This is a genomic window from Rathayibacter sp. VKM Ac-2856 (genome assembly GCF_013205055.1).
In the GTDB taxonomy this organism is placed as follows: Bacteria; Actinomycetota; Actinomycetes; order Actinomycetales; family Microbacteriaceae; genus Rathayibacter.
Genome location: NZ_JABMLF010000006.1, coordinates 168,291 through 283,633 on the forward strand (window position 1 = coordinate 168,291; position 115,343 = coordinate 283,633).

The following is a 115,343-nucleotide window of genomic DNA, read 5'->3' on the forward strand; positions in this document are numbered from 1 at the left end:
GAGGTACTGGTTGTCGAGGATGAGCAGGGCGCTGTCCGGGAGGTAGGTGCCCGGGCCGGTGCCGAGGTAGGGCTGGTGCGCGACGAGGGCCGCCACGCGCGGGTAGTTGTCGAGGCGGTTGGTGATGGAGGAGTCGCTGGTGCCCGCGCCGATCGAGCCGGTGAGGGTGCCGAGCAGACCCGGGGTGGCGACGAAGAACGCGGCGACGGCGATCGGTGCGATCACGTATCCCCACCTCCGTGCGGCCCGGGGCAGGAAGACCGCGCAGACCGCGGCGCCCACGACCAGCGAGAGCACTCCCGAGCGGGAGACCGTCAGCGCCAGCGCGGTGACCAGCAGCACGCAGGAGCCGGCGAGGAGGACCCGCGGGGTCCGCCGGTCGTAGAGCAGCCGCCAGACGGCGAGTGGGAGCAGCATCGCCGAGACGACGGCGAGCTCGATCGGGTGGAAGGTCGTGCCCGCCACCCGGGTGAGCCCGTCGCGGTCCTGGAAGGGGGTGCTGCCGCCGTTGTCGACGAAGCCGACCATGACGCCGCGGATCAGATCGACCGGGTCGGTGTGGGTGGTGAACTGGATCACCGCGACGATCGCGCAGAGCGACGCCGCGTTCACCAGCGAGCCGAGCAGCACCCGGGCGTCCTCGAGCGTGCGCACGCTCTGCGTGGTCACCAGGGCGATGCCGGCCGACGCGAGCAGCAGCAGCAGCCAGCGGTCGGCGCTGAGCTGCCCCTCGCCGGTCCGCGGCACCGTGTCGCCGCTGGTGTAGCGGACGTACGACGCGATGCTCACCAGCAGGAGGAGCGCCAGAGCGGCCCGCCCGGGGTGGCGCATCGGGATCGGGTCGTGCAGCCCGAGCAGGGCCGACGCCGCCCAGGCCCCCGTGAGCAGGAGGGCGAGCACCATCGCCACCGAGCCGGACGCGCCCAGCGGCGCCAGGACCTGGTCCGCGGGGAAGAGGAACAGCGCGTAGGGGATCAGGCGCAGCAGCGTCGGGGGTCCGGTCCGCTCGATCGGGGTGGTCACCGGTCAGCCCTCCGACCGCGCGGCGCCGGGCCGACGGGTGGTCTCGTCGCGGGTCCACTCCGTGCGGCCCTGCGCGCCCTGCCGACGGGGGAGCCGGCTGGCGAGGGCGAAGCAGAGGTAGACGGCCGCGTCGGCGAGCTGGATCGGGCCCTGCGCGGACCGCAGCACCTGGACGGCGGTGCCGGACGAGCGGCGCTCGCCGTCGGGGACGGCGGCCGCGAGCTCCGCGCTGCCGCGCTGGGTGCGCCGGAGCACGCCGAGCAGGCTCGCAGCGCTCCGGGGCACCTGGACGACGGCGGGGGCGGTGGCGACGACGGCGCGCTCGGCGACCGAGAACCGGCCGTCGACGAACTCGTCGTCGGCGATCAGCGCCGGGAAGGCTCCGATGCGCTCGTGGCCGGAGCCGCTCACCGCGTAGCCGCCGGCGCCCCAGAGCGCGGTGTGCAGCGACGCGGTGCGCGAGCGGGCGCGGTAGTAGGCGCGCACCAGCGGGTCCGCTCCGGTGGCGTCGTAGACCGCGGTCGGCCGGGCGGCGAGCAGTCCGCCGCGGGTGACGGCGTCGAAGACGGTCCAGACCGCGTCGGCGGTGACGCCCACGTCGGCGTCCAGGTAGAGGCGCGGCCAGGTGGCGGCCACCGCGTCGCCGGCGTTGAGGGCCGCGGTCTTGGACGCCTCGGCGATCTCGACGACCGTGACGCCGGCGAAGCCGCGCGCGATCTCGGCGGTGCGGTCGGTGCAGGCGTTGCAGACGACGACCACCTCGAGGGCGCCGCTCGCGGCGGCGGCGGCCAGCGGGGCCAGGGTGCGGGCGATCACCGCCTCCTCGTCGTGCGCGGGGACGACGACCGAGCCGCTGGGGTGCGGTGCGGCGACGGGCCGGGCCGGGGCGCCGGAGGGGAGTGCCGCGAGCCGGGCGCCGACCGCGAGGGCGAGGGCCGCGTGCCGGTGCGCGCGGCCGCGGTCGCCGGGGAGGAGGCTGCGGGCCGACTCCGCCGCCAGGACCACCAGGCGGAAGGTGCCGGAGTACAGCGCGCCGTGGAACTTCTGCACGTAGCGCACCCGGTTCACGGCGAGCAGCGCACCGAGCGCGCTCGACGAGCCGGAGCCGGCGCCGTCGTGCACGACCTGGGCGGCGGGCTCGAACCACGCCTCCGCGCCGAGCTCGCGGGCGCGGCGGAAGTAGTCGGTCTCCTCGGAGTAGAGGAAGAAGCGCTCGTCCCAGTCGCCCAGGCGCGCGGCGACCAGCGCGTCGATCAGCATCGCGGCGCCGGTCGCCCAGTCGATCCGGTGGGCGTGCCGGTAGCTCTCCGGGTCGCTGTCGGTCTCGCTGGAGAACGCGGGGCGATCGAGCACGCGGTCGCCCAGCAGAGCGTCGCCGAGGGCGCGCAGGCGGGTCGGCTCGCGGCGGAGCGAGCGGGACGCCGCGCCGGTGGCGTCGCGCAGCAGCGGCACGACGATGCCGGCCGAGGAGGAGTCCATCCGGTCCAGCAGCACGGAGACGGCGCCGGGCAGGACGACGAGGTCGGGGTTCAGGACGAGCAGCGCGCCGGCGTCGCCCGCGTGGCGGCGAGCGATGTTGATGGCCGCCGCGTAGCCGACGTTGGCACCCGCGTCCACGGCGATCACGTCGGAGTGCGCCGCCGCGAGGGCGAGCGAGCCGTCGTCGGAGGCGTTGTCCACGACGACCACGCGGATCCGCAGGCCCGTCGCCGCCTCGGCGCGCAGGCTGGCGAGCAGGCGCTCCATGGTCGCGGCGGAGCGGTAGCTGACGACGAGGGCCGCGACATCGGCGCGCTCGCCCGGGCCGACGAAGCGGCCGAGCTCCACGGGCACGGGCACGGGCAGCAGGTGCGGGCCGCCGCGGAGGGCGGGGCCGGTCTGCGGCGCGGTCGTGCTGTGCTGGCGCAGGCGTGCGTAGGCGAGCGGGCCCTCGACGAGGTAGCGGCGGGCGAGGCGGCGCGGCTCGAGGGCGAGGCGCCACAGCCACTCCACTCCGCGGTCGGCGACCCACTGCGGGGCCCGCCGGACGGAGCCGCCGAGGAAGTCGACCGCCGCGCCGAAGGCCAGCAGCACGTGCGCGCCGGTGCGCGGGCCGTGCTCGTCGATCCAGAGCTCCTGGCGGGGCTTGCCGAGACCGACGATGAGCAGGTCGACGCCGGCCGCGCGGATGGAGTCGACGAGCGCCGCGTTGGCGGTGGCGTCGGCGAGCTCCTCGCGGGAGGGGGACCACAGGCCGGCCATCACCAGGTCGGGCCGCTCCTCGGCCAGGCGCGCCCGCAGCCGCGACTGGGCGGCCTCGGAGCCGCCGAGCACGCCGACGCGGACGCCGTCGGTCGCGGCGCGGTCCAGCAGCGGGCCGATCAGGTCGCTGCCGGCCAGCCGCGGCCAGGCGGAGCCGGTCAGGCGCTCGGCCTGCTTGGCGATCGGGCTGCCGTCGATCAGGGAGAGCCACTCGACCGGGCGGACCGGGGCGTCCTCCGCGACGGAGGCGGCGGTCCACTCGGGCGAGCCCTCCGCCACGGGGACGAGGACGAGGGTCGGCGGCTCGACGGGCGGCAGGGCGCGGCGCTCGAGGACGTGCTGCCAGCGTCCGCCGTGGCCGAAGTGGTTGACGTGGTCGACGTTGACGGAGAGGACGCCCAGCGGGGCGTCGTGCGCGGCGGCGGCGCGGTCCGCGATGGTGCGGACCGCCTCCTCGTGCCGGGCGAGGTCGACGGGGCTGCCGCCGAGGACGACGCGGCGGGGGGATGCGATGGTCATGGTCGGCTGTCCGATCGAGCGGGGGCGAGTGCGGGAACGAGGGTGAGGGTGCCGACGAGGTCGGGGGCGACCTCGGGCACGAGGGCCGGGGCGGGGGCGGCGGCGAGGGGAGTGACGGAGCGGCGCGCGAGCTCGTCGAGCACGACGCGCTCCACCACCTCCTGCGCGGGACCCCAGCCGTGCCGGACGCCGGCGGCGACCTCGCGGCCGGGACGGGCGGCGACGACCGCGCGGCCGAGCGCCTCCGCGATGCCCGCCGGGGTCGGGCGGGCCCAGCTCGCGCCGGGGTGCGGGAGGTCGGCGCGGGCGTCGACGGCGTCGTTCACCACGGCGACGGCACCGCAGGCCAGCAGCTCCTCCGCCACCAGCGAGATGTTGGTGAAGGAGAGCGCGAGGCCGGCCGAGCAGCGGTTGTAGAGCGCGGCGAGCTCGCGCGGCGCGAGGGTGCCGTGCTCGATCACCGGCACGTCCCACGCTCCGGGCGCGGTGCCGTACACGTGGATCGGCACGTCGGGGTGCTCGGCGTGGAAGAGCGAGAGCGCCCGCCGGCCGAGGAGGTAGCCGCGGCGGTCGGCGGCGGGCTTGGCGTAGAAGACCACGCCCGAGCGCTCGCCGTCGGGGTTCTCCAGCGTGTAGGTGGCGGTGTCGCAGCCGAACGGGGCGGTCTCGCTCGGCACGTCGATCGCGTCGAGGTGCGAGCGGACCATCTCGCCGAGGGCGATGGTGCGGAAGCCGAAGCGGTAGCTGTCCTCCGCGAGCGCCGCGAGGGTGCCGCGGGGGTGGAAGAACGGCTCGAAGTCCTGCACGAAGTAGAGCCGGGCCATCGGCGCCGTGCCGCGGGTGGCGAGCACGTGCGCCGTCTCCCACGAGGTCGCGACGGCGGCGTCGACGCCCGTCACGCCGTCGTCGATGCTGCGGATGTCCACGTCGAGCCAGGGCCAGCCGGCGCGGATGATCGCGGCGCGCGTCTCGAAGTCGGCGCCGTGCCGGTCGTAGAGGAAGAGGGTGCCGCGGTGGCCGCGCTCGACGAGGCCCTGCACCATCCGGAACAGGGTGGTGTGACCGCCGGAGCCCCGATCGGGCGGCGTGCAGATCCAGCCGATCGAGGCGGGACCCTCCGCGCGCACCGGGGCGGCGGGCAGGTGGAGCAGACCGGAGTCGGCGATGTCGCCGGGGAGCAGCGGCATGTCCAGCTCGCGGACGCCGACGCGGTCGCCGAGCGCGCGGACGGCGCGCTGCAGCAGATCGCGGCCGCCGGTGCTGCGCAGGCGGCGGACGAGCTCGCGCGGGACGCGGGAGGCGCGCATCAGAAGCTCCCCTCGCGGTGCCAGCGGCGCCAGGACCGGTCGGTGCGCAGACGCCGCAGCACCCGCTCCGCGACGAAGCGCGGGGAGAAGCGGTCGCTCGGCGCGCTCAGCAGGCGCGACTGGAGCCGCTCCCACTCGGGCAGCCGCGCCGCGTCGCCGTAGACCATGTGCGCGAAGCCGAGGTGCTCCTCGAGATCGCTCGCGGTGGAGCCCCCGCTGTCGAAGCGCTGGGCCCCCTTCACGAGGGCGTCGCGGGCGAGAGCGCGGCGTGCGAGGTGCTCGAGCTCGTCACGGTGCTCGAGCGGGCCGCCCGGTGCGGCGAAGAAGGTCTCGAAGGCGAGCAGCCGCTCGCGCAGGTCGTGCAGCGGCGTCACCGTGTCCGAGCGGCTCCCCGCGTGCTCGCGGTGCCAGGCCTGATCGACGCCCTGGATGTAGGCGACGTCCGACGCGGCCGACAGCCGGAGCCAGAGCTCCATGTCGTAGGTGTGCGGCAGCGGTCGCGGCCAGCCGACCCGGTCCAGGACCGAGCGGCGCACCAGCACCTCGGGGGAGGTGATCACGTTCAGCCCCGTGCGGCAGCGCTCGTGCAGCCAGTCGCCGCCCGACCACAGCAGCCACGACGTCGGGGTCGTCCGCGCGGTCGGCAGCTCAGCACCGTCGGGGAAGTGCACCGGGTGGCCGTAGACCAGCCCGACCGACGGGTGGGCGCGGGCGACGGCGACCGCGCGGGCCAGGGCGCCGGGAGCGATCACGTCGTCGGCGTCGAGGTACCAGGAGAACTCGCCGGTCGCGACGGCCAGCGCGGCGAGCACGCTGCCGACGGGACCGAGATTCCGCGGGTTCGCGAGCACCAGCACGCGGTCGTCCCCGGCCGCGATGGAGCGGGCGACCGCGAGCGAGTCGTCGGTGGAGCGGTCGTCGACGATGACCAGCTGCACCCGGACGCCCGTCTGGCCGAGGGCGCTCGCCGCGGCCGCGGGCAGGAACTGCGCGTAGTCGTGCAGCGGGATCAGCACCGAGACGGTGGCGTCGGAGGTGTCCACGTCCTCGACGGGCACCGCGCGTCCGCGCCGCGTCGAGACCGCGAGGGCGGCCGTCACGACAGCACCCCCGCCGGGCTCGAGGCGGCGGCGGCGGCGGTGCCGCGGAGTGCGGAGACGAGCGACTCCGCCACGTACTCCTGCTGCGCCGCCGTGATCCCGGGGAACAGCGGCAGGGTCATCAGCTGCCCGGCGAACGCCTCGGCGCGGGCCAGCGGCTGCGGACGACCGGACTCGGGGAGGAAGGGGGCCAGCTGGTGCACGGGGGTCGGGTAGTGCACGCCGGTGGCGACGCCGGCCTCCGCGAGCGACGCGCGCAGGCGCTCGCGCTCGGGCGTCCGCACGACATACAGGTGGTGCACGTGCTCGTTGCCGGGCGCGGTGCGGGGGAGGACGAGCTCCTCCACGCCGTCCAGCAGCTCCGCGTAGCGCGCGGCGGCGTCGCGGCGCTGCTGGTTCCACTCGTCGAGGTGCGCGAGCTTCGCGCTCAGCACGACCGCCTGCAGGGAGTCGAGCCGCGAGTTGGTGCCGACGACGTCGTGCCGGTAGGCGCTGAGGCCGCCGTGATTGCCGAGCCGGCGGACGGCCGCGGCGAGCTCGTCGTCGTCGGTCATCACTCCGCCCGCGTCGCCGTAGGCGCCGAGGTTCTTGCCCGGGTAGAAGCTGGTGCCGGCGATCGCGCCGAGCGAGCCGGCCCGCGCGCCGAAGCGCCGAGCGCCCTGGGCCTGCGCCGCGTCCTCGACGATGCGCACGTCGTCGCCGAGCGCCGCGGCGAGCCGCTCCACCGGCGCGCACTGCCCGTAGAGGTGCACGGCCATCACCGCGCGGGTGCGGGGAGTGCGCGCCTCGGCGGCGGAGGCGACGTCGATCAGGTAGTCGTCGTCGCAGTCGACGAAGACCGGGCGGGCGCCGGCGCGGACGACGGCCTCCGCGGTCGCGACGAAGGTGTTCGCCGGCACGAGGACCTCGTCGCCGGGGGACAGCTCGAGCGCCATCAGGGCGAGCTCCAGCGCGTCCGTGCCGTTGCCGACGCCGATGCTGTGGCGGACGCCGCAGTACGCGGCGAACTCCTCCTCGAAGCGGGTCACGTCCGGACCGCGGACGAAGGACGAGTCCGCGAGCACGCGGTCGAAGCCCTCGCGGATCACGTCGGCGACGACGAGGTGCTGGAGGTGCAGATCGGCGAGCGGGACGATCGGCTCGGTGGTCATGACGGGATCCTTCGGTCGGAGGTGAGCTCGCGGACGCGGCGCAGCAGCCAGGTCCGCAGGAGGAGGAGGTAGATCAGGCCGCCGGTCGCGCCGCCCAGCAGGAGGGCGAGCCAGTCGGCGTCGAGGCCGACGGCGGCGAGGCCGAGCGGCACCAGGAGGGCGCCGGCGGCGGCGGCCGCGGCGGCGAGCGCCGGCGGCAGCAGGGAGCGGCCGACGGCGCGGAGGTCGACGTCGATCGAGCGCAGCAGCCACGCGAAGACGGGGCCGACGACGAGCGCGGCCACGGCGACCTGCGCCCAGGCGGCGCCGACGAAGCCGCCGCCCAGCACGGCGGGCACCAGGGCGAGCGTGAGGGCCGTGAACCACACGCCCTGCACGATCGCGACGCGGCCGGAGCCGCCCCGCGCGAGAGCGGCGGAGCTGAAGAGGTCGGCGACCACGCGCAGCGCGCCGACGATGCCGAGCAGCCCCAGGGCCGCGGCGGCGGGAGCCCACTGCGCGCCGTAGACGACGTGCACGAGCGGTGCGGCGAGGGCGGCGAGCAGCGCGCCGAGCGGAGCGGCGAGCGCCCAGGTCAGTCCGGTCGCGGCGGCGACGGGCAGCGGGCGGCCGTCCTCGTGCGCCCGGGAGAACGCGGGCAGCGCGACGGAGCGGACCACCTGGCCCACCGCCGTCATCGGCCAGGTGGAGATGTTGAAGGCGAGGACGTAGTACCCCAGGGCGACCGGATCGATCAGCCCGGCGATCACGACCTTGTCGGTGCCGAGCACGCCCCAGGAGACGAGGTTGGCGATCGCGACGGGCAGGCCGAAGCGGAGCGCGGAGGGAGCGACGGAGCAGTCCCAGCCCAGGCGCGGCCGCTCGCGGGCCGCCACGAAGAGCAGCACCATCGTGCAGGTCTGCGCGACGACGCGGGCGACGGCCAGCGCCACCACGCCGGTGCCGGCGGCGAGCAGGGCGAGGGTGATCGCGGTCGAGACGACGAAGTCGACGGCCGCGATCAGGAACAGGGGCCGCTGGGCGAAGCGGCGCTGCAGCGCGGCGTAGGGGACCACTCCGGCCCCCGCCAGCGGCAGGGTGATCGCGAGGACCGCGAGCACTCCCGCGGTCTCGGGCGTGCCCGTCGCCGCGGCGATCGCCGGTGCCGACGCCGCCATCGCCGCGCCGAGGGTGCCGCCGAGGACGAGGCCGAGCACCGCCACGGTCGGCGCGCGCCGCTCCGGGTCGCTCGAGCGGATCAGATCGGTGCTGAGGCCGAAGTCGGAGAGTGCCATCAGCACGGACTGCACGGTGAGCGCCAGCGCGTAGACGCCGAACGCCTCCGGAGCCAGCACGCGGGCCAGCACGATCCCGAGGGCCAGGCTGCCGAGCCGGAGTGCGATCGTGCTGAGCGCGCTCCAGCCCAGCGCCGACGCGATGCGGCTGCGGCCCGCCGCGGTGGGCGGGGACTGCACGGCGGTCACGAGAGCGGCCTCCGCGCGCGCTCGCCGCGGCGGACGAAGCGGCGCCACTCGGCCGAGCCGACGACCGCCGGCCAGCACTCGGCGGCGACCGAGGCGAAGCGGGCGCCCTCGGCCTGGTCCTCCGGCCGGGCGGAGGCGCGGCTGCGCAGAGCCCAGCCCATCGCCTCCTGAGCGAGGGCCCGGCCGGCCTGCGCGCGCCGGTCCCCGCCCTCGGCACGGCGCCCGGAGGAGTCGTGGCCCGCGACGGCGAAGAAGTGCTCGATCATCCGGTGGCGCTCGCGCAGCTCCGCCAGCGGATCGGTGCTCGGCTCCGGGTTGCAGCGGGTCTGGACGACCCCGTTCACCCTGCCGATCCCGCCGAGGGCGGCGAGGCGCAGCCCGTGATCGAGATCGGCGGTGCGCGGGAGGTCCTCCGCGTAGCCGCCGAGCGCGTCGGCGATCGAGCGGCGGACCAGGAAGGCGTGGTCGCGCAGCAGATCGGAGCCGTGCCGGCTCGTGCGCTCGATCCACTCGGCGCCGCTCCAGAGCGTCCAGTCGAGACGCCCGGTGGGCGCCGTCGCCGGTCGCACCGAGATCTCGGCCTCGCCGTGCACGGCGCCCACCCAGGAGTGCGCGGCCAGCAGCGCCGCGGCGCGCTCGAGCGCCCCGTCGGTCAGCTCGTCGGTGCTCGGCAGCACCAGCACGGACTCGCCGCGGACCAGGCGGAGGCCCGTGTTCCGCGCCGCGATCGTGCCGGTCCCGCTCTCCGCCGCGACGACGCGCACGCGCTCGTCGTCGAGATCCGGATCCGCGTCCGTCACGAGGACGACGTCCAGGCTCACGCCGCGCTGCGCCAGAACGCTCGCCAGCGAGGCCGCCCACGGGGTGCCGTCGACCGCCGCGATCACGACGGAGACGAGCGGCGCGGGTCCCGCGAGGGGGACCGCCGGGAAGCGGTGCCCGCGGACGGCGCTCATGCGCTCGCCCCCTCGAGGGTGCTGTCCGCGCGCCGGACGTCGTCGGAGTCGATCCGCGGCCCGGCGGGGACGCCGAGCCAGGTCTCGCCGGCCGGCTGGTCGCGCAGCAGCACGGCGCCCATGCCGAGCGTCGCCCGGCGGCCGATCCGCGAGCGCTCGCGGACGGAGGCGCCCATGCCCAGGTACGCCTCCTCGCCCACCCGCACGCCGCCGCCGAGGATGACCCCGGCGCAGAGGGTGGCGAACGAGCCGATGCGGTCGCCGTGCGTCAGCGTGACGTTCGGCATCGCGACCACGTGGCGGCCGATGGCGACATCGGCCGTCAGCACGACCCCGGCGAGCAGGATGCTCCCCGCGCCGATCCGGCAGTCGTCGGGCACGTGGACGCTCGGGTGCACGAGGCGGGCGTAGCGGTGGTCGTGCACGCCGAGCGCGCGGAGGCGCTCGACGATCCGCGCCCGGCCGCTGCCGTGGCCGACGCAGACCGCGATCTCGGCGCGGGGGTGCGCGGTGATCGCATCGAAGCCGCCGATCACGGGGACCCCCGCGAGCTCGGTGCCCCAGCGCGCGGCGCCGTCGTCGACGACGCCGATCACGCGGTGGCTGCCGCTCGCGGCGAGGAGCGCGAGGGTCTCCCGCGCCAGCCCGCTCGCGCCGACCAGGATGAGCTCACGCACGGAGGACCGCCGTCTCGTGCTCGCGGGCCAGGCGGGCCGGAGCCAGAACGGCCTCGATCACCCGGTCCTGGTCCTGCTCGGTGAGGGCGTGGAAGAGCGGCAGGATCAGCGTGCGATCCGTCAGGCGCTCGGTGACCGGCAGGCGGTCGGCGCCCGGGTGCTGCCGGTAGGGCGGCTGGCGGTGGGCGGCCATGATGCCGCGCCGCGCGGAGACGTCGCGCGAGGCGAGCTCGGCCATCAGGCCGTCGCGCTCGAGCGGGTAGTCGTCGCCGACCTCGATCCAGAAGGACTGGAAGTTGCTCGTGCCGTGCTCCGGATCCGTCACCGTGCGCAGGCCGGGGACGTTGGCGAACGCCTCGGCGTAGCGCGCCGCGAGGGCGCGCCGGCGCTCGATCAGGGCCGGCAGCCGGCCGAGCTGCACGAGGCCGAGGGCCGCCTGCAGATCGGTCATCCGGAAGTTGAAGCCGACCTCCTCGTAGTGCTCCGGCGCCGCGAGCACGCTGCCGTGCCGGTCGGCCGCCGACACCGACATCGAGTGCTCGCGGAGCTTCCGCGCGCGGGCCGCGAGGTCCGCGTCGTCGGTGGTGAGCATCCCGCCCTCACCGGTGGTGAGGAGCTTCCGCGGGTGGAACGACCAGGCGGTCAGCGCCGCGCCGGCGCCGACGGAGCGGCCCCGGTAGCGCGAGCCCGCACCGCAGGCCGCGTCCTCGAGGACGAGGATGCCGAGCGGGTCGCAGAGCGCGCGGATCGGCTCGAGGTCGACCGGGACGCCGCCCTGGTCGACCGCGATCACCGCGCGGGTGGCCGGGGTCAGCGCGGCGGCGATCGTCTCCGCCGTGACGTTCCCGGTGACCGGGTCGACATCGGCGAAGACGGGGCGGCCGCCGGCGTGCACGACCGCGTTCGCGGTGGCGATGAAGGAGAAGGAGGGGACCACGACGTCGTCCCCGGCGCCGATGCCGCCGACGACGAGCCCGAGGTGCAGGGCCGTGGTGCAGCTGGACAGCGCGACCGCGTGGCCGACGCCCATCGCCTCGGCGAAGGCCGCCTCGAACCGCGCGACCCGGGGGCCCTGCGCGATCCAGCCGGACGCGATCACCTCGGCGACCGCGTCGCTCTCCTCGGTGCCCAGCCAGGGGCGCATCACGTCGATGCGCCCGGTGCTCGCCGCGCCGCTCATCGGGTCGCTCCGCTCAGGACGGGAGCGTCGGCCCGCTCGGCGCGCCACCACTCGACCAGCGAGCGCAGACCGCTCTCCAGATCGAACGCGGTGGTGAAGCCGAGCTCGTCGCGGGCCGCCCGGGTGTCGGCGAGGCGCCGCGTGACGCCGTTCACCGAGCGCGCCGGCGCGAAGTCGACGTCGAGGTCCGACTCCATGACGTGCAGCAGGGTGCGGGCGAGCTGCAGCAGGCTGGTCTCGACCCCGGTGCCGATGTTGAAGGCGCCGTCGCGGCCGGCCGTCGCCGCGACCACGTTGGCCCGCGCGACGTCGTCCACGTGCACGAAGTCCATCGTCTGGAGGCCGTCGCCCATGATCAGCGGCGGGACGCCCGACTCGATCCGCTCCATCCAGCGCACGAGCACCTCGGTGTAGAGGCCGTGCACGTCCATCCGCGGTCCGTAGACGTTGAAGTAGCGCAGCGCCGTCGAGCGCAGGCCCGACATCGCGCCGAAGCTGGTGAGCATGCCCTCCGAGAAGGCCTTGGCTGCGCCGTAGATCGTGTCGTTGGCGTAGGGGTTGTTGCTCTCGGGAGTCGGGAACTGCGTCGCGAGACCGTAGACGGACGCGCTCGACGCGGCCACCACGCGGCCCACGCCGTGCGCCGCCGCCGCCTCGAAGACGGTGAAGGAGCCCTGGGCGAGCACGTCGAAGGCCAGGCGCGGGTCCTCCGCGCACTGCGTGATCCGGATCGCCGCCTGGTGGAAGACGACGTCCTTGCCGCGGACGACCGCGTCGACCGCGTCGCGGTCGCGGATGTCGCCCTCGATCAGGTGCACCCGGCTGTCGCCGAGCGCGCGCTCGAGGTTCTCGCGGCGTCCGCGGACCAGGTTGTCGAGCACGTCCACGCGGCTGACGCCGGTGTCCAGGAGGCGGTCGACGATCGTCGAGCCGATGGTGCCGGCGCCGCCGGTCACCAGGACGGCCGCGCCCTCGAGCGAGACGGGGGAGGGGGTCAGCTCAGCCACGACGCCTCCTCCATGCGGACCGCCGGAGCGGTGGTGCGGCTGACCTGGCCGGCGTCGAGCAGCCGGTCGCTGACCTGCTCCAGGACGCTGAGGACGCGCAGGGCGGCGCGGCCGTCGGTGCGGGGCGCACGGCGCTCCGAGATCGAGGTCGCGAACTCCGTGACCATGTCGGCGAGCGGCTCGCGCTCGGGCAGGGCGGGCGACCAGGTGTCGCCGAGGCGGTAGGAGATCGCCGCGTCGCGACGGGAGGTGCCGCCGCGCAGCGAGGTGCCGAGGTCGACCCCGCGGTCGAAGACGCTGAGGCGCTGCTGCGGGTTCACGTCGTCCCAGACCAGCGTGCGCCGCGAGCCGCCGATCACCATCCGGCGGATCTTGGTCGGGCTGAGCCAGTTCACGTGCACGTTGGCGATGGCGCCCTGGCCGAGCGGGACGGTCAGGTAGCCCACGCAGGCGCGGCCGGAGCCGAGCGGGTCGGAGCCCTGGGCGGCGACGTTCCCGGGGCGCAGGCCCCCGGGGATGATGAAGTCGAGGATCGACAGGTCGTGCGGGGCGAGGTCCCAGAAGACGTCGACGTCCGGCTGGATCAGCCCGAGGTTGATCCGGACCGCGTCGACGAAGAGCACGTCGCCGAGCGAGCCGGCGGCGATCAGCTCCTTCATCTTCAGCACGGCCGGGGTGTAGCAGTAGGTGTGGTCGGCCATCAGCACGACGCCCGCGCGCTCGGCGGCGTTGACCATGTCGATCCCGAGCACGCTGGAGTCGGCCAGCGGCTTCTCGACGAGCACGTGCAGCCCCGCGGCGATGGCGGCCATGGCGATGGCGTGGTGGGTGCGCGCCGGGGTGGCGATCGCGATCGCGTCGAGACCGGGCAGGTCGAGCACGTCGGACAGCGAGCGCAGCACGGGCACGTCGCCGTTGGCACGGGCGACGTTCTGCGCCCGGATCGGGTCGAGGTCGCAGACGGCGACGAGCTCCCAGTCGGCGCTGGCGGAGAAGTTCCGGGCGAGGTTCGGGCCCCAGTAGCCGGCGCCGACGAGAGCGACGCGGAGCCTCCGGGAGGGGACGGTGGTGGTCATGGCGGTTCCTTCGGGTGAGGAGGGCGGCGCGCGGGCGCGCCGAGGAGACCGGACGCTCCGACCAGGGATGAGGGAGCGCGCGGACGGGGGAGCCGGCGCGTCAGGGCGCGCCGGAGGAGGAGGCGGCGCAGCGAGCGCCGTGCGGGGGAGGAGAAGAAGGAGAGGAGCGGCGGCGCGTCAGTAGGCGCCGACGGGGCGGAGCATCACGCGCAGCGTCCGCCAGAGGATCAGCAGATCGCCGGCCAGCGACCAGTTCTCGACGTAGTAGAGGTCGAGACGGATCCCGTCCTCCCAGTCGAGCTCGGAGCGGCCGCCGGTCTGCCACAGCCCGGTGATGCCGGGCTTGATGTAGAGGCGCCGGTTCACGACGTCGTCGTAGCGCTCCACCTCGCTGGGCAGCGGCGGGCGGGGACCGACCAGGCTCATGCTGCCGCGCAGCACGTTCCAGAACTGCGGCAGCTCGTCGAGCGAGTACCGGCGCAGCACCCGGCCGAGCGGGGTCACCCGGGGATCGTCGCGCAGCTTGAACAGCAGGCCGGAGCCCTCGTTCGCCGGGCTCAGCTCCGCGAGCCGCGACTCCGCGTCGGTGCTCATCGAGCGGAACTTGAGCATCGTGAACGGATGCCCGGCCCGCCCGACCCGCTGCTGCCGGAACAGCGCGGGGCCGGCGCTGTCGCGGCGGATCATCACGGCGAGCACGGCCAGCACCGGTGAGAGCACCAGCAGCGCGAGGGCGGAGACGCTCACGTCGAGCATCCGCTTCAGCGCGTGGCGCGGCCCGGAGTAGCGCGGCGGCTCGACCCGCATCAGCGGGAGGCCGTCCACCGGGCGCCAGTGGATGCGCGGTCCGGCGACGCTGCTGAGCCCCGGTGCGAGCACCAGCTCGACCGCGAACGGCTCGAGCGCCCAGCAGAGCCGGCGGAGGTAGGCGTCGCCGCCGTCCACCTGACCGGCCACGACGACCGCGTCGGCGCGCTGCTCCACGACCGCCTGGGCGATCGTGTCGATCGCTCCGACGACCGGGACCGAGCGGCCGCGCACCGTGATCGAGCGCCGCGACTCCGCGGGGCGCAGGCTCCCCGCGCCGTCGGCCGAGAGCACGACGCCGACGACGTCGTACTCCACGCGGCCGCGCCGCCGGTCGATCTGCGTGCAGATGTGCTGCACGTCACCGGCGCCGCCGACGACGATCACCCGCGACAGGGCGCGACCGGCCCGGCGCTCACGCGCCAGGTGGCCGCGGGTGACGGCGTGCGCCGCCAGCATCCCGCCGAGTCCGACGGGGAGGGCGACGAGCACGAGCACCCTCGGCAGGTCGACGTGCGTGAGGACCGAGGCGACGGAGGCGACGCCGAACGTCGCGACCGTGGCCGAGAGGAGACGGCGGAACTCGTCCGCCCCCGCCCCGATGCGGTGCGCGAGGCGCCGCTGGGCGAGGAGGACGGAGCCGGCCCAGAGCACTCCGAGCGCGCCGGCGACGACGAGATCGGAGGTCCGGGTGCCGGCGGAGGCCGGATCGGCGGTCGAGCGCAGGCCGGCGGCGAGCGCGACGGCACCGAGAACGACGAAGACGTCCGCGGCCAGGACCCTCCGCGAGAATCGGCGGCGCCAGCTCGAGGCCTCGGCCGGCGGTGCCGGGACGAGGACGAGGGCGCGCGGATCGCGCTGGGGAATCGGGGCCGCGGTGGAGACGGCGGTCACCGGCGTCTCCTGCTCTCACCACCGCTCGTATGCCGGGTCGCCGGGGGGCGGCGACAGGGTCTCGAGGAGGGATGGAGCCGTGGAATGGGCGCGCTGAAGGCGCGCACCAGTGGTGCATACAAAGGATCAACCTGCATTTCGGGTTTACAGGGAAAGGGGGTACTGCAGGGCGGGCTCGGAGGAGAGCGCGGTTTCGGGGCCGCGTCGGATCGTCGCCACGTCGACACCGAGCCGATCGTCGCGCTCCCAGGATGAGCAGGACGATCGAGGCGGGCCTCGCGTCGGGAGACGATGCACGACAGGGTTCGTGCACTGCGTTTCCCGGTGGTCGGGTGGTTCTCAGCTGAACATAGCGGCAGGGGCAACCCGGTACCTGGCCCCAGTACGGGGGGAGAAAAAGCGGTGACATCCTCGTGCACTCTCACAGCCCTCCCGGAGCCCTCCCGGAGCCCCTCCTACAATCGATGCGATGCAGGGAGCGCGATCGGGTCGCGCCTCGGCGTCGAGGGAGCACCGCCGCCCCCGATCGCCAGGAATCGAGACGGAGCGACGGTGTCCCCGCGCGGTCCGGGAGGTCACCTCCCGGGCCGCGTCGCCGCGTCGGGCGGGTCGTGCCGGCGACTAAAGTCGAGGGGTCACCCCAGCCCCGAGGAGTCCCCGCGCGTGTCGAACGAATCGTCGAACGTCCCCGAATCGTCCCGTCCGAGCGCCGAGGCGGTCCCCGTCGTCGTCGCCGAGGCCGGCACCGGGTTCACGCACTTCAGCGACCGCGCCGTCGTGGCGATCCGCGTCAACGGCGAGCTGAAGGACCTGGCCGCCGACGTCGTCCCCGGCGATCGGATCGAGCCGGTCCTGATCTCCTCGCCCGACGGCCTGAGCATCCTCCGCCACTCGGCCGCGCACGTCCTCGCCCAGGCCGTGCAGCAGGCCAACCCGGACGCGAAGCTGGGCATCGGCCCGCCCGTCACCGACGGCTTCTACTACGACTTCGACGTGGCCGAGCCCTTCACCCCCGAGTCGATGAAGGCCCTGGAGAAGGCGATGGACCGCATCGTCCGCCAGGGGCAGCGCTTCGTGCGCCGCGTCGTCACCGAGGACGAGGCGCGCGCCGAGCTCGCGGCCGAGCCGTACAAGCTCGAGCTCATCGGCCTGAAGGGTGCGGGCGCCGACGGCGAGTCGGTCGAGGTCGGCGGCGCCGAGCTCACCATCTACGACAACGTGGATCCGCGCACCGGCGAGACGGTCTGGAAGGACCTCTGCCGCGGGCCGCACCTGCCCAACACCCGGATGATCGGCAACGGCTACGCGCTCACCCGCAACGCCGCGGCGTACTGGCGCGGCTCGGAGAAGAACCCGCAGCTGCAGCGCGTCTACGGCACCGCCTGGCCGACGAAGGACGAGCTGCGCGCGCACCAGGCCCGCCTCGAGGAGGCCGCCCGCCGCGACCACCGCAAGCTCGGCCACGAGCTCGACCTCTTCTCCTTCCCGGACGAGATCGGCTCCGGCCTCGCGGTCTTCCACCCCAAGGGCGGCATCATCCGCTACGAGATCGAGCAGTACATGCGCGAGCAGCTGCTCGCGCACGACTACGAGCTCGTCTACACGCCGCACATCACCAAGGGCGATCTCTTCATGACCAGCGGCCACCTGCAGTGGTACGCCGAGGGCATGTTCCCCCCGATGCACCTCGACGAGCTGCAGGACGAGGACGGCACGGTCACCCGCCAGGGCCAGGACTACTACCTGAAGCCCATGAACTGCCCGTTCCACAACCTGATCTTCCGCTCGCGCGGACGCAGCTACCGCGAGCTGCCGCTGCGCCTGGCCGAGTTCGGCACCGTCTACCGCTACGAGAAGAGCGGCACCCTGCAGGGGCTCACCCGCGTGCGCGGGCTGACCCAGGACGACGCGCACATCTACGTCACGCAGGAGGACGTGTCGGCCGAGCTGACCCGCAACCTCGAGTTCGTGCTCCAGGTGCTGCGCGACTACGGCCTCGACGACTTCTACCTCGAGCTCTCCACCAACGAGGAGGGCAACCCGAAGTTCGTCGGCGACCCCGAGCAGTGGGAGTCGGCGATCGAGTCGCTGCGTGCCGTGGCCGTCGAGTCCGGCCTCGAGCTCGTCCCCGACCCGGGAGGAGCGGCGTTCTACGGCCCGAAGATCTCGGTCCAGGCGCGCGACGCCATCGGTCGCACCTGGCAGATGTCCACGATCCAGCTCGACTTCAACCAGCCCGAGCGCTTCGAGCTCGAGTACACCGCGTCCGACGGCTCGAAGAAGCGCCCGGTGATGATCCACCGCGCGCTCTTCGGCTCGATCGAGCGCTTCTTCGCGATCCTCACCGAGCACTACGCCGGCGCGTTCCCCGTCTGGCTCTCGCCCGTGCAGGTGGTCGGCATCCCGATCGCCGACGAGTACCTGCCCTACCTCGAGGACGTCGTCGGACAGCTGAAGAAGGCCGGCGTCCGCGCCGAGATCGACTACTCCAGCGACCGGATGCAGAAGAAGATCCGCAACGCGACCCTGCAGAAGGTGCCGTTCCAGATGATCGTCGGCGAGAAGGACCGCGACGCCGGAGCGGTCAGCTTCCGCTTCCGCGACGGCACCCAGGAGAACGGCATCCCCGTCGCCGACGCCGTCGCCCGCATCCGCGAGGCGATCGCGACGAAGGCGCAGGTCTAGCGGTGGCGGAGCCGTTCGACGACGCCGTCCCCGAGGGAGCGGAGTCCTCCGCGCACCTCGCCGGCGTGCCCGACGAGTTCCAGCGTCTGTGGACTCCGCACCGGATGGTCTACATCCAGAAGGGCCAGCCCGGCGCCGACGACTGCCCGTTCTGCGTCGCCCCCACCCTCGGTGACGAGGAGGCGCTGATCGTCGCGCGCGGCGAGCACGCCTACGTGCTGCTGAACCTCTTCCCGTACAACTCCGGCCACCTCCTGGTCTGCCCGTACCGGCACATCCCGCTCTACGACGAGGCCACTCCGGAGGAAGTGGCCGAGATCGGCGCGCTGACCCAGACCGCCATGCAAGTGATCCGCGAGGTCTCGAACAACGACGGCTTCAACCTCGGCATGAACCAGGGCGCCGTCGCCGGAGCCGGCATCGCCGCGCACCTGCACCAGCACGTCGTCCCCCGCTGGGCGACCGACGCGAACTTCTTCCCGATCATCGCCCGCACCAAGGCCCTCCCGCAGCTCCTCGGCGACGTCCGCGCCGGCCTGGCCGCCGCCTGGCCCCGCCCCTAGCCCGCGCCGTCCGCGTGCGGACGCACCCTGGCCGGGCAGGCCGGCGCCCGCGCCGCATGCTGGTCGAGTAGCCGCGCAGCGGCGTATCGAGACCCACCCATGCCGACCGTCACCCGCGCAGCGCCCTCCATGCCGGTCGAGCAGCCGCGCAGCGGCCTTCCATGCTGGTCGAGCAGCCGCGCAGCGGCCCTCCATGCTGGTCGAGTAGCCGCGCAGCGGCGTATCGAGACCCACCCGCCCCCCATTGTCCAGAGCCGATCCCACCCGGCTCCGTCTCGTAGACTGGACGCTGCCGTCGGCGGAAGACGCCGCACAGAACAGGACTCGCGAACATGACCGACACCACCCCCACGTCCTCCTCCGCCTCGGAGCAGTTCGGCTCGAGCCGCGTCAAGCGCGGGCTCGCCGAGATGCTCAAGGGCGGCGTGATCATGGACGTCGTCGACGCCGACCAGGCGCGCATCGCCGAGGACGCCGGAGCCGTCGCCGTGATGGCCCTCGAGCGCGTCCCCGCCGACATCCGCTCCCAGGGCGGCGTGGCGCGGATGAGCGACCCGGACCTGATCGACGGGATCGTCTCCGCCGTCTCCATCCCCGTCATGGCGAAGGCGCGCATCGGCCACTTCGTCGAGGCGCAGATCCTGCAGGAGCTCGGCGTCGACTACATCGACGAGTCCGAGGTCCTCTCGCCCGCCGACTACGTGAACCACATCGACAAGTGGAACTTCACCGTCCCCTTCGTCTGCGGCGCCACCAACCTCGGCGAGGCCCTGCGCCGCATCACCGAGGGTGCGGCGATGATCCGCTCCAAGGGCGAGGCCGGCACCGGCGACGTCTCCGAGGCGACCAAGCACATCCGCACCATCTCCGCCGAGGTGAACCGCCTGAAGTCCCTCACGAAGGACGAGCTCTACGTCGCCGCCAAGGAGCTGCAGGCGCCCTACGAGCTGGTCGCCGAGATCGCGCAGACCGGCAAGCTCCCCGTCGTGCTCTTCACCGCCGGCGGTGTCGCGACCCCGGCCGACGCCGCGCTGATGATGCAGCTCGGCGCCGACGGCGTCTTCGTCGGCTCCGGCGTCTTCAAGTCGGGCGAGCCCGCGAAGCGCGCCGCCGCGATCGTCCGCGCCACGACGTTCTTCGACGACGCGAAGGTCGTCGCCGAGGCGTCCCGCGGTCTCGGCGAGGCGATGGTCGGCATCAACGTCGCCGACGTGCCCGCGCCGCACCGACTCTCCGAGCGTGGCTGGTAGCGAGCACCCGCCCGTGGCGGGCGAGGCCCGGATCGCGGGCGAGGGCGAGACGCGGGAGTCCCTGGAGGGGCTCCGCGTCGGCGTCCTCGCCCTGCAGGGCGACTTCCGCGAGCACGCGCACGTCCTGCGCGAGCTCGGGGCCGAGGTGGTGCTGGTGCGCCGCCCGTCCGAGCTCGCCTCCGTCGCCGGCCTGGTCATCCCCGGCGGCGAGTCCACCGTGATGGACAAGCTGTCGCGCCTGTTCGACCTCGCGGAGCCGGTCAAGGACGCGATCGCCGCGGGTCTGCCGGTCTACGGCACCTGCGCGGGCCTGATCATGCTGGCGGACCGCGTCCTCGACCGCATCGACGGCCAGCACAGCTTCGGCGGCCTCGACGTCACCGTCCGCAGGAACGCCTTCGGCAACCAGCTCGACTCCTTCGAGACCGACCTGCACATCGCCGAGATCGGCGACCCGCCGATGCACGCGGTCTTCATCCGCGCTCCCGTGGTGGAGGAGCTGGGGGAGCGGGCACAGGCCCTCGCCACGCTGGCCGACGGCCGCGTCGTGGCGGTGGAGCAGGGCGCCCTGCTCGGCACCGCGTTCCACCCGGAGATCACCGGGGACTACCGCTTCCACGAGCTGTTCCTGCGGAAGGTCGCCGCGACCCGCTTCGGCGCGGCACAGTAGGGGCATGCCCGAACTCCCCGAAGTGCAGGCGCTCGCGCGCGACCTCGACGAGCGCCTCGGCGGTCGGGTGCTCGAGCGCCTGGACGTCTTCGCCGTGTCCGCCCTGAAGACGGTCACCATCCCGCCGTCGTCGCTGGCGGGGGAGACGGTGCACGGGGTGAGCCGGCACGGCAAGTTCCTCGACCTCGCGATCGGGGACGCGCACGTCCTGCTGCACCTGGCCCGGGCGGGCTGGGTGCGCTGGCGCCCGGAGCGCCCGACCGCGCCGGTGAAGCCGGGCCGCGGCCCGCTCGCCGCGCGCCTCGTCCTCGACGACGGCTCCGGCTTCGACATCACCGAGGCCGGGACGAAGAAGAGCCTCGCGATCTCGATCGTGCCGGATCCGCGGGACGTCCCCGGCGTCGCGAGGCTCGGACCGGACCCGCTGGACCCGGAGTTCACCCGCGAGATCCTCGGCGCGATCCTCGCCACCGCCGGCCGCTCCCAGATCAAGGGCGTGCTGCGCGACCAGTCCCGGATCGCCGGGATCGGCAACGCCTACTCCGACGAGATCCTGCACGTCGCGCGGATGTCGCCGTTCAAGCCGGCCTCGCTGACCCCCGACGAGCTCGACCGCCTCTACACCGCGCTCCGCTACACCCTCGAGGAGGCGCTCGGCCGGGCCGAGGGCCTGCACGCCGCCGACCTCAAGCGCGAGAAGAAGCTCGGGATGCGCGTGCACGGCCGCACCGGCGAGGCCTGCCCCGTCTGCGGCGACACCGTCCGCCAGGTGACCTACTCCGACTCCACGCTGCAGTACTGTCCCACCTGCCAGACCGGCGGCAAGCCCCTCGCCGACCGCGTCCTCTCCCGCCTCCTCAAGTAGATCTCCGGCCCCCGCACGCTCGTCCCCTTCGCCGTCCGGCGTGCCGGAGACCTTCCTCAGTGCTGGAGTCCCGCGGGGCGGACCTCCGGCTCGTGATTCGTGCTTCGGCTCGTGGATTCGGCCCGTTCGAGCGTGCCGGAGGTGTTCTCGCGTGCCGGAGCCTCCCGGGGTGGACGTTCGGCTCGTGATTCGCGCTCCGGCTCGTGGTTCCGGCCCGTTCCGGCGTGCCCGACCCGGATCCACGTGCCGAGCGCGCGGAGCAGCGACGCCCGTACGCGCCGGGAGCCGCCGCGAGCAGGCGCCCGGGCGCGGCTCCGGACGCCCCGACCGGCGCTCGATTACACTGGACCAGCCATCAGCGGCGCCCGCGGGAGTCGCACGAACGAGATTTCCGAGGGAGCACCGTGTCCGGGCATTCCAAGTGGGCCACGACCAAGCACCAGAAGGCGATCAAGGACTCGCGTCGCGCGAAGTCCTTCGCCAAGCTGATCAAGAACATCGAGGTGGCCGCCAAGATCGGCGGCGCCGACCTCTCCGGCAACCCGACGCTCGTCGACGCCGTGCAGAAGGCGAAGAAGACCTCGGTGCCGAACGACAACATCGACCGCGCGATCAAGCGCGGCGCGGGCCTCACCGGCGAGGTCATCGACTACACGACGATCATGTACGAGGCCTACGGCCCGAACGGCATCGCGCTGCTCGTCGAGTGCCTCACCGACAACAAGAACCGCGCGGCGGCCGACGTCCGCACCGCGATGACCCGCAACGGCGGCACCATGGCCGACCCGGGCAGCGTCGCCTACAACTTCGCGCGCAAGGGCGTCATCACGGTCCCGCACGGCGACGGCGTCACCGAGGACGACGTGCTCGGCGCGGTCCTCGACTTCGGCGTCGACGACGTCATCGACCACGGCGAGACCTTCGAGGTGCGCACCGAGGCCAGCGAGCTCGTCCCGGCCCGCTCCGCCCTCCAGGACGCCGGCATCGACTACGACGCCGCCGACGTCGAGTTCGTCGCCTCGCTGCAGGTCGAGGCCGACGCCGAGACGGCGCGCAAGGTCTTCCGCCTCATCGACGCCCTCGAGGACTCGGACGACGTGCAGAACGTCTACACGAACCTCGACATCACGCCCGAGGTCCGCGCCGAGCTCGAGAACGACGAGGAGTAGCCCGGTGACCCCGGCTCGTCCCGGGCGGGCGCGCTGATGCGCGTCCTCGGGATCGACCCGGGGCTCACCCGCTGCGGCGTCGGCATCGTCGACGTCGGACGCGACCGTCGGGCGACGCTCGTGCACGTCAGCGTCCTGCGCACGCCGCCCGCGGCGCCCCTCGAGCGCCGGCTGCTCGCGCTCGGCGACGGGATCGAGGCCCTGCTCGACGAGCACCGGCCCGACGCCGTCGCGATCGAGCGCGTCTTCGCGCAGAACAACGTCAGCACCGTGATGGGCATCGCCCAGATCAGCGGCGTCGCGCTCGTCGCGGCCGCCCGCCGCGACCTCGTGGTCGGCATGCACACGCCGAGCGAGGTGAAGGCGGCGGTGACCGGCTACGGCGCGGCCGACAAGCGCCAGGTCACCACGATGATCCAGCGCATCCTCCGCCTCGACGCCCCGCCGACGCCCGCCGACGCGGCCGACGCGCTGGCCCTCGCCGTCTGCCACGCCTGGCGCGGCGCGGTCCGCGCGGCCACCGCGGAGGCCGAGGGGGAGACCCCGGCCCAGCGCGCCTGGCGCGCCGCCGAGGCCTCCACTCGAACGCCTGTTCGAGCCTCTAGACTGACGCGGTGATCTCCTCCCTCCGCGGCACCGTCCTCTCCGCCCGCGGGAGCCTCGCGGTCGTCGACGTCCACGGCGTCGGCTACGCGGTCAACGTCACCCCGCAGCACGCGCTCGAGCTGCGCGTCGGCGACGAGACCGTGCTGACGACGACGCTGATCGTCCGCGAGGACTCGCTGACGCTCTACGGCTTCCCGGACGAGGAGCAGCTCGAGATCTTCGAGCTGCTGATCGCCGTCACCGGCGTCGGCCCCAAGTCCGCGCTGGGCGTGCTCGGCTCCGTCGAGCCCGACCGCATCGCGCAGGCCGTCGCCGACGAGGACGACGCCGTCTTCCGCAAGGTCTCCGGCATCGGCCCCAAGACGGCGAAGCTCATCATCCTGTCGCTCGCGGGCAAGCTCGCGGTCCGCCCGCGCGCCGCCCGGGGCTCCGGCCCCGCCGCGACGGCCGCGCAGAGCGTGCTCTCGGCGCTCGTCGGTCTCGGCTGGCCCGAGCGCGTGGCCGCCGAGGTGGTCGACGAGATCCTGCTCGACGCCCAGGTGTCGGACGCCGCGAGCGTGCAGTCGCTGCTCCGCCTCGCCCTGGCCCGGCTCGGTCCGGCGGCGCGCTCGTGAGCGGCGACGACCTGATGGGTCCCGAGGTCGCCTCCGAGGCCGAGATCGCCTTCGAGGGCGCGCTCCGCCCGAAGAACCTCGGCGAGTTCGTCGGCCAGCGCAAGGTCCGCGGCCAGCTCGAGCTGCTGCTCAAGGCGGCGGCGATGCAGGGCCGCACCCCCGACCACATCCTGCTGGCCGGCCCGCCCGGGCTCGGCAAGACCACGCTGGCGATGATCGTCGCGGAGGAGAGCTCCTCGCCGCTGCGGATGTCGAGCGGCCCCGCCATCCAGCACGCCGGCGATCTCGCCGCCGTCCTCTCCTCGCTCCTGCCCGGCGAGATCCTCTTCATCGACGAGATCCACCGCATGGCGCGCTCCGCGGAGGAGATGCTCTACCTCGCGATGGAGGACTTCCGGATCGACATCATGGTGGGCAAGGGCGCCGGAGCGACATCTGTCCCCCTGGATCTCGCGCCGTTCACCCTCGTCGGCGCGACGACGCGATCGGGTCTCCTGCCCAATCCGCTGCGCGACCGCTTCGGCTTCACGGCCCACCTCGAGTTCTACGCCGAGGACGAGCTGCGCCAGGTGCTCAGCCGGGCGGCGCGACTGCTCGACCTCGACATCGACGGCGAGGCGGTCGCCGAGATCGCCGGCCGCTGCCGGGGCACCCCGCGCATCGCGAACCGGCTGCTGCGCCGCGTCCGCGACTTCGCGCTCGTGCACGGCGGTCGCGCCGACGTCACCGCCGTGCGCGCGGCGCTCGACCTCTACGACGTGGACGAGCTCGGCCTCGACCGACTCGACCGCGCCGTGATGGACATCGTGCTCACCCGCTTCGACGGCGGGCCGGTCGGTCTCAACACGCTGGCGGTCTCCGTCGGCGAGGAGGCCGAGACGGTCGAGGCCGTCGTCGAGCCGTTCCTCGTGCGGATCGGCCTGCTCACCAGGACGCCGCGCGGCCGCGTCGCCACACCCGCGGCGTACCGGCACTTCGGCGTGGATCCGCGCGGGGGAGCGGCCGCCGGCTCCCAGCGGCCCCTGTTCGGAGATGACCTATAATCTTCAAGGCCCGACGGGCCGCTCGGTCCGCCGTACCGCCCCCTGAGCCCATCGGCTCTCGGACTCGCGGAGGACCGCCCTCAACTCCGGAAGGCTCACCCATGGATCCGACGATCATCCTGCTCGTCCTGCTTCTCGCCGTGATGATCATCTTCATGTTCCGCAACAACAAGAAGCGGCAGCGCGAGGCGGAGAAGATGAAGACCGGGCTCGTCCCCGGCGTCGAGCTGATGACCGGCTCCGGCCTCTTCGGCACGGTCGTGTCGGTCGACGAGGACGAGAACAAGATCGTCATCGAGTCGACCCCCGGCACCCTGCTGACCATCCACCGTCAGGCCGTCGCCCGCCTGGTCGACCCGGCGGAGAACGCCGTCGTCGCCGACGAGGACGAGGCCGCGATCGCGCCGGCCGCCGAGTCGCCCGCGTTCGGCGAGCGCGACGTCGCGCACTCCTCCGACCCGCTGGTCGACCCGGCGGAGCGCGACCGCAGGCCCGACGCGCAGTAGTCTCCAGGGCGGGCAGGGTGCCACGGCACCCCGCCCGCTCTTCCACGTCCGGGGTGCGCCCCGGTCCGAAGACCGTCGGCCGAGGGGTGGGCACGGACCGCGAGGTCCGCGCGGCGCCCGGGGTCGACGTCGACCGCAGAGCCAGCGTCGGCCGGAGAGCCGGCGCCGACCGAAGAAGAAGGTGAGCCCTGGGTGGCCGCATCAACCCCCGTCCGGAAGGCCAGGCGCTCCCTGAGCTGGCTCGGCGTCCTGATCCTCGCGCTCGTCGGCCTCAACGCCGCGGCCGTCGCCTTCGGCGGCGGCTCCTGGACGCCGAAGCTCGCGCTCGACCTCGAGGGCGGCACCCAGATCGTGCTGCAGCCGCAGCTCTCGGACGGCGAGAGCGTCTCCTCCGAGCAGCTCACCCAGGCCGTCTCGATCATCCGCCAGCGGATCGACGCCGCGGGCGTCTCCGAGTCGGAGATCACGACCCAGGGCTCGAGCAACATCGTCGTCTCGATCCCCGGCACGCCGGACGACGCGACCCTGCAGCGCATCGAGGCGTCGGCGAAGCTCGACTTCCGCCCCGTGCTCGTGGCCAGCCAGGCGACGAACAGCTCGGTCGGCGGCGACTCCACCGCCTCGCCCACGCCGACGCCGGTCGACCCCTCGCTCGCCACCGAGCCGACGGCGGAGCCCACCAGTGCGAGCGACCTCGCCTACATCACGCCGGCGCTCGAGGCGCAGTACACCGCCTTCGACTGCGCGTTCCTGAACGACCAGGACCCGAACCTCGCGCCGGCCGATCAGCCCCTGATCACCTGCGACGACAACGACACCGCCAAGTACATCCTCGGCCCGGTCGAGATCACCGGCGAGGACATCTCCGACGCCTCGAACGGCCTGATGACCACGTCCTCCGGTGCCAGCACCGGCACCTGGGCCGTCAACCTCTCCTTCGACGACCAGGGCACCCAGGCCTTCGGCGACGTCACCTCGCGCCTCGTCGGCCTGCAGGGCGCGCAGAACCAGTTCGCGATCGTCCTCGACGGCCGCGTCATCTCGGCGCCCTCCACCAACGCGGCGATCACCGACGGCAACGCGCAGATCTCCGGCTCCTTCACCCAGGAGTCGTCGAAGACCCTCGCCGACCAGCTGAAGTACGGCGCGCTGCCGATCGGCTTCCAGGTGCAGAGCTCCGACAGCATCTCGGCGACGCTCGGCTCGACCCAGCTCGCCAGCGGCCTGCTCGCCGGTCTGATCGGCCTCATCCTCGTCGTCGTCTACTCGATCGCGCAGTACCGCGTGCTCGGCGCGGTGACCATCGCCTCGCTGATGGTCGCGGCGATCGTCACCTACCTCGTGGTCACGCTGCTGTCCTGGCGGGAGGGTCTTCGCCTCTCGCTCGCGGGGGTCGCGGGTCTGATCGTCGCCATCGGCATCACGGCGGACTCCTTCATCGTCTACTTCGAGCGCATCCGCGACGAGCTGCGCGACGGCCGCGGGCTGGAGTCCTCGGTCGAGGCCGGCTGGCGGCGCGCGCTCCGCACGATCTTCGCGTCCGACATGGTGAACCTTCTCGCGGCGGTCGTGCTCTTCGCCCTCGCGGTCGGCAGTGTCCGCGGCTTCGCGCTCACCCTCGGCATCACGACGCTGATCGACCTCGTGGTCGTGATCCTCTTCACGCACCCGATGCTCCAGCTGCTGGCGACGACGAAGTTCTTCTCCGAGGGGCACAAGGCCTCCGGGCTGGATCCGCGGGCCCTCGGCGCGGTCTACCGCGGCCGCGCCGCGTTCCGCCCGCAGGACGCGGTCCTCGCGGGCAAGGGCGCCTCGGGCAAGGCGTCCTCGGCCTCGCGTGAGGCGGCCCGCCGTCAGACCATCGCCGAGCGCAAGGCCGCCGAGGCGGCCGCCGCGCGCAGCTCCTCGAACGACTCGAACGGGAAGGACGCGTGATGGCCAGCTTCTCGCAGTTCGGAAACGACCTCTACACCGGCAAGCGCTCGGTCGACTTCGTCGGCCGCCGCCGCACCTGGTACCTGATCTCGATCGCGATCATCCTGCTGACCGTGCTCGGCACGGCCGTCCGCGGCGGGTTCAACTTCAGCATCGAGTTCACCGGCGGCTCGGAGTTCACGGTCACCGACCCGGCGACGCTCGACCAGTCGGCGGCGACGGACGCCGTCACCTCGGTCTCGCCCGACGCGGTCCCGCGCGTCTCGATCGTCGGCGACGACTCGATCCGCGTGCAGACCAGCCAGCTGTCGACCGACGAGTCGACCCAGGTCCGCAACGCGCTGTCGGAGGCCTACTCGGTCCCGACCGAGCAGGTCGCCTCGTCCTTCATCGGCGCGGCCTGGGGATCTGACGTCACCCAGCAGGCCCTGCGCGGTCTGATCATCTTCGTGATCCTGGCCGCCCTGGCGATGTGGGCGTACTTCCGCACCTGGAAGATGTCGCTCGCCGCCATCGTCGCCCTGCTGCACGACCTCGTGATCGTGGCCGGCGTCTACGGCGTCACCGGGACCGAGGTGTCGCCCGCGGCGGTCATCGGCCTCCTGACGATCCTCGGCTACTCGCTCTACGACACCGTCGTGGTCTTCGACAAGATCCGGGAGAACACGGGGGAGTCGCTGAAGAGCAGCACCCGCACCTTCTCCGAGACGGTGAACCTCGCCGAGAACCAGACCCTGGTCCGCTCGATCAACACCTCGATCGTCGCCGCCCTTCCGGTGGCCGCGATCCTCGTGATCGGCGCCTTCGTCCTCGGCGCCGGCACGCTGCGCGACATCTCGCTCGCGCTGCTGATCGGCATCATCGTCGGCACCTACTCGACGATCTTCGTCGCGGCCCCGCTCTACGCCCAGCTGCGCAGCCGCGAGCCCGAGATCGCCAAGCACGACAAGCGCGTCGAGTCGACCCGCACCCGCGCGACGACCCCGGTCGTGCAGGGCTGATCGTGGCCGAGTACGCGCAGGTCACCGCCGCCGACGCCGTCGGTCTCGTCGCCCGCGACGAGGTCTGGCTCCTCGACGTCCGCGAGCCGCACGAGTGGGCCCTCGGGCACGCCCCGGCGGCGCACCACATCCCGATGGGCAGCATCGGCGAGCGGCAGGACGAGCTGCCCCGCGACGCCGCGATCCTCGTGGTCTGCCACTCCGGCGTCCGCTCGGCGATGGTCGTCCAGGCGCTCGACGGCGCCGGCTACGAGACGGCGAACATCGAGGCCGGGATGACCGCCTGGGCGGCCGCCGGCGGCGAGGTCGTGGACGGCGAGGGGCGCCCCGGTCGGATCGACTGAGCGCGGCCCTGTCCGCTCCCGGCGGACCGGTCACCGGCACGCCCGGGACGGGCGATAATAAGGCGATGGAGATCCCCGCGTGAGCGACACCACGACCACGTCCTCGACCGCTGCCCTGCGCAGACTGGTCCCGCGGATCTTCTCGCGCGCGCAGCCCTCGGGCGCCGTCGATACGCTCGTCCGCACGGTGCGCACGCACCACCCCAAGAGCGACATCGCGCTGATCGAGCGGGCGTACTCGGTCGCCGAGCGCGCGCACGCGAACCAGAAGCGCCGCAGCGGCGAGCCGTACATCACGCACCCGCTCGCCGTCGCGCAGATCCTGGCCGACCTCGGCATCGGATCGAAGACGATCGCGGCCGCGCTGCTGCACGACACCGTCGAGGACACCGACTACAAGCTCGACGAGCTCCGCGCCGACTTCGGCGACGAGGTCGCGATGCTGGTCGACGGCGTCACCAAGCTCGACAAGGTGAAGTACGGCGACAGCGCTCAGGCCGAGACGGTCCGCAAGATGATCGTGGCGATGTCGAAGGACATCCGGGTGCTCATCATCAAGCTCGCCGACCGCCTGCACAACGCGCGCACCTGGGGCTTCGTCCCCGCCGAGTCGGCGGCGCGCAAGGCGACCGAGACCCTCGAGATCTACGCGCCGCTCGCCAACCGCCTCGGCATCCAGGCGATCAAGTGGGAGCTCGAGGACCTGTCCTTCGCGGTGCTCTACCCCAAGATCTACAACGAGATCGAGAGCCTCGTGAAGGTGCGGACCCCGCAGCGCGAGGAGTTCGTCCAGAGCATCATCGACCTGATCGGCGAGGACCTGCGTGCGGGCAAGATCCGCGGTCGCGTCGTCGGCCGGCCCAAGCAGTACTACTCGATCTATCAGAAGATGGTCGTCCGAGGCCGCGACTTCGACGAGATCTACGACCTCGTCGGCATCCGCGTGCTCGTCAACTCGGTGCGCGACTGCTACGCCGTGCTCGGCTCGATCCACGCGCGCTGGAGCCCGATGCCCGGGCGCTTCAAGGACTACATCGCGACGCCGAAGTTCAACCTGTACCAGTCGCTGCACACGACGGTGATCGGCCCCAAGGGCCGTGCGGTCGAGATCCAGATCCGCACCAACGAGATGCACCAGCACGCCGAGTTCGGCATCGCGGCGCACTGGAAGTACAAGGAGCAGATGGCGACGGGCAAGGTCGCCTCCGGCTCGAACGACACCGACCTCGCCTGGCTCGCGCACCTCTCCGACTGGCAGTCCGAGACGACGGACCCGAACGAGTTCCTCGACTCGCTCCGCTTCGAGATCGGCGCGAAGGAGGTCTACGTCTTCACGCCCAAGGGCCGCGTGATCGGCCTGCCCACCGGCGCGACCCCGGTCGACTTCGCCTACGCCGTGCACACCGAGGTCGGCCACCGCACCATGGGCGCGAAGGTCAACGGACGCCTGGTGCCGCTGGAGTCCTCGCTGACCACCGGCGACGTCGTCGAGGTCTTCACCTCGAAGAACCCCGACTCCGGCCCGAGCCAGGACTGGCTGAACTTCGTCCAGAGCCCGCGGGCGCGGAACAAGATCCGCCAGTGGTTCACCAAGGAGCGCCGCGACGAGGCGATCGAGCAGGGCAAGGACTCCATCGCGCGGGCGATGCGCAAGCAGAACCTGCCGCTGCAGAAGCTGATGAGCCAGGACACCTTCACCGAGGTGGCCAGCCAGCTGCGCTACAACGACGTCGAGGCGCTCTACGCCGCCGTCGGCGAGGGCCACGTCTCGACCCAGTCGGTGCTCGAGAAGGTCGTCGCGACGATCCAGGGCGACCCGGAGTCGGACGAGCACGAGGTCACCCTCCCGCGGTCCCCGCGCCCGCGCAGCCGCAGCAGCGAGTCGGGTGTCCTGGTCAAGGGCGCGCCGGACATCCTGGTGAAGCTCGCGAAGTGCTGCACCCCGGTGCCGGGCGATCAGATCGTCGGCTTCGTCACGCGCGGCGCCGGCGTCTCGGTGCACCAGGCGAACTGCCACAACGTGCAGGAGCTGCTCAAGGAGCCCGAGCGGATCGTCGACGTCGAGTGGGCGCCCTCGTCCAAGAGCATCTTCCTGGTGCAGATCCAGGTCGAGGCGCTGGACCGGTCCGGCCTGCTGAGCGACGTCACGCGGGTGCTCTCGGAGCACCACGTGAACATCCTCTCGGCGACGGTCTCCACCTCCAGCGACCGCCTGGCGATCAGCCGGTTCGTCTTCGAGATGGGCGACACGACCCACCTCGACCGCGTGCTCAACGCGGTGCGGCGGATCGACGCCGTCTACGACGTCTACCGGGTCAACGCGGGCTGACCGCCGCCCGACCGCCGGCGCCGGGTGCAGTCCCGGCGCCGGTGCCGGTGCCGGCCTCAGCTCAGAGCGCTCCGCAGCCGCTCGAGGGCGATCCGTCGGCCCGCGACCGGCGCGCCGTCCTCCAGGCGCTCGAGCACGCGGGCGAGCGGAGTGGCGGTCACGGCGGCCAGTGCCCGCAGGAGCCCGTCTCCGGAGGCGTCCCGGGTGCGCGCGAGGTCGATCAGCGTCCGCTCCGGCGTGGTCACCGGGCAGCCGCCGAGCACGACGACGTCCTCGTCGGTGAGGCGCACCTCGTGGAAGCGCACCCGCGCCAGCATCGGCGGGTGCAGGCGGTTCCGCCGGTCGATCGAGGCGCTGTGCACCCGCGGAGCGTCCGTCACGGCGCCGTGAACCCAGGCGGCGGACGTGCGGTCGGCGACCGTCCCCGTCGGCAGGACTGCGAGCAGCGCCGCGCCCCGCTCCGGCGGGCCGAGCGGCAGGTCGGCGAGGAGGAAGCCCTCGTCGAGCGCGACCACCTCGCCGTCGAGCCGCGCGGCGCACAGCTCGGCGAGCGGCAGGTGTCCCGGGAGCAGAACGGAGGGGAGGCGCGTCATCCGCCCATGGTGGACGACGCACCTCCCCTCCGGGGAGCACCGAGCGGATCTGTGGAGGGATCCGCTCCGCCGGATCAGCCCAGGGCGTCCAGCCACACCTTGCGGGCGTCGAGCGCCTCCTGAGCCTGGGCGATGGCGGCGCGGTCGCCGCGCGCCTTCGCCTCGTCGAGCTCGTCCTGGAGCTTCTGGATGGCGGCGGTCAGCTGCGACGCGAGACCCTCCGAGCGTGCCTTGCGCTCGGGGTTGCTGCGGTTCCAGTGCTCCTCGTCGAGCTTGCGCACGTGCGCCTCGACCTTGCGCAGGCGGTCCTCGATCGTCCGCACCTGCTCGCGCGGCACGCGGCCGATCGCGTCCCAGCGCTCCTGGACGGAGAGCAGCACCCGCTTCGCCTTCTCGCGGTCCTGCTCCTGCAGGAGTGGCTCCGCCTCCTCGAGCAGGGCGAGCTTGAGGTCGAGGTTCTCGGTGTACTCGACGCTCTCCTGCGCGACCACCTCGGCCTTGGCGCCGTAGATGGCGTCGCCGGCGGCCTTGAAGCGCGCCCACAGGGCGTCGTCGAACCGCTTGCCGGCCCGACCGGCGACCCGCCAGCGCTCGAGGAGCGCCCGGTACTCCGGGATCGCCTCGGCGCCGCGCGAGACGAGGGCCTCGGCCTGGTCGATCAGCGCCTGCTTGGCCGACTTCGCCTCGCGGTGCGCCGAGTCGAGATCGGCGAAGAACGCCTTGCGGTTCTGCTCGATCGTGGTGCGCGCCCCGCGGAAGCGGCGCCACAGCTCGTTGGCGTCGTTCTTGGGCAGGCGCGGACCCTGCTGCTGGTGGCTCTGCCAGCGGGCGAAGAGGTCGTCGATCGCGGCGCTGGCCTGCTTCCACTGCGTCTTCGCCGGATCGACCGCGGCCAGGGCCTCGGCCTCGGCGACGATCGCCTCGCGGTGCGCGATCGCGTCGGCCAGGGCGGCCTTCGTCTCGGCGGCCTGCTGCTCGGAGAGGTCCTCGACCGAGCCGCTCAGCGCGCTGACACGGGCCTGCAGGGCGGCGAGGTCGCCGACCGCGTGGGCCTGGGAGATCGCCGCGGTGAGGGTCTGCACGCCGCGCGAGACGTCCGTCGCCGGAGCGCCGCGCTTGGCGCGCTGCTCGAGCAGCGACACCTGGCCGGCGAGCTCGGTGTACTTGCGCTCGTAGTAGGCGAGAGCCTCCTCGGGAGACGCGTCGGGGTACTGGCCGACCTCGCGCTCCTCGTCGCCCACGCGGACGAAGACGGTGCCGTCGTCGGCGACGCGGCCCCACGGCTGCTGGGCGCCCGCGCGCGGACCGGGGGTCGCGAGAGCCGCGGGGGTCGCCGCGGCCGGAGCCGGTGCGTCCTCGGAGGACGGAGCCTCGTCGGGAGCCGGTGCCTCGTCGGGAGCCGGTGCCTCCTCGTCGGGAGCCGCCGCGTCCTCGGGAGCCGCCGTGTCCTCGGAGCTCACCGTGTCCTCGGAGCTCACTGCGTCCTCGGAGTCCGCCGCCTCGGGGGAGTCCCCTCCGCGCTCGGGAGCGTCCGTCTCGGCCGGGGCCTCGGCGCCCTCGGGGGCGCCGCTGCTCTCGGGGACGGCCGTCGTCGCGGAGGACGGGCTGTCGTCGGGGGACACGGTGTCGGGGGTGGACACGGTGTCGATGTCGCCATCTGGAGTCAGCATCGGGTGCCGCCTTTCGCTGTCGTCCCGCCCCTCGGCCTCGGTGCTCGACAGCCGGAGGCCGACGACCGCGCTCAGCCGCGAACGGGCAGTGACGACAAGCCTATTGCACACCCCCGTCCCCCGTCCGTCCGCGGTCCCGCGGGTCGCCGACGAGGCTCGCGCGGCGGCTACTGGAGCGAGACGCCGCCGATCGCCACGGGCTCGGCGGGGGCGCCGTCGCCGGAGCCGTCGGCCGTGCCCTTCGCGACCACGTCGCTGACGAGCGCGTCGAGTCCGGAGGTGACCTGCCCGACGACGGTGTACCCGCCGGCGGCGTCCTCGGGGAGCTGCGTGTCCTGGTAGACGATGAAGAACTGGCTGCCCTGGCTGTAGCCGTTGCCGCCCTGGCGGGCCATGGCGACGGTGCCGGCGGGGTAGACGCCGTCGGCGGGCGCGTTCTCGACCGGACCGTAGCTGTAGCCGGGGCCGCCGGTGCCGTCGCCGTTCGGGTCGCCGCACTGGAGGACGTAGAGGCCCTCGGTGGTCAGGCGGTGGCAGGAGACGCCGTCGTAGAAGCCGGACTGCGCGAGCGAGACGAAGGACGAGACGGCCTGCGGGGCGGCGGCCCCGGCCAGCGTGATGCCGAGCTCGTCGCTGTTGATCGACATCGTGCCGGTCCAGTCGCGGCCCTCGGCGAGGTCGGCGGAGGGGACGTCGCCGGTGTTCTGACCGGTCGCCTCGGGGGTGGGCGTGGGCGTGGCGCTCGCGGACGACGTCGGCTCGGCGACGGGCGTGCCGGGGCCGCCGGAGAAGTAGAGGAGCTGCGCGATCACGGCGAGGGCGATCACGACGACGCCCGCGACGGCCGCGACGACGTTGTCGCGCGCCCGGCGCTTCGCGCGCGTCCGGTGCAGGGTCTGCCGCGCCTGGTAGGCCCTGAGTCGGGTGCGCGCCTCGCGATCGTTCGTCCTGCCCTGGGCCACGTGTTCCTCCGCCGTCCTGCGTCGCGCCTGCGTCCGGCGCGGCCCCGCGCGAGCGCGGAGCGCGTCGAGCCTACGAGAATCGCCGCGCGCCCGCGGGACGCGGCGGCGCAGGGCGCGCGGTCGGCGCCGTGGACACCGAGCGGCGGAGGGGGCGGCGGAGGGCGCCGCGGAGGGCGCTGCGGAGCGGACTGCGGCTGCGGCCGGGAAGGCCCCTGTCGGAGGGCGTCGTTACGCTGGAGCGATGACCATGCAGCAGGCCGGACTCCGCTCCGGGGCGACCCCGCTCGCCGTGCGCATGCGTCCCCGCAGCCTCGAGGAGGTCGCCGGGCAGCGGCACCTTCTCACCCCCGGCTCGCCGCTGGTCGCCCTCGCGGCCGACACGACCGGCGAGCGCGGCGCGGTGTCGGTGATCCTCTGGGGTCCCCCCGGCACCGGCAAGACGACGCTCGCCCAGGCCGTCGCGCACTCCAGCGGCCGCCGCTTCGTCGAGCTCTCTGCCGTGACCGCCGGAGTGAAGGACGTCCGCCAGGTGATGGAGGAGGCGCTGTCCACCCGCGACCTCTACGGCACCTCGACCGTGCTCTTCCTGGACGAGATCCACCGCTTCACGAAGGCGCAGCAGGACGCGCTGCTGCCCGGCGTCGAGAACGGCTGGGTCATCCTCATCGCGGCGACGACCGAGAACCCGTCCTTCTCCGTGATCGCCCCGCTGCTCTCGCGCTCCCTGCTGCTCACGCTCAACACCCTCGACGACGACGACCTCGGCCTCCTCGTCGACCGCGCCCTGCACGACGAGCGCGGGCTCCGCGACTCGGTGCGGCTCGACGACGAGGCGCGGGCGAGCATCGTCCGGCTCGCCTCGGGCGACGCGCGCCGGGCGCTGACGGCGCTCGAGGCCGCGGCCACCTCCGCGAAGTCGGAGGCGCGCGAGGCGGACCGGCTCGCGCGCGCGACGGCCGGTGAGGTCTCGGCGGCATCGGACGACGACGAGGACGACGAGGACGACGACGAGGACGATGGCGGCCCCGCAGAGCCGGTCGTCGCCGAGGAGCCGGAGCTCCCGCTGATCACCGTCGAGGTCGTCGCCCGGGCCGTCGACCGCGCGCTGCTGCGCTACGACCGCAACGGCGACGAGCACTACGACGTCATCAGCGCCTTCATCAAGTCGATCCGCGGCTCGGACGTCGACGCCGCGCTGCACTACCTCGCGCGGATGATCGAGGCGGGGGAGGACCCGCGCTTCATCGCCCGGCGGATCATCGTCTCCGCGTCCGAGGACATCGGGATGGCCGATCCGCAGGCGCTCGTCGTCGCGATCGCCGCGGCGGACGCCGTCCAGTTCATCGGCATGCCCGAGGGGCGCATCCCGCTCGCGCAGGCCGTCGTCCACCTCGCCACGGCGCCCAAGTCGAACGCCTCGTACTCGGCCATCGACAAGGCGATCGCGGACGTCCGCGCCGGCAAGGCGGGCCGGGTCCCGCCGCACCTGCGCGACGCGCACTACCCGGGCGCCAAGCGCCTCGGCCACGGGAAGGGGTACCGCTACCCGCACGACGCCGAGCTGGGCGTCCTCGAGCAGCAGTACCTGCCGGACGAGCTCCGCGGCGCGCGCTACTACGCCCCGACCGAGCACGGCAACGAGCGCGACGTGTCGGCGCGGCTGGCGAAGCTGCTCCGCATCATCCGCGGCCGCGGCTGACGACGGCGCGGCCGACCGGGGGAGACCGTGCGTGACGTGGCCCCCTCCGCCTGGTAGTCTTGCGAGGTTGCCCGCCGCTCTGTAGCCGAGCGGAGCAGCGCATCCCTCTGAATCGCGCAGTCCGCCACCGCGGTCACCCTGCCTCCCGCACCCGCGGGGGGACACGACCTCGGCGCCCGCCCTCCTCCCGGAGCCGGCGGACGAGGACTGCGACCGAACCTCTCAGACCCTGGAAGGACCACAGTGTCGACCACCTCACGTACCCGTTCGAAGACGCGCCTCTCGCGCGCCCTCGGCATCCCCCTGACCCCGAAGGCCGCCCGCTACCTCGAGAAGCGTCCCTACGCTCCCGGTGAGCACGGCCGCTCGAAGCGCAAGGCCGACTCCGACTACGCGGTCCGCCTGCGGGAGAAGCAGCGTCTGCGCGCCCAGTACGGCATCCGCGAGAAGCAGCTCCGCATCGCCTTCCAGGAGGCGCGCCGCACCCAGGGCCTGACCGGTGAGAACCTGGTCGAGCTCCTCGAGATGCGCCTCGACGCCCTCGTCCTGCGCTCGGGCTTCGCCCGCACCACCGCGCAGGCTCGCCAGTTCGTCACCCACCGCCACATCATGGTGGACGGCCAGACGGTCGACCGCCCCTCCTTCCGCGTGAAGCCGGGTCAGGTCATCCACGTCAAGACCCGCTCCGAGGGCACCGAGCCCTTCCAGGTCGCGGCCGCCGGCGGTCACGTCGACGTCCTGCCCAAGACCCCGGGCTACCTCGAGGTCGAGATCGACAAGCTCCAGGCCACGCTCCTGCGTCGCCCGAAGCGCGCCGAGGTCCCCGTGACCTGCGAAGTCCAGCTCGTCGTCGAGTACTACGCGGCCCGCTAGTCGACCGCACCCCGTTGGAGAGGCCCCGGCTCACGCCGGGGCCTCTCCTCGTTCCCGGACCGACTCCGCGTTCCCGGCCCCTCGTGTCGTCCGCGTCCCTCGTGTCGTCCGCGTCCCTCCCTCAGCGTGCGTCTCGCCTCTCGCCCTCCGGTTCGTCCCCCGACATCCGGCTCGTGATCCGCGCTCCGGCTCGCTGAATCCGGGTGATCTCACGTGCCGGGACCGTTCCCGCGTGCCGGACGTGTCGCTGCGGGATCTCCGGCTCGTGATTCGTGCTCCGGCTCGAAGAATCGGGGCGTTCCAGCGTGCCGAGGGTCTTCTCGCGTGCCGAAGGCAGTGCTGCTGGATCTCCGGCTCGTAGTTCCTGCTTCGGCTCGCAGCAGTCGAGTGTTCCCGCGTGCCCGACGTCTTCTCACGTGCCGGAGGTGTTGCTGCTCGCTCTCCGGCTCGTGATTCTCGCTCCGGCTCGCAGAATCCGGCTGTTCTCGCGTGCCGGGGGTCTTTTCGCGTGCCGGAGGTGGGGGTGCTGGAGCTTCGGCTCGTGATTCTCGCTCCGGCTCGCAGAATTCGGTGATTACAGCGTGCCCAGCGTCTTTTCGCGTGCTCGAGGTGTGGCTGCTGGAGCTTCGGCTCGTGGTTCGTGCTTCGGCTCGCAGAATCCGGCAGTTCTCGCGTGCCGGGGGTCTTTTCGCGTGCCGGAGGTGTGGCCGCTGGAGCTTCGGCTCGCGATTCTCGCTCCGGCTCGCAGGATTCGGTGATTACAGCGTGCCCAGCGTCTTTTCGCGTGCCGGAGGTGCGGCTGCTGCAGCTTCGGCTCGTGGTTCGTGCTTCGGCTCGCGGAATCAGGGCGTTTCAGCGTGCCGAGGGACTTTTCGCGTGCCGGAGGTGGGGGTGCTGCATTCTCGGCTCGTGGTTCGTTGTCCGGCTCGCAGAATCCGGCAGTTCTCGCATGCCGGGGGTCTTCTCGCGTGCCGGAGGTGTGGCTGCTGGAGCTTCGGCTTGTGGATCGTGCTTCGGCTCGCGGAATCAGGGCGTTTCAGCGTGCCGAGGGACTTTCCGCGTGCCGAAGGTGTGGCTGCTGGAGCTTCGGCTCGTGGTTCGTGCTCCGGCTCGCAGGATCCGGCAGTTCTCGCGTGCCGAGGGACTTTTCACGTGCCGGAGGTGGGGCTGCTGGAGCTTCGGCTCGTGGTTCGTGGTTCGGCTCGCTGGATCGGGGCGGTTCCCGCGTGCCGGAGGTGGTTCCGCGTGCCGGGGGTGCCGGCGGGGAGGCGCGGGCCGGGGGAGTCGGGGTGCTCCGGCGGCCGGCGCGCTGCGGGGCGGCCTGTGCGCTGCGGGGCGGCCGGAGCCCGCGGGACGGCGGCGACGGGGCCGCTCCGCGCCGCGGATAGGGTGGAGTGCCGCATCCGGGCGGCGCCGAAACGGAGGTCATCGTGTCCGGTGGAGACATCGCAGGGCTCATCGCCGCGGGGGTGTTCGCGATCCTCGTGGCCGTGGCCGCCGTGCCGCTCTGGAAGCTCGGGCGGGTCTTCGACAGCACGAGCGAGGCGATCAAGCAGGCGAGCGACGGCCTGACCCCGATCCTCGACGAGTCGGCCTCGACGCTGCGCGAGGCGAATCAGCAGCTCGCCCGCGTCGACACGATCACGAAGGACGTGGCCGAGGTCACCGGCAACGTCAACGCGCTCGTCGCCCTCACCGCGGCGACCGTCGGCGGACCGCTGATCAAGCTCGCCGGGTTCACCGCCGGCGTCCGGGCGGTCCTCGTGGCCGGCCGCACGGCGGACAAGGCCGGCAGCGCGGTCGGACGCGGCGTCGCGCGCCGCTCTCGGCGCACCCGCAGGTCCTCCTCCAGGTAGGCCGCCGCGCGCGCCCTACAATCGAGGGGGTCGTCGCGCCCTCGCGCCGGTCGCCGTGTGGAAGGAAATGCTGTGAAGAACGTCGTGCTGATCGTCATCGGGATCGGTCTCGGGTTCGCCGTCGCGCACCAGGTGTCCCGCACCGCCGCGGGCGCCCGCCTGTTCGAGGACATCAACCGCACGGCGAAGGAGCTCGGCGACGCCGTCTCCGAGGGCTACCACCAGCGCGAGGCCGAGCTGAAGGCCGCCATCGGCGAGGGCTGACGCCCCGCACCCCCGACAGACCCGCCCGACACCCGCGTCGACCCGCTCGACCGACACCGTGATGGAACCCATGCAGACCGCAGACATCCGCAACCGCTGGCTCGACTTCTTCGGAAGCCGCGGGCACACCGTGGTCCCCTCCGCCTCCCTCGTGAGCGAGGACCCGAGCCTGCTCTTCACCGTCGCCGGCATGGTGCCGTTCGTGCCCTACCTCACTGGCGTCGTGCCCGCGCCGTACCCGCGTGCGACCAGCGTGCAGAAGTGCATCCGCACGAACGACATCGAGGAGGTCGGCAAGACCCCCCGCCACGGCACGTTCTTCCAGATGAACGGCAACTTCTCCTTCGGCGACTACTTCAAGGAGGGGGCGATCGGCTACGCCTGGGAGCTCCTCACCGGCAGCGAGAGCGACGGCAACCTCGGCTTCGACGAGAAGGACCTCTGGGTCACGGTCTACAAGGACGACGACGAGGCCATCGCGCTCTGGAAGAAGATCGCCGGCCTGCCCGACGAGCGGATCCAGCGCCTCGACAAGGACACCAACTACTGGTCCACCGGCCAGCCCGGCCCGGCCGGTCCCTGCTCCGAGATCTTCTTCGACCGCGGTCCCGCGTACGGCGCCGACGGCGGCCCGGCGACCGACGACGACCGCTACGTCGAGATCTGGAACCTCGTCTTCATGCAGTACCTGCGCGGGCAGGGCACCAGCAAGGTCGACTTCGACATCCTCGGCGAGCTGCCGAGCAGGAACATCGACACCGGCATGGGCCTCGAGCGCGTCGCGTTCCTCAAGCAGGGCGTCGAGAACATGTACGAGATCGACCAGGTTCGCCCCGTCCTCGACCGCGCCGCCGAGCTCTCCGGCCGCCGCTACGGCGCCGTCCACGAGGACGACGTGCGCATGCGCGTCATCGCGGACCACGTCCGCTCCTCGCTGATGCTGCTGTCCGACGGCGTGACGCCGTCGAACGAGGGCCGCGGCTACATCCTGCGCCGCCTGATGCGCCGCACCGTGCGCGCCATGCGCCTCCTCGGCGTCGACACCGCGACGTTCCCCGAGCTGTTCACGGCCTCGCGCGACGCGATGGCGTCGGCCTATCCCGAGGTCTCCACCGAGTTCGAGCGCCTCTCCACGAGCGCCTACGGCGAGGAGGAGGCGTTCCTGCGCACCCTCGCGGCCGGCACCGAGATCCTCGACCTCGCCGTGCTGAAGACCAAGAAGGCCGACGCGGCCACGCTCCCCGGCGACACCGCCTTCCTCCTGCACGACACCTTCGGCTTCCCGATCGACCTCACCCTCGAGATCGCCGAGGAGTCCGGCCTCAGCGTGGACCGCGAGGCGTTCGACTCCCTGATGACCGCGCAGCGCACCCGCGCGAAGGCCGACGCGAAGTCGAAGAAGTCGGCCCTCGCCGATCTCTCCGTCTACGCCGACTTCCGCGCCAAGGGCGAGACGCTCTTCACCGGCTACGACGTGCTCGACACCGAGTCGCGGATCCTGGGCCTCATCGTGGGCGGCCACTCCGTCTCGAAGGCGGTCGCCGGCGACATCGCCGAGGTGATCCTCGAGGCGACCTCGCTCTACGCCGAGTCCGGCGGTCAGGAGGCCGATGCCGGCCGCATCGTCGGCAACGGCTTCGACCTCGAGGTCCTCGACGTGCAGAAGCCGGTCAAGGGCCTGATCAGCCACAAGGTCCAGGTCGCGAGCGGAGAGGTCGGCGTCGGCGACGCCGCCACCTCCGTCGTCGACCGCGACTGGCGCCGCGGCGCCCGGCAGGCGCACTCCGGCACCCACCTCATCCACGCGGCGCTCCGCCAGGTGCTCGGCCCGCAGGCGCACCAGTCCGGCTCGTTCAACAAGGCCGGCTACCTGCGCCTGGACTTCTCCTGGAACCAGGCGCTCTCGCTCGAGACCCGCAGCGAGATCGAGGACATCGCCAACGGCGCGATCCGGGACAACCTCGAGGTCGTCACCCGCGAGCTCCCGCTCGACGAGGCCAAGGCGCTCGGCGCGATGGCGCTCTTCGGCGAGAAGTACGGCGAGGTCGTCCGCGTCGTCGACATCGGCGGCCCCTGGTCGCGCGAGCTGTGCGCCGGCACCCACGTCGGCACCTCCGCCGAGATCGGGCTGATCAGCCTGATCAGCGAGTCCTCGGTCGGGTCCACCAACCGCCGCGTCGAGTCGCTCGTCGGCCGCGAGGCGCTGAGCGAGCTGGTCGCCGAGCGCGCGCTGGTCAGCACGATCTCCTCCTCGCTGAAGACCCCGCGCGAGCAGCTGCCCGACCGCATCGCTGAGCTCGTCGCGAGCCTCAAGGCGGCCGAGAAGCGGATCGCGGGCTTCGAGGCCCGCGCCCTCGCCGAGCGCGTCCCCGCGATCGCCGCCAACCGGCGCGCGATCAACGGCATCACCGTCGTCGCCGAGAACATCGGCACCGCCGGTTCCGGCGACGAGCTGCGCTCGCTCGTGATCTCGGTGCGCGAGCGCCTCGGCCAGGAGGCGGCGGTCGTCGCCCTCGCGGCCGACGTCGCCGGCAAGCCCGCCGTCATCGTCGCGACCACACCCGCCGCCCGCGAGCTCGGTCGGAAGGCGGGCGTGCTCGCCCGTCGCGCCGCCGGGATCCTCGGCGGCGGCGGTGGCGGCAAGGACGACCTCGCGCAGGGCGGCGGGTCGGACGTGTCCGCCATCGGCGCCGCGCTCGAGGCCGTCGTCGAGGAAGCGACCCGCTGAATGGAGCGGTTCGGCGTCCGGCTCGGCATCGACGTGGGTCGCTCCCGCATCGGTGTCGCACGCTGCGACGCCGACGGTCTCCTCGCCGTGCCGGTGGAGACCGTGCCGCGTGCGGCGGAGGCGCCAGACGGCTCCGACGTCGCCCGCATCGCCGCCCTCGCGGCCGAGTTCGGGGCCACGGCGATCGTCGTCGGCCTCCCGCTCTCGCTCTCCGGCGCCGAGACCGCCTCGACCGAGGACGCGATCGACTTCGCCGGCCGCATCGCCGCCGCCGTCCCGACCGCCCCGGTGCGGCTCGTGGACGAGCGGCTCTCGACGGTCAGCGCCCAGAGCGCCCTGCACCTCTCCGGACGCAGCACCCGCGGCTCCCGCGCCGTGATCGACCAGGTCGCCGCCGTGGTGATCCTGCAGCACGCCATCGATTCCGAGCGCTCGTCCGGTTCCCCGGCCGGGTCCGCGCTCGAACCGAACGAAGGACGGCCCACCCGTGACCGACGTCCCCCCGAGCCGCCGCGCCGCCCGCGCCGCCGAGGCCGATCAGCAGAGTCAGCTCCCGCACAGCCCGGAGCGGTCCGCCTCGAGTGAGGCGGAGCACGACCCGATCGATCACCTGTTCGCCGGCCCCGAGGTCGGCGCCCCGCGCGACCGCGGAGACGCCGTCGCCGCCGCGCACCCCGATGCCGCGACGTCGACCCGTCGCCGCCGAGCGAAGCGCGAGAACCGTCCGCGTCGCAGCCGACGCGGACTGATCGGCGGGCTCCTCGCCTTCGGCGTCTTCGTGGCGCTCGTCGCCATCGCCGTGACGATCTTCGTCGAGCCGGTGCGCGCGCTCTTCGCCGAGCCGGAGCCGACCGACTACACCGGCACCGGCACGAGCGAGGTCGTCTTCACGATCCACCAGGGCGACGGCGGCAGCACCATCGCCGAGAACCTAGTCACGGACGGCGTGATCAAGTCGTACGCGCCGTTCTACGACCTGCTGCTGGCGCAGAGCTCCGAGCCCGTCTTCCAGCCGGGCGCCTACTCCCTGAAGGCCGAGATGAGCGCGAAGGCTGCCCTCTCGGCGCTCCTGGACTCCGAGTCGACCCGACTCGCGAACACCTTCGTCATCCCCGAGGGCACGTCGCTCAAGGGGGCGCTGCCGCTGATCGCGGACGGCTCGGGCGTCGCCCTCGCCGACCTCGAGGCCGCGGCCGCGGACTGGGGCTCGTACGGACTGCCGGCCGAGGCGACCAGCCTCGAGGGCTTCCTCTTCCCCGCGACCTACGACATCGATCCGGGCACCTCGGCGCACGACATCCTGCAGACGCTCGTCAACCGGATGTACCAGTCGCTCGACGCCGCGGGCGTCCCGGTCGAGAACCGCTACCGGACGGTCGTCTTCGCCTCGCTCGTGCAGCGCGAGGCCCGCGTCGCCGAGGACTTCCCGAAGGTCGCGCGCGTGTTCCAGAACCGACTCGACCAGGGCTGGCGCATGCAGTCGGACGCGACCGTCGCCTACGGCACCGGCGCCACCGACCGCGTGACGACGACCGACGCGGAGCGCAACGACGCGAGCAACATCTACAACACCTACCAGCGCGACGGACTGCCGCCCGCGCCGATCTCGAACCCCGGCGACGTCGCGATCCAGGCGGTGCTCCAGCCGGCGGACGGCACCTGGCTCTACTTCGTCACGGTGAACCTCGAGACGGGTGAGACGGTGTACTCGACGACCGACGCCGAGCACAACGCGGCCGTGGCGCAGTGGCAGGCGTGGATGCGGGACCACCCGGAGTACCAGTGACCGAGGGCGCGGCGGCGGTCGGCGGCCGACGCCTCGCGGTCCTCGGCTCGCCGATCGCGCACTCCCGCTCGCCCGAGCTGCACGCTGCGGCGTACCGGGTGCTCGGCCTCGACTGGAGCTACACGGCCGTCGAGGCGACGGAGGCGACGCTCGCCGACGTCGTCGCCGATCCGGCGGCACGGTGGCACGGCCTGTCGCTGACGATGCCGCTCAAGCACGCGGTGCGCCCGCTGCTCGACGAGGAGGACCTGGTCGCGCGGGCGACGGGAGCGGTGAACACCGTGTTGCTCGACCGCTCCGGCGCAGCGCCGCGCCTGCGCGGCTTCAACACCGACGTCGCCGGCATCGTCCGCGCACTCGGCGAGGCGGGCGTGCACACGGCCGAGCGCGTCGAGATCCTCGGGGGAGGGGCGACGGCCGCCTCGGCCCTCGCCGCGGCGGCCGAGCTCGGTGCCGCACGCGTGCGGGTCACCCTCCGCTCGCCGGGGAAGGCCGCGCCGCTGGCCGCGATCGCCGCCGCGGTGGGGGTCGCCCTCGACGTCCGCCCGCTCTCGGAGTGGGACGGCCGGGACCCGGCGCCGCTGCTCGTCTCGACCCTGCCCGGCGGCGCCTCCGCCGAGCTCGCGGTGCCCGACGCCGTGGTCGCGGCGTCGACCCTCTTCGACGTCGCCTACTCGCCCTGGCCGAGCCCGCTCGCGCTGCGCTGGGGCGCGGCCGGCTCGCCCGTGGTCTCGGGCCTCGGCATGCTGCTGCACCAGGCGCTGCTGCAGGTGCGGGTGTTCGTCGGCGGCGACCCCGCCGTGCCGCTGCCGGACGAGGACGCGGTGCTCGCCGCGATGCGCGCGACGCTGCCGCCTCACTCCGGCGCCTGAGCCGTCGCGCGCGGGCCGTGCTCGCGGGGCGCCCCCGGGAGCGGGAGGGGCCGCCGGGCGCGTGCGGCCCGGGGTGCGTGTGCGAGAATCGGAGGATGCTCCGTTGGCTCACGGCCGGGGAATCCCACGGTCCCGAACTCGTCGCCGTCCTCGAAGGACTGCCGGCGGGTGTCCCCGTCTCCCTCGACGACATCCGCGCCGACCTCGCTCGGCGCAAGCTCGGCTACGGTCGCGGCGCCCGGATGAAGTTCGAGCAGGACGAGCTGAACGTCTCGTCCGGCATCCGCCACGGCGCCACGATGGGCAGCCCGATCGCACTGCGGATCGGCAACACCGAGTGGGCGCGCTGGGTCGACGTGATGGCGGCCGAGCCGCGCGACCCCGAGACGCTGCCCAAGGGCCGCGGCGCCGCGCTCACCCGTCCGCGCCCGGGCCACGCCGACCTCGTCGGCATGCAGAAGTACGGCTTCGAGGAGTCGCGCAACGTCCTCGAGCGCGCCTCGGCCCGCGAGACCGCGGCCCGCGTCGCGCTCGGCGCCGTCGCCCGCCGGTTCCTCGGCGAGCTCGGCATCACCCTCGTCAGCCACACCCTCGCGATCGGCCCCGTCCGCGTCCCCGAGGGCTCGGCCCTACCGACGCCCGCCGACGTCGACGCGCTCGACGCCGATCCGCTGCGCTGCCACGACGCCGCGACCAGCGCCCTGATGGTGGCCGAGGTCGACCGCGCGCACGACGACGGCGACACGCTCGGCGGCGTGGTCGAGGTGCTCGCCTACGACCTGCCGCCGGGACTCGGCTCCTACGTGCACTGGGACCGCCGGCTCGACGCGCAGCTCGCGGCCGCGCTGATGGGCATCCAGGCGATCAAGGGCGTGGAGGTCGGCGACGGCTTCCTCACCACCACGCGCCGCGGCTCCGAGGCGCACGACGAGCTCTTCGCGGCCGAGGGCGGCATCGGCCGCTCGAGCGACCGCGCCGGCGGCACCGAGGGCGGCATGAGCACGGGCACGGTCCTGCGCGTCCGCGCCGGCATGAAGCCGATCGCGACCGTCCCGCACGCACTGCGCACGGTCGACGTCGCCACCGGCGAGGCGGCCGGCGCGCACCACCAGCGCTCCGACGTCTGCGCCGTCCCCGCCTCGGGCGTCGTCGCCGAGGCGATGGTCGCCCTGGTGCTCGCGAACGCCGTGCTGGAGAAGTTCGGCGGCGACAGCGTCACCGAGACCCGCCGCAACCTCCAGGGCTACCTCGCCGCCATCCCAGACGAGCTGCGCACGCTCGCCGCCAGCGATCCGGCGCTCGGTCTCGTCTGATGCCCGAGCACTCACCGGACCGGGCCCGCTGATGGCGGGTCACGATACCGGCGCGGCCCGCGCCCGCGTCGTCCTGATCGGCCCGATGGGGGCCGGCAAGACGACGATCGGCAAGCGGGTCGCGAAGGCCCTGGCGGCCGAGTTCGTCGACTCCGACGCCGAGTTCGTCCGTCGGCACGGCCCGATCGCCGCGTACTTCGACCTGCACGGCGAGGCCTCCTTCCGCATCGAGGAGCGCCGCGTCGTCGAGCAGGCCGTCCGCCGCGAGGTCGTGCTGAGCCTGGGCGGGGGAGCGGTGCTCGACGAGGGCACGCGCGCCGACCTGGCCGGCGTGCCCGTCGTGCTGCTGACGACCACCGCGGAGGCCGTGCGCGACCGGCTCGGCTCCGGCCGCCCGCTCGTCCGCGGCGGGGTCGAGGACTGGACCCGCATCTTCGACTCCCGGCGCGCGGTGTACGAGTCGCTCGCCGACACCGTCGTCGACTCGTCGCGCCGCCCGATCACGACCCTCGCCGCCGAGGTGACCGCCTGGGTGCGCGAGCGCGAGGCGGCCGCGGGACGCGCGAGCGCGACTCCCGCCGCCGCGTCACACGCCGGCACGACCCGGCCCGCAGGCACGACGCCGCCCGCCGGCACGACACAGTCCACCAGCACGACAGAACCGGCGGCCCCCACCGGCCGCCCGACCGGAAGAAGAGCATGAACGACGGCGCCACCGCCCTCACCGTCACCGGAGAGAACGGCTACGACATCACGGTCGGCCGCGGCCTCCTCGACGGCCTCGCCGACGCGATCGGCCCGCGAGCGGCCAAGGTGCTGATCGTGCACCCGCCGACGCTCGCGGTGCTGGCCGCGGAGATCCGCGAGAGCCTCCTCGACCGCTACGAGGTGCTGCTCGCCGAGGTGCCGGACGCCGAGGCCGCGAAGCGCGTCGAGGTCGCGGCCTTCTGCTGGCAGGTCATGGGCCAGTCCGACTTCACCCGGACGGACGCGGTCGTCGGCTTCGGCGGCGGCGCGATCACCGACCTGGCCGGCTTCGTCGCCGCGACCTGGCTCCGCGGCGTCGACCTCGTGCAGGTGCCGACCACGGTGCTCGGCATGGTCGACGCGGCCGTGGGCGGCAAGACCGGCATCAACACGGCCGAGGGCAAGAACCTCGTCGGCGCCTTCCATGCGCCTCGCGCGGTCGTCGCCGATCTCGACGTGCTGACGAGCCTGCCGCGCAACGAGATCCTGGCCGGCTTCGGCGAGATCGTGAAGTACGGCATGATCGCCGAGCCGCGGATCCTGGACATCATCGAGTCGGACGTGGACCTCGCGACCGACCCGACGTCGGAGGAGTTCCGCAGCCTGGTCGAGCTGTCGATCGGCATCAAGGCGCGCGTCGTCAGCGAGGACTTCACCGAGAAGGGCCTGCGCGAGATCCTGAACTACGGCCACACCCTCGGGCACGCGGTCGAGCACGCGGAGCGCTACCAGTGGCGCCACGGCGCGGCCGTGTCGGTCGGCATGATGTTCGCCGCCGAGCTCTCCCGCCTCACCGGCTCGCTCAGCGACGCGGTGGTCGACCGCCAGCGCAGCGTCCTCGAATCGCTGACCCTGCCGACGAGCTACCCGCTCGGCCGCTGGGAGACGCTGCTCGCGGCGATGCAGCGCGACAAGAAGTCCCGTGCGGGCATGCTGCGCTTCGTCGTCCTCGACGACCTCGCGCGGCCGAGCATCCTGCAGGGGCCGGAGACGTCGCTGCTGTTCGCGGCCTACCAGGAGATCGGCGCGTAGAGCGGACTCGGGCGGAGGTCAGCTCCGCCCGTCGTCCCGCCCGCCGCCGTCCCGCCCGCCGCCGCCCACGAGCGCGGCCTCGCGGGCGCGGGCGTGCTCCTCGGCGCTGATGGTCCCGGCGGCGCGCAGGCGGTCGAGCTCGGCGAGCCGGTCCGTGAGGGACGTGCCCTCCGGGCCGACGCCGTGGCGCAGGTAGCGCGCGGCCATGTCCGTCCGCATCGTCGTGGGGTCGATCCCGAGCTGCCGGGAGCGGCGGACGTTGCGGACGATCAGCACGATGATCAGGACGATCACGAGGGCGATCACGAGCGGGACGACCGTGAAGGCGACGGAGTACCACGGCGGCAGGATCACCTGGTTCGGGATCGTCGGCGCGTGGAAGTCGGAGTGGAGCGCCGCGGAGACGGTGCCGGCGGAAGCGGTGCTGAGGGTCATGCGACCTCCTCGGTCGTGGGCGTCCCTCCAGTCTGCTCCCGGTGCTCCGCGACCGCATCGTCCGGCCGGGGGAGCCCGCCCGGCCGCTCGCGGGCCGGACCGACTACACTCGATGGGTTGGCCGGATCGGCCGACCAGCAGACCTCCACGAAACGGATCCCCCTTCGCATGGCCTCTACCACCGACATCAAGAACGGCACCGTCCTCAGCATCGACGGTCAGCTCTGGAACGTCATCGACTTCCAGCACGTGAAGCCGGGCAAGGGCGGTGCGTTCGTGCGCACCAAGATGAAGAACGTGCTGACGGGCAAGGTCGTCGACAAGACCTTCAACGCCGGCGCCAAGATCGACACGGCCAACGTCGACCGTCGCGACTTCCAGTACCTCTACCGCGACGGCGCGGACTTCGTCTTCATGGACACCTCGGACTACGACCAGATCACGGTCCCCGAGGCCGTCGTCGGCGACGCGGCGAACTTCATGCTCGAGAACCAGAACCTGACCCTCGCGCTGCACGACGGCGACCCGCTCTACGTCGAGCTCCCCGCCTCCGTCGTGCTCGAGATCACGTACACCGAGCCCGGCCTGCAGGGCGACCGCTCGACCGGCGGCACCAAGCCCGCCACGGTCGAGACCGGCTACCAGATCCAGGTCCCGCTCTTCCTCGAGCAGGGCACCAAGGTCAAGGTCGACACCCGCACGGGCGACTACCTCGGCCGCGTCAGCTGAGCCGGGGCTCCCGTGAGTGCTCGGACGAAGGCGCGCAAGCGCGCCCTCGACATCATCTACAACGCCGACGTGCGGCAGATCTCCTTCGCGGAGTCGCTGCGCTCGGAGGCCGAGCGGGCCGCGAACGAGCCCGCGCGTGAGGCGTCCTGGCTGTACGCGCGCGAGATCGTCGACGGCGTCATCGACAACGCCGACGAGATCGACGCGTTGATCGCGCAGCTCGCCAAGGGCTGGACGCTGTCGCGCATGCCGCTGGTCGACCGCGCGATCCTGCGGATCGGCGTGTGGGAGATCCTGCACAACGACGCGGTCCCGGACGGGGTCGCGATCGCGGAGGCCGTCGAGGCGGCGACCGTGCTGTCGACCGACGACTCGGCCGGCTTCATCAACGGGCTGCTCGCCTCCGTCGCGGAGACGCGCGCCACGGCCTGACGCCGCCGGTGGCGGTGGGCGCCTGCGGCGCTGCTCGATCGGCGTGGGTCTCGATACGCGCCTGCGGCGCTACTCGACCAGCATGGATGGCACCTCTGCGGCGGTGCCTCCGCTCATGCTGATCGAGTAGCCCGCGGAGCGGGCGTATCGAGATCCACCATCGCCGGACGGGTGCGGTGCAGACCGCCGTTCCGACAATGGCGGGTCTCGATACGCCGTCCGGCGGACGGCTACTCGACCAGCATGGACGGCGCCTCGACTCATGCTGATCGAGTAGCCCGCGGAGCGGGCGCATCGAGATCCACCGTCGCCGGGCGGGAGCGGGCGGACCCCTATACTCGCAGAGGCATTTCCTTTAAGGCCGTCCAGAGAGACGGGGAAGGAGGTCGGTGTGACGGCACGAATCGTGCTCAGCAGCGCTGACATCACGCGCGCTCTGACGCGCATCGCTCACGAGATCCTCGAGTCGAACCGGGGTGCGGAGTCGCTGGTGATCCTCGGGATCCCGACCCGCGGAGTCGCCCTCGCGCGGCGCATCGCCGAGACGATCGCCCGGATCGAGCCCGGCGCCGAGCCGGTGTTCTCCGGCTCCCTCGACGTCACGATGTACCGCGACGACCTCGCCCACCACCCGACGCGCACGCCCGCGCGCACCGCCGTCCCGGCGAGCATCGACGGCCGCACGGTCGTCCTGGTGGACGACGTCCTCTTCTCCGGCCGCACCATCCGCGCCGCCCTCGACGCCCTCAGCGACATCGGCCGCCCGCGCGCCGTCCGCCTGGCCGCACTGGTCGACCGCGGGCACCGCGAGCTGCCGATCCGCGCGGACTTCGTCGGCAAGAACCTGCCGAGCAGCCTCAGCGAGCGGATCAACGTCCGCCTGGTCGAGACCGACGGCGAGGACCTCGTCGCGATCGAGACCGTCGCCGTCGAGTCCGCGCCGGAGGGAGGGACCCGATGAGGCACCTGCTCTCCACCCGCGACCTCGACCGCGCCTCCGCGATCGGCCTCCTCGACATCGCCGAGGACATGTCGGACGTGCAGAACCGCGAGGTCAAGAAGCTGCCGACCCTGCGCGGGAAGACGGTGGTGAACCTCTTCTTCGAGGACTCCACCCGCACCCGCATCTCCTTCGAGGCCGCGGCGAAGCGCCTCTCGGCCGACGTGATCAACTTCAGTGCGAAGGGCTCCAGCGTCTCGAAGGGCGAGAGCCTCAAGGACACCGCGCAGACCCTCGCGGCGACGGGCGCCGACGGCGTCGTCATCCGCCACCACGCGTCGGGCGCCCCGGCCGTGCTCGCGGCGAGCGGCTGGATCGACGCCGCGATCCTCAACGCCGGCGACGGCACGCACGAGCACCCCACCCAGGCGCTGCTCGACGCCTTCACCATCCGCCGCCGGCTGCACGGCGCGGGGGCCTCCCGCGGCAAGAGCCTCGACGGCGTCGCCGTGACGATCGTCGGCGACATCCTGCACTCCCGCGTCGCCCGCTCCAACGTCTGGCTGCTGACCGCGCTCGGCGCGGAGGTGACGCTCGTCGCACCGCCGACGCTCGTCCCGGTCGACACCCTCGACTGGCCGGCGACGATCCGCTTCGACCTCGACGACGCGATCGACTCCGGCCTGCCCGACGTGGTGATGCTGCTGCGCATCCAGCTCGAGCGGATGTCGAGCGGCTTCTTCCCCAACGGCCGCGAGTACGCGCGGATCTGGGGCCTGGACGACGAGCGGCTCGCCCGCCTCGGCCCGGATACCATCGTGATGCACCCCGGACCCATGAACAGGGGCGTCGAGATCTCCTCGGCCGCCGCCGATTCGAGCCGCTCCACGGTGCTCGAGCAGGTCGCGAACGGGGTGTCCGTCCGGATGGCTGCGCTGTACCTGCTGCTGTCCGGTGAAAGGGAGGTCCTGTGATGACCGGTACGAGGATCCTCCTCTCGGGAGCGACGCTCGCCGACGAGACGACGGCCGACGTCCTGATCGACGGAGGCGTGATCGTCGAGATCGGCACCGATGTCGACTCGAGCGGCGCGCGCGTGATCGACGCCGACGGGCTCCTGGCGCTGCCAGGCCTGGTCGACCTGCACACGCACCTCCGCGAGCCCGGCTTCGAGCAGAGCGAGACGGTGCTCACCGGCACCCGCGCCGCCGCGGCCGGCGGCTTCACGGCCGTCTTCGCGATGGCCAACACCTCGCCGGTGCAGGACACCGCCGGCGTCGTCGAGCAGGTGCAGAGCCTGGGCGAGGACGCGGGCTACGCGACCGTCCGCCCGATCGGAGCGGTGACCGTCGGCCTGGCGGGGGAGTCGCTCGCCGAGCTCGGCGCGATGGCCCGCAGCCGCGCCGCCGTCCGCGTCTTCTCGGACGACGGCAAGTGCGTCTCGGACGCGCTGCTGATGCGCCGCGCCCTCGAGTACGTGAAGGCGTTCGACGGCGTCGTCGCCCAGCACGCGCAGGAGCCGCGGCTCACCGTCGGCGCGCAGATGAACGAGGGCGCCGTCTCCAGCGCCCTCGGGCTGCAGGGCTGGCCGGCCGTGGCGGAGGAGGCGATCATCGCCCGCGACGTGCTGCTGGCCGAGCACGTCGGCTCGCGCCTGCACGTCTGCCACGTCTCCACCGCCGGCTCGGTCGACGTGATCCGCTGGGCCAAGGCCCGCGGCATCGACGTCACGGCCGAGGTCACCCCGCACCACCTGCTGCTCTCGGAGCAGTTGATCGCCGGGAACGGGAACGGCGACGGCGCCGCCTACGACGCGCGCTTCAAGGTCAACCCGCCGCTGCGCCGCGACGAGGACGTCCTCGCCCTCCGCGAGGCCCTCGCCGACGGCACCGTCGACATCGTCGCGACCGACCACGCCCCGCACCCGGTCGAGGCGAAGGACTGCGAGTGGGACGCCGCCGCCTTCGGGATGGTCGGCCTCGAGAGCGCCCTCAGCGTCGTGCACGCCGCGATGGTCGAGGACGGCCGGCTGAGCTGGGCCGACGTCGGCCGCGTGCTCTCCTCCGCCCCCGCCCGGATCGGGCGCCTCGACGGCTACCAGCACGGACTCGCCGTGGGCGCCGCCGCCAACGTCGTGCTCTACGACCCGGAGGTGCGCCGCCGCTTCTCGACCGGGGACCTCCGCGGACGCAGCACCAACTCGCCCTACCTCGGTCGCGAGCTGCCGGGACGCGTCGTGGCGACGCTGCACCGGGGCGTCCCGACCGTCCTCGACGGCGAGCTCGTCGACGCGGCGACCGTCTCGGCGGCCGCGAGGAGCGCTCGTGGATAGGACCGTCATCGCGATCGTCATCGCCGCGGTCGTCGCGCTCGTCTTCGTCGGGATGATCCTGTCCTGGCGCGCGCGCCGCCGCCGCTCGGCCGCCCTCGCTCCAGACCCCGTGGCCGCCGAATCCCTCGGCGCCGAGCGCGAGGCCGTCGAGCTGCCCTACGTCGCGACGACCCGGTTCGAGCAGCCGCTCGAGCGCGTCGTGCTGCCGGGCCTCGGCTTCCGCGGGAAGGCGACGCTGCGCCTGCACGAGCGCGGCGTCGTCCTCGCCCCCGTCGGCGAGCGCGAGACGGTCATCCCCGCGGCGCTCCTGCGCGGCGCCGGCGAGGGCTCCTACGCCATCGACCGCGTCGTCGAGGAGGGCGGGCTGCTCGTGCTCTCCTGGTCGCCGCGCGGCGACGAGGTCGTGGACAGCTACCTCCGCGTCGCCGACCCCGCGCTGCGCCGTCGCCTCGTCGACGAGCTCCGCCGCCTCGCCGGCCCCGATTCCTCCCCCTCCCACCCCGGGACCGCCGACGGCGGCCCCGACTCGACCCAGAAGGGCTCCTAGTCCGTGCCAACCACACGCCTCAGCACCGAACCCACCGCAGTCCTCGTCCTCGAGGACGGGCGACGATTCTCGGGTCAGGCCTACGGCGCACGCGGCCGCACCCTCGGTGAGATCGTCTTCGCGACCGGCATGACCGGCTACCAGGAGACGCTGACCGACCCGTCCTACGCCGGTCAGATCGTCGTGCAGACCGCCCCGCACATCGGCAACACCGGGATGAACGACGAGGACGAGGAGTCGCGCCGCATCTGGGTCGCCGGCTACGTCGTCCGCGACCCCTCCCGCGTGGTCTCCAACTTCCGCTCGCAGCGCTCGCTCGACGACGACCTCGAGAAGGACGGCATCGTCGGCATCTCCGGTGTCGACACCCGCGCGATCACCCGGCACATCCGCTCCGTCGGCTCGATGCGCTCCGGCGTGTTCTCGGGCGAGGACCTCTCCCTGCCGGAGGAGGAGCAGCTCGCGCTGGTCCTCGGCGGCGCGCAGATGGCGGGCCTCAACCTCTCCTCCGCGGTCTCGACCGAGGAGCGCTACACCGTGCCCGCGACGGGCGAGCGCGTCGGCTCCGTCGCCGTGATCGACCTGGGCGTCAAGACCTCGACGGTGAACTACCTCGCCGAGCGCGGCTTCGACGTGCACGTGCTGCCCGAGTCGACGACCGCCGAGCAGGTGCTCGCGCTCGAGCCCTCCGCGCTGTTCTTCTCCAACGGCCCCGGCGACCCGGAGGCCTCCGACCGCCACGTCGACCTGCTGCGCACCACGCTGCGCGCCGACCTGCCGTTCTTCGGCATCTGCTTCGGCAACCAGCTGCTCGGCCGCGCGCTCGGCTTCGGCACCTACAAGCTGCCGTTCGGCCACCGCGGGATCAACCAGCCGGTGCTGGACAAGCTGACCGGCCGGGTCGAGATCACCTCGCAGAACCACGGCTTCGCGGTCGACGCGCCCATCGACGGCGAGCTCGACTCGCCCGAGGGCTTCGGCCGGGTCGAGGTCAGCCACTACAGCCTCAACGACTCGGTCGTCGAGGGGCTCCGCTGCCTCGACATCCCCGCCTTCTCGGTCCAGTACCACCCGGAGGCGGCGGCCGGCCCGCACGACTCCAACCACCTCTTCGACCGCTTCCGCGCCATGGTCGTGCAGCGCACGGCCGAGCAGGGCGGCGCCGAGCCCGCCCGCGCAGACTCCACCGACACCACCGCCACCACCGGAGAGCAGAAGTAATGCCCCGCAGGGAAGACATCAGAAGCGTCCTCGTCATCGGCTCCGGCCCGATCGTCATCGGCCAGGCGGTCGAGTTCGACTACTCGGGCACTCAGGCCTGCCGCGTGCTGCGCGAGGAGGGCGTCCGCGTCATCCTCGTCAACTCGAACCCGGCGACGATCATGACCGACCCGGACTTCGCCGACGCGACCTACGTCGAGCCGATCACCCCGAAGGCGATCGAGGCGATCATCGCCAAGGAGCGCCCCGACGCGATCCTGCCGACCCTCGGCGGCCAGACCGCGCTCAACGCCGCGATCCAGCTGCACGACCTCGGGATCCTCGAGAAGTACGACGTCGAGCTGATCGGCGCGAGCTTCGAGGCGATCAACCGCGGCGAGGACCGCCAGATCTTCAAGCAGCTCGTGCTCGACGCGGGCGCCGACGTCGCGAAGTCGTACATCGCGCACACCGTCGAGGAGGCGATCGGCTTCGCCGAGGACCTCGGCTACCCGCTGGTCATCCGCCCCTCCTTCACCATGGGCGGCCTCGGCTCCGGCTTCGCGTACACCCGCGAGGAGCTCGTGCGGATGGTCGGCGACGGCCTGCACCAGAGCCCCACCACCGAGGTCCTCCTCGAGGAGTCGATCCTCGGCTGGAAGGAGTACGAGCTCGAGCTGATGCGCGACACGGCCGACAACACGGTCGTCGTCTGCTCGATCGAGAACGTCGACCCGGTCGGCGTGCACACCGGCGACTCGATCACCGTCGCCCCGGCGCTGACGCTGACCGACCGCGAGTACCAGAAGCTGCGCGACATCGGCATCCGGATCATCCGCGACGTGGGCGTGGACACCGGCGGCTGCAACATCCAGTTCGCGATCGACCCCGCCGACGGCCGGATCATCGTGATCGAGATGAATCCGCGCGTCTCGCGCTCCTCGGCGCTCGCCTCCAAGGCCACCGGCTTCCCGATCGCCAAGATCGCCGCGAAGCTCGCCATCGGCTACCGCCTCGACGAGATCCCGAACGACATCACCAAGGTGACGCCGGCGAGCTTCGAGCCGACCCTCGACTACGTCGTGGTCAAGGTGCCGCGCTTCGCCTTCGAGAAGTTCCCCGCCGCCGACAAGACGCTGACCACGACCATGAAGTCGGTCGGCGAGGCGATGGCGATCGGCCGCAACTACGCGCAGGCCCTGCAGAAGGCGCTCCGCTCGCTGGAGAAGCGCGGCTCCTCCTTCCACTGGGGCCCCGAGTCGCGCTCGGTCGACGAGCTGCTCGAGATCGCGCGGACGCCGACCGACGGCCGCATCGTCACGGTGCAGCAGGCGCTGCGCCTCGGCGCGAGCGTCGAGCAGGCCTTCGAGGCCACGAAGATCGACCCCTGGTTCCTCGACCAGATCGTGCTGATCAACGAGATCGCCGAGCTGGTGCGCGAGCACGACGGCCTCGACGCGGGTGTCCTGCGCCTGGCCAAGGACCACGGCTTCTCGGACGTGCAGATCGCGCAGCTGCGCGGTCTCGGGGAGGCCGAGGTGCGCCGCACCCGGTACGAGCTCGAGGTGCGCCCGGTCTACAAGACGGTCGACACCTGCGCGGGGGAGTTCCCGGCGCTCACGCCGTACCACTACTCCTCCTACGACGAGGAGACCGAGGTCGTCGCGGCCGACCGCCGCAAGGTCGTCATCCTCGGCTCGGGCCCGAACCGCATCGGCCAGGGCGTGGAGTTCGACTACTCCTGCGTGCACGCGTCGTTCGCGCTCTCGGCCGCCGGGTTCGAGACGATCATGATCAACTGCAACCCCGAGACGGTCTCGACCGACTACGACACCTCCGACCGCCTGTACTTCGAGCCGCTGACGCTCGAGGACGTGCTCGAGGTCATCCACGCGGAGTCGCGCTCCGGCGAGCTCGTCGGCGTCGTCGTCCAGCTCGGCGGCCAGACCGCGCTCGGCCTCGCGGCGGGCCTCGAGGCGGAGGGCGTGCCGATCCTCGGCACCACGCCCGCCGACATCGACCTCGCGGAGGAGCGCGGCGCGTTCTCGCGGATCCTCGACGAGGCGGGCCTGCTCGCTCCGCGGAACGGCACGGCCACCGACCTCGAGGGCGCCCTCGCGGTCGCGGTCGAGATCGGCTACCCCGTCCTCGTGCGCCCCTCGTTCGTCCTCGGCGGCCGCGGCATGGAGATCGTCTACGGCTCCCCGCAGCTCGAGGACTACTTCGCCCGGATGGCCGACGAGGGCATCATCGACGCCACGCACCCGCTGCTCGTCGACCGCTTCCTCGACGACGCCATCGAGATCGACGTCGACGCGCTCTACGACGGCGAGCAGCTCTACATCGGCGGCGTGATGGAGCACATCGAGGAGGCGGGGATCCACTCCGGCGACTCGGCGTGCACCCTGCCGCCGGTCACCCTGGGCCGCCAGCAGATCGACAAGGTGCGCGAGGCCACCCTCGCCATCGCCGAGGGCGTCGGCGTCCGCGGCCTGCTGAACGTGCAGTTCGCCATCGGCCAGGGCGTGCTCTACGTCCTGGAGGCGAACCCGCGCGCCTCGCGCACCGTGCCCTTCGTCTCGAAGGCGCTGGGCATCCCACTCGCGAAGGCCGCCTCGCGCCTGATGGTCGGCGAGACGATCGCAGAGCTCAAGGCCGAGGGCCTGCTGCCCGAGCGCGACGGCTCCGACGTGCCGATGGACTCGCCGATCGCGGTCAAGGAGGCGGTGCTGCCCTTCAAGCGCTTCCGCACCAAGGACGGCCAGATCGTCGACTCCCTGCTCGGCCCCGAGATGCGCTCGACCGGAGAGGTGATGGGGATCGACCGCGACTTCCCCCGCGCCTTCGCTAAGAGCCAGGAGGCGGCCTACGGCGGCATGCCCGCGAGCGGCACCGTGTTCATCTCGGTCGCCGACCGCGACAAGCGCTCGATCGTGCTGCCGGCGCTGCGCCTGCGCCAGCTCGGCTTCGAGATCCTCGCCACGGAGGGCACGGCCGAGGTGCTCAACCGCAACGGCATCCAGGCCCGGGTGGTCCGCAAGTACAGCGAGGAGGCCGTCGACGACGCGCCGTCGATCGTCGAGCTGGTCAACCGCGACCAGGTCGACGTCGTGATCAACACGCCGAGCGGTGGCGCCTCGCGCGCCGACGGCTACGAGATCCGCGCCGCCGCGGTCGCCGCGGACAAGCCGCTGTTCACCACCATCGCCCAGCTCGCCGCGGCCGTCGCCTCCCTCGACGCCGCCGCCGAGCCGTTCGAGGTGACGAGCCTGCAGGACTACGCGATCCGCCGGGCGGAGCGCACGGCGTGACCGACGGGGTCGCGCAGCCGGGCGCCGGGTCCTTCGGCGCCCGGCTCGAGGCAGCGTTCGACGCGTTCGGGCAGCTCTGCGTGGGGATCGACCCGCACGCGTTCCTGCTCGACGCCTGGGGGCTCGCGGACTCCGCGGCCGGGCTGGAGTCGTTCGGCCGGCGCGTCGTGGAGGCGGCGGCCGGGCGGGTCGGCCTGGTGAAGCCGCAGGTGGCGTTCTTCGAGCGGCACGGCTCCGCGGGCTACGCGGCGCTCGAGCGCGTCCTCGCCGACGCGCGCGCCGCGGGTCTGCTCGTCATCGCCGACGCCAAGCGCGGCGACATCGGCACGAGCGTCACGGCCTACGCCGAGGCGTGGCTGCGCCCGGGCTCGCCGCTCGAGGCCGACGCGATGACGGCCGCCGCCTACCAGGGCGTCGGCTCGCTCGAGGGCATGCTCGCCCTCGCGGAGGAGTCGGGCAAGGGCGTCTTCGTCCTCGCCGCGACCTCCAACGCCGAGGCGCGGCCCGTCCAGCGCGCGCTGCTGCAGGACGGCCCGGCCGCCGACTCGACCGTGGCGCACGCGGTGCTGGCCGACGTGGCATCCTGGAACGAGGGACACGCGCGCTCGTCGATCGGCTCGGTCGGCGTCGTGCTCGGGGCCACGGTCGCGCTCGGCGACTACGGCATCGGCACGGGCACTCCGCTCCGCCCCGCACTGCCGGTGCTGGCCCCCGGCTTCGGCCACCAGGGTGCCGACACCGCGGAGGCGTCACGGCTGTTCGGAGCGCTGGCCGCCTCGACGATCGTCAGCGAATCGCGCAGTGTCCTCGGCGCCGGACCCGACGGGATCGCCGCCGAGATCGACCGCCGAGCCGCACACCTCCAGGAGACCCTTGTCCGCTGAAGCCGTCAGCCCGATCGATCCCGCCGCCGCACCGGACGGCCCGCTCGCCGCGCAGCGCCCCGCACCGCCCGCGGTCGACCGCCGCGCCGCCTCGGCCGCCGCGATCGCCGCCCGCCGCGCCCGCGCCGTGGTGAAGAAGGCCGTCGCCGCCGGCGACCGCCCGGCCACCGCCGTGCTCGCCGCCGCGCAGGAGGACCCGACCGGGGTCGAGGGGCGGATGCGCGTCAGCGAGCTGCTGCGCTCGGTGCCCGCCCTCGGCGTCGTCAAGACCCCGCGCGTGATGGAGCAGCTGGGCATCGCCCCGTCCAAGCGCCTCGGCGGCCTCGGCCGGCGCCAGGTCGAGGGCCTCGGCGCGTTCCTCGAGGAGCGGGAGTCGCGCCAGCGCCGCGGAGAGCGCAACCGCCTCGTCGTCCTGGCCGGACCGACCGCGGTCGGCAAGGGCACCGTCTCGACCTACATCCGCGAGAACTACCCCGACGTCCTGCTGTCGGTCTCCGCGACCACCCGCGCGCCCCGCCCCGGCGAGGTCGAGGGCGTCAGCTACTACTTCGTCGACGACGCCGAGTTCGACCGGATGGTCGAGGCGGGGGAGTTCCTCGAGTACGCGACCGTGCACAACGCCTACCGCTACGGCACCCCGCGCGGGCCGATCGACGCCGCGCTCGCGGCCGGCCGCCAGGTGATGCTCGAGATCGACATCCAGGGCGCGCGGCAGGTCCGCGAGCGGATGGCCGACGCCCGGCTGGTCTTCCTGCTGCCCCCGAGCTGGGACGAGCTGGTGCGCCGGCTGGTCGGCCGCGGGACCGAGAGCCCGGAGGAGCAGGAGCGCCGTCTGGCGACGGCACGCGTCGAGCTGGCCGCGCAGGACGAGTTCGATTTCGCGGTCGTGAACAGCACCGTGCCCGAAGCGGCCCGCGAGGTCGTAGAATTGATGTCGCCTCGTGCCGACAGCACGCCCGCCGATCCGGGCCGCTGAGACCGAGACCACCGACCACCTCCGGGCCGACGCCCCGATCGCCCTCCCCGGTGATCGCGCGCCGTGCCGCTCCGGAGCCGCAGATCGGCGCTTCGCGCCACGCTAGGAGACACCATGGCCAACAACCTCGGCATCATCGACCCGCCCATCGACGAGCTGCTCTCGAAGGTCGACTCGAAGTACGCGCTCGTCATCTTCGCCTCCAAGCGCGCGCGCCAGATCAACGACTACTACGCCGACCTCCACGAGGGCAGCCTGTTCGACAACGTCGGCCCGCTGGTCGACTCGACCATCGACGACAAGCCGCTCTCGGTCGCGCTGCACGAGATCAACGAGGACAAGCTCGTCGCCCAGCCGCTCGCCGAGCCCCTCGCCGAGTAGCACCGTCCCGGTGCGCTCCTCGGGATGCGGGCAGTGCGGACGCCGCCGGTGAGCGGCGCCCGCTCGACGGGGCGCTCTGCCCGCCGGCTCAACGTCGTCGTCGGGATCACCGGCGGCATCGCCGCCTACAAGGCGGTCGGCGTCGTCCGCGCGCTGGTCCTCGAGGGGCACGACGTCCACGTCGTCGCCACCGAGGCCGCGCTGCGCTTCGTCGGCACGCCCACCCTCGAGGCGATCTCGCGGAACACGGTGCACACCGGGCTCTACGAGGGCGTCGCCGAGGTGCGGCACGTGGCGATCGGCCAGGCGGCCGATCTCATCGTGATCGCCCCGGCGACCGCGCACACCCTGGCCAAGCTCGCCACCGGCCTCGCCGACGACCTGCTCGGCAACACCGTGCTCGCCAGCACCGCGCCCGTCGTGGTCGCGCCGGCGATGCACACCGAGATGTGGGCGAACGCCGCCACCGTCGCGAACATCGCGACCCTCCGCTCCCGCGGCGTCCACATCGTCGGCCCCGCGGTCGGCCGGCTCACCGGCGCCGACTCCGGACCGGGCCGCATGGAGGAGCCCGCGACGATCGTCGCCGAGGCCCTCGCCGTGCACGCGCGGGCCACCGCCGCCCGGCGCGATCTCGAGGGCCTGCGCGTCCTCGTCACCGCGGGCGGCACGCGCGAGCCGCTCGACCCGGTCCGCTTCGTCGGCAACCGCTCCAGCGGCCGCCAGGGCGTCGCACTCGCGGTCGCGGCGGCCGCGCGCGGCGCGAGCGTGACCGTCCTCGCCGCTAACCTCGACATCGAGGCGCCGCAGGGCGTCGAGGTGGTCGAGGTCGGGACGGCTCTCGAGCTGCGCGAGGCGGCGCTCGTCGCCGCCCGCGACGCCGACATCGTGATCATGGCCGCGGCCGTCGCCGACTACCGGCCGGCCGACGTCTCCGAGGCCAAGATCAAGAAGGAGCAGCAGGGCGACCGCCTCGTCCTCGAGCTCGTGAAGAACCCGGACATCCTCGCCGAGATCTCCGCCGCGAAGACCGACGGGCAGCTGATCGTCGGCTTCGCCGCCGAGACGGAGCCGGACCGCGACGCGATGCTCGCCCTCGGCCGCGCCAAGATCGCCCGCAAGGGCTGCGATCTGCTCGTCCTCAACAGGGTCGGCTGGGCCGAGGGCTTCCAGAGCGACAGCAACACCGTGGTGGTCCTCGATCGGGCCGGAGATATAGTGATCGAGGCTTCCGGCAGCAAGGCGTCGGTGGCCGATCGCGTCCTCGACGTGGTCGCGCGCTAGGGCGTCACCCTGGCCCGGTCCGCCCCCGGTGAGAGGGCGAGCCCGGTGCGGGACTGCACCGGATCGAGACAGCTCCGGCTGCCGCGCCGATACGGAATGAGACGCTCGACATGACCTCCGGCCCCCTCCGCCTCTTCACCTCCGAGTCCGTGACCGAGGGTCACCCCGACAAGATCTGCGACCAGATCTCGGACCGCATCCTCGACGCGCTCCTCCGCGAGGACCCGCGCAGCCGCGTCGCCGTGGAGACCCTCGTCACCACGGGTCTCGTGCACGTCGCCGGCGAGGTCTCCACCTCCGGCTACGTCGAGATCCCCGCGATCGTCCGCGACACGATCGTCGAGATCGGCTACGACTCGTCGCTCAAGGGCTTCGACGGGCGCTCCTGCGGCGTGTCCGTCTCGATCGGGCAGCAGTCCCCCGAGATCGCCGCGGGCGTCGACACGGCGCTCGAGGTGCGCGGCGACTCCTCCGACGACGACGTCTTCGACCGCCAGGGCGCGGGCGACCAGGGCCTGATGTTCGGCTTCGCCACGGACGAGACGCCCGAGTACATGCCGCTGCCGAGCTGGCTCTCGCACCGCCTCGCCGAGCGCCTCGCGGAGGTCCGCAAGACGGGCGAGCTCGACTACCTCCGCCCCGACGGCAAGACCCAGGTCACCATCGGCTACGACGGCACCACGCCCGCCACGATCGACACCGTGGTCCTCTCGACCCAGCACGCCGAGCACGTGAGCACCGCCACGATCCACGCCGACATCGAGGCGCACGTGATCCGGCCCGTCCTCGAGCGGGTCGACCTCGACTCCTCGGCCGTCCGCCTGCTGATCAACCCCTCGGGCCGCTTCGAGATCGGCGGCCCCCAGGGCGACGCCGGTCTCACGGGCCGCAAGATCATCGTCGACACCTACGGCGGGGCGGCCCGCCACGGCGGCGGCGCCTTCTCCGGCAAGGACCCGTCGAAGGTCGACCGCTCGGCGGCCTACGCCATGCGCTGGGTCGCGAAGAACGCGGTCGCCGCGGGTCTCGCCCGCCGGATGGAGGTGCAGGTCGCCTACGCGATCGGCAAGGCCGCGCCCGTCGGCCTCTACGTCGAGACCTTCGGCACCGGCGTCCTGCCCGACGAGCAGATCACCGAGGCGATCCGCTCCGTCTTCGACCTGCGTCCCGCCGCGATCATCCACGCGCTCGACCTGCTCCGCCCGATCTATGCGCAGACCGCGGCCTACGGGCACTTCGGCCGCGAGCTGCCCGACTTCACCTGGGAGCGCCTCGACCGCGTCGACGACCTCCGCTCCGCCGCGGGTCTCTCGTAGGCGCCGACGCGGCGGGGGAGGCGGTGACCGGTCCCGGGGGGCGCGTCGCGCGCGTGCTCCTCGACTCGCCGCTCCCGCAGCTGGACCGGCTGCTCGACTACGCGATCCCCGAGGCGCTGCGCGAGGGCGTTCGGCCCGGCGTGCGCGTGCGGGTGCCGCTGCGCACGGGCGGGCGGATCGCCGACGCGTTCGTCGTCGAGGTCGGCGAGGGCTCCGAGCACGCGGGGGCGCTGAGCGAGCTCGAGGAGCTCGTCTCGCCGCTCGTCGTGCTGACCCCCGAGGTCTGGGCGCTCGCGCGCCGCGTCGCCGACCGCGCCGCCGGGGGAGCGAGCGACGTCCTGCGCCTGGCCGTGCCGCGGCGCCACGTGCGGGTCGAGCGGGCGCACCTCGCCGCCCTCGCGGAGACGGAGGCGCAGTCGGACCCGGAGTCCGAGCCGGGCGTGCAGGTCGAGGCCGGTGCGGTCACCGGCTACCCGCCGGAGACCTTCGAGGGGCTCCTCGACGGCGGCCGCCTCGCGGTGAACGCCGTGCCCGCCCCGGTGCAGCTCGACTCCGGCGCCTGGGTCGGCGGCTGGGCGGTGACGCTCGCCGAGCTCGCCCGGACGGCGCTGGCGGCCGGGCGCGACGCGATCCTCGCGGTGCCCGACTACCGCGACCAGGAGCAGCTCGAGCAGGCCCTCGCCGAGCACGTGCCCGGGGACGCGGTCGTCCGCCTCGACGCCCGGCAGAAGGGCGCGGGCCGCTACGCCGCGTTCCTGCGCTGCCTGACGCCCGGGCCGCGCGTGATCGTCGGCAACCGCTCGGTGCTCTACGCGCCCTCCGCGGCGCTCGGACTGATCGCGCTCTGGGACGACGGCGATCCGCTCTTCGCCGAGCCGCTCGCGCCCTACGCGCACGCCCGCGACGTCGCGCTCGTGCGGCAGGAGCAGAGCGGCGCCGGCCTCGTGCTGCTCGGCAACACCCGCACCGTCGAGGTGGAGCGGCTGGTCGGCCTCGGCTTCGCCGCCCCGGTGCAGCCCCGGCCCTCGCGCCGACCCCACGTCGTGCCGACCGCGCAGCAGACCGCGGCGGACGAGCACGACCAGGCCGCGCGGATCCCGTCGACCGCCTGGCGGCAGGCCAGGATCGCCCTCGACTCCGGCCCGGTGCTGGTGCAGGTCGCGCGCCCCGGCTACGCGCCGGTGGTCGCCTGCGCCCGCTGCCGCACGGTGGCGCGCTGCAACCGCTGCCAGGGTCCGCTGGCCGTGCACTCCGCCGGGGCCCGGCCCAGCTGCGGCTGGTGCGGCCTGATCGCCGCCGACTGGCACTGCTCGGTCTGCGAGGCGACGGCGCTGCGACTGGTGAGCCTGGGCGCCGGCCGCACCGCGGAGGAGCTCGGCCGCGCGTTCCCGGGCGTGAAGGTGGTCGTCGCGGACGGTGCGCATCCGATCCTCACCGTGCCCGGCACGCCCGCGCTCGTCGTCGCCACCCGGGGCGGCGAGCCGCGCGCCGACGGCGGCTACCACGCGGTGCTGCTGCTCGACGGCGAGCGGATGCTCGCGCGGGAGAGCCTGCGGGTGGCGGACGACGCCCTGCGCACCTGGTCGAACGCGGCCGCGCTCGCCCGCCCCGGCGCCCCCGTCCTGCTCGTCGGCGTCGCCGGCCGCCTCGCCACGGCGCTCGCGACCTGGCGCCAGGACGAGTACCTCCGCGCGGAGCTGACCGAGCGGCGCGAGCTGCGCTTCCCGCCGGCCGTCCGGCTCGCGACCGTCAGCGGCGACGCGCACGCGGTGACGGAGGCGCTCGAGGCGCTCGACGAGGCCGACCGCCACGAGGTGCTCGGCCCGGTCGGGCTCGAGGACGGCTCCGTCCGCGCGATCGTGCGCTTCGACTACGCTCGCGGGGCGGAGGTCGCCGCCCGCCTCCGGTCCGCCGTGATCCGCAACGCGACCCGCCGCCGCCGGCCGCCCACCACGCCGGGCCGCTTCCGTCCGGCGCCGAAGCTGCGGGTGCGTCTGGACGACCCGGACATCCTCTAGCGCCGATCGCCCGTCCCGCCGCCCGCCCGTCCCGCACGCCGCCCGTCCCGTCCCGCCCCTCACGCCCAGGAGTCCTCCGTGCGCCTCGTCTTCGCCGGCACCCCGGCCGCCGCCGTCCCCACCCTGCGCGCCCTGGCCGCCTCGTCGCACGAAGTCGTCGCGGTCGTCACCCGGGCCGACGCCCCCGTCGGCCGGAAGCGCGTGCTCACCCCCTCGCCCGTCGCCGCGGTGGCGGAGGAGCTCGGTCTGCCGGTCCTCAAGGCCAACCGCCTCGACGAGGAGGTGACCGACCGCATCGCGGCCCTGGCGCCCGACCTCGGCGTGATCGTGGCCTACGGCGGTCTCGTGCGCGCCCGGCTGCTGGCCGTGCCGCGCCTGGGCTGGATCAACCTGCACTTCTCGCTGCTGCCGCGCTGGCGCGGAGCGGCGCCCGTCCAGCGCGCGCTGATGGCGGGGGAGGAGCGGATCGGCGCCGCGGTCTTCCAGCTCGTCGCCGAGCTCGACGCCGGCGACGTCTTCGCCGAGATCACCGAGGAGGTCGACGGGCGCACCGCCGGCGAGCTGCTCGAGGTGCTGGCCGAGCGCGGTGCGGTGCTGACCGGCGAGGTCGTCGACGCGCTGGCCGCCGGCCGCGCGGTCGCCGTGCCGCAGTCGGGCGAGGTGACACTCGCCCCCAAGCTCGACGTCACCGACGGCCGGATCGACTGGACGCTGCCCTCCGCGCGGATCCTCGCCCTCGTCCGCGGGGTCACGCCGGAGCCCGGCGCCTCGACCGCGGTCGGCGACGCGCGGCTGAAGGTGCTGGCCGTCCGCGCGGCGGCGGTTCCCGGCGCCGCCGCGCTGGCCTCCGCCCCACTGGCCCCCGGCGCGGTGCTGCTGGACGCGGGCCGCGCGCTGGTCGGCACGGGCGACGGCCTCGTCGAGCTCGTCTCGGTGCAGCCCGCGGGCAAGATCCCGATGCCCGGCTCCGCCTGGGCGCGGGGCCTGCGCGAGAGCACGGTGCTCGCGTGAGCGCCCGCACCCGGGTCGCTCCGGCCCGCCAGGTCGCCTACGACGTCCTGCTCGCGGTCAGCGGCGGCGACGCCTACGCGAACCTCGTCCTTCCCGCCCGCATCCGCGCCGCGGAGCTCTCGCCGGCCGACGCGGGGCTCGCCACCGAGCTCTGCTACGGCACGCTGCGCCTCTCCGGCTACTACGACCGGGTGATCGCCCTCGCGGCGGGCCGCACCGTCGACACGATCGACGCCCCGGTGCTCGATGCGCTCCGCCTCGGCGTGCACCAGCTGCTGGCCACCCGCGTCGCCGCGCACGCCGCGGTCAACGAGAGCGTCGCGCTGGTCGCGGGCGGCTCCTCCCGCGGCGCCGTCGCCTTCGCGAACGCGGTGCTGCGCGCGGTCGCCCGCTCGAGCGCCCAGGAGTGGCAGCAGCGCGTCGCCGACGCCGCGACCTCCGGCGACGACCGGATCGCGGCGGCGAGCTCGCACCCCGTCTGGATCGTCAAGGCCCTGCGCCGCGCCCTCGCGGCCGAGGGCGCCGCCGATGAGCTGGAGGCGCTGCTCGCCGCGGACAACGCGGCGCCGCGGGTCAACCTCGTCGCCCTGCCCGGTCTCGCCGACGCGTCCGAGCTGCCCGATGCGGAGCCCGACCGCTGGTCGCCGGTCGGCCTGGTCAGCACCGGCGGCGACCCCGAGGGCATCGCGCCGGTGCACGAGGGCCGCGTCCGCGTGCAGGACGAGGGCTCCCAGCTGGCCGCGCTGGCGCTGTCGCGCGCCGAGCCCGTCCGCGCCGGCGAGCGCTGGCTCGACCTCTGCGCCGGCCCCGGCGGCAAGGCGGCGCTGCTCGCCGCCGAGGCGCGCGCGGGCGGTGCGACGCTGCTCGCCAACGAGGTCGTGCCCGCGCGGGCCGGCCTCGTCCGCCAGGCGCTCGCGGCCGCCGATCCGTCCGTCGAGGTCCGCACCGGCGACGGCCGCGCGCTCGGCGACGAGCAGCCGGCCGCGTTCGACCGCATCCTCCTCGACGCGCCGTGCACGGGTCTCGGCGCGCTCCGCCGCCGCCCCGAGGCGCGCTGGCGGAAGACCGCGGACGACGTCGCCCCGCTGGCGGCCCTGCAGGGCGAGCTGCTCGACTCCGCCCTCGCCGCGCTCGCCCCCGGCGGACTGCTCGCCTACGTGACCTGCTCGCCGCACCTCGGCGAGACCAGGCGCGTGCTCGCCCTCGCGGCCGAGCGCCACCCGGACGCCTTCGAGCTCGTCGACACCCCCGCGGTGCTGCGCGCCGTCACCCGCGAGCCGCTGCCGCTGGCCGAGGGCGCGCTGCACGCCCAGCTCTGGCCGCACCGGCACGGCACGGACGCGATGTTCATCCAGCTGCTGCGCCGCACGGGGGCCTGAGCGCCCCGCCGCCGCGCCTAGGCTGGTGGGCATGCCCGCACGGATCAACCCCAGCATCCTGTCCGCCGACTTCGTCAACTTCGAGGCCGAGCTGCAGCGGATCGCCGGGGCCGATCTCGTGCACGTCGACGTGATGGACAACCACTTCGTGCCGAACCTGACGTTCGGGCTGCCGATGGTGCAGCGCCTCCAGGAGGTCTCGCCGCGCCCGCTCGACGTGCACCTGATGATCGACGACCCGGACCGCTGGGCTCCCGGCTACGCCGAGACGGGCGCCTACTCGGTCACCTTCCACGCGGAGGCCGCGGGCGATGCCGTCGCCCTCGCGCGGCGCCTGCGCGAGATCGGCTCCCGCGCCGGCATCGCGCTGAAGCCCGGCACCCCCGTCGACGCCTATCTCGACCTGCTGCCCGAGTTCGACCAGGTGCTCGTGATGACCGTCGAGCCGGGCTTCGGCGGCCAGTCCTTCATGGCCGAGACGATGCCCAAGCTGCACGCGCTGCGCGAGGTCGTCGACCGCACCGGCCTCGACGTCTGGCTCCAGGTCGACGGCGGCATCGCCCCCGGCACGATCGAGATCGCCGCGGAGGCGGGCGCCGACACCTTCGTCGCCGGCTCGGCCGTCTTCGGCGCCGACGACCCCGAGGCCGCTATCGCCGCCCTGCGCGACACCGCGTCCTCGCTCCTGCACCGGCACTGACCCGCCGGCGCGTTCTGCCGGTGCCCGTCCGTTGTGCAGGTGCCCGTCCGTTGTGCAGGTGCCGGTCCGTTCTGCAGGCGATTCGAGCGCAGACCCCGATCCGGCGTGCTCCGGAGTGCTGATCCCGGCCGATCACCTGCACACCTCACCTGCACCTGCAGACGGCACCGCGTCCTGCGCGCTGCGCGCCGCTGGTCCGATCTGCAGGCGATTCGACCTGCGCCCGACAGCACCTCGCGCACGGATGCGTGCTCGCAGACGGATCGCCTGCAGATCGGACGGTCGCCTGCAGATCGGACGGTCGCCTGCAGATCGGACCGTCGCCTGCAGATCGGACCGTCGCCCGCCGCCCTCGCGGGCCCGCCGCCGCGTATAGACTTCCCCGGTGAAAACTTTCGACGACCTCTTCGCTGAGCTGGGCGAGAAGGCCGCCGCGCGACCCGAGGGTTCGGGCACGGTCCGCGAGCTCGACGCCGGTGTGCACTTCATCGGCAAGAAGATCGTCGAGGAGGCCGCCGAGGTGTGGATGGCCGCCGAGTACGAGGGCGACGAGCGGACGGCCGAGGAGATCTCGCAGCTGCTCTACCACCTGCAGGTGCTCATGCTCGCGAAGGGCCTGACGACGGCCGACGTCTACCGACATCTGTGAGCGTCCCCCCGATCGCCGGAGTGCGCCGCCGCCACGTGGCGGACCGCTCCCACGCTCTCCGAGGCGCCGTCGCGCCTCCGCTCACCGAATCACCCTCGACCTCCAGAGGACGTCCCGTCGTGACCACGACCCAGCCCACCACCCCCCAGCCCACCGCCCCCGAGCCCACCGCTCCCGAGACCTCCGCCCCGCCCGCGCTCCTGCGCGTCGCCGTGCCCAACAAGGGCTCGCTCTCCGAGACCGCCGGCCAGATGCTCGCCGAGGCCGGCTACACCGGCCGCCGCGACCCGAAGGAGCTGCACGTCGTCGACGAGCGCAACGGCGTCGAGTTCTTCTACCTGCGCCCCCGCGACATCGCGACCTACGTCGGCTCCGGTGCGCTCGACGTCGGCGTCACCGGCCGCGACCTGCTGATCGACTCCGGCTCCGAGGCGCGCGAGATCGCCAGTCTCGGCTTCGCCGACTCGACCTTCCGCTTCGCCGGCCCGGCCGGCCGCTACACCGACCTGCAGCAGATCGACGGCCTCCGCGTCGCGACCAGCTACCCCGGGCTCGTCGGCCGCTTCCTCCGCGAGCACGGCGTCGAGGTCACTCTGATCCGCCTGGACGGCGCGGTCGAGTCCGCGATCCAGCTCGGCGTCGCCGACGTGATCGCCGACGTCGTCGAGACCGGCACCACCCTCCGCAAGGCGGGCCTCGAGATCTTCGGCCCGGTCATCCTGAAGTCGACCGCCGTCCTCGTCTCGGGAGCGGGCGAGCCCGAGGGGATCCCGGTCCTCCTGCGCCGCCTGCAGGGCGTCCTCGTCGCGCGCGAGTACGTGCTGCTGGACTACGACTGCCCCGTCGCCCTGCTCGAGACCGCCACGGCGCTCGCGCCGGGCTTCGAGTCGCCGACCGTCTCGCCACTGCACGACCCTGAGTGGGTGGCCGTCCGCGTGATGGTGCCGCGCGCCGACATGAACCAGGTGATGGACCGCCTGTACGACCTCGGCGCCCGCGCGATCCTGGTCACCTCCATCCACGCCGCGCGCCTGTAGGAGGGGAGCGATGAGTCTCGCCGTCCGCGTCATCCCGTGCCTCGACGTGGCCGCCGGCCGCGTCGTCAAGGGCGTCAACTTCCAGAACCTCCGCGACGCCGGCGACCCCGTCGAGCTCGCCCGGCTCTACTTCGAGCAGGGCGCCGACGAGCTGACGTTCCTCGACGTCACCGCCACCGTCGACGACCGCTCCACCACCTACGACGTCGTCCGGGCGACGGCCGAGCAGGTCTTCATCCCGCTCACCGTCGGCGGGGGAGTGCGCAGCGTCGAGGACGTCTCGCGCCTGCTCGCCCACGGCGCCGACAAGGTGGGCGTCAACTCGGCCGCGATCGCCCGGCCCGAGCTGATCGGCGAGATCGCCGACGTCTTCGGCGCGCAGGTCCTGGTGCTCTCGCTCGACGTCAAGCGGAGCGACGCGGCCCCGTCGGGCTTCGTCGTCACCACCCACGGCGGTCGCCGCGAGACGACCCTCGACGCGCTCGCCTGGGCCGCCGAGGCCGTCGAGCGCGGCGCCGGCGAGCTGCTGGTCAACTCGATCGACGCCGACGGCACGAAGCAGGGCTTCGACCTGCCGCTGATCACCGCCATGCGCGAGCTGAGCACCGTCCCGGTGATCGCCTCGGGCGGCGCCGGTGCGCTCGAGCACTTCGCCCCCGCCATCGAGGCCGGCGCCGACGCGGTGCTCGCCGCCTCCGTCTTCCACAATCGCGAGCTGACGATCGGCGACGTGAAGCGCGCCCTCGGCGACTCCGGGATCGAGATCCGCCGATGACCCACGCCGCCGCCCCCTCCGCCACCGATCCCGCCGACGTTGCCGCCGTCCTGGACCGCGCGACCTTCGACGCGAGCGGGCTCCTGCCCGCCGTCATCCAGCAGCACGACACCCGCGAGGTGCTGATGCTCGGCTGGATGGACCGCGAGGCGCTGCGCCGCACGCTGACCGAGGGGCGGGTGACCTTCTGGTCGCGCTCGCGGCAGGAGTACTGGCGGAAGGGCGACACCTCCGGTCACGCCCAGTACGTCCGCGGGGCGGCTCTCGACTGCGACGCCGACACGCTGCTCGTGCAGGTCGAGCAGATCGGCGCCGCCTGCCACACCGGCGAGCACTCCTGCTTCGACGTCGACCCGCTCGACCCGGCGACCGACTCCGGACCGCGGGCGTGAGCGGCCGGCGCCTGAAGTACTCCGCGATCCTCGGGATCGTGCTGCTGGCCGCGCTCGAGCTCACCTCCTCGACCCAGCCGTGGGCGACGCTCGTGCTCGCCGAGGGCGCCGGCGACGGCCGCGCCCTCTCGGTGGCGGGCACCGTCGCCGCGCCCGCGCTGTCCGCCCTCGCGCTCGCCGGGCTCGCCCTCGCGGCTGCGCTGGCCATCGCCGGGCCCGCGTTCCGGATCGTCCTCGGACTGCTGCAGGTCGTGCTCGGCGGCTGCGTCGTCCTCGCCGCCTCGACGGCGCTGGCGGATCCGGTCCGCGCCGGCTCCTCGCTCGTCACCGACGCGACGGCGATCGCCGGCCGCGAGTCCGTCGCGGCGCTCGTCGCGTCGTCCTCCTCGACCGCGTGGCCGGTCGTCGCGCTGGTGGCGGGCGTGCTCACCGCCGTCATCGGCGTGCTGGTGCTGGTCACCGTCCGGCGCTGGCCGGATGCGAGGAGGAAGCGCGCCTCGCGCTTCGAGCCGGCCGACGGCTACGGCCACGGCGCCAGCACCGTGCGCACCGACGACGGCGACATCGACCCCGTCGTCTCCTGGGACGAGCTGTCGCGCGGCGACGACCCGACGTCCCCCCGCTGAGCGACCCGCGAGAGGTCCCGCCCGTCGTCGGAGCCCTTCAGGCGCGAGCCGCTAGACTGCTCTGGTTCCCACGCACGTCCAGGAGGAGAGCCATGAGCACCGAGCACGACGACGACAACCACGGCCACTCGCCCGCAGCGTGGACGGCCGTCGTCATCATGCTGGTCGGCTTCACGGTCGGCACCATCGCGTTCTGGTTCGAGCTGCCCCTCGTCGTCTGGCTGTCCGCCGGACTCGTGGTGGTCGGCCTCCTCGTCGGCGTGATCCTCGCCCGCCTGGGCTACGGGGTCGACGGCGCGAAGGCCAACCCGAAGGCGCGCGCGTAGAGTGCTCAGCGATCTGACCGCGGGCGCCCTGGCCGACGCGGCCCGGCGACGCGAGACCGTCCCGCTCGACGTCCTCGAGCGCCTCGCCGCGGAGCGTCCGCCCGCCCTCGACGCGCTCGCCGCTCTGGCGCCCGCCGAGCGCGTCAGGATCATCGCCGAGGTCAAGCGCTCCAGCCCCTCCCGCGGCGCCCTCGCCGAGATCCCCGACCCGGCGCTGCTCGCCGGGAAGTACGAGCTCGGGGGAGCGAGCGCGATCAGCGTCCTCACCGAGGAGCGCCGCTTCAAGGGCTCGCTCGCCGACCTCGAGGCGGTCCGCGCCGAGGTCTCGATCCCGGTGCTGCGCAAGGACTTCATCGCCGAGCCGTACCAGGTGCTCGAGGCCCGGGCCGCCGGCGCCGACCTCGTGCTCCTGATCGTCGCGGCGCTCGAGCAGCCCGTGCTGGCCGAGCTCCACGCGCTCGTCCTCGAGCTCGGGATGACCCCGCTGGTCGAGACGCACTCGGGCGACGAGCTCGAGCGCGCGGCCGACCTCGGCGCCCGCCTCATCGGCGTCAACGCCCGCGACCTCTCCACCTTCGAGCTCGACCGCGACCTCTTCGGCCGCCTCTCCGAGCGCTTCCCGGCCGACGCGGTCAAGGTCGCGGAGTCGGCGGTCCTCTCGGCCGACGACGTCGCCCACTACCGCCGCTCCGGCGCGGACGTCGTCCTCGTCGGAGAGGCCCTCGTCACCGGAGGCGACCCCGTCTCCACCCTCGCCGGCTTCCTGGCGCACTGACCACGATCCACTGATAGGCGGCACTGCCATGGCACTCCGAGACGAACTCGGTCCCTACTTCGGCGACTTCGGCGGACGCTACGTCCCCGAGTCCCTCGTGGAGGCGCTCGACGAGCTGAGCGCCGAGTACGAGCGCACCAAGGTCGACCCGGAGTTCCAGGCCGAGCTGAAGGAGCTGCACCGCAGCTACACCGGCCGGCCCTCGATCATCACCGAGGTGCCGCGCTTCGCCGAGCACGCCGGCGGCGCGCGGATCATCCTCAAGCGCGAGGACCTCAACCACACCGGCTCGCACAAGATCAACAACGTGCTGGGCCAGGCGCTGCTCACCAAGCGCATCGGCAAGACCCGCGTCATCGCCGAGACCGGCGCCGGCCAGCACGGCGTGGCCACCGCCACCGCCGCCGCGCTGTTCGGCCTCGACTGCGTCGTCTACATGGGCGAGGTCGACACCGAGCGCCAGGCGCTCAACGTCGCGCGGATGCGCCTGCTCGGCGCCGAGGTCGTCTCGGTCACGACCGGCTCGCGCACCCTCAAGGACGCGATCAACGACGCGATGCGCGACTGGGTCACGAACGTCGAGACGACCAACTACGTCTTCGGCACCGTCGCGGGTCCGCACCCCTTCCCGGCCCTCGTCCGCGACTTCCAGAAGATCATCGGCGAGGAGGCGCGCGAGCAGGTCCTCGAGCTCACCGGCGCCCTGCCCACCGCGGTCACCGCCTGCGTCGGCGGCGGCTCCAACGCGATGGGCATCTTCCACGCGTTCCTCGACGACCCCGAGGTCCGGCTCGTCGGCTTCGAGGCCGGCGGCGACGGGATCGAGACCCCGCGCCACGCCGCGACCATCAGCAAGGGCCGCCCCGGCGTCCTGCACGGCGCCCGCAGCTTCCTGCTGCAGGACGAGGACGGCCAGACCGTCGAGTCGCACTCGATCTCGGCCGGTCTCGACTACCCCGGCGTCGGCCCCGAGCACGCCTGGCTCTCCAGCATCGGCCGCGCCGACTACCGCGCGGTCACCGACTCCGCCGCCATGGACGCCCTGATGCTGCTCAGCCGCACCGAGGGCATCATCCCGGCGATCGAGTCCGCGCACGCCCTGGCCGGCACGCTCGAGCTCGGCCGCGAGCTCGGCCCCGACGCGACCATCCTGGTCAACCTCTCGGGCCGCGGCGACAAGGACATGACGACGGCGGCGCGCTACTTCGGCCTCGTCGACCAGGGCGCGGTGCAGTCGTGAGCACCGTCGCGCCGAGCGTCGCCGAGACCGTCCGCCGCCGCAACCAGGAGGCCGCGGGTGCCCTGATCGGCTACCTGCCCGCCGGCTTCCCGGACCTCGCGACGAGCATCGACGCCGCGGTCGCCCTCGCCGAGAACGGCGTCGACGCCATCGAGCTCGGCCTGCCCTACTCCGACCCGGTCATGGACGGGCCGGTCATCCAGGAGGCGACCCAGGCCGCCCTCGCCGGCGGCTTCCGCCTGCGCCACGGCTTCGACGCGGTCCGCGAGATCCGGGCGCGCGTCGACGTGCCCGTGCTGGTGATGACCTACTACAACCCCGTGCTGCAGTACGGCGTCGAGCGCTTCGCCACCGACCTCGCCGAGGCGGGCGGCTCCGGCCTGATCACCCCGGACCTCATCCCCGACGAGGGCGCCGAGTGGATGGCCGTCTCCGAGCGTCTCGGGCTCGACCGCGTGTTCCTCGCCGCGCCCTCCTCGACCGACGCGCGTCTGCGCGCCACGGTCGAGGCGAGCCGCGGCTTCGTGTACGCCGTCTCGACGATGGGCATCACCGGAGCGCGCGCCGACGTCGACCGCGCCGCCCGCACGCTCGTCGAGCGCCTGCGCACCGCCGGCTCCGAGAGCGCCTGCGTGGGCGTCGGCGTCTCGACCGGCGACCAGGTCGCCGAGATCCTCGCCTACGCCGACGGCGCGATCGTGGGCTCCGCCCTCGTCCGCGCGCTCGCCTCCGGGGGAGTGGCCGGTGTGGCCGAGGCCGCGCGCGGCCTGGCCGAGGGCACGCGCCCGCGCGCGGCGAGCTGACCCCCTCCCACTACAATCGGGATGCCCTCCGCGGCGCGGCCTCGTCGTCGCGCCCGGGCGAACCCTCCTCTGAAAGGTCGACGTACCGGTGTCCGTACCGCTGAGCATCCCGAGTCCGCCCGAGGCGTGGAGTCAGTACGACTTCACGCTGTTCGACCGCGCGTTCTCGATCCACACCTACGCCGTGTGCATCCTGGTCGGCATCGTCGTCGCCACGATCATGACGAACGCCCGTCTCAAGCGCCGCGGCGCCGAGCCCTGGGTCGTCCTCGACATCATCGTCTGGGCCGTCCCGCTGGGCATCATCGGCGCGCGGCTCTACCACGTGCTCACGCACCCCGGCGACTACTTCTTCGCCGGCGCCGACCCGTGGGAGATCATCCGGATCTGGAACGGCGGCAACGCGATCTTCGGCGGCCTGATCGGCGGCGCCGTGGGCGCCTGGATCGGCTGCCGCTGGACGGGCGTCCGCTTCTGGACGTTCGCCGACGCGCTCGCCCCCGGCATGCTCGCCGCGCAGGCCATCGGCCGCCTCGGCAACTGGTTCAACCACGAGCTGTTCGGCCTCCCCACGACCCTGCCGTGGGGCCTCGAGATCGAGAGCAGCAACCCGGCCTTCCCCGTCGGCCTGCCCGCCGGCACGCTCTTCCACCCGACCTTCCTCTACGAGATCCTCTGGAACGTCGTCGGCATCGCCGTCATCCTGCTGCTCGAGCGCCGTCTCAAGCTGCAGTGGGGCACCGTCTTCGCCGCCTACCTGATCTGGTACGGCATCGGCCGCGTCTGGTTCGAGTCCATCCGGATCGACCCGAGCGAGTTCTTCTGGGGCATCCGGACCAACGTCTGGGCCGCGCTCCTCGCGGTCGTCGTCGGCCTCGTCCTCGTCGTGATCCAGCGGCGCGAGCACCCCGGTCGCGAGACCTCGGCCTACCGGCCCGGTCGCGAGTGGACGCCCGCGGCGACTGAGATAGAATTCGAGGACGTCGAGTCCGACTCCGACGCACCCACCACTCCTTCTTCCGGCACCGACGCCGAGAAGTCGACGGTCTCCCGCAGCTGATGCGGTCCGCGGCACCCCCGCGGCACCGCCCCCAGCTCCCACCTCCGTCCGATCGCTCCTCCGCGGCTCAGCCACAAGCGCTGCCGCGGGGGCGTGACCGCTCGGCCACGCCGACGGCGCCCGACCACCGCTCCGCGACCACCGAATGCACGGCCCTCCCGATCGGGGAGCCGCTCCTCCACCACCACACCGCGGGCCAGCGACGTCCCGATCCGCTACGACTCTCGTGAGGACGGTCCCCATGGCTCCCGTTCAGCCCTCGACCCGTGTCCCCGCCGTGCCGTTCCTCGGCACTCCGCCCGCGCAGGGGATGTACGACCCGGCGGCGGAGAAGGACGCCTGCGGTCTCGCCATGGTCGCGACCATGCGCGGCACGGCGGGCCACGACATCATCGACGCCGCGCTGAACGCGTTGCGCAACCTCGAGCACCGCGGCGCCGTCGGCTCCGACGCCGGCACCGGTGACGGCGCGGGCATCATCACCCAGATCCCCGACGACTTCCTGCGCGCGGTCGCGGCCGTCGAGCTGCCCCCGGTCGGGCAGTACGCGGTCGGCAACGCCTTCCTCCCCGTGGACGTCTTCGAGCGCGAGCGGGTCAAGTCGACCATCGCGGAGATCGCCCGCGAGGAGCACCTGAACGTCCTCGGCTGGCGCTCGATCCCGGTCCAGCCGGACGAGATCGGCACGCTCGCCCGCGCCGCGATGCCCGCGATCGAGCAGCTCTACGTCTCGAGCGAGCTCACCGACGCCTCCGGAGTGCCGCTCGCCGGTCTCCGCCTGGACCGCCTCACCTTCCGGCTGCGCAAGCGCGTCGAGCGCGAGCTCGAGGTGTACTTCATGTCGCTCTCGAGCCGCACCCTCGTCTACAAGGGCATGGTGACGACGCTCCAGCTCGAGCCGTTCTACCCGGACCTCTCGGACGAGCGCTTCACCTCGAAGCTCGCGCTCGTGCACTCCCGCTACTCGACCAACACCTTCCCGTCCTGGCCGCTCGCGCAGCCCTTCCGGATGATCGCGCACAACGGCGAGATCAACACCGTGCAGGGCAACCGCAACTGGATGCGCGCGCGCCAGTCGCAGCTGAGGAGCGCCGAGCTGGGCGACCTCTCGCCGCTGTTCCCGATCGTCTCGACCGGCCGCAGCGACTCCGCGTCCTTCGACGAGACCGTCGAGCTGCTCACGCTGGCCGGCCGCTCGCTGCCGCACGCGATCATGATGATGGTCCCGGAGGCGTGGGAGAACCAGGCCGCCGCGATCGACCAGAAGCGCCGCGCCTTCTACGAGTACCACTCGATGCTCATGGAGCCGTGGGACGGCCCCGCCGCGATCGTCTTCACCGACGGCGACCTCGTCGGCGCCACGCTCGACCGCAACGGCCTGCGCCCCGGCCGCTACGTCGTCACCGACGACGGCCTCGTCGTGCTCGCGAGCGAGATCGGCGTGCTCGACATCGACCCCGCGAAGATCGTCCGCAAGGGCCGGCTGCAGCCGGGCCGGATGTTCCTGGTCGACACCGAGCAGGGCCGCATCGTCGAGGACGAGGAGATCAAGGCGCAGCTGGCCGAGTCCGCGCCCTTCGACGAGTGGCTCGACAAGGGCCGCATCAACCTCAAGGACCTGCCCGAGCGCGAGCACATCGTGCACACGCCCGCGTCGGTCAACCGCCGCCAGCGCACCTTCGGCTACACGGAGGAGGAGGTGCGGCTCCTGCTGCTGCCGATGGCGAAGGCGGGCGCCGAGCCGCTCGGCGCCATGGGCTCCGACACCCCGGTCGCGGTGCTCTCCAAGCGCCCGCGGCTGCTCTTCGACTACTTCACCCAGGCGTTCGCGCAGGTCACCAACCCGCCGCTCGACTCCATCAGGGAGGAGGTCGTCACCTCGCTCCGCCTGGGTCTCGGCCCCGAGCGCAACCTGCTCTCGGCCGGTGCCGAGCACGCGCGCCAGGTCGTCCTCGACTTCCCGGTGATCGACAACGACGAGCTCGCCAAGATCCAGCACATCGCGCCGCGCCCGCTCAGCCACATCACCACGACGATCCGCGGCCTCTACCGCGTCGACGCCGGCCCCCGCGCCATGCAGGACCGCCTCGACGCCATGTGCGCCGAGGCCGACGAGGCGATCGCCGCCGGCGCGCAGTTCCTCGTGCTCTCCGACCGCGACTCCACCAAGGACCTCGCGCCGATCCCGTCGCTGCTGATGCTGGCGGCCGTGCACCACCACCTGATCCGCACCGAGAACCGGATGCGCGTCGGGCTGGTCGTCGAGGCCGGCGACGTCCGCGAGGTGCACCACGTCGCGACGCTGATCGGCTACGGCGCCTCCGCGGTGAACCCGTATCTCGCGATGGAGACCTGCGAGCAGCTCGTGCGCAGCGGCATGATCTCGGACCTCTCGCCCGAGCAGGCTGTCAAGAACGTGATCAAGGCGCTCGGCAAGGGCGTGCTCAAGATCATGTCCAAGATGGGCATCTCGACGGTGTCGAGCTACGCCGGCGCGCAGACCTTCGAGGCCGTGGGCCTCAGCCAGGTCTTCGTCGACCAGTACTTCACCGGCACCGCGTCCAAGCTCGGCGGCATCGGGATCGACGTCGTCGCCGAGGAGAACGCCGCGCGCCACCGCGCCGCGTACCCCGAGGACGGCGCGGTCGTCGCGCACGAGCGCCTCGCGGTCGGCGGCGAGTACCAGTGGCGCCGCGACGGCGCACCGCACCTGTTCAACCCGGACACGGTCTTCCGGCTGCAGCACTCCACCCGCAACCGCCGCTACGACGTCTTCCGCGAGTACACGAAGATGGTCGACGACCAGGCGTCCTCGCTGATGACCCTGCGCGGCATGTTCTCCCTCGACACCGAGGGCCGCACGCCCGTCCCGATCGACGAGGTCGAGCCGGTCGAGTCGATCGTCAAGCGGTTCTCCACCGGGGCGATGAGCTACGGCTCCATCTCGCCGGAGGCGCACGAGACGCTCGCCATCGCGATGAACCGCCTCGGCGCGAAGTCGAACACCGGCGAGGGCGGCGAGGACACGGAGCGACTGCTCGACCCCGAGCGCCGCTCCGCGATCAAGCAGGTCGCCTCCGGCCGCTTCGGCGTCACGAGCATGTACCTGACGCACGCCGACGACATCCAGATCAAGCTCGCCCAGGGCGCCAAGCCCGGCGAGGGCGGTCAGCTGCCGCCGACCAAGGTGTACCCGTGGATCGCGCGCACCCGGCACGCCACCGCGGGCGTCGGCCTGATCTCGCCGCCGCCGCACCACGACATCTACTCGATCGAGGACCTCAAGCAGCTGATCTTCGACCTCAAGCGGGCGAACCCGAAGGCGCGCATCCACGCGAAGCTCGTCAGCCAGTCGGGCATCGGCGCGGTCGCGGCCGGCACCGCCAAGGCCCTCGCCGACGTGATCCTCGTCTCGGGCCACGACGGCGGCACCGGCGCGAGCCCCGTCAACTCGCTCAAGCACGCGGGCACGCCGTGGGAGCTCGGCCTCGCCGAGACGCAGCAGACGCTGATGCTCAACGGCATGCGCGACCGCGTCGTGGTGCAGGTCGACGGCCAGATGAAGACCGGTCGCGACGTCGTCATCGGCGCGCTGCTCGGCGCCGAGGAGTTCGGCTTCGCCACCGCGCCGCTGATCGTCGAGGGCTGCATCATGATGCGCGTCTGCCACCTCGACACCTGCCCCGTCGGCGTCGCGACGCAGAACCCGGAGCTGCGCAAGCGCTTCAACGGCAAGCCCGAGTTCGTCGTCAACTTCTTCGAGTTCATCGCGCAGGAGGTGCGCGAGTACCTCGCCCAGCTCGGCTTCCGCTCGATCGACGAGATCGTCGGCCACCGCGAGCTGCTCGACGTCAACCGCGCCATCGAGCACTGGAAGGCGAGCGGGCTCGACCTGACGCCGATCCTGGTCGGCCCGGTCTTCCGCGCCGAGGAGCCGCGCCGCCACGGCCGCGTGCAGGAGCACGAACTCGAGAAGCACTTCGACAACGAGCTGATCCGCCTCGCCGCGAACGTCCTCGACCACCGCGGCACCGTCGTGATCGACCGTGAGATCAAGAACACGGAGCGCGCGGTCGGCACGATGCTCGGCCACGAGGTGACCGTCCGCTACGGCGAGAACGGGCTGCCGGCCGACTCCATCACGGTGAACCTGCGCGGCTCGGCCGGGCAGTCGCTCGGCGCGTTCCTGCCCGCGGGCATCACGCTGCGCCTCGAGGGCGACTCGAACGACTACGTCGGCAAGGGCCTCTCCGGCGGCCAGATCGTGGTGCGGCCCGACCGCCGCAGCACTTTCGACGCCTCGGCGAACGTCATCGCCGGCAATGTGATCGGCTACGGCGCGACGCAGGGCACGATGTTCATCCGCGGGATGGTCGGCGAGCGCTTCCTCGTCCGCAACTCCGGCGCGACGGCGGTCGTCGAGGGCGTGGGCGACCACGCGCTCGAGTACATGACCGGCGGACTCGCCGTCATCCTCGGCGGGACCGGCCGCAACCTCGGCGCCGGGATGTCGGGCGGGACCGCCTACATCCACGACCTGCGGCGCGAGCTCGTCAACCGCGACGCGATCGCCACGGGCGAGCTGACGCTCTCCGAGCTCGGCAGCGCCGACGTGGAGATCCTGCGCGACCTGCTCGAGCGGCACGTCGCCGAGACCGAGTCGACCCTGGCCCAGGGGATGCTCGACGATTTCGACGGAACCGTCTCGCGTTTCGTCAAGGTACTGCCCCGCGACTTCGCCGCGGTGCTCGCGACGCGAGCATCCGCCGTGGAGGAGGGGCTCGACCCCGACGGCGACGTCGTCTGGGGACGGATTCTGGAGGTGACCGGTGGCTGATCCCAAGGGATTCCTGAAGGTGCAGGACCGGGAGCTGCCCAAGCGGCGCCCGGTGTCCGTGCGGCTGATGGACTGGAAAGAGGTGTACGAGCAGGGCGACACCGCCGTGCTGCGCCGGCAGGCCGGCCGCTGCATGGACTGCGGCATCCCGTTCTGCCACAAGGGCTGCCCGCTCGGGAACCTGATCCCCGAGTGGAACGACCTGATGTGGCGCGGCGAGGGCCGCCAGGCGATCGAGCGCCTGCACGCGACGAACAACTTCCCGGAGTTCACCGGCCGCCTGTGCCCGGCGCCCTGCGAGTCGTCCTGCGTGCTGGGCATCAACCAGCCCGCGGTCACGATCAAGCAGATCGAGGTCTCGATCATCGATCAGGCCTTCGGCAACGACTGGGTGCAGCCGCACCCGCCGGAGCGCCTGACCGGCAAGACGGTCGCCGTCGTCGGCTCCGGCCCCGCCGGTCTCGCCGCCGCGCAGCAGCTCACCCGCGCCGGCCACACCGTCGCGGTCTACGAGCGCGACGACCGCATCGGCGGCCTCCTGCGCTACGGCATCCCGGACTTCAAGATGGAGAAGAAGCACCTCGAGCTGCGTCTGAACCAGATGAAGGCCGAGGGCACCCGCTTCCGCGCGGGCGTCGACATCGGCACGGACATCACCTGGGACGACCTGCGCGCGCGCTACGACGCCGTCGTGGTCGCGACCGGCGCGATGGTCCCGCGCGACCTGCCGATCCCCGGCCGCGATCTGGCGGGCGTGCACTTCGCCATGGAGTACCTCGTCCAGTCCAACCACGCCATCGCGGGCGACCGCGTCTTCGAGCAGATCTCGGCGGAGGGCAAGCACGTCGTCGTCCTCGGCGGCGGCGACACCGGCGCCGACTGCATCGGCACCGCGCACCGCCAGAAGGCGGCCTCGGTCACCAACCTCGCGATCGGCACCCAGCCGCCGTCACAGCGGCCGGACAGCCAGCCCTGGCCGATGGACCCGACGGTCTTCGAGGTCTCCAGCGCCCACGAGGAGGGCGGCGAGCGCATGTTCCTCGCCTCCACGGTCGAGTTCCTCTCGAACGAGGTCGGCGAGGTCCGCGCCGTCCGCGTGGCGGAGACCGAGTACCTCGACGGACGCCGCGTGCCCAAGGCGGGCACCGAGCGCGAGATCCCGGCCGACCTGGTCCTCCTGGCCCTGGGCTTCACCGGCCCGGAGTCGGAGCACCTCGCCGGCCAGCTCGAGGTGCCCTTCACGGACCGCGGCAACGTGGTCCGCGGCGACCGCTTCGAGACCAGCGTCCCCGGTGTCTTCGTCGCGGGCGACGCCGGGCGCGGCCAGTCGCTCATCGTCTGGGCGATCGCCGAGGGCCGCTCCGTCGCGGCCGAGATCGACCGCTACCTCGAAGGCACGACCCAGCTGCCCGCACCCGTCGGGCCCAACGACCGGGGCTTCACGCTCTAGTCCCGCGGACGCGATAGTCTTCGCGCGCCAGCTTCACAGCTCACCCTCCCCGCTATCGACGCGCCCGCGGGCGCAGAACAACGGAGCACCCCCTCAATGAGACGAGCGAAAATCGTCGCCACCCTCGGCCCGGCAACGTCGTCGTACGAGACCATTCGTGCGATCATCGACGCCGGCGTGGACGTGGCCCGCATGAACCTCAGCCACGGCAGCTACGACGTCCACGAGGGCGTCTACCGCCTCGTGCGGAAGGCCGCCGAAGACTCCGGACGCGCCGTCGCGATCATGGTCGACCTGCAGGGCCCGAAGATCCGCCTCGGCAAGTTCGAGGGCGGCCCGTACCCCCTCGCCGAGGGCGACGTCTTCACCATCACCACCGAGGACGTCCTCGGCACCAAGGAGCTCTCGGGCACCACGTTCAAGGGCCTGCCCGACGACGTGAACCCGGGTGACATGCTCCTGATCGACGACGGCAAGGTCGCGGTCCGCGTCACGGCCGTCGAGGGCCCCCGCGTGATCACCGAGTGCGTCGTCCCCGGCAACATCTCGAACAACAAGGGCATCAACCTGCCCGGCGTCGCGGTCAACGTGCCCGCGCTGTCGCAGAAGGACGAGGACGACCTCCGCTGGGCGATCCGCCTCGGCGCGGACATCATCGCGCTGTCCTTCGTGCGCAACGCGAGCGACATCGTCCGCGTGCACGAGATCATGGCGGAGGAGGGTCGGAAGGCCCCGGTCATCGCCAAGATCGAGAAGCCGCAGGCCGTCGACAACCTGCAGGAGATCATCGACGTCTTCGACGGCATCATGGTCGCCCGCGGCGACCTCGGCGTCGAGCTGCCCCTCGAGGCCGTGCCGATCGTGCAGAAGCACGCCGTCGAGCTCGCCCGCCGCTGGGCCAAGCCCGTCATCGTCGCCACCCAGATGCTCGAGTCGATGATCGAGAGCCCGCGCCCCACCCGCGCCGAGGCCTCCGACGTCGCCAACGCGATCCTCGACGGAGCCGACGCGGTCATGCTCTCCGGCGAGACCAGCGTCGGTGCCTGGCCGGTCGTCACCGTCCAGACCATGGCGCGCATCGTCGAGTCCACCGAGGAGCACGGGCTCGAGCGGATCCCCCCGCTCGGCAGCAAGCCGCGCACCCAGGGCGGCTCCGTCACCCTCGCCGCCGCCGAGGTCGCCGAGTTCGTCGAGGCGAAGTTCCTCTGCGTCTTCACCGAGTCCGGCGACTCCGTCCGCCGCATGACGCGCCTGCGCCACGGCATCCCGATCATCGGCTTCACCCCCGAGACCTCGGTCCGCCGCCGCATGGCGCTCAACTGGGGCGTCCAGTCCTACGTGACGCCGCGCGTGAACCACACCGACGCGATGTTCGCCCAGGTCGACGCCGTCCTCCTCCGCGAGGGCCTCGCCAAGGCCGGCGACACCGTCGTCGTCGTCTCCGGGTCGCCCCCCGGACGCGCCGGCACCACCAACGACATGCGCGTGCACGTCGTCGGCTCCTCCAGCTCCTCGGAGCCGGTGGAGAACTGGGACCACTGAGTTCCTGCAGAAGGGCCCGGTCGCACAGCGACCGGGCCCTTCTGCGACGGACTCCTCGTTCCTCGTCGTCCGTCGGCGGTCGGCTTCGCGACGGGGTGCGCGGGGAGGAGCCGGTCGCGTTCCGGGTACGACGATCCGCTGCCACGCGGATCGCCGGTGACCCTGCGAGGGGGCGCGGCCCCTGCGGGGCGCGGCTTCGCCGGGACTCGGGCAGCGTGTCCCGCTGCTCGAGCCGCCGCGAGGCACACGCTGCTCGACCCGCTGCGAAGCCCACGCTGCTCGACCCTCCGCGAGGCACACGCTGCTCGATCCATGCTGGTCGAGTAGCCGCGCAGCGGCGTATCGAGACCCACGCTGACCGAGCGGCGGTCTGCACGGGCCGCGGCCCCTGCGGGGCGCGAGCCACCACTCGCCGGCTCCTAGCGCGGAGCGGCCCCCTCATGCTGATCGACCGAGCGCGCAGCGGCCCCCTCATGCTGGTCGAGTAGCCGCGCAGCGGCATATCGAGACCCGCGCTGACCGACCAGCCGCGGAGGCCACGCTGATCGACTCATGCTGGTCGAGTAGCCGCGGAGCGGCGTATCGAGACCCACGCTGATCGAGCTGCCGCCGCAGAGGGAGGCCGCGCGCGAGCGAGCGGGGCCTGCGGCCGCGGTCCGGGAGGCCCGGCCGCCCGCGCTAGCGTGGGGGGATGCGACTCGGCGTGCTCGACATCGGCTCCAACACGGTCCATCTGCTGCTCGTCGATGCGCACCCGGGAGCGCGGCCCGTGCCGTACCGGTCGCACAAGCGCAGCCTCGCGCTGGTCGCGTACCTCGACGCCGCGGGCGACATCACCGAGGAGGGGCAGCGCGAGCTGATCTCCTTCGTCGCCGAGGCGCACGAGGTCGCCCGCCGCCACCGCGCGGAGGACCTGCTCGCCTTCGCCACGTCCGCGATCCGCGAGGCCGGCAACGGCGCCGCGGTGCTCGAGCGCGTCCGCGCCGAGACCGGCGTCCACCTGCAGGAGCTCGGCGGCGAGGCCGAGGCCTCCGCGACCTTCCTGGCCGTCCGCCGCTGGTTCGGCTGGGGTGCGGGCTCGATCCTCGACCTCGACATCGGCGGCGGCTCCTTCGAGCTGTCGATGGGCGTCGACGAGGTCCCCGAGCTCGCCGTCTCCGTGCCGCTCGGCGCCGGACGCGTGACCCGCGACCTCCTCGACGGCGACCCCGCCTCCGCCACGAGCGTCAAGGCCGCCCGCCGCCACGCGCGCGACGTGCTCGCCGAGCCTGTCCGCTCCTTCCTGGCCCTCGGGACCCCCGACCTGGTCGCCGGGACCTCGAAGACCTTCCGCTCCCTCGCCCGCATCGCCGGTGCCGCCCCGAGCGCCGCCGGCCCGCTCGCGCGCCGCGAGCTGCACCTGGTCGACCTGCGGCTCTGGTCCTCCCGGCTCGCCGCGATCAGCGCGGCCGACCGCTCCGCGCTGCCGGGCGTCTCGACGCTCCGCGCGCCGCAGCTGCTGGCCGGCGCGCTCGTCGCCGAGGCGGCGATGGAGGCCCTGCACATCGAGACGCTGGTGATCTGCCCGTGGGCGACCCGCGAGGGGCTGATCATCCGCCGCTTCGAGCTGCTCGACGCGCAGCTGCAGCGGGACGAGCCTCAGCTGAGCGTGATGCTGTAGGAGAACGCCCGCTGCTCGCCCGGCGCCAGGACGAACTGCCGCGGCTTGTCGACGATGTCGCCGTCCCAGCCCTCCGGCGTCGGGATGCTCCGCCACGGCTCCACGCAGACGAACGGCGCGCCGACCGGCTTCCAGACGCCGACGACGTCGAAGTCACCCGTGTCCACCGCGATCGAGCGGGCGCCGTCGGCCTCGAGCGTCAGCGTCCGGCGGCGCGGCTCGTCGAAGATCAGCACGCCGTCCTCGAAGTGAGCGTCGTCCACCGCGAGCACGCCGTCCTCGAGCGGCGCCGGGTGGCGCTCGGCGACGAGCAGGTTCTCGGGAGCCCGGCGGAAGCCCTCCGGCTCGGCCTGCGCGAAGCGGATCCGGTGCCCGCCCGTCGCCCCCGGCAGCGGCAGCGCGAAGGCGGGGTGGTTGCCCACCGAGGCACCGAGCGGCTCCGTGCCGCGGTTCTCGACGGTCTGCGTGATCCGCAGGGTCGAGCCCGTCACCGCGTAGGCGATCAGCAGGGTCCAGTCGAAGGGGAAGACCGCGCGGGTCGCCTCGTCGCTGCGCAGGCGGAAGACGGCCTCGTCCCCGCCGACGCCGGTCAGCTCGAAGACGCGATCGCGAGCGAAGCCGTGCTGGCCCATCGCGTAGTCCTCGCCGCCGTGGTGCAGGGTGTCGCCCGGCAGCCTCCCGATGATCGGGAAGAGCACGGGGGCGTGGCGGCGCCACTCCGGGCCGGCCTGCCAGAGGTACTCGCGGTTCGCGTCGTCGCGGAGCGAGGTCATCTCGGCCCCGGCGGTCGTCAGGGCCACGCGGAGCTCGTCGCTGCCGATCGTGAGGACGGTGGGGGCGGGGGAGTCGTTGCTGCTCATCCTCCGATTCTGCCGCCGTCGGGTGTCCGCGCGCTGACCCCGTTCGGCCGCGGCGTGCGGGGCGCTGCCCCTCGGGCGACGCGGCCGGTGTCGGAGCGGCGTGACAGCATGGGGCGATGCCTCCCGAGAACTCCGCCGCCTCCTGGCGCGCCCGCGTGGGCGAGCTCAGCGGCGGCGGCGATGCCCGCGAGGCGGCCCCGCCGCTCACCCCGATCGGCCTGCAGTTCGAGCTGCGCCGCCTCGTCCGGCGCGCCGACGACCCGTGGCGGGCCCCGACGAGCGAGCGCGTGACCAGCGCCGGCTACGACCCCGCCGATCGCGACGACCACCGCCTCGCCACCCGGCCCGTCGTGCCCGGTCGCGGCGGTGCCTGGAACCGCTCGACGCTCACCTGGAAGTCGCTGAACTTCCAGACCCACCGGCTCTCGCTCGACCCGGCGCACCAGCGCTGGTTCGCCGAGTTCGCCGCGCTGCACCGGGCGACGCGGACCGTGCACCTCGGGCAGGACCCCGACTGGATCCACCTCGACGACTACGAGAGCCCGCTGCTCTGGCGCCTGCTCGAGCAGGCGGAGGGCCTGCGCATCCCGCTGCTGAGCACAGGGACCGGGTCGATCGCGCGCGCCGCTGCCGCGCACGTCGCCCTCGTCGCCGCCGATCGCGCGGGTGCCCTCGAGCTCGCGCCCGTGCTCCGGCTCGACGTCGGCGAGCGGCCGCTCGAGACCGCCCGACCGATCGCGCGGCACGGCGTCTACCTGGTCGAGGCGGGCGACCCCACGGCGCTGCTGCTCGCGCCGACGCCGCAGCCGCTCGACGACGAGGAGCTGCGGCTCCTGCGCCATCCCGAGGCGGCGAGCGTGCCGGTGGAGGACGTGCCCGAGTTCCTGGAGGATCACCTGCCCCCCCTGCGCGCCCGGATCGCCGTGCGGAGTGCGGACGGCGGGATCGAGCTCGACGAGCCGGAGCCGCCGCGGCTCGTCTGCACGGTCTCCTTCGAGCCGCGCCGCGTCGTCCGGGTCGGCTGGCACTGGCGCCGCGCCGCGGACCGCGCCCGCGAGCTCGACGGCGCGGGCGACGACGCGCTCGAGGTGTCGATCCTTCGCCGTGCCCGCACCGTCCTGGCCGCGGCGCAGTCCGACGTCGTCCCCGACCTCGAGAAGCCGGCCCTGCTGCGCGGCGCGGCGGCGGCGGTGTTCGTCGTCGAGCAGCTGCCCCTCCTCGAGGGCGTCGGCGGCGTGCGGATCGAGCGCGAGGGCGTCCCGCCGGACTACCGGATCCTGAACGGACCGCTGACCCTGACCCTCACCGCCGTCGACACCGAGAGCGCCGACTGGTTCGACCTCGGCGTCGTCGTCACCATCGGCGACGCCAGCGTCCCCTTCGGCCCGCTCTTCCGCGCGCTCGCGACCGGCGGCGACCGCGTCCGCCTCGTCGACCACTCCTACCTCTCGCTCGCGCACCCCGGTCTCGACCGGCTGCGCGAGCTGCTGAACCGCGCCGACGAGCTGGAGGAGTGGGAGACCGGCCCGCGGATCGGCCGGCACCAGACCGCGCTATGGGAGGAGCTCGACGAGCTCGCCGACGCGAGCGTCGCCTCCGACGCCTGGAAGGACGTGCTCGCGACCGCCCTGGCCGCCGGCGCCCCGGTCGACGTCGCACCGCCGGCCGGGCTGGCGGGCGAGCTGCGCTCGTACCAGCGCGAGGGCTACTCCTGGCTCGTGCACCGCCGCCGGCACGGGCTCGGCGGGATCCTCGCCGACGACATGGGACTCGGCAAGACGCTGCAGGCCCTCGCGATGATGCTGCAGGCGGTCGAGGAGGCGCGCGCCGCCGGTGGCCGCGCCGCGCCGTTCCTCGTGGTCGCGCCCACCTCGGTGCTGCCCGGCTGGCTGTCCGAGGCGGCCCGCTTCGCCCCCTCGCTCCGGGTCGCGGCGGTGACCAGCTCCCGCGACGGACGCGGGGACACCCTCGCGGCCCTGCCGCCCGACGTGGACGTCGTGGTCACGAGCTACGCCGTGCTCCGGCTGGTCGGCGAGCAGTGGGCCGAGCGGAGCTGGTCGGCGCTCGTGCTCGACGAGGCGCAGTTCGTCAAGAACCCGTCCTCGCAGGCGCACAGGGCCGCCCGCGGCGTCGGAGCGCCGATCACGCTCGCGCTCACCGGCACGCCGCTCGAGAACTCGCTCGACGAGCTGTGGGCGGTCCTCGCGCTCACCGCTCCCGGTCTGCTGCCGTCGCTGCGGCGGTTCCGCGAGGAGTTCACCCGCCCGATCCTGCACGCCGACGACCCGGTCGGCATCGCCTCGCCCGACCTGTCGGAGGGCCGCACGATCGCGCACGCCGAGGGTGCGCGACGGCGCCTGGACCGGCTGCGGCACCGGATCCGCCCGTTCCTGCTGCGCCGGACGAAGGAGGCGGTCGCACCCGAGCTGCCCGAGAAGCAGGAGCAGACCCTCGAGGTGACCCTCTCCGCGAGCCACCGCGTGCTGTACGACGGCTATCTCCAGCGCGAGCGGCGGAAGCTCCTCGGACTCGTCGAGGACCTCGACCGCCAGCGCTTCACGGTGTTCCGCTCCCTCACGCTGCTCCGCCTGCTCGCGCTCGACGCGTCGCTGGTGGACCCGTCCTACCGCCACGTCCCCTCGGCCAAGCTCGACGCGCTCCTCGAGCAGCTCGACGACGTCCTGGCCGAGGGGCGCCGCGCGCTCGTGTTCAGCACCTTCACCTCGTACCTCGAGCGGGCGGCCGAGCGGCTGAGGCGGCGTGGGATCCCGTTCGTCCAGCTCGACGGCTCGACGCGGGACAGGGCGGCGGTCATCGACGAGTTCCGCTCCGGCGCCGCACCGGTCTTCCTGATCAGCCTCAAGGCGGGCGGGACGGGGCTCACGCTGACGGAGGCCGACCACGTCTTCATCCTCGATCCCTGGTGGAACCCCGCGGCCGAGGCGCAGGCGGTCGACCGCGCCCACCGCATCGGCCAGGAGCGCCGCGTCAACGTCTACCGGCTGGTCGCGAAGGACACGATCGAGGAGAAGATCGTGCGGCTGAAGGAGCGGAAGGCGCGCCTGAGCACCGCCGTGCTCGACGAGGGCGAGCTGTTCGCGCAGTCGCTGACCGCGGACGACCTGCGGGAGCTGCTGGCGGAGTGATCGCGCCGCCCGACCCTGGCCCATGAAAGGGTGACGGAACGGCCAGCCGTGGCACAGGATCCGAGCGCAGACTCGGCGGATGAGCCGTCGCCGTCCCCGTCCCCGCCCCGACTGGGTCGCCGCACTCGAGACGGGGGACGACGCAGGGCTGTTCGGACCCGGCAGCGCCGTCTGGGCCGTCAACGGCGCGATGCCGACGATGGTGGCCGGGGTCCGCGCGCTGCTGATGCAGACGCTGCACGCGGGCGCCATGGCCGGCGTGCACGACCACTCCCGCTACCGCGAGGACCCGATGGGGCGCCTCGACAACACCGTGCGCTGGGTGCTCACCACCAGCTTCGGCGACACGGCCACCGCCAGCGGCGCGGCCCGCTGGGTGACCGGCGTGCACGAGCGGATCGTCGGCACGTATCACGACGCCGCCGACGTCGAGCGCTCCTACTCGGCGCAGGACCCGCGGCTGCTGCTCTGGGTGCACGACGCCTTCACGGACGCCTTCCTCGGCTCGCACCGGCTCTGGGGCGGGCCCATCCCGGGCGGACCGGACGCGTACGTCCGCGAGTGGGCCGCGTCGGGTCGTCTGCTCGGAGTCGAGAGCCCGCCGGAGAGCGTCGCCGAGCTGCGTGAGCAGCTGGCCGGATTCGCGGGGGAGCTGCGCCCGGACGAGCGCGTGCACGAGGCCGTCGACTTCCTCCGCCGGGTGAAGCTCCCGGGCGAGGCGGGCCTGATCTACCCGCTGCTCTTCGCCGGCGCCACCGCGTCGCTGTCGCGGGACGTCCGCCGACTCCTGGGCCTCCGCCGCCCCTGGTGGCCCGCCATCACCGCGACCCGCCTGCTCCTGCGCGCCCTCGAGCTGTACCTCGGCACCCTGTCGCCGAGCGAGCGGGCCGCGCGCACCCGCCTCGGCCGCCTCGCAGCGACCCGCACCGCCACCGGCTGACCCCGCCCGCGCCACCCCGCCTCCCGCTGCGCCCTCCGGCTCGCGCAATCGTCCCCGGCTCGCGGGATCCATCGATTTCCGCGGGCCGAAGTCGGTTTCGTTTGCCGAAGTCCTGGAGACGGGCCGTCGCAAACCATGTTCGGCTCGTGGATTCGTCTCCGGCTCGTGGAATCGTCTCCGGCTCGTGAAATCTGTCGATTCCCGCGTGCCGAGGGTGCTTCCACGTGCCGGAGTTCGGGCGAGAAGCCCGCGCACTCATGTTCGGCTCGTGGAATCGTCCCCGGCTCGTGAGATCTGTTGATTTCCGCGTGCCGGGGTCGATTCCGCGTGCCGGAGTTCGGGCGAGAGGCCTCCGCACCGTGTTCGGCTCGCGAGATCGTCTCCGGCTCGAGGGTTCGGCTGTTTCCCACGTGCCGAAGGTGCTTCCGCGTGCCCGAGGTCGGGCGAGGGGTCGCCGCACCGATGTCGGGCTCGTGGAATCGCCTCCGGCTCGTCAAATCTGGTGATTCCCGCGTGCCGAGGGCGCTTTCACGTGCCGGAGTTCGGGCGAGAAGCCCGCGCACTCTTGTTCGGCTCGTGGAATCGACTCCGGCTCGTCAAATCTGGTGATTCCCGCGTGCCGGGGGTGCTTTCGCGTGCCGGAGTTCGGGCGAGAAGCCTGCGCACTCTTGTTCGGCTCGCGGGATCGTCTCCGGCTCGTGGAATCAGGTGGTTCCCGCGTGCCGAGGGTGCTTTCGCGTGCCGGAGTTCTGGAGAAAGATTTCCCCACCGAGCTCTGGGTCGTGGAATCGTCTCCGGCTCGTGAGATCGGCCGTTTCCCGCGTGCCGAGGCCGATTCTGCGTGCCGGATCCGAGCACCTCAGCGGATTCGCCGGGCTTCTCGAACACCTGTCCGGGAAGTGGTAGACTGACTCCGATGTCTTCCGCTCGAGCCGCCTCCCCGCACGGGGCGGAGTCGCCCTCGGGCCCCGCATCGGCCGATCCGCGGGCACGACGCACCCGGCGCCGGGTCTTCGACGCGGTCGAGCGGCTGGTCATGCAGACCGACGGTGAGCGCGCCGAGGGCATCGCCGTCAGCGATATCGTGCGCGAGGCCGGCATCAGCCGCAGCTCGTTCTACGCGCACTTCGAGGACGCCTCGGCCGTCGCCTCGGCGCTGCTCCGCGAGGACCTCGTCGTCGCGGACGTCTCCGGGCCGGATCCGGCGGACCGCACCGGCGCCCTCGCGCTCCGCCGCGGCTACGTCCGCCTCGTCGACCGCCTCGTCGACCGGCACGCCTTCCACGCCCGGCTCCGCGCCCGCGCCTCGGCCCGCGTCGCCTCCGACGACGCCGTCCTCGACACCGTGCTGGCGCTGCACCGCGCGGTGCTCGCCCGCGTCGACGCCCCCGCCGACGTCGATCCCGAGCTGACCGCGGTCTTCGCGGCCGGCGGCGTGCTCGCCGTGGTCGGCGCCTGGCTGGCCGGCGGTCTCGACGGCACCGACGAGGAGCTCGTCGAGCAGCTCGTCGCCCTGCTCCCGCCCTGGCTGGCCGACGCGCCGCTGCGCACCCCCGGCTCCTCCCTCCCACCACTACGCCCCACGATGAAAGGCACGACATGATGACATTCGAGGTCGGCGAGACCCTGGTCTACCCGCACCACGGAGCGGTGACGATCACCGGGCTCGAGAAGCGCTCGGTCAAGGGCGTCGAGAAGACGTTCATGACGATGAACGTGCACACCAGCGAGCTCACGATCACCCTGCCCGTCGAGAACGCCGAGCTCGTCGGCGTCCGCGAGATCATCGACGACGCCGGTGTGCAGGCCGTCTACGACGTGCTCCGCAGCGACGTCGCCGAGGAGGCCAGCAACTGGTCGCGCCGCTTCAAGGCCAACCAGGAGAAGATGGCCAGCGGCAGCGTCTACCGCGTCAGCGAGGTCGTCCGCGACCTGTGGCGCCGCGAGCAGGCCGGCGGAGTCTCGGCCGGCGAGAAGCGCATGCTGCTCAAGGCCCGCCAGATCCTGGTGTCCGAGCTCTCGCTCGCGCTGAAGGCCACCGACGAGGAGGCCTCGGCCAAGCTCGACGAGGTCCTCGCCTCGGCGATCTGATCCCCTCCCGACGGCGCGTCCACCCTCCGGGGCGGGCGCGCCGTCGGCGTTCCGGCGCGGTCCCCGGGCACGGTCGCGCCCGTCCTAGGCTGGAGCGGCGGAGCACGGCCCAGCACCGCGGAGTCGAACGGAGCGCAGCCATGACCTCATCGGACGAGGCGGTCCGCGCCGCCGACGCACTCCGCGAGCTGCTGGCGCAGACCGTCGTCGAGCTCGAGCTCCGCGGGGTGCCGGACCAGGCTCTCGCCGAGCTCCGCCGACCGCGCGCGATCCTCGGCTTCCGCCGCGCTCCCGTGATGCAGCCGGTCACCCGCGCCTGGCGTCTCGGCGTCCTGCTGCTCGGGCACGACGGCGAGCTCTTCGCGACCGGCTCGGTCACGCGCTCGGTCGCCCCGCTGCACGCGAACAACCAGTCGGAGTCGCAGGAGGCGCGCCGCGCCATCCGCAAGGCGGCGTTCGACGGGCCGTTCCGCGAGGGCGAGATCGTCAACCACGGCTGGCGCCGCCTGGAGATCGATCCGGAGAGCCTCGCCGCCGGGCAGGAGCCGCTCTCGCTCCGCGGCGATCAGGCCGTCGTGCGCTGGGCTCCCGGCCTCGGCGACCAGGGCCTCATGCCGCTCGAGCGCTATCTCGCCGACCGGCTCGACCTGCTCGAGGGGGCGTAGGAGCCGTCCGGACGACACGGCCCGGACGGCTCCGCCGCGTCACTCCTCCTCGGCGACCGGGTGGAACCAGGGCGGGTAGACCGCGACGCGCGGCGAGGCGCCGCTGTTCTCGAACATCGCCTTGACCTTGTTCTTCATGGTGACCGACGGCACGCCGACGACGGCGATCTCCTCGATCGGGAAGCGGTCGGGCACGAGCGCCTCGGCGCTGCGCAGCGCGGGCTCGTCGACGAGGAGCCGGGCGAAGGTCCGCACGAGGGCGTCGCCCTCGGTGAAGCGGGTCAGGACGTGCGACGCGTCGCCGTCGCTCAGCACGGAGGCGGAGGAGAGCGAGCCCACCAGCACGACGAACTGCGAGGCGGTGGTGGTGTGCGCGCGGGGCGACCAGTGCGGGAGCACGCGCTCGCCGCGGAGGTCGGCCCAGAGCGCGGCGTCGGGGGAGAGGAAGAACGGCACATGGCCGGCGACGCTGACGCCGTCCTTCACCTGGACGGCGCGGCGGTGCTCGCGGGTCGTCTCGGCGCTGACGTCGACGGCGGGTCGCGTCTCGAGGCTCTGGTCCGCGAGGACCGCGCCGGCGGCGACGATCGCCTCGAGGTTGTCGAGGTGGGTCACGTGGTAGATGCGCTGCGCGGCGATGTCGACCTGGGGGAGCGGCTTCTCGCGGGCGGTGCCCCGGGCTGCGGCCCGCGCGGTGGCCGCGCGGGAGGTCCCCGGGACGCGCACGGGCGCGCGGGTGCGGCCCTGCGGCTCGGGCAGCTTGGCGGGGGAGCAGACGTCGCAGAGAGCGATGTCGAGACCGTGGATGCATTCTTCGGGCACGCGTGAAATCCTTCTGCGCGCGGTCTCGGGGTTCCGGCGCAAGGACGACGTTACGCGACCGCGGCGGCCCTGCACCGTCGCGGCGGTGATCCGCGGACCTCCGACGCGGGTGGCCGCGCATCGCCTGGGAGCGGGAGAGCAGCCGCGCCGGCCGCGCGTAGCGTGGGCGGGATGAAGCGCACACCCCCCGCCGAGGGACAGGAATCCGTCTGGGACTACCCGCGACCGCCCAGGGTCGAGCCGACATCGGAGCACGTCGTGGTCCGGCTCGGCGGGGTGGTCGTCGCCGACACCCGCGAGGCGTTCCGCGTCCTCGAGACCAGTCACCCACCCGTCTACTACCTGCCTCGCTCCGCCTTCGCCGACGGCGCGCTCGAGCCCGCGCCGGGCCGCAGCATCTGCGAGTTCAAGGGCGCCGCCTCCTACCTCACCGTCCGCGGCGGCGGAGCGGTCGCCGAGTCCGCGGGCTGGATCTACCCCGACCCGATGCCCGGCTTCGAGCAGCTCGTCGACACGGTCGCGCTCTACCCGGGCCGGATGGAGTCCTGCACCGTGGACGGCGAGACCGTGCAGCCGCAGCCCGGCGACTTCTACGGCGGCTGGATCACCTCGCGGGTGGTCGGCCCGTTCAAGGGCGCCCCGGGCACGATGTTCTGGTGAGCGTCCCCGGGCCCGGTCGTAACGCCGGGTAACCGCTCGACGCTCCGTCCGCCTCCTCTGCCACCGTGGTGCCCACTGCCCCGGGTGCGGGCACGAGGAGGCGGATCATGGCGGAGGACGAGCGCGAGCGCGAGGACGGCTGGGGCTTCTCGACGCGGCAGCTGCACGCGGGAGCGGTGCCGGAGGCGCTGCACGCCCGGCGCACCCCGGTCTATCTGACGGCAGGCTTCAGCTTCGACTCGTTCGACGAGGCGCGCGAGCGCTTCGCGGGCGCCGACGGCTACACCTACACGCGGGTCGGCAACCCGACCACCGATGCGGTCGAGCGCCGCCTCGCCGCGCTCGAGGGCGGGGTCGAGGCGCTCCTGGTCGGCAGCGGTCAGGCGGCCGTCTCGGTCGCCCTGCTCGCCCTCGTCTCCGCCGGCGACCACGTCGTCGCCGCCGCCAGCCTCTACGAGGGCACGCGCAACCTCCTGCTGGAGAACCTCGCCCGGCTCGGCGTGACGACCACATTCGTCGAGGACGCGGACGACCCGCTCGCCTGGGCGGCCGCCTTCACGCCGCGCACCCGCGCCGTGCTGGTCGAGTCGATCCCGAATCCGCGCAACGACGTCGTCGACATCGGGCTCGTCGCCGACGCGGCCCACCGGGCCGGCGTCCCCGTCGTGGTCGACAACACCTTCGCGACCCCGTACCTGCTCCGCCCGCTGGAGCACGGCGCCGACGTGGTCGTGCACTCGGCGAGCAAGTTCCTGGCCGGTCACGGCGCCGTGATCGCCGGCGTGATCGTGGACGGCGGCCGCTTCGACTGGCGCAACCACGCATACCCGCACCTCGCGGCGGCGATCGAGCGCGGCGGCGACCCCGAGCGCGCCTTCATCGACTACGCGCGCCACGTCGTGGCGGGGCGGCTGGGGCCGACCGTCTCGCCGCTCACTGCCTTCCTCCTCGATCAGGGACTGGAGACGCTGTCGCTCCGCGTCCGCCACCAGTCGCGCAGCGCCCTTGTCGTCGCCCGCTGGCTGGAGTCGCGGCCCGAGGTCGCCGGCGTCGACTACAGCGGACTCGCGTCGAGCCCGTCGCACGCCCTCGCCCGACGCCTGCTGCCGCTCGGGCAGGGCTCGGTCTTCTCCTTCACCCTCCGCGGCGGCCAGGAGGCGGCCCGCCGCTTCTCCGACGCCCTCGGCCTCTTCACCCGGATGACCCACCTCGGCGACGTCCGCTCGCTCGTCCTGCACCCGGCGTCGACCACGCACGTCGGCCGCACGCCCGAGCAGCTCGCGGCGGCGGGGATCGGCCCCGGTCTGCTGCGGCTGTCGATCGGCATCGAGGACGTCGAGGACCTGCTCGCCGACCTCGAGCGCGGGCTGCGCGCGTCCGCCGTGCGCCCGCTGCTGCTGGCGGAGGCGTCGTGAGCCGGCCGCAGCACTTCGCCTGGTTCCTCTCCCGCGGCTTCGGCCCGCAGGCCTGGGGGCAGCCCGGCTGGGAGTGGGATCACTCCTGGACGACGCCCGAGGTCTACCGCCGCGGCGCCCGCGAGCTCGAGCAGGCCGGCTTCGACCTGGTGATCATCGAGGACGCGCTCTCGCTCGGGAACGCGAGCACCCTCGACCTCCGCATCCGGCGCGCCTACGGCGGCCCCAAGCACGACCCGCTGCTGCTCGCGCCCTCGCTCTTCGAGGCGACGCAGCACCTCGGCGTCGCGCCGACCGTGAACCCGATGGCGTACAGCCCGTACCAGGCGGCCCGGCAGTTCGCGACGCTGCAGCACCTCAGCGGCGGGCGGCTCGGACTCAACGTGGTGACGGACGTGGGCAGCAGCCGGCACTTCGGCCTCGAGCCGCTGGCGCACGACGGCGCCTACGACCGGGCGCACGAGTGGCTGGACTCGCTCCGCGAGCTCTGGCGCAGCTGGCAGGACGGCGCGCTGATCCAGGACGCGGCGACCGGCCGCTTCGCCGACGGCGGCCGGCTCGACGCGCTCCGGCACCGGGGAGCGCACTACTCGTTCGACGGTCCGCTGAACGCGCTGCCGTTCGGCGCCGCCTCCGCCGCGGGGGCGGCGTCCGGCCCGGGCGAGCCCGTCATCGTTTCCCCGGGCGGATCGCCGCGCGGCATCGACTTCGCCGGCGCTCAGTCCGAGATCCAGCTGGCCCTCGCCCCGCTCGACGCGGCGAGCGTCCGCGCCTACCGCGAGCGGGCCCGGACCGCCGCCGCCGCGCACGGCCGCGACCCGGACGACCTCACGATCCTCTTCGTCGTCAAGCCGATCATCGTGTCGAGCCGGGAGGAGGCGCAGCGCCTCGTCGACGCCTCCGCGCACCCCGACGACGCGGCACTGCTCACCGCGGCCGCCGCCTGGTCCAGCGATCTCGAGACGGACCTCACCGCGCTCGACCTCGACCGGCCGATCGACCCGTCCGTCTTCGGCGAGCACGTCTCGCGCGGCAGCATCGCCGGCCTGTACGGCGGCGCGGACGCCGACGCCCCGCTGCGCGCACTGCTCACCGCTAAGGCGCGCCTCGGGCTGATCGCCGAGGGGCGCGGAGCTGTGGGCACGGCGGAGGAGGTCGCGGACGTCGTCCAGGAGCTCGGCGACGACGCGGACAACGACGGCGTCGCGTTCTCGGGCGACTTCCACCCGGTCACGCTGCACCGGATGCTCGACGAGCTGGTGCCGATCCTGCGCCGACGCGGGATCCTGCGGCGGGAGTACCCGGGCGGCGGGCTGCGCGGGAGCCTCGCGGAGTTCTGACCGGCTCGCGCCCGGGCCGGTCGGAGGCCGAGCGGCCGAGCGGGCGAACGTCAGGCGGTCGGGCCGGGCTCGGCGATCAGCAGCGCCCGGGCCGCGTCGAGGCCGGACACCTCGAGCGCCCACTCCGGGCGGCGGAACGTCCGGGGCGTGACGCGGAAGCGGGTCTCCTCGACGGCGACCCCGTCGGCGCCGACCGTCCGCTGCGTGCCGTTGGTCTCGTAGCCGAGCGCCGTCGACACCCCGATCGAGGCGGCGTTCCACGCGAGCGCGCTGCTCTCCGCCACCTCGGCGCCCAGGTTGTCGAAGGCGAGCAGCAGCGCGGCCGCCCGCATCTCCCGCCCGAGTCCGCGGCCCTGCGCCGAGCGCGTCAGCCAGGAGCCCGAGGACACCGTGCGACGCGCCGCGAACTCGTCGGCGAGGAGGTCCTGGCAGCCGATCACGGCGCCGTCCTCGACGATCGCGAAGGCGACGCGCCACGAGTCCGGCCGGGTCGCCGCGCGGAGCGACCACTGGTACCGGGCGAGATCAGCGGGCAGCCGCTCGGCCGGGACCTGGGCCCACGCCGCCGGGAAGGGCGAGCGTCCCGGCTCGTGGATCCCCGCGACGGCCGCGGCCGCGAGGCCCGGCAGATCGCCGTCGCGAACGGGATGCAGCTCGAGGCGGGGCGTGCGCAGCACGAGGGAGAAGAGCGGCCAGGCCGCGGAGGCGTCGTTCATCCGACGACGCTAGCGAACGCCCGGCGCGGGGAGGGCCGCCGCCGCACCGCGCACGCCCACTCCGGTACCGGTGGTGGGACTCGAACCCACAAGCCCTCTCGGACAGAGCATTTTGAGTGCCCCGCGTCTGCCATTCCGCCACACCGGCTCATCACGAGCCTGTCGAGAATACCGTAGGCTCTTCGGCGTGACAGACCAGGAAACTCCGCCGACCGCACCCCGTCGGGTCGTCGTCGCCGAGGACGAATCGCTCATCCGCATGGACATCGTGGAGATCCTCCGCGACAACGGCTTCGAGGTCGTCGGTGAGGCGGGCGACGGCGAGACGGCCGTGGCCCTCGCCACCGAGCTGCGCCCCGATCTGGTGATCATGGACGTCAAGATGCCCCAGCTCGACGGCATCTCGGCGGCCGAGCGCCTCTCGAAGGCGCACATCGCCCCCGTCGTCCTGCTGACCGCGTTCAGCCAGAAGGAGCTGGTCGAGCGCGCGAGCGAGGCCGGCGCTCTGGCCTACGTCGTCAAGCCGTTCACGCCGAACGACCTGCTGCCGGCGATCGAGATCGCCCTCTCCCGCTACGCGCAGATCCTCACCCTCGAGGCCGAGGTCGCCGACATGGTCGAGCGCTTCGAGACCCGCAAGCTCGTCGACCGGGCCAAGGGCCTGCTCAACGAGAAGATGGGCCTCTCCGAGCCCGAGGCGTTCCGCTGGATCCAGAAGGCGTCGATGGACCGCCGCCTGACGATGCACGACGTGGCGCAGGCGATCATCGAGCAGCTCAGCCCCAAGAAGTAGGGCGGCGGCGGCCCGAGGGCCGCGCCGTCACGGCCAGAGGCGGGTGCGCTCCCACGGGGAGCCGCCCGCCTCCGTCGTTCCCGCGTCCGTCGTTCCGGCCGCGGGCGCGCGGTACTCGAGGCGCGTGTGGTCCTGCTCGGCGGCGGTGGAGCCCTGCCAGAACTCGATGCGCTCGGGGACGACGCGGTAGACGGCCCAGTCGCGGTCGAGCGTCGCGGGGGAGCAGGCCACGGCCACGCCGGTCTGCAGCGTCACCAGGTCGAAGTCCTCGGCGCGCTTCATCGGCTCGCTCTGCCGGCCGACGAGCAGCGCCGTCCGCGCCGTCTCCGAGCGCCGCTGGAAGTCCTTCGCCGACTCGTCGGCCGTGCCGCGCTCGACGCGGCCCTCCACGCGGACCTGCCGGCCCTGCACCGGCCAGAAGAAGGTGAGCGCGGCGTGCGGGTTCACCGCCATCGCGCGGCCCTTCGGGCTCGAGGCGTGGGTCGAGAACGCCCAGCCGGTGTCGTCGATGTCGCGCAGCACCAGCACGCGCGCGGACACGGTCCCGTCGTCGTCGGCGGTCGACAGCGTCGCGCCGTGAGGGAGGAGCTGGCCGGCCTCCTTCGCCTCCTCGAGCCACTGCCCGAACAGCTCGACGGGGTCCGCCGGAGCGGCCTCCGCATCGAAGTCGGGCAGCTCGGAGGGCATGGACGGCAGGGAGCGGAGCAGGTCGCGGAAGGTCACGCCCCGAGCCTAGGTCGCGCTCGGCGCCGTGTTCGGGGCTTGCGCGCGGCGCTGCCGGGGGTCGACGGCGGAACGGTGCGTCGTGCCGAGCGGCGCAGGCGCGCGACGCGCCGCTCGACCGGTCCGCCGCGCCAGACGGGCTGGTTCGCAGGGAGCCGTCGGTAGAACGGTCGAGGTCCGGCGGCAGGGCCGGACCGGGACACCGGGAGACGGACAGTGGACGACGGATCGACGCGGCAGCTGAGCGGACGCCCGAAGGTGCTCCGGGGCGCGCCCCGGACCCGTCTCGAGCTGATGGTCCTGACGACCGCCCTCGCTCTCGCCGCCCTGATCGGAGCCGTCCACCCGGAGCTGCGGACGACGCCGCCCGTCGTGCTCCTCCCGGTCGTCGTCTCCGCCCTCGTCCTGCTCCCGCGTCCCGTCCCCGTCGCGCACGACTCCTGGCTGCTGGAGCGGATCGCTCCGCGCACGGCGCTCGTCGCCTGCTGCGCAGCGCCGGCGATCGGCGTGGCGGGAGCGCTCCTGGCGGTCGCCGTGCAGTCGCCGAGGCCGCTCGTGCTCACCGCCGGCGCGGTCCTCGTCCTCGGCTTCGTCGTCGTCGCCCTCGTCCCCGCGGCGGGCCGAGGGCAGCAGTCAGTGCGCAGCGGTCAGTGCACGCCGGTCAGCGCGCGTCGCGGAGGATGTTCGTGATGCGGACCGTGCTGAGGCGGCGGCCCTGCTCGTCGCGGACGACGATCTCGTGAGTGGTGAGAGTCGAGCCGAGGTGGATCGCGTCGCAGGTCGCGATGACGTGGCCGTGCGTGATCGAGCGGCTGTGGCTCGCGTTCAGCTCGATGCCCATGGCGAGGCGGCCCGGGCCGGCGTGGACGTTGGCGGCGATCGAGCCCATCGACTCGGCGAGGACGACGTGCGCGCCGCCGTGCAGGATCCCCACCGGCTGGCGGTTGCCCTCGACGGGCATCGACGCGACCGAGTGCTGCGGGGTGAGCTCGTGCCAGACGATGCCCATCCGCTCGGCGAGCTCGCCCATGCCGCGGCCGATGCTCGCGTCGAGGTCGAGGGCCGGCGGGCGGGTCCAGGCGGCGGCTGCGGCGGCGGGGGCGGAATCGGTCACGATGCTCCTCGTGCTGGGCCTCCCGGAGGCCCTCCGCGCAGGGCGGGAGCGGGCCCGGACCGGTGTCGGAGGCGCTGTGTAGTCTTGCCCTGTGTCAGATCCGGAACAGCCTACCCTCCTGCTCATCGACGGTCATTCCCTCGCGTTCCGGGCGTTCTACGCCCTCCCGGTCGACAGCTTCCAGACCCGTGCCGGCCAGCACACGAACGCCATCCACGGCTTCCTGTCGATGCTGATCCTGCTGCTGAAGAACGAGAAGCCGACCCACCTCGGCGTCGCCTTCGACATCTCCCGCTACTCGTTCCGCACCCGCGAGTACCCCGAGTACAAGGGCACCCGCGGCGAGACCCCGCCCGAGTTCAAGGGCCAGGTCCCCCTCCTCGAGGAGGCGCTGCACGCGATGAACATCCGCACCGTCTCGAAGGAGGACTTCGAGGCCGACGACATCCTGGCCACGCTCGCGCGCCAGGGCGCCGAGGCGGGCTTCCGGGTCCTGGTCGTCTCGGGCGACCGCGACACCATCCAGCTGGTCACCCCGGACGTCACCCTGCTCTACCCGTCCACGCAGGGCGTCTCGCAGCTCACCCGCTACGACCGCGACAAGGTCTTCGAGAAGTACGGCGTCGAGCCGCACCAGTACCCCGAGATCGCCGCGCTCGTCGGCGAGACCAGCGACAACCTGCCCGGGGTCGACAAGGTCGGTCCGAAGACGGCCGCCAAGTGGGTCAACCAGTACGGCACCGTCGCCGACATCATCGCCCACGCCGACGAGATCAAGGGCGTCGTCGGCGAGAAGCTGCGCGAGCAGAAGGAGAACGCGCTCCGCAACCGCCGCCTCAACCGCCTGATCACGGACGTCGAGCTGCCGCTCGGCCCCGACGACCTCGGCCGTCGCCCGATCGACCCGGACGCCGTGCGCGAGATCTTCGGCCGCCTCGAGTTCAAGACGCTCCAGGAGCGCGTGCTCACCATCGCCGCCGACGAGGGCGTCGAGGGCGCGGCCGAGGCGCTCGCCGGCGACACCGTCGTGACGGCCGCTCCCGCGGTGCGGAACATGGTCGACGAGGAGCTGGCGCACTGGCTCGACCGCGTCTCGGCGGGCGGCTCCGTGCCGGTCGCCGTGCAGGTGCAGCTCGGCGAGGGCGGACTCGAGGGCATCGGCCTGTCGGTCGAGGCGGAGTCGGCCTTCGTGCCCTGGGCCGCCGGCCGGCCCGACTACACGGCGCTCGAGGAGTGGCTCGCGAGCGACGCCCCGAAGCACTTCGCCGACGCGAAGCCGCAGATCAAGGCGCTGCGCCGCGCGGGCCTGCCCGTCGCGGGCCTCGCCTTCGACACCCGCGTCGCCGCCTGGCTCCTGCAGCCCACGGGTCACGCCGCGACCCTTCCCGCCCAGGTGCAGCAGTACCTCGACGAGGCGATGGTCCAGGGCGACCCGAACCAGCTCGTTCCCACCGCCCCGCCGATCGGACCGGCGACCGAGGCCTGGTACGCGCACCGCCTGGTCGGCGTGCTCACCGAGCTGCTCGGGGAGGGCATGCTCTCCGTGCTCGTCGACATCGAGCTGCCGATCGTGCAGGTGCTCGCGACGATGGAGCTCACCGGGGTCGCGATCGACTCCGGGGTGCTCGCGCGCCTCCGCGGCGAGCTCACCGCCACCTCGGTCGACCTCGCGAACCGCGCGTTCGCCGAGATCGGGCACGAGATGAACCTCGGCTCGCCGAAGCAGCTGCAGCAGGTCCTCTTCGAGGAGCTGGCGATGCCGCGCACCCGCGCGACCAAGACCGGCTACACGACCGACGCCTCCGCCCTGGCCGACCTGCAGGAGTCGCACCCGCACCCGTTCCTCGGCCTCCTGCTCGAGCACCGCGACGCGACCAAGCTCAAGCAGATCATCGAGACGCTGGAGAAGTCGGTCACCGCCGACGGCAGGATCCACACCAGCTACGACCAGACCGGCACGGCGACCGGCCGCATCTCCTCGAACGACCCCAATCTGCAGAACATCCCGGTGCGCAGCGAGGTCGGGCGCCGCATCCGCACCGCCTTCGTGCACGGCGAGCAGGCGAGCACCCTGATCACCGCCGACTACTCGCAGATCGAGATGCGGATCATGGCGCACCTCTCCGGCGACGCCGGTCTGATCGAGGCCTTCCACAGCGGTGAGGACCTGCACCGCTTCGTCGGCGCCCGGATCTTCGGCGTCGAGCCGTCCGACGTCACCTCCGCGATGCGCAACAAGGTCAAGGCGATGTCCTACGGACTCGCCTACGGCCTGAGCGCCTTCGGCCTCTCCAAGCAGCTGCGCATCTCGAGCAACGAGGCGAAGCAGCTGATGACCGACTACTTCGTCCGCTTCGGCGCGGTGCGCGACTACCTGCGCACCGTCGTCGAGCAGGCCCGCGAGACCGGCTACACCGAGACGATCTTCGGCCGCCGCCGCCCGTTCCCCGACCTGCAGAGCGGCAACCGCGTGCTGCGCGACAACGCCGAGCGCGCCGCGCTGAACTCGCCCATCCAGGGCTCGGCCGCCGACATCATGAAGATCGCGATGATCGGGGTCCAGGCCGACATCGGCGAGAAGGGCCTCGAGTCGCGGATGCTCCTGCAGGTCCACGACGAGCTGATCTTCGACGTCGCTCCCGGCGAGGAGGACGTGCTCGAGGAGGTCGTCCGCACCCGGATGGCCGGCGCGGTCGATCTCTCCGTCCCGCTCGAGGTGCAGGTCGGCCACGGCTCGGACTGGGACGTCGCGGCGCACTGACGCCCCGGCATCTCAGCCGGGCGCGGGCGCCCGTCCCGCGCCCGGCTCGGCCGCTTCGAGCCTCTGGCTAGGCTCGAGAGCATGACCTCCGACACCTCCCGCGAGCCCACCGCCGTCGACCTCGTCGCCGAGCGGTGGGTCGACACCCTCGTCGAGCTCGAGCCCGTCCTCGGCACGACGATCGGCCGGCCCGAGGCGAACCGCCGGCTGGGCGACCTGTCCCCGGAGGGTGTCGAGCGCTCCCGTGCGGCGACGGCCGCCGCCCTGGCGGAGCTCGAGTCCGCCGTGCCGGTCGACGCGGTCGACGCCGTCACGGTGGCCGATCTCGGCGCCGATCTGCGGCTGTCGCTCGAGGCCCACGACGCGCGCCTGCCGCTGCGCGATCTCAACGTGATCGCCTCGCCCGCGCAGGAGCTGCGCGACGTCTTCGACCTGATGCCGACCGACTCGGTCGGCGACTGGGAGGACGTGGCGGAGCGGCTGCTGGCCGTCCCGGCTGCGCTGGCCGGCTATGCGGAGACGCTCCGCGCCGGCATCGGCGCCGGAGTGACGCCCGCGCGCCGCCAGGTCGGCCTGGTGGCCGAGCAGGCCGAGACGATCGCGGGACCGCGCGGGTTCTTCGCCGCGCTCGCCGCCGACGCGGCCCCGGCCACCGGCTCGCTGCCCGCGTCGCTCTCGCTGCGCCTCGAGGAGGGCGCCCGTCGCGCGGCCGCCGCCTACGGGGGACTCGCCCGCTTCCTGCGCACCGAGCTGGCTCCGGCCGCGACGGAGCAGGACGCCGTGGGCCGCGAGCACTACGCCCTGCAGTCCCGCCGCTTCCTCGGCGCGGTCGTCGACCTCGACGAGACCTACGAGTGGGGGATCGACGAGCTCGCCCGGATGACCGCCGAGCAGGAGGCGATCGCCCGCGAGATCCTGCCCGGCGCGTCGGTGGCCGAGGCGATCGCCCACCTCGACACCGACCCCACCCGCACCCTGCACGGCGTCGACGCGCTGCAGCGCTGGATGCAGGAGACCAGCGACCGCGCCGTCCGCGAGCTGGCCGGCACCGCCTTCGACATCCCCGAGGAGCTCCGCCGCCTCGAATGCCGCATCGCGCCGACCCAGGAGGGCGGCATCTACTACACCGGCCCGAGCGACGACTTCTCGCGGCCGGGCCGCATGTGGTGGTCGGTGCCCGCCGGCGTGACCGAGTTCGCCACCTGGCGCGAGCTGACGACGGTCTACCACGAGGGCGTTCCCGGCCACCACCTGCAGGTGGGCCAGGCGGTGCACAACCGCGCGAGCCTCAACACCTGGCGCCGCCAGCTGGCCGGCAGCTCCGGGCACGCCGAGGGCTGGGCCCTGTACGGCGAGCGGCTGATGGAGCGGTTCGGCTACCTCGACGACCCGGCCGACCGCCTGGGCATGCTCGACGGGCAGCGGATGCGGGCGGCCCGCGTGGTCATCGACATCGGCGTGCACCTGCAGAAGCGGATGCCGGGCACCGGCGACGTCTGGACCGCCGAGTCGGCCCTCGCCTTCCTCCGCGCCAACGTGAACATGGACGACGCCTTCGTCCGCTTCGAGGTCAACCGCTACCTCGGCTGGCCGGGCCAGGCGCCGTCCTACAAGATCGGCCAGCGGATCTGGGAGGAGCTGCGCGACGAGGCGGCGGCGCGCGAGGGAGCGGACTTCTCGCTCGCCGCGTTCCACCGCCGCGCCCTCGATCTCGGCGGAGTCGGGCTCGACACGCTGCGTGCGAGCCTCGCCGCCGGTCGCTGAGCTCCGCGGGTCGCGTCCCGACCGACGGGACCCGCCAGGACACGCGGAACGACGCCCCATGAGATTGCTCTCACCCCGGTGGGTTCGATAGTCTGGAACGTCACATTCGTGGCGCCGCCGTGCCCAGGTGCGCGACGAGGTCCAGGACCACGGTCCCGGTCGTCGGAGCTCCGCCGGGTCGCAGCACCCCCATCACCTCCGCAGTGGTCACCACCGCGTCACGCCGCAGGGCGTGTCGGTGCCCGCCGCCCGATACCCATCCATCCTGGAGCATCCCTTAATGACAACCGCAACGACCGAAAAGGCAACCAAGCAGGTCGCGATCAACGACATCGGGTCTGCTGAAGACTTTCTTGCCGCGGTCGAAAAGACTCTGAAGTTCTTCAACGACGGAGACCTCATCGAAGGCACCGTCGTGAAGATCGACCGCGACGAGGTCCTCCTCGACGTCGGTTACAAGACCGAGGGCGTCATCCCCTCGCGTGAGCTCTCCATCAAGCACGACGTCGACCCCTCCGAGGTCGTCAACGTGGGCGACAGCGTCGAAGCCCTCGTCCTGCAGAAGGAGGACAAGGAGGGTCGCCTGATCCTCTCCAAGAAGCGTGCGCAGTACGAGCGCGCGTGGGGCGACGTCGAGAAGATCAAGGAGTCCGACGGTGTCGTCACCGGTTCGGTCATCGAGGTCGTCAAGGGTGGGCTCATCGTCGACATCGGCCTCCGCGGCTTCCTCCCGGCCTCGCTCATCGAGCTGCGCCGCGTCCGCGACCTCACGCCGTACCTCGGCCAGGAGATCGAGGCGAAGATCCTCGAGCTCGACAAGAACCGCAACAACGTGGTCCTGTCGCGCCGTGCGCTGCTCGAGCAGACGCAGTCCGAGAGCCGCACCACGTTCCTGAACAACCTGCACAAGGGTCAGGTCCGCAAGGGCGTCGTGTCCTCGATCGTCAACTTCGGTGCGTTCGTCGACCTCGGCGGCGTCGACGGTCTCGTCCACGTCTCCGAGCTCTCCTGGAAGCACATCGAGCACGCCTCCGAGGTCGTCGAGGTGGGCCAGGAGGTCACCGTCGAGATCCTCGAGGTCGACCTCGACCGCGAGCGCGTGTCGCTCTCGCTCAAGGCGACGCAGGAGGACCCGTGGCAGGTCTTCGCCCGCACCCACGCGATCGGTCAGGTCGCCCCGGGCAAGGTCACGAAGCTGGTCCCGTTCGGTGCCTTCGTCCGCGTCGCGGACGGCATCGAGGGCCTCGTCCACATCTCCGAGCTCTCGGGCAAGCACGTCGAGCTCGCCGAGCAGGTCGTGTCCGTCGGTGAAGAGGTGTTCGTCAAGGTCATCGACATCGACCTCGACCGCCGTCGCATCTCGCTCTCGCTCAAGCAGGCGAACGAGAACGTCGACCCCGAGGGCACCGAGTTCGACCCGGCGCTCTACGGCATGGCCACCGAGTACGACGACCAGGGGAACTACAAGTACCCCGACGGCTTCGACCCGGAGACCAACGAGTGGCGCGAGGGCTTCGAGTCCCAGCGCGAGGCCTGGGAGCAGGAGTACGCCGCTGCTCAGGCTCGCTGGGAGGCCCACAAGGCCCAGGTCGCCAAGTCGCAGGAGGAGGCCGCCACGGTCTCCGAGGGCGTCTCGGTCGGCGGGGGCTTCACCAACACCGAGTCGGCTGCCGGCGGCGGAACCCTCGCCGACGACGAGTCGCTCGCCGCGCTGCGCGAGAAGCTGTCCTCGAACAACTGATCCACGGCGTCACCACGACGAACGGCCGGTCCCCTCGGGGGCCGGCCGTTCGGCGTTACGGCGGCCGGTGCTGCTCGACCGCGCGGGTCTCGATACGCGGCTGCGCCGCTGCTCGACCAGCATGCGCGGGCATCGCCTGCACGCGTGGGTCTCGATACGCGGCTGCGCCGCTACTCGACCGGCATGTGCGGGCATCGCCCGCCCTTCCATGCTGATCGAGTAGCCCGCGGAGCGGGCGTATCGAGATCGCCCACCGAGCGGACCTCCGCAGGAGCCGCATCGCGCTCACCCGCTGGCTAGGCTTGCCGGGTGCATCTCGCCGCTCTGACCGGAGGCATCGCCTCGGGCAAGTCCACCGTCGCCCGCCGCCTCGCCGAGCTCGGGGCGGTCGTCGTCGACGCCGACCGGCTCGCCCGCGAGGTGGTCGAGCCGGGGGAGCCCGCCCTGGCCGCGATCGCCGAGCGCTTCGGCCCGGGCACTCTGCGCGCGGACGGCACGCTCGACCGCGCCGCACTCGGCGCGATCGTCTTCTCCGACTCCTCCGCCCGCGAGGATCTCAACGCCATCACCCACCCGGCGGTGTCGCGCCGCTCGCAGGAGCTCTTCGCCGCCGCGGCCGCCGCCGATCCGTCCGCGGTCGTCGTCTACGACGTCCCCCTCCTCGCGGAGGCGCGCGGAGCGGCGGAGTTCGACGAGGTCGTCGTCGTCCACGCCCCGGAGGAGACGCGCGTCGAGCGCCTCGTCGCGCTGCGCGGGATGACCGAGGCGGAGGCCCGCGCCCGCGTCGGATCGCAGGCGAGCGACGAGGAGCGCCTCGCCCTCGCCGACGCCGTCATCGACGCCTCCGGAACACTCGAGGAGACCCTGAGCCAGGTCGACGCGCTCTGGGAGCGGCTGCGCCGCCGCTCAGACTGAGCCCACCGCGCGGCGGAGGACCGTCAGACCCCGCTCCTACGGTGGAGCGGCCGCAGAGCCACCGCCGAGTCGAGGGGTACGACGCATGAGCGCTTCAGGATCACGACCGCCCACCTCCGACACCCGTCGCCTGCTGCTCGCCTCGGGTGCGGGCGCCCTCCTCGGCGCGGGTGCGGGAGCCGCGGCGGGAGCGCTGACCGGCCGGACCGACGCCCCGCCGATCGAGGTGATCACCCGTCCGGCCGGGACCGCGCGCATCATCGACGTGCACGACCACCTCGACGAATCGCTGCCCGCAGGCGCCCCGCGGGACACCGCCGCGTGGCAGGCCGCGCTGGCCGCCGCCGCGGTGCCCGAGGACGGGGTCGACCCGACGGAGCACCACGCGGTGGTCACCGCCCTGGGCGGCAGCTTCGTCGTCGACGAGACGCTCTCCTGGGATGCGCGGGTGAGCATCGACGGCCACTGCGAGATCCGCTACACCGGCACCGGCTTCGCCCTGCAGACCGTCGGCCCGGTGCTGCAGACCTCGGCCGCGGGCTACACGCGGCAGCACCAGACCGTGCTGAGCAACCTGCAGCTCATCGGCGACGGATCGAACAGCGGCATCGGCGTGAGCGCTGCTCCGCATCTGCGCGAGCCCGGGCCCAAGCCCGCCTACCTCTCCTTCGCGAACGTCGTCGCGCGGAGCTTCGACACAGCGGTCGAGCTCGGCTCGCACGCCTACCTGCTCGAGTTCCGCTCCTGCTCCTTCCAGGGCAACCGGGTCGGAGTGGTGGCCACCGAGGACGCGGTCGACGCGGGGGAGCGCATCGCGTTCCAGGGCTGCGACCTGACCAGCAACACCGGGAGCGCGCTCCAGATCCACGGCGACCAGGAGTTCTTCCTCGACCAGTGCTCGTTCGACACCTTCTCGACGAACCAGGGACGCGCGGTCACCATCGCGCGCGGTCAGGCCCACTTCTCGCACTGCCACTTCGAGATGCAGATCCCGGACAACCACGGCTGGTTCGAGCTCGACGGCTGGGGCGCGCTGCTCTCGCTCACCGACTGCCGGTTCCTCGTCCGGGCCCGCAAGGAGGTCGACGGCGACGCCGAGCGCGGACTGGTGGAGTTCTCGGGTGCCGGCGGCCAGCGGGCGGTGGTCCGGGGCGGGCAGTTCCAGGGCGGCAACTCGCGCCTGCCGTTCCTCGCGCGCGGCGACGGCACCCTGACGATCTCGGACACCTCCGCGCTGCCGTCGACCGCGCTGCGCTTCCACGCCGCCGAGCGGATCCGCGGTGTGCTCGACCCGCACGGCTCGCGCTCCGTCCTCGCCGACGACTGGGCGAGCGCGGGCGGCGCCTCGGTCGCGCCGGGCGACTCGCCGGTCGCGGGGCTGCGCTCGCTCGTCCTCGAGGACGGCTCGGGCTCCGGGGCCGTCCACCTCTTCGTCCCGATCGCCGCGGGGGCGCGGGTGCTCGCGTCGCTGGACGCGCTCTACGAGGGCGACGGCACGGCCGAGATCTCCCTCGGCTTCTCGACCGCGCGGCGAGCGGACGGGCTCGGCGCGGACCGGTACTCGGCGACCGAGGTCTCGGCGCGGGACTCCTTCGCGGGCGTCCGGCTCGACGACGCCTACGCGATCCCCGCTCCCGACTGGGCGGTCGCGGTGGTGATCCGGGTGCGCACCGACGGGATGGCCGCCGGCGACCGGCTCCACCTGCGGGATCTGCGGGTCTCCCGGCTCTGACCCGGACGGACGTCCTGCTCCGCGAGCCCCGTTCGCCGTGGGCGCAGGGCCGCGTCGATGTCGGTGGTCGCGGTTACGCTTCGACCATGGAGCCAACCCGTGCCGTGCACCCCTTCGAGGTCATCAGCGAATACAAGCCGAGCGGTGACCAGCCCGGAGCGATCGCCGATCTGAGCGCCCGGATCAACGCCGGTGAGACCGATGTGGTCCTGCTGGGCGCCACCGGCACCGGCAAGTCCGCGACGACCGCCTGGCTGGTCGAGGCCGTCCAGCGGCCGACCCTCGTCCTGGCGCACAACAAGACGCTCGCCGCGCAGCTCGCCAACGAGTTCCGCGAGCTCTTCCCCAACAACGCCGTCGAGTACTTCGTCTCGTACTACGACTACTACCAGCCCGAGGCCTACGTCCCGCAGACGGACACCTTCATCGAGAAGGACAGCTCGGTCAACGCGGAGGTCGAGCGCCTGCGGCACTCCACGACCAACTCGCTGCTCAGCCGGCGCGACGTCATCGTCGTCTCGACCGTCTCCTGCATCTACGGCCTGGGCCAGCCCGAGCAGTACCTCGAGGCGATGGTCGCGCTCCAGGTCGGCCAGCGCGTCGATCGCGACCGCCTCATCCGCAAGTTCGTCTCGATGCAGTACGCCCGCAACGACGTCGACTTCGCCCGCGGCACCTTCCGCGTCCGCGGCGACACGATCGAGATCATCCCGATGTACGAGGAGCTGGCGATCCGCATCGAGATGTTCGGCGACGAGATCGAGGCGCTCTACACGCTCCACCCGCTCACGGGCGACGTCGTCCGCAAGCTCGAGTCGGTGTCCGTCTTCCCCGGGTCGCACTACGTCGCGAGCCAGGACGTCATGCACCGGGCGATCGACACCATCCAGGAGGAGCTCGAGGTGCGCCTGGCCGACCTGGAGAAGCAGAACAAGCTCCTCGAGGCGCAGCGGCTGCGGATGCGCACCACGTTCGACCTCGAGATGATGCAGCAGATCGGCTTCTGCTCCGGCATCGAGAACTACTCGCGCCACATCGACGGGCGCGAGTCCGGCGAGGCTCCGCACTGCCTGCTCGACTACTTCCCCGACGACTTCCTCGTCGTCATCGACGAGTCCCACGTCACCGTGCCCCAGATCGGCGCGATGTACGAGGGCGACGCGTCGCGCAAGCGCACCCTGGTCGAGCACGGCTTCCGGCTGCCCTCGGCGATGGACAACCGCCCGCTGAAGTGGGAGGAGTTCAAGGGCCGCGTCGGCCAGACGGTCTACCTCTCGGCGACGCCGGGCCGCTACGAGATGGGCATCGCCGACGGCATCGTCGAGCAGATCATCCGCCCGACCGGTCTGATCGACCCCGAGATCGTGGTCAAGCCGACGAAGGGCCAGATCGACGACCTGCTCGAGGAGATCAAGCTCCGGACCGAGCGCGACGAGCGCGTGCTGGTCACGACCCTCACCAAGCGGATGGCGGAGGAGCTCACCGACTTCCTCACGGAGGCCGGCGTGCGGGTGCGCTACCTGCACTCGGACGTCGACACGCTCCGCCGCGTCGAGCTGCTGTCCGAGCTGCGCCAGGGCGTCTACGACGTCCTCGTCGGCATCAACCTCCTCCGCGAGGGCCTCGACCTGCCCGAGGTGTCGCTCGTCGCGATCCTCGACGCCGACAAGGAGGGCTTCCTCCGCTCGTCGACCTCGCTCATCCAGACCATCGGCCGCGCCGCCCGCAACGTCTCCGGCGAGGTGCACATGTACGCGGACAAGATGACCGACTCGATGAAGCTCGCGATCGACGAGACCGACCGCCGCCGCGAGAAGCAGGTCGCCTACAACCTCGACCACGGCATCGACCCGACCCCGCTGCGGAAGAAGATCGCGGACATCACGGACGCGCTCGCCCGCGAGGGAGCCGACACGGCGAAGCTCCTGGCCGGCCGGGACGCGAAGAAGAAGAGCCCGACGCCGAACCTGCGCCGTGAGGGGCTGGCCGCGAACGGCGGCAACGACCTCGAGGCGATCATCGCGGACCTCAACGGCCAGATGCTCCAGGCCGCCGGCGAGCTGAAGTTCGAGCTCGCGGCGCGACTGCGCGACGAGGTCTCCGAGCTCAAGCGCGAGCTGCGGCAGATGGAGAAGGCCGGGCACCTGTCCTGACCGCGCAGGGCCGGCCCGGAAGGGTCGGCCCTCCGTCGTCATCGCGCAGGGCCGGCCCGCCGGTGCGCCCGCGAGCTCCCGGCGCAAGCCGCGGGCTCCGGGATCAGCGGCCAGCGAACGCTCCGAGCGATGTCGGTGGCTCCGCTTACACTTTCGAGGTGTCGATCCTGAACGCCGTTACGGACCCTTCCACCACCCCCTCACCCTCCTTCCACCGCTTCGTCTCCTCATTGGACGAGTCGGTCTCGAAGCTGGTGGTGAGCGGGGCCAGAGTGCACAACCTGCGCGACGTCGACCTCGAGATCCCGCGCGACTCGATGGTCGTCTTCACCGGTCTGTCGGGCTCGGGCAAGTCGTCTCTCGCCTTCGACACGATCTTCGCCGAGGGCCAGCGCCGCTACGTCGAGTCGCTCTCCGCGTACGCGCGGCAGTTCCTCGGGCAGGTCGACCGCCCCGACGTCGACTTCATCGAGGGCCTCAGCCCCGCGGTGTCGATCGACCAGAAGTCGACGAACCGCAACCCGCGCTCCACCGTCGGCACCATCACCGAGATCTTCGACTACATGCGCCTGCTCTGGGCGCGGATCGGGATCCCGCACTGCCCGGTCTGCAGCGAGCCGATCTCGGCCCAGACCGTCCAGCAGATCGCCGACCAGCTCATGGAGCTCGAGGCCGGCACCCGCTACCAGATCCTCAGCCCCGTCGTCTCGCAGAAGAAGGGCGAGTTCGTCGACCTCTTCAAGGAGCTGACGGCGGGCGGCTACTCGCGCGCCATGGTCGACGGGAAGCTGATCCAGCTCAGCGAGCCGCCCGTGCTGAAGAAGCAGTACAAGCACGACATCTCCGTCGTCGTCGACCGCCTCGTCGCCGGCCCGGACATCCTCGGCCGCCTCACCGACTCGCTCGAGACGGCCCTGCGCCTGACCGACGGCATCGTGCAGATCAACTTCGTCGACGGCGAGGGCGACGGAGCCTGGACGACGTACTCCGAGAAGCTGTCCTGCCCCAACAACCACCCGATCTCGCTCACCGAGATCGAGCCGCGCACCTTCTCCTTCAACGCGCCGTTCGGCGCCTGCCCCGAGTGCTCCGGTCTCGGCACGCGGATGTCGGTCGACGACGAGCTGCTGCTCGGCGACCCGGACCTCAGCATCGCCGAGGGCGTCATCATCCCCTGGACCACCCAGGGGAAGGGCCTCTTCCAGTACTACGAGAAGCTGCTCGACGGCCTCTCCCGCGACCTCGGCTTCAAGCTGACCACCCCGTGGAAGCGCCTGAGCTCCGAGGTGCAGCAGGCCGTGCTCCACGGCGACAACTTCGAGGTCAAGGTCAAGTGGAAGAACCGCTACGGCCGTGAGATGAGCTACACCTCCGGCTTCGAGGGCGTCGTGCCCTACATCGAGCGGCAGTACGTCCAGGCCGAGACCGATGTGCAGCGCTCCCGCTGGGCCGAGTTCCTCCGCGAGGTGGCGTGCCCCGTCTGCAAGGGCTCGCGCCTCAAGCCCGAGGTGCTCGCCGTGCTCGTGCACGGCGCGAGCATCGCCGACGTGGCCGACCTCAGCCTCGGCGACGCGCAGGCGTTCATGAGCGAGCTCCAGCTGACCCCGCGCGAGGCGACGATCGCCGCGCAGGTGCTCCGCGAGATCCGCGCCCGCCTCGACTTCCTCATCGAGGTCGGGCTGAACTACCTCAACCTGTCCCGCGCGGCCGGCTCGCTCTCGGGCGGCGAGGCGCAGCGCATCCGCCTGGCGACCCAGATCGGCTCCGGCCTGACCGGTGTGCTCTACGTCCTCGACGAGCCGAGCATCGGCCTGCACCAGCGCGACAACCGGCGCCTGATCGACACCCTGATCAAGCTGCGCGACCTCGGCAACACGCTGATCGTCGTCGAGCACGACGAGGACACCATCCGCACCGCCGACTGGATCGTCGACATCGGACCGGGCGCCGGCGTCAACGGCGGCCAGGTCGTGCACTCGGGCTCCTACGAGTCGCTGGTCGAGAACACGCACTCGCTCACGGGCGACTACATCGCCGGGCGCCGCTCGATCGACATCCCGAAGAAGCGCCGCAAGATCGACCGCAAGCGCCTCATCAAGGTGGTCGGCGCCAACGCGAACAACCTGCGGAAGGTCGACGTCGAGTTCCCGCTCGGCACGTTCGTCGCCGTCACCGGCGTCTCGGGCTCCGGCAAGTCGACGCTGGTGAACGACATCCTCTACCGGGTGCTCGCCAACCAGCTCAACGGGGCCCGCAAGGTGCCGGGCAAGCACACCCGCGTCACCGGCCTCGAGAACCTCGACAAGGTCGTCCACGTCGACCAGAACCCGATCGGCCGAACCCCGCGCTCGAACCCGGCGACCTACACCGGCGTCTTCGACCGCATCCGCAACCTCTTCGCCGAGACCACCGAGGCGAAGGCCCGCGGCTACCTGCCCGGCCGCTTCAGCTTCAACGTCAAGGGCGGTCGCTGCGAGGCCTGCTCGGGCGACGGCACGATCAAGATCGAGATGAACTTCCTGCCCGACGTCTACGTCGCGTGCGAGGTCTGCGGGGGAGCGCGCTACAACCGCGACACCCTGACCGTGCACTACAAGGGCAAGAACATCGCCGAGGTGCTCGACATGCCGATCGCGGAGGCGGCCGAGTTCTTCGAGCCGATCACCGCGATCCACCGCTTCCTGAAGACCCTTGTCGAGGTCGGCCTCGGCTACGTCCGGCTCGGTCAGAGCGCCACCACGCTCTCCGGCGGCGAGGCGCAGCGCGTCAAGCTCGCCACCGAGCTGCAGCGCCGCTCGAACGGCCGCAGCGTCTACGTGCTCGACGAGCCGACGACCGGTCTGCACTTCGAGGACGTCCGCAAGCTCCTGCTGGTGCTGAACGGCCTCGTCGACAAGGGCAACACGGTCATCACGATCGAGCACAACCTCGACGTCATCAAGTCGGCCGACTGGCTGATCGACATGGGTCCCGAGGGCGGCGCCGGCGGCGGCCAGGTCGTCGCGATCGGCACCCCCGAGCACGTGGCGAAGGTGAAGGAGAGCCACACCGGCTCCTTCCTCGCCGAGATCCTCCCGTGAGCCGGCTCCGACCGACGGGGCAGGAGCGGAGGATCGCGCGTCGTCGGCGGGCCGGGGGAGCGGAGGCGGCGCGGGCATGACGCAGACCGTCGACTTCCGGCCGAAGCCGGGCGAGATCCCGACCCTCCCGGGCGTCTACCGCTTCAAGGACGCCCGGGGCCGGGTGCTCTACGTGGGCAAGGCCAAGAACCTCCGCGCGCGGCTCAGCAACTACTTCGCGCCGCTGCCGAGCCTGCACGAGCGCACCCGGCGGATGGTCACCTCGGCCTCCGGCGTCGAGTGGACGGTCGTCGGCACCGACGTCGAGGCCCTCCAGCTCGAGTTCACCTGGATCAACGAGTTCGATCCCCCGTTCAACGTCAAGTTCCGCGACGACAAGTCGTATCCGTACATGGCGGTGACGCTCGGCGACGAGGCGCCGCGGGTGATGGTGACGCGCAACGCGAAGATCCGCGGGGCGCGCTACTTCGGCCCGTACCCGAAGATCTGGGCGATCCACGAGACGATCGACCTGATGATCAAGGCGTTCCCGATCAGGACCTGCAACGACTCCAACTACAAGCGGGCGATGCAGAGCGGCAAGCCGTGCTTCGCCTCGCAGATCGGCCGCTGCGGCGGCCCGTGCTCGCACCGCGTCACCTTCGCGGAGCACCGGGAGATCGTCGACCGCTTCGTCGCCTTCATGGGCAGTCACGACCGGAAGATGATCGGCGAGCTCGAGCGCGAGATGCGCGAGGCCGCCGAGGCGATGCAGTACGAGCGCGCGGGAAAGCTGCGCGACCAGGCCGCCGCGCTCGACGCGGTGCTCGCCAAGAGCGCCGTCGTCCTGAAGGACAACGTCGACGTCGACCTCTACGCGATCGTGCACGACGAGCTCGCCGCCTCGGTGCAGCAGTTCCGGGTGCGCGGCGGGCGGATCCGCGGCGAGCGCGGCTGGGTCGTCGACAAGGAGCTCGACATGAGCACCGCCGAGCTGGTCGACACCGCTCTGCAGGCCGCCTACGAGGGCGGCGACATCCCACCGCGCGAGGTCGTCGTGCCCGAGCTGCCGGAGGACTCCGAGGCGCTCGAGGAGTGGCTCGGCTCCCTGCGCGGCGCGAACGTCCGCCTGCGCGCGGCGCAGCGCGGCGACAAGGCCGCCCTGCTCGAGACGGCGACGCAGAACGCCAAGCACTCGCTGATGCTCTACAAGACCCGCCGCTCCGCCGACTTCACCGCGCGCACGCAGGCCCTGGAGGACATCCGCGACGCGCTCGGGATGGCCGAGGCCCCGCTGCGGATGGAGTGCTATGACGTCTCGCACCTCAGCGGCACCAACATCGTCGCCTCGATGGTGGTCTTCGAGGACGGACTCGTCCGCAAGGACCAGTACCGCCGCTTCACGATCGCCGAGTCGACCGACGACACGGAGTCACTGCACCAGGTGCTCACCCGGCGCCTCGCGTACCTGAAGGAGCCGACCGAGCCGGCCGAGGTGGATCCGGAGACG

94 protein-coding genes, 1 tRNA gene and 1 pseudogene (2 of these 96 cut by a window edge) are annotated in these 115,343 nt (G+C 72.9%); 74 read left to right on the top strand and 22 right to left on the bottom strand.

Translation table 11 applies throughout. From position 1 onward, the window contains the following. From HQQ82_RS20695 to HQQ82_RS18070, 12 genes are all read right to left on the bottom strand, one after another. Positions 1 to 1,023 carry the 5' portion of an O-antigen ligase family protein gene (locus tag HQQ82_RS20695; RefSeq protein ID WP_173235483.1) on the bottom strand. 345 nt of this gene lie to the left of the window's left edge, so only the first 1,023 of its 1,368 coding nucleotides appear in the window; it begins with the start codon at positions 1,021 to 1,023; the stop codon falls past the left edge of the window. A 3-nt stretch (positions 1,024 to 1,026) separates the two neighbouring features. Further along, positions 1,027 to 3,783, bottom strand: coding sequence for a WecB/TagA/CpsF family glycosyltransferase (locus HQQ82_RS18020; protein WP_173235485.1), 2,757 nt, complete (start codon positions 3,781 to 3,783; stop codon positions 1,027 to 1,029). Beyond that, positions 3,780 to 5,090, bottom strand: coding sequence for a glycosyltransferase family 1 protein (locus HQQ82_RS18025; protein WP_216848751.1), 1,311 nt, complete (start codon positions 5,088 to 5,090; stop codon positions 3,780 to 3,782). The genes HQQ82_RS18020 and HQQ82_RS18025 overlap by 4 nt, the downstream gene beginning before the upstream one ends. After that, positions 5,090 to 6,190: a glycosyltransferase family A protein gene (locus HQQ82_RS18030; protein WP_173235487.1), complete on the bottom strand. Its 1,101-nt coding sequence runs from the start codon at positions 6,188 to 6,190 to the stop codon at positions 5,090 to 5,092. The genes HQQ82_RS18025 and HQQ82_RS18030 overlap by 1 nt, the downstream gene beginning before the upstream one ends. Beyond that, entirely contained in the window at positions 6,187 to 7,341 is a 1,155-nt protein-coding gene (locus HQQ82_RS18035) for a DegT/DnrJ/EryC1/StrS aminotransferase family protein (RefSeq protein ID WP_173235489.1), read from the bottom strand. The genes HQQ82_RS18030 and HQQ82_RS18035 overlap by 4 nt, the downstream gene beginning before the upstream one ends. Further along, on the bottom strand, positions 7,338 to 8,804 hold the full coding sequence (locus tag HQQ82_RS18040; protein ID WP_173235490.1) for an oligosaccharide flippase family protein: 1,467 nt from the start codon (positions 8,802 to 8,804) through the stop codon (positions 7,338 to 7,340). Before HQQ82_RS18040 ends, HQQ82_RS18035 begins: the two co-directional genes overlap by 4 nt. Further along, complete coding sequence (locus HQQ82_RS18045) at positions 8,801 to 9,760, bottom strand: glycosyltransferase family 2 protein (RefSeq protein WP_173235492.1); 960 nt, start codon at positions 9,758 to 9,760, stop codon at positions 8,801 to 8,803. The genes HQQ82_RS18040 and HQQ82_RS18045 overlap by 4 nt, the downstream gene beginning before the upstream one ends. After that, the gene (locus tag HQQ82_RS18050) at positions 9,757 to 10,437 is read right to left on the bottom strand and encodes an acetyltransferase (RefSeq protein ID WP_173235494.1); all 681 of its coding nucleotides are present in this window, start codon (positions 10,435 to 10,437) and stop codon (positions 9,757 to 9,759) included. Before HQQ82_RS18050 ends, HQQ82_RS18045 begins: the two co-directional genes overlap by 4 nt. Next, positions 10,430 to 11,617: a DegT/DnrJ/EryC1/StrS aminotransferase family protein gene (locus HQQ82_RS18055; RefSeq protein ID WP_254071629.1), complete on the bottom strand. Its 1,188-nt coding sequence runs from the start codon at positions 11,615 to 11,617 to the stop codon at positions 10,430 to 10,432. Before HQQ82_RS18055 ends, HQQ82_RS18050 begins: the two co-directional genes overlap by 8 nt. Further along, complete coding sequence (locus HQQ82_RS18060; protein ID WP_367948010.1) at positions 11,614 to 12,624, bottom strand: SDR family NAD(P)-dependent oxidoreductase; 1,011 nt, start codon at positions 12,622 to 12,624, stop codon at positions 11,614 to 11,616. Before HQQ82_RS18060 ends, HQQ82_RS18055 begins: the two co-directional genes overlap by 4 nt. Beyond that, positions 12,612 to 13,700, bottom strand: a complete 1,089-nt coding sequence (locus HQQ82_RS18065; protein WP_173235496.1) for a Gfo/Idh/MocA family protein — start codon at positions 13,698 to 13,700, stop codon at positions 12,612 to 12,614. Before HQQ82_RS18065 ends, HQQ82_RS18060 begins: the two co-directional genes overlap by 13 nt. A 177-nt stretch (positions 13,701 to 13,877) precedes the next feature. Further along, the gene (locus HQQ82_RS18070; RefSeq protein ID WP_173235498.1) at positions 13,878 to 15,401 is read right to left on the bottom strand and encodes a sugar transferase; all 1,524 of its coding nucleotides are present in this window, start codon (positions 15,399 to 15,401) and stop codon (positions 13,878 to 13,880) included. Between the two features lie 777 nt (positions 15,402 to 16,178). Between HQQ82_RS18070 and thrS the strand changes: the two genes are divergently transcribed. From thrS to HQQ82_RS18140, 14 genes are all read left to right on the top strand, one after another. Further along, the gene (gene thrS, locus HQQ82_RS18075) at positions 16,179 to 18,086 is read left to right on the top strand and encodes a threonine--tRNA ligase (protein ID WP_367948030.1); all 1,908 of its coding nucleotides are present in this window, start codon (positions 16,179 to 16,181) and stop codon (positions 18,084 to 18,086) included. A gap of 2 nt (positions 18,087 to 18,088) precedes the next feature. Continuing rightward, positions 18,089 to 18,649, top strand: coding sequence for an HIT domain-containing protein (locus HQQ82_RS18080; protein ID WP_367948011.1), 561 nt, complete (start codon positions 18,089 to 18,091; stop codon positions 18,647 to 18,649). Positions 18,650 to 18,981: 332 nt separating this feature from the next. Beyond that, on the top strand, positions 18,982 to 19,899 hold the full coding sequence (gene pdxS / locus HQQ82_RS18085; RefSeq protein WP_173235502.1) for a pyridoxal 5'-phosphate synthase lyase subunit PdxS: 918 nt from the start codon (positions 18,982 to 18,984) through the stop codon (positions 19,897 to 19,899). A 61-nt stretch (positions 19,900 to 19,960) separates the two neighbouring features. Next, complete coding sequence (gene pdxT / locus HQQ82_RS18090; protein WP_216848780.1) at positions 19,961 to 20,569, top strand: pyridoxal 5'-phosphate synthase glutaminase subunit PdxT; 609 nt, start codon at positions 19,961 to 19,963, stop codon at positions 20,567 to 20,569. A 4-nt stretch (positions 20,570 to 20,573) separates the two neighbouring features. Then, positions 20,574 to 21,434, top strand: a complete 861-nt coding sequence (locus HQQ82_RS18095) for an Fpg/Nei family DNA glycosylase (RefSeq protein ID WP_173235504.1) — start codon at positions 20,574 to 20,576, stop codon at positions 21,432 to 21,434. Positions 21,435 to 21,838: 404 nt separating this feature from the next. Next, the gene (locus HQQ82_RS18100; protein WP_173235506.1) at positions 21,839 to 22,603 is read left to right on the top strand and encodes a YebC/PmpR family DNA-binding transcriptional regulator; all 765 of its coding nucleotides are present in this window, start codon (positions 21,839 to 21,841) and stop codon (positions 22,601 to 22,603) included. Positions 22,604 to 22,639: 36 nt separating this feature from the next. Then, positions 22,640 to 23,221 (top strand): crossover junction endodeoxyribonuclease RuvC, encoded by a 582-nt coding sequence (gene ruvC, locus HQQ82_RS18105; protein WP_173235508.1) that lies wholly within the window; start codon positions 22,640 to 22,642, stop codon positions 23,219 to 23,221. Continuing rightward, positions 23,218 to 23,823: a Holliday junction branch migration protein RuvA gene (gene ruvA / locus HQQ82_RS18110; RefSeq protein WP_173235510.1), complete on the top strand. Its 606-nt coding sequence runs from the start codon at positions 23,218 to 23,220 to the stop codon at positions 23,821 to 23,823. The genes ruvC and ruvA overlap by 4 nt, the downstream gene beginning before the upstream one ends. 14 nt (positions 23,824 to 23,837) lie before the next feature. Then, positions 23,838 to 24,866 (top strand): Holliday junction branch migration DNA helicase RuvB, encoded by a 1,029-nt coding sequence (ruvB, locus tag HQQ82_RS18115; RefSeq protein WP_173235881.1) that lies wholly within the window; start codon positions 23,838 to 23,840, stop codon positions 24,864 to 24,866. 101 nt (positions 24,867 to 24,967) lie between these two features. Next, positions 24,968 to 25,372, top strand: a complete 405-nt coding sequence (gene yajC / locus HQQ82_RS18120; RefSeq protein ID WP_173235512.1) for a preprotein translocase subunit YajC — start codon at positions 24,968 to 24,970, stop codon at positions 25,370 to 25,372. A gap of 192 nt (positions 25,373 to 25,564) precedes the next feature. Beyond that, positions 25,565 to 27,307: a protein translocase subunit SecD gene (secD, locus tag HQQ82_RS18125; RefSeq protein WP_173235514.1), complete on the top strand. Its 1,743-nt coding sequence runs from the start codon at positions 25,565 to 25,567 to the stop codon at positions 27,305 to 27,307. Beyond that, a complete protein-coding gene (secF, locus tag HQQ82_RS18130) occupies positions 27,307 to 28,308 on the top strand; it encodes a protein translocase subunit SecF (protein ID WP_173235517.1) in 1,002 nt (333 codons plus the stop codon). Before secD ends, secF begins: the two co-directional genes overlap by 1 nt. A gap of 2 nt (positions 28,309 to 28,310) precedes the next feature. After that, positions 28,311 to 28,652 carry a rhodanese-like domain-containing protein gene (locus tag HQQ82_RS18135; RefSeq protein WP_173235519.1) on the top strand — a complete coding sequence of 114 codons (342 nt, stop codon included), beginning with the start codon at positions 28,311 to 28,313 and terminating at the stop codon, positions 28,650 to 28,652. 79 nt (positions 28,653 to 28,731) lie between these two features. Then, positions 28,732 to 30,981, top strand: coding sequence for a bifunctional (p)ppGpp synthetase/guanosine-3',5'-bis(diphosphate) 3'-pyrophosphohydrolase (locus HQQ82_RS18140; protein WP_123446201.1), 2,250 nt, complete (start codon positions 28,732 to 28,734; stop codon positions 30,979 to 30,981). Positions 30,982 to 31,037: 56 nt separating this feature from the next. Here the strand turns inward: HQQ82_RS18140 and HQQ82_RS18145 are convergent, their stop codons facing one another. The 3 genes from HQQ82_RS18145 to HQQ82_RS18155 all read right to left on the bottom strand — a co-directional run bounded on the left by HQQ82_RS18145 (position 31,038) and on the right by HQQ82_RS18155 (position 34,206). Beyond that, on the bottom strand, positions 31,038 to 31,574 hold the full coding sequence (locus tag HQQ82_RS18145; protein ID WP_173235521.1) for a type IV toxin-antitoxin system AbiEi family antitoxin: 537 nt from the start codon (positions 31,572 to 31,574) through the stop codon (positions 31,038 to 31,040). 74 nt (positions 31,575 to 31,648) lie between these two features. Further along, the gene (locus tag HQQ82_RS18150; protein ID WP_367948032.1) at positions 31,649 to 32,815 is read right to left on the bottom strand and encodes a DUF349 domain-containing protein; all 1,167 of its coding nucleotides are present in this window, start codon (positions 32,813 to 32,815) and stop codon (positions 31,649 to 31,651) included. Positions 32,816 to 33,411: 596 nt separating this feature from the next. Beyond that, positions 33,412 to 34,206, bottom strand: coding sequence for a peptidylprolyl isomerase (locus tag HQQ82_RS18155; protein WP_173235525.1), 795 nt, complete (start codon positions 34,204 to 34,206; stop codon positions 33,412 to 33,414). A gap of 241 nt (positions 34,207 to 34,447) precedes the next feature. On the opposite strand from HQQ82_RS18155, the gene HQQ82_RS18160 reads away from it, so the two are divergent. The 11 genes and pseudogenes from HQQ82_RS18160 (at position 34,448) to aroB (ending at position 47,376) form a co-directional block, all read left to right on the top strand. Beyond that, complete coding sequence (locus HQQ82_RS18160; RefSeq protein ID WP_173235527.1) at positions 34,448 to 35,905, top strand: replication-associated recombination protein A; 1,458 nt, start codon at positions 34,448 to 34,450, stop codon at positions 35,903 to 35,905. A gap of 243 nt (positions 35,906 to 36,148) precedes the next feature. Next, positions 36,149 to 36,778, top strand: a complete 630-nt coding sequence (gene rpsD / locus HQQ82_RS18165) for a 30S ribosomal protein S4 (protein WP_123446206.1) — start codon at positions 36,149 to 36,151, stop codon at positions 36,776 to 36,778. A 1,430-nt stretch (positions 36,779 to 38,208) separates the two neighbouring features. Then, complete coding sequence (locus HQQ82_RS18170; RefSeq protein ID WP_173235529.1) at positions 38,209 to 38,634, top strand: DUF948 domain-containing protein; 426 nt, start codon at positions 38,209 to 38,211, stop codon at positions 38,632 to 38,634. Positions 38,635 to 38,706: 72 nt separating this feature from the next. Continuing rightward, positions 38,707 to 38,898 (top strand): hypothetical protein, encoded by a 192-nt coding sequence (locus HQQ82_RS18175; RefSeq protein ID WP_173235531.1) that lies wholly within the window; start codon positions 38,707 to 38,709, stop codon positions 38,896 to 38,898. 70 nt (positions 38,899 to 38,968) lie between these two features. Continuing rightward, a complete protein-coding gene (alaS, locus tag HQQ82_RS18180; RefSeq protein ID WP_173235533.1) occupies positions 38,969 to 41,626 on the top strand; it encodes an alanine--tRNA ligase in 2,658 nt (885 codons plus the stop codon). Then, a pseudogene (gene ruvX, locus HQQ82_RS18185) lies at positions 41,627 to 42,088 on the top strand (Holliday junction resolvase RuvX); the annotation flags it as partial. Positions 42,089 to 42,113: 25 nt separating this feature from the next. Further along, complete coding sequence (mltG, locus tag HQQ82_RS18190) at positions 42,114 to 43,412, top strand: endolytic transglycosylase MltG (protein ID WP_173235537.1); 1,299 nt, start codon at positions 42,114 to 42,116, stop codon at positions 43,410 to 43,412. Continuing rightward, positions 43,409 to 44,284: a shikimate dehydrogenase gene (locus HQQ82_RS18195; RefSeq protein ID WP_173235539.1), complete on the top strand. Its 876-nt coding sequence runs from the start codon at positions 43,409 to 43,411 to the stop codon at positions 44,282 to 44,284. Before mltG ends, HQQ82_RS18195 begins: the two co-directional genes overlap by 4 nt. A gap of 95 nt (positions 44,285 to 44,379) precedes the next feature. Next, the gene (aroC, locus tag HQQ82_RS18200) at positions 44,380 to 45,597 is read left to right on the top strand and encodes a chorismate synthase (RefSeq protein ID WP_173235541.1); all 1,218 of its coding nucleotides are present in this window, start codon (positions 44,380 to 44,382) and stop codon (positions 45,595 to 45,597) included. 31 nt (positions 45,598 to 45,628) lie between these two features. Further along, on the top strand, positions 45,629 to 46,300 hold the full coding sequence (locus tag HQQ82_RS18205) for a shikimate kinase (protein WP_173235543.1): 672 nt from the start codon (positions 45,629 to 45,631) through the stop codon (positions 46,298 to 46,300). After that, the gene (aroB, locus tag HQQ82_RS18210; RefSeq protein WP_123446214.1) at positions 46,297 to 47,376 is read left to right on the top strand and encodes a 3-dehydroquinate synthase; all 1,080 of its coding nucleotides are present in this window, start codon (positions 46,297 to 46,299) and stop codon (positions 47,374 to 47,376) included. Before HQQ82_RS18205 ends, aroB begins: the two co-directional genes overlap by 4 nt. A gap of 18 nt (positions 47,377 to 47,394) precedes the next feature. Here aroB and HQQ82_RS18215 read toward each other — a convergent pair whose 3' ends face one another. Next, positions 47,395 to 47,811: a hypothetical protein gene (locus HQQ82_RS18215; protein WP_173235545.1), complete on the bottom strand. Its 417-nt coding sequence runs from the start codon at positions 47,809 to 47,811 to the stop codon at positions 47,395 to 47,397. 168 nt (positions 47,812 to 47,979) lie between these two features. On the opposite strand from HQQ82_RS18215, the gene efp reads away from it, so the two are divergent. From efp to HQQ82_RS18370, 31 genes are all read left to right on the top strand, one after another. After that, the gene (gene efp / locus HQQ82_RS18220) at positions 47,980 to 48,540 is read left to right on the top strand and encodes an elongation factor P (protein WP_123446216.1); all 561 of its coding nucleotides are present in this window, start codon (positions 47,980 to 47,982) and stop codon (positions 48,538 to 48,540) included. Positions 48,541 to 48,552: 12 nt separating this feature from the next. Next, entirely contained in the window at positions 48,553 to 48,972 is a 420-nt protein-coding gene (gene nusB, locus HQQ82_RS18225) for a transcription antitermination factor NusB (protein WP_173235547.1), read from the top strand. Positions 48,973 to 49,363: 391 nt separating this feature from the next. Further along, entirely contained in the window at positions 49,364 to 49,933 is a 570-nt protein-coding gene (gene pyrR, locus HQQ82_RS18230) for a bifunctional pyr operon transcriptional regulator/uracil phosphoribosyltransferase PyrR (protein WP_173235548.1), read from the top strand. Next, positions 49,930 to 50,886: an aspartate carbamoyltransferase catalytic subunit gene (locus HQQ82_RS18235; protein ID WP_173235550.1), complete on the top strand. Its 957-nt coding sequence runs from the start codon at positions 49,930 to 49,932 to the stop codon at positions 50,884 to 50,886. Before pyrR ends, HQQ82_RS18235 begins: the two co-directional genes overlap by 4 nt. Then, the gene (locus HQQ82_RS18240; protein WP_173235552.1) at positions 50,886 to 52,244 is read left to right on the top strand and encodes a dihydroorotase; all 1,359 of its coding nucleotides are present in this window, start codon (positions 50,886 to 50,888) and stop codon (positions 52,242 to 52,244) included. The genes HQQ82_RS18235 and HQQ82_RS18240 overlap by 1 nt, the downstream gene beginning before the upstream one ends. Then, entirely contained in the window at positions 52,237 to 52,791 is a 555-nt protein-coding gene (locus tag HQQ82_RS18245; protein ID WP_173235554.1) for a hypothetical protein, read from the top strand. Before HQQ82_RS18240 ends, HQQ82_RS18245 begins: the two co-directional genes overlap by 8 nt. 3 nt (positions 52,792 to 52,794) lie before the next feature. Then, positions 52,795 to 54,012 carry a glutamine-hydrolyzing carbamoyl-phosphate synthase small subunit gene (gene carA / locus HQQ82_RS18250; RefSeq protein ID WP_173235562.1) on the top strand — a complete coding sequence of 406 codons (1,218 nt, stop codon included), beginning with the start codon at positions 52,795 to 52,797 and terminating at the stop codon, positions 54,010 to 54,012. Continuing rightward, a complete protein-coding gene (gene carB, locus HQQ82_RS18255; protein ID WP_173235571.1) occupies positions 54,012 to 57,302 on the top strand; it encodes a carbamoyl-phosphate synthase large subunit in 3,291 nt (1,096 codons plus the stop codon). Before carA ends, carB begins: the two co-directional genes overlap by 1 nt. Then, complete coding sequence (pyrF, locus tag HQQ82_RS18260; RefSeq protein ID WP_173235573.1) at positions 57,299 to 58,186, top strand: orotidine-5'-phosphate decarboxylase; 888 nt, start codon at positions 57,299 to 57,301, stop codon at positions 58,184 to 58,186. Before carB ends, pyrF begins: the two co-directional genes overlap by 4 nt. Before the next feature lie 13 nt (positions 58,187 to 58,199). Next, positions 58,200 to 59,162: a guanylate kinase gene (gene gmk, locus HQQ82_RS18265; protein WP_173235883.1), complete on the top strand. Its 963-nt coding sequence runs from the start codon at positions 58,200 to 58,202 to the stop codon at positions 59,160 to 59,162. Between the two features lie 114 nt (positions 59,163 to 59,276). Further along, a complete protein-coding gene (gene rpoZ, locus HQQ82_RS18270; protein WP_173235575.1) occupies positions 59,277 to 59,543 on the top strand; it encodes a DNA-directed RNA polymerase subunit omega in 267 nt (88 codons plus the stop codon). Between the two features lie 48 nt (positions 59,544 to 59,591). Further along, on the top strand, positions 59,592 to 60,827 hold the full coding sequence (gene coaBC, locus HQQ82_RS18275) for a bifunctional phosphopantothenoylcysteine decarboxylase/phosphopantothenate--cysteine ligase CoaBC (RefSeq protein WP_367948012.1): 1,236 nt from the start codon (positions 59,592 to 59,594) through the stop codon (positions 60,825 to 60,827). A gap of 110 nt (positions 60,828 to 60,937) precedes the next feature. Beyond that, positions 60,938 to 62,143, top strand: coding sequence for a methionine adenosyltransferase (gene metK, locus HQQ82_RS18280; RefSeq protein ID WP_173235579.1), 1,206 nt, complete (start codon positions 60,938 to 60,940; stop codon positions 62,141 to 62,143). A gap of 23 nt (positions 62,144 to 62,166) precedes the next feature. Beyond that, positions 62,167 to 64,161: a primosomal protein N' gene (locus tag HQQ82_RS18285; RefSeq protein ID WP_367948013.1), complete on the top strand. Its 1,995-nt coding sequence runs from the start codon at positions 62,167 to 62,169 to the stop codon at positions 64,159 to 64,161. A gap of 78 nt (positions 64,162 to 64,239) precedes the next feature. Continuing rightward, positions 64,240 to 65,172 (top strand): formyltransferase family protein, encoded by a 933-nt coding sequence (locus tag HQQ82_RS18290; RefSeq protein WP_173235581.1) that lies wholly within the window; start codon positions 64,240 to 64,242, stop codon positions 65,170 to 65,172. Further along, the gene (locus tag HQQ82_RS18295) at positions 65,169 to 66,551 is read left to right on the top strand and encodes an RsmB/NOP family class I SAM-dependent RNA methyltransferase (protein ID WP_367948014.1); all 1,383 of its coding nucleotides are present in this window, start codon (positions 65,169 to 65,171) and stop codon (positions 66,549 to 66,551) included. The genes HQQ82_RS18290 and HQQ82_RS18295 overlap by 4 nt, the downstream gene beginning before the upstream one ends. A 31-nt stretch (positions 66,552 to 66,582) precedes the next feature. Then, positions 66,583 to 67,251, top strand: a complete 669-nt coding sequence (rpe, locus tag HQQ82_RS18300) for a ribulose-phosphate 3-epimerase (protein ID WP_173235583.1) — start codon at positions 66,583 to 66,585, stop codon at positions 67,249 to 67,251. A gap of 385 nt (positions 67,252 to 67,636) precedes the next feature. Further along, positions 67,637 to 67,900, top strand: coding sequence for a phosphoribosyl-ATP diphosphatase (locus HQQ82_RS18305; RefSeq protein ID WP_055791842.1), 264 nt, complete (start codon positions 67,637 to 67,639; stop codon positions 67,898 to 67,900). 200 nt (positions 67,901 to 68,100) lie between these two features. Then, the gene (gene hisG, locus HQQ82_RS18310; protein WP_216848787.1) at positions 68,101 to 68,937 is read left to right on the top strand and encodes an ATP phosphoribosyltransferase; all 837 of its coding nucleotides are present in this window, start codon (positions 68,101 to 68,103) and stop codon (positions 68,935 to 68,937) included. A 10-nt stretch (positions 68,938 to 68,947) separates the two neighbouring features. Next, entirely contained in the window at positions 68,948 to 69,712 is a 765-nt protein-coding gene (gene hisF / locus HQQ82_RS18315; protein ID WP_173235585.1) for an imidazole glycerol phosphate synthase subunit HisF, read from the top strand. Next, positions 69,709 to 70,104, top strand: coding sequence for a phosphoribosyl-AMP cyclohydrolase (gene hisI / locus HQQ82_RS18320; protein WP_173235587.1), 396 nt, complete (start codon positions 69,709 to 69,711; stop codon positions 70,102 to 70,104). The genes hisF and hisI overlap by 4 nt, the downstream gene beginning before the upstream one ends. Next, on the top strand, positions 70,101 to 70,730 hold the full coding sequence (locus HQQ82_RS18325) for a Trp biosynthesis-associated membrane protein (protein WP_367948015.1): 630 nt from the start codon (positions 70,101 to 70,103) through the stop codon (positions 70,728 to 70,730). Before hisI ends, HQQ82_RS18325 begins: the two co-directional genes overlap by 4 nt. A gap of 92 nt (positions 70,731 to 70,822) precedes the next feature. Then, entirely contained in the window at positions 70,823 to 71,056 is a 234-nt protein-coding gene (locus HQQ82_RS18330; RefSeq protein WP_173235589.1) for a DUF6704 family protein, read from the top strand. 1 nt (position 71,057) lies between these two features. Beyond that, a complete protein-coding gene (trpC, locus tag HQQ82_RS18335) occupies positions 71,058 to 71,831 on the top strand; it encodes an indole-3-glycerol phosphate synthase TrpC (protein WP_173235591.1) in 774 nt (257 codons plus the stop codon). 28 nt (positions 71,832 to 71,859) lie between these two features. Further along, a complete protein-coding gene (trpB, locus tag HQQ82_RS18340; protein WP_173235593.1) occupies positions 71,860 to 73,071 on the top strand; it encodes a tryptophan synthase subunit beta in 1,212 nt (403 codons plus the stop codon). Beyond that, positions 73,068 to 73,874: a tryptophan synthase subunit alpha gene (gene trpA / locus HQQ82_RS18345; RefSeq protein ID WP_173235595.1), complete on the top strand. Its 807-nt coding sequence runs from the start codon at positions 73,068 to 73,070 to the stop codon at positions 73,872 to 73,874. The genes trpB and trpA overlap by 4 nt, the downstream gene beginning before the upstream one ends. 106 nt (positions 73,875 to 73,980) lie before the next feature. Further along, positions 73,981 to 74,934 carry a prolipoprotein diacylglyceryl transferase gene (lgt, locus tag HQQ82_RS18350; protein WP_367948033.1) on the top strand — a complete coding sequence of 318 codons (954 nt, stop codon included), beginning with the start codon at positions 73,981 to 73,983 and terminating at the stop codon, positions 74,932 to 74,934. A gap of 310 nt (positions 74,935 to 75,244) precedes the next feature. Continuing rightward, entirely contained in the window at positions 75,245 to 79,771 is a 4,527-nt protein-coding gene (gene gltB, locus HQQ82_RS18355) for a glutamate synthase large subunit (RefSeq protein WP_254071666.1), read from the top strand. Next, on the top strand, positions 79,764 to 81,221 hold the full coding sequence (locus tag HQQ82_RS18360) for a glutamate synthase subunit beta (protein ID WP_173235600.1): 1,458 nt from the start codon (positions 79,764 to 79,766) through the stop codon (positions 81,219 to 81,221). Before gltB ends, HQQ82_RS18360 begins: the two co-directional genes overlap by 8 nt. Before the next feature lie 96 nt (positions 81,222 to 81,317). Continuing rightward, positions 81,318 to 82,763, top strand: coding sequence for a pyruvate kinase (gene pyk / locus HQQ82_RS18365; RefSeq protein ID WP_173235602.1), 1,446 nt, complete (start codon positions 81,318 to 81,320; stop codon positions 82,761 to 82,763). Between the two features lie 691 nt (positions 82,764 to 83,454). Continuing rightward, complete coding sequence (locus tag HQQ82_RS18370; protein WP_173235604.1) at positions 83,455 to 84,423, top strand: Ppx/GppA phosphatase family protein; 969 nt, start codon at positions 83,455 to 83,457, stop codon at positions 84,421 to 84,423. Here HQQ82_RS18370 and HQQ82_RS18375 read toward each other — a convergent pair. After that, positions 84,402 to 85,283, bottom strand: coding sequence for an aldose 1-epimerase family protein (locus HQQ82_RS18375; protein WP_173235606.1), 882 nt, complete (start codon positions 85,281 to 85,283; stop codon positions 84,402 to 84,404). The two genes, HQQ82_RS18370 and HQQ82_RS18375, sit on opposite strands and share 22 nt — an antisense overlap. A gap of 116 nt (positions 85,284 to 85,399) precedes the next feature. Here HQQ82_RS18375 and HQQ82_RS18380 point away from each other — a divergent pair, with 116 nt between their 5' ends. The 5 genes from HQQ82_RS18380 to HQQ82_RS18400 all read left to right on the top strand — a co-directional run bounded on the left by HQQ82_RS18380 (position 85,400) and on the right by HQQ82_RS18400 (position 92,125). Further along, entirely contained in the window at positions 85,400 to 88,429 is a 3,030-nt protein-coding gene (locus tag HQQ82_RS18380; protein ID WP_173235608.1) for a DEAD/DEAH box helicase, read from the top strand. A 79-nt stretch (positions 88,430 to 88,508) separates the two neighbouring features. Further along, on the top strand, positions 88,509 to 89,369 hold the full coding sequence (locus HQQ82_RS18385) for an oxygenase MpaB family protein (RefSeq protein WP_173235610.1): 861 nt from the start codon (positions 88,509 to 88,511) through the stop codon (positions 89,367 to 89,369). A gap of 916 nt (positions 89,370 to 90,285) precedes the next feature. After that, entirely contained in the window at positions 90,286 to 90,972 is a 687-nt protein-coding gene (locus HQQ82_RS18390) for a TetR/AcrR family transcriptional regulator (protein ID WP_173235612.1), read from the top strand. Then, complete coding sequence (locus HQQ82_RS18395; protein ID WP_123446565.1) at positions 90,972 to 91,460, top strand: CarD family transcriptional regulator; 489 nt, start codon at positions 90,972 to 90,974, stop codon at positions 91,458 to 91,460. The genes HQQ82_RS18390 and HQQ82_RS18395 overlap by 1 nt, the downstream gene beginning before the upstream one ends. 140 nt (positions 91,461 to 91,600) lie before the next feature. After that, positions 91,601 to 92,125, top strand: coding sequence for a hypothetical protein (locus HQQ82_RS18400; protein ID WP_173235613.1), 525 nt, complete (start codon positions 91,601 to 91,603; stop codon positions 92,123 to 92,125). A gap of 39 nt (positions 92,126 to 92,164) precedes the next feature. Here the strand turns inward: HQQ82_RS18400 and HQQ82_RS18405 are convergent, their stop codons facing one another. Beyond that, on the bottom strand, positions 92,165 to 92,947 hold the full coding sequence (locus HQQ82_RS18405; protein WP_173235615.1) for a DarT ssDNA thymidine ADP-ribosyltransferase family protein: 783 nt from the start codon (positions 92,945 to 92,947) through the stop codon (positions 92,165 to 92,167). Positions 92,948 to 93,118: 171 nt separating this feature from the next. Here HQQ82_RS18405 and HQQ82_RS18410 point away from each other — a divergent pair, with 171 nt between their 5' ends. The 3 genes from HQQ82_RS18410 to HQQ82_RS18420 all read left to right on the top strand — a co-directional run bounded on the left by HQQ82_RS18410 (position 93,119) and on the right by HQQ82_RS18420 (position 96,362). Next, positions 93,119 to 93,607 (top strand): DUF427 domain-containing protein, encoded by a 489-nt coding sequence (locus tag HQQ82_RS18410; RefSeq protein WP_173235617.1) that lies wholly within the window; start codon positions 93,119 to 93,121, stop codon positions 93,605 to 93,607. 107 nt (positions 93,608 to 93,714) lie between these two features. Further along, a complete protein-coding gene (locus tag HQQ82_RS18415) occupies positions 93,715 to 95,022 on the top strand; it encodes an O-acetylhomoserine aminocarboxypropyltransferase/cysteine synthase family protein (RefSeq protein WP_173235619.1) in 1,308 nt (435 codons plus the stop codon). Then, positions 95,019 to 96,362: an LLM class flavin-dependent oxidoreductase gene (locus HQQ82_RS18420; RefSeq protein ID WP_173235621.1), complete on the top strand. Its 1,344-nt coding sequence runs from the start codon at positions 95,019 to 95,021 to the stop codon at positions 96,360 to 96,362. Before HQQ82_RS18415 ends, HQQ82_RS18420 begins: the two co-directional genes overlap by 4 nt. Before the next feature lie 50 nt (positions 96,363 to 96,412). On the opposite strand, the gene HQQ82_RS18425 is transcribed toward HQQ82_RS18420, so the two are convergent. Both HQQ82_RS18425 and HQQ82_RS18430 read right to left on the bottom strand, forming a co-directional pair. After that, a complete protein-coding gene (locus tag HQQ82_RS18425) occupies positions 96,413 to 97,078 on the bottom strand; it encodes a GNAT family N-acetyltransferase (RefSeq protein ID WP_173235623.1) in 666 nt (221 codons plus the stop codon). Positions 97,079 to 97,143: 65 nt separating this feature from the next. Continuing rightward, positions 97,144 to 97,226: transfer RNA gene (locus HQQ82_RS18430), tRNA-Leu, on the bottom strand. 39 nt (positions 97,227 to 97,265) lie between these two features. Between HQQ82_RS18430 and HQQ82_RS18435 the strand changes: the two genes are divergently transcribed. Beyond that, positions 97,266 to 97,871 carry a response regulator gene (locus HQQ82_RS18435; RefSeq protein ID WP_173235625.1) on the top strand — a complete coding sequence of 202 codons (606 nt, stop codon included), beginning with the start codon at positions 97,266 to 97,268 and terminating at the stop codon, positions 97,869 to 97,871. A gap of 27 nt (positions 97,872 to 97,898) precedes the next feature. Here the strand turns inward: HQQ82_RS18435 and HQQ82_RS18440 are convergent, their stop codons facing one another. After that, positions 97,899 to 98,594, bottom strand: coding sequence for a pyridoxal 5'-phosphate synthase (locus HQQ82_RS18440; protein WP_173235627.1), 696 nt, complete (start codon positions 98,592 to 98,594; stop codon positions 97,899 to 97,901). A 294-nt stretch (positions 98,595 to 98,888) separates the two neighbouring features. On the opposite strand from HQQ82_RS18440, the gene HQQ82_RS18445 reads away from it, so the two are divergent. Then, entirely contained in the window at positions 98,889 to 99,284 is a 396-nt protein-coding gene (locus tag HQQ82_RS18445; RefSeq protein WP_173235629.1) for a hypothetical protein, read from the top strand. On the opposite strand, the gene HQQ82_RS18450 is transcribed toward HQQ82_RS18445, so the two are convergent. Next, positions 99,256 to 99,624, bottom strand: a complete 369-nt coding sequence (locus HQQ82_RS18450) for a PaaI family thioesterase (RefSeq protein ID WP_173235895.1) — start codon at positions 99,622 to 99,624, stop codon at positions 99,256 to 99,258. The two genes, HQQ82_RS18445 and HQQ82_RS18450, sit on opposite strands and share 29 nt — an antisense overlap. 175 nt (positions 99,625 to 99,799) lie before the next feature. On the opposite strand from HQQ82_RS18450, the gene polA reads away from it, so the two are divergent. From polA to uvrC, 8 genes are all read left to right on the top strand, one after another. Then, positions 99,800 to 102,469, top strand: a complete 2,670-nt coding sequence (gene polA / locus HQQ82_RS18455) for a DNA polymerase I (RefSeq protein WP_173235631.1) — start codon at positions 99,800 to 99,802, stop codon at positions 102,467 to 102,469. An 81-nt stretch (positions 102,470 to 102,550) separates the two neighbouring features. Next, complete coding sequence (locus HQQ82_RS18460; protein WP_173235633.1) at positions 102,551 to 104,233, top strand: DUF885 domain-containing protein; 1,683 nt, start codon at positions 102,551 to 102,553, stop codon at positions 104,231 to 104,233. A gap of 280 nt (positions 104,234 to 104,513) precedes the next feature. Then, positions 104,514 to 105,974 (top strand): 30S ribosomal protein S1, encoded by a 1,461-nt coding sequence (gene rpsA / locus HQQ82_RS18465; RefSeq protein ID WP_123446259.1) that lies wholly within the window; start codon positions 104,514 to 104,516, stop codon positions 105,972 to 105,974. A 309-nt stretch (positions 105,975 to 106,283) separates the two neighbouring features. Next, entirely contained in the window at positions 106,284 to 106,889 is a 606-nt protein-coding gene (gene coaE / locus HQQ82_RS18470; protein WP_173235635.1) for a dephospho-CoA kinase, read from the top strand. 85 nt (positions 106,890 to 106,974) lie between these two features. After that, positions 106,975 to 108,621, top strand: a complete 1,647-nt coding sequence (locus tag HQQ82_RS18475; RefSeq protein ID WP_173235637.1) for a hypothetical protein — start codon at positions 106,975 to 106,977, stop codon at positions 108,619 to 108,621. 86 nt (positions 108,622 to 108,707) lie between these two features. Then, entirely contained in the window at positions 108,708 to 110,774 is a 2,067-nt protein-coding gene (gene uvrB / locus HQQ82_RS18480; RefSeq protein ID WP_173235639.1) for an excinuclease ABC subunit UvrB, read from the top strand. A 230-nt stretch (positions 110,775 to 111,004) separates the two neighbouring features. Next, a complete protein-coding gene (gene uvrA, locus HQQ82_RS18485) occupies positions 111,005 to 113,854 on the top strand; it encodes an excinuclease ABC subunit UvrA (RefSeq protein WP_173235897.1) in 2,850 nt (949 codons plus the stop codon). 76 nt (positions 113,855 to 113,930) lie between these two features. Next, a protein-coding gene (gene uvrC, locus HQQ82_RS18490) for an excinuclease ABC subunit UvrC (RefSeq protein ID WP_173235641.1) crosses the window boundary here: on the top strand, positions 113,931 to 115,343 show its 5' portion. 456 nt of this gene lie beyond the right edge of the window; 1,413 of the gene's 1,869 nt are visible here — the first part of the coding sequence; its start codon is at positions 113,931 to 113,933; its stop codon lies off the right edge, out of view.

Coding starts and splice junctions, on each gene's coding strand:
- HQQ82_RS18020 (WP_173235485.1), bottom strand. CDS start 3,783: ATGACCATCGCATCCCCCCGCCGCGTCGTCCTCGGCGGCAGCCCCGTC.
- HQQ82_RS18025 (WP_216848751.1), bottom strand. CDS start 5,090: ATGCGCGCCTCCCGCGTCCCGCGCGAGCTCGTCCGCCGCCTGCGCAGC.
- HQQ82_RS18035 (WP_173235489.1), bottom strand. CDS start 7,341: ATGACCACCGAGCCGATCGTCCCGCTCGCCGATCTGCACCTCCAGCAC.
- HQQ82_RS18045 (WP_173235492.1), bottom strand. CDS start 9,760: ATGAGCGCCGTCCGCGGGCACCGCTTCCCGGCGGTCCCCCTCGCGGGA.
- HQQ82_RS18055 (WP_254071629.1), bottom strand. CDS start 11,617: ATGAGCGGCGCGGCGAGCACCGGGCGCATCGACGTGATGCGCCCCTGG.
- HQQ82_RS18065 (WP_173235496.1), bottom strand. CDS start 13,700: ATGACCACCACCGTCCCCTCCCGGAGGCTCCGCGTCGCTCTCGTCGGC.
- pdxS (WP_173235502.1), top strand. CDS start 18,982: ATGACCGACACCACCCCCACGTCCTCCTCCGCCTCGGAGCAGTTCGGC.
- HQQ82_RS18095 (WP_173235504.1), top strand. CDS start 20,574: ATGCCCGAACTCCCCGAAGTGCAGGCGCTCGCGCGCGACCTCGACGAG.
- ruvC (WP_173235508.1), top strand. CDS start 22,640: ATGCGCGTCCTCGGGATCGACCCGGGGCTCACCCGCTGCGGCGTCGGC.
- ruvB (WP_173235881.1), top strand. CDS start 23,838: ATGGGTCCCGAGGTCGCCTCCGAGGCCGAGATCGCCTTCGAGGGCGCG.
- yajC (WP_173235512.1), top strand. CDS start 24,968: ATGGATCCGACGATCATCCTGCTCGTCCTGCTTCTCGCCGTGATGATC.
- secF (WP_173235517.1), top strand. CDS start 27,307: ATGGCCAGCTTCTCGCAGTTCGGAAACGACCTCTACACCGGCAAGCGC.
- HQQ82_RS18145 (WP_173235521.1), bottom strand. CDS start 31,574: ATGACGCGCCTCCCCTCCGTTCTGCTCCCGGGACACCTGCCGCTCGCC.
- HQQ82_RS18160 (WP_173235527.1), top strand. CDS start 34,448: ATGACCATGCAGCAGGCCGGACTCCGCTCCGGGGCGACCCCGCTCGCC.
- alaS (WP_173235533.1), top strand. CDS start 38,969: ATGCAGACCGCAGACATCCGCAACCGCTGGCTCGACTTCTTCGGAAGC.
- aroC (WP_173235541.1), top strand. CDS start 44,380: ATGCTCCGTTGGCTCACGGCCGGGGAATCCCACGGTCCCGAACTCGTC.
- HQQ82_RS18205 (WP_173235543.1), top strand. CDS start 45,629: ATGGCGGGTCACGATACCGGCGCGGCCCGCGCCCGCGTCGTCCTGATC.
- aroB (WP_123446214.1), top strand. CDS start 46,297: ATGAACGACGGCGCCACCGCCCTCACCGTCACCGGAGAGAACGGCTAC.
- HQQ82_RS18215 (WP_173235545.1), bottom strand. CDS start 47,811: ATGACCCTCAGCACCGCTTCCGCCGGCACCGTCTCCGCGGCGCTCCAC.
- efp (WP_123446216.1), top strand. CDS start 47,980: ATGGCCTCTACCACCGACATCAAGAACGGCACCGTCCTCAGCATCGAC.
- HQQ82_RS18235 (WP_173235550.1), top strand. CDS start 49,930: ATGAGGCACCTGCTCTCCACCCGCGACCTCGACCGCGCCTCCGCGATC.
- HQQ82_RS18240 (WP_173235552.1), top strand. CDS start 50,886: ATGACCGGTACGAGGATCCTCCTCTCGGGAGCGACGCTCGCCGACGAG.
- carB (WP_173235571.1), top strand. CDS start 54,012: ATGCCCCGCAGGGAAGACATCAGAAGCGTCCTCGTCATCGGCTCCGGC.
- rpoZ (WP_173235575.1), top strand. CDS start 59,277: ATGGCCAACAACCTCGGCATCATCGACCCGCCCATCGACGAGCTGCTC.
- metK (WP_173235579.1), top strand. CDS start 60,938: ATGACCTCCGGCCCCCTCCGCCTCTTCACCTCCGAGTCCGTGACCGAG.
- rpe (WP_173235583.1), top strand. CDS start 66,583: ATGCCCGCACGGATCAACCCCAGCATCCTGTCCGCCGACTTCGTCAAC.
- hisF (WP_173235585.1), top strand. CDS start 68,948: ATGAGTCTCGCCGTCCGCGTCATCCCGTGCCTCGACGTGGCCGCCGGC.
- hisI (WP_173235587.1), top strand. CDS start 69,709: ATGACCCACGCCGCCGCCCCCTCCGCCACCGATCCCGCCGACGTTGCC.
- HQQ82_RS18330 (WP_173235589.1), top strand. CDS start 70,823: ATGAGCACCGAGCACGACGACGACAACCACGGCCACTCGCCCGCAGCG.
- trpB (WP_173235593.1), top strand. CDS start 71,860: ATGGCACTCCGAGACGAACTCGGTCCCTACTTCGGCGACTTCGGCGGA.
- gltB (WP_254071666.1), top strand. CDS start 75,245: ATGTACGACCCGGCGGCGGAGAAGGACGCCTGCGGTCTCGCCATGGTC.
- pyk (WP_173235602.1), top strand. CDS start 81,318: ATGAGACGAGCGAAAATCGTCGCCACCCTCGGCCCGGCAACGTCGTCG.
- HQQ82_RS18370 (WP_173235604.1), top strand. CDS start 83,455: ATGCGACTCGGCGTGCTCGACATCGGCTCCAACACGGTCCATCTGCTG.
- HQQ82_RS18375 (WP_173235606.1), bottom strand. CDS start 85,283: ATGAGCAGCAACGACTCCCCCGCCCCCACCGTCCTCACGATCGGCAGC.
- HQQ82_RS18380 (WP_173235608.1), top strand. CDS start 85,400: ATGCCTCCCGAGAACTCCGCCGCCTCCTGGCGCGCCCGCGTGGGCGAG.
- HQQ82_RS18385 (WP_173235610.1), top strand. CDS start 88,509: ATGAGCCGTCGCCGTCCCCGTCCCCGCCCCGACTGGGTCGCCGCACTC.
- HQQ82_RS18390 (WP_173235612.1), top strand. CDS start 90,286: ATGTCTTCCGCTCGAGCCGCCTCCCCGCACGGGGCGGAGTCGCCCTCG.
- HQQ82_RS18395 (WP_123446565.1), top strand. CDS start 90,972: ATGACATTCGAGGTCGGCGAGACCCTGGTCTACCCGCACCACGGAGCG.
- HQQ82_RS18400 (WP_173235613.1), top strand. CDS start 91,601: ATGACCTCATCGGACGAGGCGGTCCGCGCCGCCGACGCACTCCGCGAG.
- HQQ82_RS18410 (WP_173235617.1), top strand. CDS start 93,119: ATGAAGCGCACACCCCCCGCCGAGGGACAGGAATCCGTCTGGGACTAC.
- HQQ82_RS18415 (WP_173235619.1), top strand. CDS start 93,715: ATGGCGGAGGACGAGCGCGAGCGCGAGGACGGCTGGGGCTTCTCGACG.
- HQQ82_RS18425 (WP_173235623.1), bottom strand. CDS start 97,078: ATGAACGACGCCTCCGCGGCCTGGCCGCTCTTCTCCCTCGTGCTGCGC.
- HQQ82_RS18445 (WP_173235629.1), top strand. CDS start 98,889: ATGGTCCTGACGACCGCCCTCGCTCTCGCCGCCCTGATCGGAGCCGTC.
- HQQ82_RS18450 (WP_173235895.1), bottom strand. CDS start 99,624: ATGGGCGAGCTCGCCGAGCGGATGGGCATCGTCTGGCACGAGCTCACC.
- HQQ82_RS18460 (WP_173235633.1), top strand. CDS start 102,551: ATGACCTCCGACACCTCCCGCGAGCCCACCGCCGTCGACCTCGTCGCC.
- rpsA (WP_123446259.1), top strand. CDS start 104,514: ATGACAACCGCAACGACCGAAAAGGCAACCAAGCAGGTCGCGATCAAC.
- HQQ82_RS18475 (WP_173235637.1), top strand. CDS start 106,975: ATGAGCGCTTCAGGATCACGACCGCCCACCTCCGACACCCGTCGCCTG.
- uvrB (WP_173235639.1), top strand. CDS start 108,708: ATGGAGCCAACCCGTGCCGTGCACCCCTTCGAGGTCATCAGCGAATAC.